This window comes from Shinella zoogloeoides (assembly GCF_003574625.1).
GTDB classification, from domain to species: Bacteria; Pseudomonadota; Alphaproteobacteria; order Rhizobiales; family Rhizobiaceae; genus Shinella; species Shinella zoogloeoides_A.
The window spans coordinates 1-113,314 of the sequence record NZ_QNUJ01000005.1 but is presented as its reverse complement, the minus strand read 5'-3'; the positions used below and the strand labels follow the sequence as shown (position 1 = coordinate 113,314).

General features: G+C 66.8%; 101 protein-coding genes and 2 pseudogenes (1 of these 103 cut by a window edge). 37 read left to right on the top strand and 66 right to left on the bottom strand.

The features are described 5' to 3' along the window. A protein-coding gene (locus DSD28_RS11300) for an FAD/NAD(P)-binding protein (RefSeq protein WP_162911360.1) crosses the window boundary here: on the bottom strand, positions 1 to 92 show its start. The gene continues 1,225 nt to the left of window position 1, outside the view; 92 of the gene's 1,317 nt are visible here — the first part of the coding sequence; its start codon is at positions 90 to 92; its stop codon lies off the left edge, out of view. A 360-nt stretch (positions 93 to 452) separates the two neighbouring features. On the opposite strand from DSD28_RS11300, the gene DSD28_RS11295 reads away from it, so the two are divergent. After that, positions 453 to 1,556 carry an acyl-CoA dehydrogenase family protein gene (locus DSD28_RS11295; protein ID WP_119256503.1) on the top strand — a complete coding sequence of 368 codons (1,104 nt, stop codon included), beginning with the start codon at positions 453 to 455 and terminating at the stop codon, positions 1,554 to 1,556. 286 nt (positions 1,557 to 1,842) lie between these two features. Here DSD28_RS11295 and DSD28_RS11285 read toward each other — a convergent pair whose 3' ends face one another. From DSD28_RS11285 to DSD28_RS26380, 11 genes and pseudogenes are all read right to left on the bottom strand, one after another. Then, a complete protein-coding gene (locus DSD28_RS11285) occupies positions 1,843 to 2,334 on the bottom strand; it encodes a GAF domain-containing protein (protein WP_119256501.1) in 492 nt (163 codons plus the stop codon). 189 nt (positions 2,335 to 2,523) lie between these two features. Then, the gene (locus tag DSD28_RS11280) at positions 2,524 to 4,323 is read right to left on the bottom strand and encodes an NAD(P)/FAD-dependent oxidoreductase (protein WP_119256500.1); all 1,800 of its coding nucleotides are present in this window, start codon (positions 4,321 to 4,323) and stop codon (positions 2,524 to 2,526) included. A 64-nt stretch (positions 4,324 to 4,387) separates the two neighbouring features. Then, positions 4,388 to 5,461: a 2,3-butanediol dehydrogenase gene (locus DSD28_RS11275; protein ID WP_119256499.1), complete on the bottom strand. Its 1,074-nt coding sequence runs from the start codon at positions 5,459 to 5,461 to the stop codon at positions 4,388 to 4,390. A 161-nt stretch (positions 5,462 to 5,622) separates the two neighbouring features. Beyond that, on the bottom strand, positions 5,623 to 7,494 hold the full coding sequence (locus DSD28_RS11270; RefSeq protein ID WP_119256498.1) for a sigma-54-dependent Fis family transcriptional regulator: 1,872 nt from the start codon (positions 7,492 to 7,494) through the stop codon (positions 5,623 to 5,625). Positions 7,495 to 7,561: 67 nt separating this feature from the next. Next, on the bottom strand, positions 7,562 to 9,040 hold the full coding sequence (locus DSD28_RS11265; protein WP_119256497.1) for an amidohydrolase family protein: 1,479 nt from the start codon (positions 9,038 to 9,040) through the stop codon (positions 7,562 to 7,564). Between the two features lie 32 nt (positions 9,041 to 9,072). Next, positions 9,073 to 10,515 (bottom strand): amidohydrolase family protein, encoded by a 1,443-nt coding sequence (locus DSD28_RS11260; protein ID WP_119256496.1) that lies wholly within the window; start codon positions 10,513 to 10,515, stop codon positions 9,073 to 9,075. 17 nt (positions 10,516 to 10,532) lie between these two features. Further along, positions 10,533 to 12,251 (bottom strand): dipeptide ABC transporter ATP-binding protein, encoded by a 1,719-nt coding sequence (locus DSD28_RS11255; RefSeq protein WP_119256495.1) that lies wholly within the window; start codon positions 12,249 to 12,251, stop codon positions 10,533 to 10,535. 1 nt (position 12,252) lies between these two features. Then, positions 12,253 to 13,149, bottom strand: a complete 897-nt coding sequence (locus tag DSD28_RS11250; protein ID WP_119256494.1) for an ABC transporter permease — start codon at positions 13,147 to 13,149, stop codon at positions 12,253 to 12,255. Beyond that, positions 13,149 to 14,114: an ABC transporter permease gene (locus DSD28_RS11245; protein ID WP_119256493.1), complete on the bottom strand. Its 966-nt coding sequence runs from the start codon at positions 14,112 to 14,114 to the stop codon at positions 13,149 to 13,151. The genes DSD28_RS11250 and DSD28_RS11245 overlap by 1 nt, the downstream gene beginning before the upstream one ends. 157 nt (positions 14,115 to 14,271) lie before the next feature. Then, positions 14,272 to 15,177 (bottom strand): ABC transporter substrate-binding protein, encoded by a 906-nt coding sequence (locus DSD28_RS26385; RefSeq protein ID WP_281048100.1) that lies wholly within the window; start codon positions 15,175 to 15,177, stop codon positions 14,272 to 14,274. A gap of 38 nt (positions 15,178 to 15,215) precedes the next feature. Continuing rightward, positions 15,216 to 15,686: pseudogene (locus DSD28_RS26380) on the bottom strand (ABC transporter substrate-binding protein); the annotation flags it as partial. Between the two features lie 319 nt (positions 15,687 to 16,005). On the opposite strand from DSD28_RS26380, the gene DSD28_RS11235 reads away from it, so the two are divergent. The 3 genes from DSD28_RS11235 to DSD28_RS11225 all read left to right on the top strand — a co-directional run bounded on the left by DSD28_RS11235 (position 16,006) and on the right by DSD28_RS11225 (position 20,247). Continuing rightward, on the top strand, positions 16,006 to 17,373 hold the full coding sequence (locus DSD28_RS11235) for an amidohydrolase family protein (RefSeq protein ID WP_119256492.1): 1,368 nt from the start codon (positions 16,006 to 16,008) through the stop codon (positions 17,371 to 17,373). A gap of 16 nt (positions 17,374 to 17,389) precedes the next feature. After that, on the top strand, positions 17,390 to 18,586 hold the full coding sequence (locus DSD28_RS11230; RefSeq protein ID WP_119256491.1) for an amidohydrolase: 1,197 nt from the start codon (positions 17,390 to 17,392) through the stop codon (positions 18,584 to 18,586). Positions 18,587 to 18,762: 176 nt separating this feature from the next. Further along, positions 18,763 to 20,247 (top strand): MDR family MFS transporter, encoded by a 1,485-nt coding sequence (locus DSD28_RS11225; RefSeq protein ID WP_119256490.1) that lies wholly within the window; start codon positions 18,763 to 18,765, stop codon positions 20,245 to 20,247. A gap of 54 nt (positions 20,248 to 20,301) precedes the next feature. Here DSD28_RS11225 and DSD28_RS11220 read toward each other — a convergent pair whose 3' ends face one another. After that, entirely contained in the window at positions 20,302 to 20,817 is a 516-nt protein-coding gene (locus DSD28_RS11220) for a cupin (protein WP_119256489.1), read from the bottom strand. A gap of 6 nt (positions 20,818 to 20,823) precedes the next feature. After that, entirely contained in the window at positions 20,824 to 21,123 is a 300-nt protein-coding gene (locus tag DSD28_RS11215; RefSeq protein WP_119256488.1) for a DUF3175 domain-containing protein, read from the bottom strand. A 114-nt stretch (positions 21,124 to 21,237) separates the two neighbouring features. Between DSD28_RS11215 and DSD28_RS11210 the strand changes: the two genes are divergently transcribed. Both DSD28_RS11210 and DSD28_RS11205 read left to right on the top strand, forming a co-directional pair. Next, complete coding sequence (locus DSD28_RS11210) at positions 21,238 to 21,459, top strand: hypothetical protein (RefSeq protein ID WP_119256487.1); 222 nt, start codon at positions 21,238 to 21,240, stop codon at positions 21,457 to 21,459. Further along, the gene (locus DSD28_RS11205) at positions 21,459 to 22,256 is read left to right on the top strand and encodes a Ku protein (protein ID WP_119256486.1); all 798 of its coding nucleotides are present in this window, start codon (positions 21,459 to 21,461) and stop codon (positions 22,254 to 22,256) included. Before DSD28_RS11210 ends, DSD28_RS11205 begins: the two co-directional genes overlap by 1 nt. Position 22,257: 1 nt before the next feature. Here DSD28_RS11205 and ligD read toward each other — a convergent pair whose 3' ends face one another. From ligD to DSD28_RS11170, 7 genes are all read right to left on the bottom strand, one after another. Then, the gene (gene ligD, locus DSD28_RS11200; protein WP_119256485.1) at positions 22,258 to 24,822 is read right to left on the bottom strand and encodes a DNA ligase D; all 2,565 of its coding nucleotides are present in this window, start codon (positions 24,820 to 24,822) and stop codon (positions 22,258 to 22,260) included. 3 nt (positions 24,823 to 24,825) lie between these two features. Next, entirely contained in the window at positions 24,826 to 25,686 is an 861-nt protein-coding gene (locus DSD28_RS11195; protein WP_119256484.1) for a Ku protein, read from the bottom strand. Positions 25,687 to 25,824: 138 nt separating this feature from the next. Continuing rightward, positions 25,825 to 26,601 carry a MetQ/NlpA family ABC transporter substrate-binding protein gene (locus DSD28_RS11190; protein ID WP_119256483.1) on the bottom strand — a complete coding sequence of 259 codons (777 nt, stop codon included), beginning with the start codon at positions 26,599 to 26,601 and terminating at the stop codon, positions 25,825 to 25,827. Positions 26,602 to 26,642: 41 nt separating this feature from the next. Beyond that, positions 26,643 to 27,311 (bottom strand): methionine ABC transporter permease, encoded by a 669-nt coding sequence (locus DSD28_RS11185; RefSeq protein ID WP_119256482.1) that lies wholly within the window; start codon positions 27,309 to 27,311, stop codon positions 26,643 to 26,645. After that, entirely contained in the window at positions 27,301 to 28,335 is a 1,035-nt protein-coding gene (locus DSD28_RS11180) for a methionine ABC transporter ATP-binding protein (RefSeq protein WP_119256776.1), read from the bottom strand. Before DSD28_RS11180 ends, DSD28_RS11185 begins: the two co-directional genes overlap by 11 nt. 317 nt (positions 28,336 to 28,652) lie before the next feature. Beyond that, positions 28,653 to 29,033 (bottom strand): DUF983 domain-containing protein, encoded by a 381-nt coding sequence (locus DSD28_RS11175; protein ID WP_119256775.1) that lies wholly within the window; start codon positions 29,031 to 29,033, stop codon positions 28,653 to 28,655. Between the two features lie 149 nt (positions 29,034 to 29,182). Then, positions 29,183 to 30,589: a PLP-dependent aminotransferase family protein gene (locus DSD28_RS11170; protein WP_119256481.1), complete on the bottom strand. Its 1,407-nt coding sequence runs from the start codon at positions 30,587 to 30,589 to the stop codon at positions 29,183 to 29,185. Between the two features lie 162 nt (positions 30,590 to 30,751). On the opposite strand from DSD28_RS11170, the gene DSD28_RS11165 reads away from it, so the two are divergent. From DSD28_RS11165 to trpA, 7 genes are all read left to right on the top strand, one after another. Then, the gene (locus tag DSD28_RS11165; protein WP_162911359.1) at positions 30,752 to 31,696 is read left to right on the top strand and encodes an AraC family transcriptional regulator; all 945 of its coding nucleotides are present in this window, start codon (positions 30,752 to 30,754) and stop codon (positions 31,694 to 31,696) included. A 146-nt stretch (positions 31,697 to 31,842) separates the two neighbouring features. Beyond that, a complete protein-coding gene (locus tag DSD28_RS11160; RefSeq protein WP_162911358.1) occupies positions 31,843 to 33,291 on the top strand; it encodes a xylulokinase in 1,449 nt (482 codons plus the stop codon). Between the two features lie 31 nt (positions 33,292 to 33,322). Continuing rightward, positions 33,323 to 34,237 (top strand): sugar ABC transporter substrate-binding protein, encoded by a 915-nt coding sequence (locus DSD28_RS11155; RefSeq protein WP_245424812.1) that lies wholly within the window; start codon positions 33,323 to 33,325, stop codon positions 34,235 to 34,237. A 16-nt stretch (positions 34,238 to 34,253) separates the two neighbouring features. Further along, positions 34,254 to 35,768 carry a sugar ABC transporter ATP-binding protein gene (locus DSD28_RS11150; protein ID WP_119256478.1) on the top strand — a complete coding sequence of 505 codons (1,515 nt, stop codon included), beginning with the start codon at positions 34,254 to 34,256 and terminating at the stop codon, positions 35,766 to 35,768. Beyond that, positions 35,765 to 36,697: an ABC transporter permease gene (locus DSD28_RS11145; RefSeq protein WP_119256477.1), complete on the top strand. Its 933-nt coding sequence runs from the start codon at positions 35,765 to 35,767 to the stop codon at positions 36,695 to 36,697. The genes DSD28_RS11150 and DSD28_RS11145 overlap by 4 nt, the downstream gene beginning before the upstream one ends. Then, positions 36,694 to 37,881 carry a tryptophan synthase subunit beta gene (gene trpB / locus DSD28_RS11140; RefSeq protein ID WP_119256476.1) on the top strand — a complete coding sequence of 396 codons (1,188 nt, stop codon included), beginning with the start codon at positions 36,694 to 36,696 and terminating at the stop codon, positions 37,879 to 37,881. The genes DSD28_RS11145 and trpB overlap by 4 nt, the downstream gene beginning before the upstream one ends. Positions 37,882 to 37,883: 2 nt before the next feature. Continuing rightward, on the top strand, positions 37,884 to 38,708 hold the full coding sequence (trpA, locus tag DSD28_RS11135; protein ID WP_119256475.1) for a tryptophan synthase subunit alpha: 825 nt from the start codon (positions 37,884 to 37,886) through the stop codon (positions 38,706 to 38,708). A gap of 35 nt (positions 38,709 to 38,743) precedes the next feature. Here the strand turns inward: trpA and DSD28_RS25900 are convergent, their stop codons facing one another. Genes DSD28_RS25900 through otsB form a run of 3 tightly spaced genes read right to left on the bottom strand, consistent with a single transcriptional unit; the run spans position 38,744 to position 40,361 of the window. Continuing rightward, a complete protein-coding gene (locus DSD28_RS25900; protein ID WP_162911357.1) occupies positions 38,744 to 39,046 on the bottom strand; it encodes a hypothetical protein in 303 nt (100 codons plus the stop codon). 6 nt (positions 39,047 to 39,052) lie between these two features. Next, entirely contained in the window at positions 39,053 to 39,493 is a 441-nt protein-coding gene (locus DSD28_RS11130; RefSeq protein WP_119256474.1) for a PPC domain-containing DNA-binding protein, read from the bottom strand. A 55-nt stretch (positions 39,494 to 39,548) separates the two neighbouring features. Beyond that, a complete protein-coding gene (gene otsB, locus DSD28_RS11125; RefSeq protein WP_119256473.1) occupies positions 39,549 to 40,361 on the bottom strand; it encodes a trehalose-phosphatase in 813 nt (270 codons plus the stop codon). A gap of 107 nt (positions 40,362 to 40,468) precedes the next feature. On the opposite strand from otsB, the gene DSD28_RS11120 reads away from it, so the two are divergent. Then, a complete protein-coding gene (locus tag DSD28_RS11120) occupies positions 40,469 to 41,539 on the top strand; it encodes an ROK family protein (RefSeq protein WP_119256472.1) in 1,071 nt (356 codons plus the stop codon). 3 nt (positions 41,540 to 41,542) lie between these two features. Here the strand turns inward: DSD28_RS11120 and DSD28_RS25895 are convergent, their stop codons facing one another. Together DSD28_RS25895 and DSD28_RS11115 are read right to left on the bottom strand one after the other, a co-directional pair. Beyond that, entirely contained in the window at positions 41,543 to 41,710 is a 168-nt protein-coding gene (locus DSD28_RS25895) for a hypothetical protein (RefSeq protein WP_162911356.1), read from the bottom strand. A gap of 11 nt (positions 41,711 to 41,721) precedes the next feature. Continuing rightward, complete coding sequence (locus DSD28_RS11115; RefSeq protein WP_162911355.1) at positions 41,722 to 42,216, bottom strand: BON domain-containing protein; 495 nt, start codon at positions 42,214 to 42,216, stop codon at positions 41,722 to 41,724. Positions 42,217 to 42,340: 124 nt separating this feature from the next. On the opposite strand from DSD28_RS11115, the gene DSD28_RS11110 reads away from it, so the two are divergent. Next, positions 42,341 to 42,613, top strand: a complete 273-nt coding sequence (locus tag DSD28_RS11110) for a DUF2188 domain-containing protein (RefSeq protein WP_119256773.1) — start codon at positions 42,341 to 42,343, stop codon at positions 42,611 to 42,613. A gap of 3 nt (positions 42,614 to 42,616) precedes the next feature. On the opposite strand, the gene DSD28_RS11105 is transcribed toward DSD28_RS11110, so the two are convergent. The 10 genes from DSD28_RS11105 to DSD28_RS11060 all read right to left on the bottom strand — a co-directional run bounded on the left by DSD28_RS11105 (position 42,617) and on the right by DSD28_RS11060 (position 53,826). After that, positions 42,617 to 43,255 (bottom strand): UdgX family uracil-DNA binding protein, encoded by a 639-nt coding sequence (locus DSD28_RS11105; RefSeq protein ID WP_119256470.1) that lies wholly within the window; start codon positions 43,253 to 43,255, stop codon positions 42,617 to 42,619. Positions 43,256 to 43,331: 76 nt separating this feature from the next. Then, positions 43,332 to 44,024 (bottom strand): Crp/Fnr family transcriptional regulator, encoded by a 693-nt coding sequence (locus DSD28_RS11100; protein WP_119256469.1) that lies wholly within the window; start codon positions 44,022 to 44,024, stop codon positions 43,332 to 43,334. Further along, the gene (gene glgA / locus DSD28_RS11095; protein ID WP_119256468.1) at positions 44,021 to 45,544 is read right to left on the bottom strand and encodes a glycogen synthase GlgA; all 1,524 of its coding nucleotides are present in this window, start codon (positions 45,542 to 45,544) and stop codon (positions 44,021 to 44,023) included. The genes DSD28_RS11100 and glgA overlap by 4 nt, the downstream gene beginning before the upstream one ends. 84 nt (positions 45,545 to 45,628) lie before the next feature. Continuing rightward, a complete protein-coding gene (locus tag DSD28_RS11090; protein WP_119256467.1) occupies positions 45,629 to 45,868 on the bottom strand; it encodes a DUF2934 domain-containing protein in 240 nt (79 codons plus the stop codon). Between the two features lie 213 nt (positions 45,869 to 46,081). Beyond that, positions 46,082 to 46,582, bottom strand: coding sequence for a ferritin-like domain-containing protein (locus DSD28_RS11085; RefSeq protein WP_119256466.1), 501 nt, complete (start codon positions 46,580 to 46,582; stop codon positions 46,082 to 46,084). Between the two features lie 78 nt (positions 46,583 to 46,660). Further along, entirely contained in the window at positions 46,661 to 47,209 is a 549-nt protein-coding gene (locus DSD28_RS11080; protein WP_119256465.1) for a DNA-3-methyladenine glycosylase, read from the bottom strand. A gap of 345 nt (positions 47,210 to 47,554) precedes the next feature. Beyond that, a complete protein-coding gene (locus tag DSD28_RS11075) occupies positions 47,555 to 49,096 on the bottom strand; it encodes a SpoVR family protein (RefSeq protein WP_119256464.1) in 1,542 nt (513 codons plus the stop codon). A 9-nt stretch (positions 49,097 to 49,105) separates the two neighbouring features. Further along, complete coding sequence (locus DSD28_RS11070) at positions 49,106 to 50,419, bottom strand: YeaH/YhbH family protein (protein ID WP_119256463.1); 1,314 nt, start codon at positions 50,417 to 50,419, stop codon at positions 49,106 to 49,108. Positions 50,420 to 50,443: 24 nt separating this feature from the next. Next, positions 50,444 to 52,393 (bottom strand): PrkA family serine protein kinase, encoded by a 1,950-nt coding sequence (locus DSD28_RS11065; protein WP_119256462.1) that lies wholly within the window; start codon positions 52,391 to 52,393, stop codon positions 50,444 to 50,446. 116 nt (positions 52,394 to 52,509) lie between these two features. After that, on the bottom strand, positions 52,510 to 53,826 hold the full coding sequence (locus DSD28_RS11060; protein ID WP_119256461.1) for an Nramp family divalent metal transporter: 1,317 nt from the start codon (positions 53,824 to 53,826) through the stop codon (positions 52,510 to 52,512). Positions 53,827 to 54,134: 308 nt separating this feature from the next. Between DSD28_RS11060 and otsA the strand changes: the two genes are divergently transcribed. Further along, a complete protein-coding gene (gene otsA, locus DSD28_RS11055; protein ID WP_119256460.1) occupies positions 54,135 to 55,601 on the top strand; it encodes an alpha,alpha-trehalose-phosphate synthase (UDP-forming) in 1,467 nt (488 codons plus the stop codon). Between the two features lie 37 nt (positions 55,602 to 55,638). On the opposite strand, the gene DSD28_RS11050 is transcribed toward otsA, so the two are convergent. Continuing rightward, positions 55,639 to 56,343 carry an SDR family oxidoreductase gene (locus DSD28_RS11050; RefSeq protein WP_119256459.1) on the bottom strand — a complete coding sequence of 235 codons (705 nt, stop codon included), beginning with the start codon at positions 56,341 to 56,343 and terminating at the stop codon, positions 55,639 to 55,641. A 95-nt stretch (positions 56,344 to 56,438) separates the two neighbouring features. Beyond that, on the bottom strand, positions 56,439 to 57,365 hold the full coding sequence (locus tag DSD28_RS11045; RefSeq protein WP_205536194.1) for a LysR substrate-binding domain-containing protein: 927 nt from the start codon (positions 57,363 to 57,365) through the stop codon (positions 56,439 to 56,441). Positions 57,366 to 57,571: 206 nt separating this feature from the next. Between DSD28_RS11045 and DSD28_RS11040 the strand changes: the two genes are divergently transcribed. From DSD28_RS11040 to DSD28_RS11025, 5 genes are all read left to right on the top strand, one after another. Beyond that, a complete protein-coding gene (locus tag DSD28_RS11040; protein ID WP_119256458.1) occupies positions 57,572 to 60,025 on the top strand; it encodes a GcvT family protein in 2,454 nt (817 codons plus the stop codon). 67 nt (positions 60,026 to 60,092) lie between these two features. Further along, the gene (locus DSD28_RS25890; RefSeq protein WP_162911354.1) at positions 60,093 to 60,254 is read left to right on the top strand and encodes a hypothetical protein; all 162 of its coding nucleotides are present in this window, start codon (positions 60,093 to 60,095) and stop codon (positions 60,252 to 60,254) included. Then, complete coding sequence (locus tag DSD28_RS11035) at positions 60,251 to 61,648, top strand: purine-cytosine permease family protein (protein WP_119256457.1); 1,398 nt, start codon at positions 60,251 to 60,253, stop codon at positions 61,646 to 61,648. Before DSD28_RS25890 ends, DSD28_RS11035 begins: the two co-directional genes overlap by 4 nt. 115 nt (positions 61,649 to 61,763) lie before the next feature. After that, the gene (locus tag DSD28_RS11030; RefSeq protein ID WP_119256456.1) at positions 61,764 to 62,384 is read left to right on the top strand and encodes a cupin domain-containing protein; all 621 of its coding nucleotides are present in this window, start codon (positions 61,764 to 61,766) and stop codon (positions 62,382 to 62,384) included. 119 nt (positions 62,385 to 62,503) lie between these two features. After that, the gene (locus DSD28_RS11025; RefSeq protein ID WP_245424811.1) at positions 62,504 to 64,006 is read left to right on the top strand and encodes an aldehyde dehydrogenase family protein; all 1,503 of its coding nucleotides are present in this window, start codon (positions 62,504 to 62,506) and stop codon (positions 64,004 to 64,006) included. A 79-nt stretch (positions 64,007 to 64,085) separates the two neighbouring features. Here the strand turns inward: DSD28_RS11025 and DSD28_RS11020 are convergent, their stop codons facing one another. The 15 genes and pseudogenes from DSD28_RS11020 to DSD28_RS10950 all read right to left on the bottom strand — a co-directional run bounded on the left by DSD28_RS11020 (position 64,086) and on the right by DSD28_RS10950 (position 81,213). Beyond that, complete coding sequence (locus tag DSD28_RS11020; RefSeq protein ID WP_119256455.1) at positions 64,086 to 64,982, bottom strand: sugar phosphate isomerase/epimerase family protein; 897 nt, start codon at positions 64,980 to 64,982, stop codon at positions 64,086 to 64,088. An 11-nt stretch (positions 64,983 to 64,993) separates the two neighbouring features. Then, positions 64,994 to 66,037, bottom strand: coding sequence for an ABC transporter permease (locus DSD28_RS11015; protein ID WP_119256454.1), 1,044 nt, complete (start codon positions 66,035 to 66,037; stop codon positions 64,994 to 64,996). Positions 66,038 to 66,108: 71 nt separating this feature from the next. Further along, positions 66,109 to 67,593: a sugar ABC transporter ATP-binding protein gene (locus DSD28_RS11010; protein ID WP_119256453.1), complete on the bottom strand. Its 1,485-nt coding sequence runs from the start codon at positions 67,591 to 67,593 to the stop codon at positions 66,109 to 66,111. A gap of 125 nt (positions 67,594 to 67,718) precedes the next feature. Further along, complete coding sequence (locus tag DSD28_RS11005) at positions 67,719 to 68,906, bottom strand: sugar ABC transporter substrate-binding protein (protein ID WP_119256452.1); 1,188 nt, start codon at positions 68,904 to 68,906, stop codon at positions 67,719 to 67,721. 500 nt (positions 68,907 to 69,406) lie between these two features. After that, on the bottom strand, positions 69,407 to 70,180 hold the full coding sequence (locus DSD28_RS11000; protein ID WP_119256451.1) for an SDR family oxidoreductase: 774 nt from the start codon (positions 70,178 to 70,180) through the stop codon (positions 69,407 to 69,409). Positions 70,181 to 70,293: 113 nt separating this feature from the next. After that, a pseudogene (aldA, locus tag DSD28_RS10995) lies at positions 70,294 to 71,664 on the bottom strand (aldehyde dehydrogenase); the annotation flags it as partial. Between the two features lie 27 nt (positions 71,665 to 71,691). Further along, on the bottom strand, positions 71,692 to 72,687 hold the full coding sequence (locus tag DSD28_RS10990; protein ID WP_119256449.1) for a zinc-binding dehydrogenase: 996 nt from the start codon (positions 72,685 to 72,687) through the stop codon (positions 71,692 to 71,694). Position 72,688: 1 nt separating this feature from the next. After that, positions 72,689 to 74,359: a GMC family oxidoreductase gene (locus DSD28_RS10985; protein ID WP_119256448.1), complete on the bottom strand. Its 1,671-nt coding sequence runs from the start codon at positions 74,357 to 74,359 to the stop codon at positions 72,689 to 72,691. Then, positions 74,356 to 75,450 carry an ABC transporter ATP-binding protein gene (locus tag DSD28_RS10980; RefSeq protein ID WP_119256447.1) on the bottom strand — a complete coding sequence of 365 codons (1,095 nt, stop codon included), beginning with the start codon at positions 75,448 to 75,450 and terminating at the stop codon, positions 74,356 to 74,358. The genes DSD28_RS10985 and DSD28_RS10980 overlap by 4 nt, the downstream gene beginning before the upstream one ends. 3 nt (positions 75,451 to 75,453) lie before the next feature. Next, positions 75,454 to 76,560 (bottom strand): ABC transporter ATP-binding protein, encoded by a 1,107-nt coding sequence (locus tag DSD28_RS10975; protein WP_119256446.1) that lies wholly within the window; start codon positions 76,558 to 76,560, stop codon positions 75,454 to 75,456. Further along, positions 76,560 to 76,802 (bottom strand): hypothetical protein, encoded by a 243-nt coding sequence (locus DSD28_RS10970; protein WP_119256445.1) that lies wholly within the window; start codon positions 76,800 to 76,802, stop codon positions 76,560 to 76,562. Before DSD28_RS10970 ends, DSD28_RS10975 begins: the two co-directional genes overlap by 1 nt. 4 nt (positions 76,803 to 76,806) lie before the next feature. Next, positions 76,807 to 77,667 carry a carbohydrate ABC transporter permease gene (locus DSD28_RS10965; protein WP_119256444.1) on the bottom strand — a complete coding sequence of 287 codons (861 nt, stop codon included), beginning with the start codon at positions 77,665 to 77,667 and terminating at the stop codon, positions 76,807 to 76,809. 10 nt (positions 77,668 to 77,677) lie between these two features. Continuing rightward, the gene (locus DSD28_RS10960) at positions 77,678 to 78,619 is read right to left on the bottom strand and encodes a carbohydrate ABC transporter permease (RefSeq protein ID WP_119256443.1); all 942 of its coding nucleotides are present in this window, start codon (positions 78,617 to 78,619) and stop codon (positions 77,678 to 77,680) included. A 105-nt stretch (positions 78,620 to 78,724) separates the two neighbouring features. Further along, positions 78,725 to 80,080: an ABC transporter substrate-binding protein gene (locus DSD28_RS10955; protein ID WP_119256442.1), complete on the bottom strand. Its 1,356-nt coding sequence runs from the start codon at positions 80,078 to 80,080 to the stop codon at positions 78,725 to 78,727. A 53-nt stretch (positions 80,081 to 80,133) separates the two neighbouring features. After that, positions 80,134 to 81,213 (bottom strand): Ldh family oxidoreductase, encoded by a 1,080-nt coding sequence (locus DSD28_RS10950; protein ID WP_119256441.1) that lies wholly within the window; start codon positions 81,211 to 81,213, stop codon positions 80,134 to 80,136. A 120-nt stretch (positions 81,214 to 81,333) separates the two neighbouring features. Here DSD28_RS10950 and DSD28_RS10945 point away from each other — a divergent pair, with 120 nt between their 5' ends. The 15 genes from DSD28_RS10945 (at position 81,334) to DSD28_RS10875 (ending at position 95,318) form a co-directional block, all read left to right on the top strand. Further along, entirely contained in the window at positions 81,334 to 82,044 is a 711-nt protein-coding gene (locus DSD28_RS10945; RefSeq protein ID WP_119256440.1) for a GntR family transcriptional regulator, read from the top strand. 237 nt (positions 82,045 to 82,281) lie between these two features. Then, positions 82,282 to 83,052: an SDR family NAD(P)-dependent oxidoreductase gene (locus tag DSD28_RS10940; RefSeq protein WP_119256439.1), complete on the top strand. Its 771-nt coding sequence runs from the start codon at positions 82,282 to 82,284 to the stop codon at positions 83,050 to 83,052. Positions 83,053 to 83,083: 31 nt separating this feature from the next. Continuing rightward, the gene (locus DSD28_RS10935) at positions 83,084 to 84,178 is read left to right on the top strand and encodes a glycerol dehydrogenase (protein WP_119256438.1); all 1,095 of its coding nucleotides are present in this window, start codon (positions 83,084 to 83,086) and stop codon (positions 84,176 to 84,178) included. Positions 84,179 to 84,191: 13 nt separating this feature from the next. Beyond that, on the top strand, positions 84,192 to 84,920 hold the full coding sequence (locus DSD28_RS10930) for an SDR family oxidoreductase (protein ID WP_119256437.1): 729 nt from the start codon (positions 84,192 to 84,194) through the stop codon (positions 84,918 to 84,920). A gap of 1 nt (position 84,921) precedes the next feature. Beyond that, the gene (locus DSD28_RS10925) at positions 84,922 to 85,686 is read left to right on the top strand and encodes an SDR family oxidoreductase (RefSeq protein WP_119256436.1); all 765 of its coding nucleotides are present in this window, start codon (positions 84,922 to 84,924) and stop codon (positions 85,684 to 85,686) included. A gap of 82 nt (positions 85,687 to 85,768) precedes the next feature. Further along, complete coding sequence (locus DSD28_RS10920; RefSeq protein ID WP_119256770.1) at positions 85,769 to 86,410, top strand: glucose-6-phosphate isomerase; 642 nt, start codon at positions 85,769 to 85,771, stop codon at positions 86,408 to 86,410. Beyond that, the gene (gene eda / locus DSD28_RS10915) at positions 86,407 to 87,060 is read left to right on the top strand and encodes a bifunctional 4-hydroxy-2-oxoglutarate aldolase/2-dehydro-3-deoxy-phosphogluconate aldolase (RefSeq protein WP_119256435.1); all 654 of its coding nucleotides are present in this window, start codon (positions 86,407 to 86,409) and stop codon (positions 87,058 to 87,060) included. Before DSD28_RS10920 ends, eda begins: the two co-directional genes overlap by 4 nt. After that, positions 87,057 to 88,010 carry a shikimate dehydrogenase family protein gene (locus DSD28_RS10910; protein ID WP_119256434.1) on the top strand — a complete coding sequence of 318 codons (954 nt, stop codon included), beginning with the start codon at positions 87,057 to 87,059 and terminating at the stop codon, positions 88,008 to 88,010. Before eda ends, DSD28_RS10910 begins: the two co-directional genes overlap by 4 nt. A gap of 4 nt (positions 88,011 to 88,014) precedes the next feature. After that, the gene (locus DSD28_RS10905; RefSeq protein WP_119256433.1) at positions 88,015 to 88,950 is read left to right on the top strand and encodes a phosphoglycerate dehydrogenase; all 936 of its coding nucleotides are present in this window, start codon (positions 88,015 to 88,017) and stop codon (positions 88,948 to 88,950) included. Further along, positions 88,947 to 89,807, top strand: coding sequence for an MBL fold metallo-hydrolase (locus DSD28_RS10900; RefSeq protein ID WP_119256432.1), 861 nt, complete (start codon positions 88,947 to 88,949; stop codon positions 89,805 to 89,807). Before DSD28_RS10905 ends, DSD28_RS10900 begins: the two co-directional genes overlap by 4 nt. 14 nt (positions 89,808 to 89,821) lie before the next feature. Further along, positions 89,822 to 90,712, top strand: coding sequence for an SIS domain-containing protein (locus tag DSD28_RS10895; RefSeq protein ID WP_119256431.1), 891 nt, complete (start codon positions 89,822 to 89,824; stop codon positions 90,710 to 90,712). A 2-nt stretch (positions 90,713 to 90,714) separates the two neighbouring features. After that, positions 90,715 to 91,458, top strand: coding sequence for a deoxyribose-phosphate aldolase (gene deoC, locus DSD28_RS10890; RefSeq protein ID WP_119256430.1), 744 nt, complete (start codon positions 90,715 to 90,717; stop codon positions 91,456 to 91,458). A gap of 4 nt (positions 91,459 to 91,462) precedes the next feature. Continuing rightward, positions 91,463 to 93,010, top strand: coding sequence for a xylulokinase (locus tag DSD28_RS10885; RefSeq protein WP_119256429.1), 1,548 nt, complete (start codon positions 91,463 to 91,465; stop codon positions 93,008 to 93,010). After that, the gene (locus DSD28_RS10880) at positions 93,007 to 94,536 is read left to right on the top strand and encodes a xylulokinase (protein WP_119256428.1); all 1,530 of its coding nucleotides are present in this window, start codon (positions 93,007 to 93,009) and stop codon (positions 94,534 to 94,536) included. Before DSD28_RS10885 ends, DSD28_RS10880 begins: the two co-directional genes overlap by 4 nt. A 23-nt stretch (positions 94,537 to 94,559) precedes the next feature. Next, positions 94,560 to 95,318 carry an SDR family NAD(P)-dependent oxidoreductase gene (locus tag DSD28_RS10875; protein WP_119256427.1) on the top strand — a complete coding sequence of 253 codons (759 nt, stop codon included), beginning with the start codon at positions 94,560 to 94,562 and terminating at the stop codon, positions 95,316 to 95,318. A 71-nt stretch (positions 95,319 to 95,389) separates the two neighbouring features. On the opposite strand, the gene DSD28_RS10870 is transcribed toward DSD28_RS10875, so the two are convergent. From DSD28_RS10870 to deoC (DSD28_RS10830), 8 genes are all read right to left on the bottom strand, one after another. Continuing rightward, the gene (locus DSD28_RS10870) at positions 95,390 to 96,472 is read right to left on the bottom strand and encodes a glycerol dehydrogenase (RefSeq protein WP_119256426.1); all 1,083 of its coding nucleotides are present in this window, start codon (positions 96,470 to 96,472) and stop codon (positions 95,390 to 95,392) included. Positions 96,473 to 96,489: 17 nt separating this feature from the next. Further along, positions 96,490 to 97,269: an SDR family NAD(P)-dependent oxidoreductase gene (locus tag DSD28_RS10865; protein ID WP_119256425.1), complete on the bottom strand. Its 780-nt coding sequence runs from the start codon at positions 97,267 to 97,269 to the stop codon at positions 96,490 to 96,492. 18 nt (positions 97,270 to 97,287) lie between these two features. Further along, positions 97,288 to 98,280 (bottom strand): ABC transporter permease, encoded by a 993-nt coding sequence (locus tag DSD28_RS10860; protein WP_119256424.1) that lies wholly within the window; start codon positions 98,278 to 98,280, stop codon positions 97,288 to 97,290. After that, positions 98,277 to 99,782: a sugar ABC transporter ATP-binding protein gene (locus DSD28_RS10855; RefSeq protein ID WP_119256423.1), complete on the bottom strand. Its 1,506-nt coding sequence runs from the start codon at positions 99,780 to 99,782 to the stop codon at positions 98,277 to 98,279. The genes DSD28_RS10860 and DSD28_RS10855 overlap by 4 nt, the downstream gene beginning before the upstream one ends. A 52-nt stretch (positions 99,783 to 99,834) precedes the next feature. Then, positions 99,835 to 100,800 (bottom strand): substrate-binding domain-containing protein, encoded by a 966-nt coding sequence (locus tag DSD28_RS10850; RefSeq protein ID WP_119256422.1) that lies wholly within the window; start codon positions 100,798 to 100,800, stop codon positions 99,835 to 99,837. Positions 100,801 to 100,864: 64 nt separating this feature from the next. After that, positions 100,865 to 101,635, bottom strand: a complete 771-nt coding sequence (locus tag DSD28_RS10845; RefSeq protein WP_119256421.1) for an SDR family NAD(P)-dependent oxidoreductase — start codon at positions 101,633 to 101,635, stop codon at positions 100,865 to 100,867. A 205-nt stretch (positions 101,636 to 101,840) separates the two neighbouring features. Beyond that, positions 101,841 to 104,216, bottom strand: coding sequence for an aldehyde dehydrogenase family protein (locus DSD28_RS10835; RefSeq protein ID WP_119256420.1), 2,376 nt, complete (start codon positions 104,214 to 104,216; stop codon positions 101,841 to 101,843). Between the two features lie 119 nt (positions 104,217 to 104,335). Continuing rightward, positions 104,336 to 105,253, bottom strand: coding sequence for a deoxyribose-phosphate aldolase (deoC, locus tag DSD28_RS10830; protein WP_245424821.1), 918 nt, complete (start codon positions 105,251 to 105,253; stop codon positions 104,336 to 104,338). Between the two features lie 311 nt (positions 105,254 to 105,564). On the opposite strand from deoC (DSD28_RS10830), the gene DSD28_RS10825 reads away from it, so the two are divergent. Further along, positions 105,565 to 106,299 carry a GntR family transcriptional regulator gene (locus DSD28_RS10825; protein WP_119256418.1) on the top strand — a complete coding sequence of 245 codons (735 nt, stop codon included), beginning with the start codon at positions 105,565 to 105,567 and terminating at the stop codon, positions 106,297 to 106,299. A 6-nt stretch (positions 106,300 to 106,305) separates the two neighbouring features. On the opposite strand, the gene DSD28_RS10820 is transcribed toward DSD28_RS10825, so the two are convergent. From DSD28_RS10820 to DSD28_RS10800, 5 genes are all read right to left on the bottom strand, one after another. After that, a complete protein-coding gene (locus DSD28_RS10820) occupies positions 106,306 to 107,739 on the bottom strand; it encodes a xylulokinase (RefSeq protein ID WP_119256417.1) in 1,434 nt (477 codons plus the stop codon). Between the two features lie 70 nt (positions 107,740 to 107,809). Next, complete coding sequence (gene tkt / locus DSD28_RS10815) at positions 107,810 to 109,804, bottom strand: transketolase (protein WP_119256416.1); 1,995 nt, start codon at positions 109,802 to 109,804, stop codon at positions 107,810 to 107,812. Between the two features lie 169 nt (positions 109,805 to 109,973). Beyond that, positions 109,974 to 110,756: an ATP-binding cassette domain-containing protein gene (locus tag DSD28_RS10810; protein WP_119256415.1), complete on the bottom strand. Its 783-nt coding sequence runs from the start codon at positions 110,754 to 110,756 to the stop codon at positions 109,974 to 109,976. Further along, on the bottom strand, positions 110,753 to 111,796 hold the full coding sequence (locus DSD28_RS10805) for an ABC transporter permease (protein WP_119256414.1): 1,044 nt from the start codon (positions 111,794 to 111,796) through the stop codon (positions 110,753 to 110,755). The genes DSD28_RS10810 and DSD28_RS10805 overlap by 4 nt, the downstream gene beginning before the upstream one ends. 61 nt (positions 111,797 to 111,857) lie before the next feature. Further along, positions 111,858 to 112,883 carry a substrate-binding domain-containing protein gene (locus DSD28_RS10800; protein WP_119256413.1) on the bottom strand — a complete coding sequence of 342 codons (1,026 nt, stop codon included), beginning with the start codon at positions 112,881 to 112,883 and terminating at the stop codon, positions 111,858 to 111,860. Between the last annotated feature and the right edge of the window lie 431 nt (positions 112,884 to 113,314).

Below are 113,314 nucleotides of genomic sequence, written 5' to 3'. Positions count from 1 at the left end.
CCCGACGGTCCCGCGCCGACGACCGCGATGCGCGCCATCGGCGATGCGCCCGGACAGCGGGCGTCTTCTGCTGCGACCCTTTCGAAGAACATGTCCTGTCCCTCCCCTGCACCGTGAAGCAAGAAGCGGAAGACACGATAGCGCAGCCTTCGATAATTTTCTACCTTTTTTGTAGATAATAAATTTCGCCGATTCCGAGCCCGAAAGCGAGGCCGGCGAACTTCCTTCTCAGGAACGCGTTCCTCCATTAAAATGGCGGAGTTGGGCGGGCGGCCACAGGGATCGCATGCCCGTCCCGTCGGCGGCGCGGCACATGGCAGGCGCCGCGAAACGATCCGGCGATGTCGCCCGAGCTGGCCAGAACCAATCTATACAATCTTTATAGAATGTGATCTTTCTATCCCGATAATGCCTATGCGCCCTGGAACCGCATTCCGTAAGGAGCAGACGACATGGGTACGTTTTCATCGGCACTCGACCGCCCGGCCCGAACGGCCGCGGTCATCGGAACCGAAGATGAGGCGATCACCGTTGCCGGCACGGTCGCCGAGGTTTTCAGCTTTCCCGCGGAGGCCGGCGCCACCGCCGGAACGGCCGAGGCCCGCCTCGATCTTCTCTCCCGCTCGGGCCTCTTCGGCATTTCCGTTCCGACGGAACACGGCGGAATAGACGTCTCGAACACCGTTCTGGCCGAGGTCTGCACTGTCGCCGCCAGCCGGTCCGCGGCGCTCGCGGATGTTCTCGCCGCCCATTTCGGCGCCGTCGAAGAAGTCCGCAGCCATGGCAGCGAAAGCCAGCAGGGCACGGTCTTTTCCGCCGCCCTCGCCGGCGGACGGCTGGCGCGGGCATCGGCCCGCCGCAACGGAGAGAGCGTCGACGCCCTTCCCCTCGTCGCGAGCGGCCTTGCCTGGCGGCTCGGCGGCGAGGCCCTCTGTACCCCCTGCGCGAGGCATGCCGACTGGCTGCTGGTGCCGGCCCATCTCGACGGCGGACGGTCGGCGGGCCTCCTGCTTGCGACCCGCATCGACGGCCTCCACTATGTCGCCAACAGTTGCGAGCCGGCGAAAGGTGGCGTCCAGCCCGCCGAGCACGTGCTCTTCAAGGACGTGGCGATCGATGGCGACACCCTGCTGCATTCCGCCGGGGAGACAGCATTGCACGGCGTCCCCCGTTCCCTCGACCTGCTGCTGGAAGCGGCGCGCCGGATCGGCGCCGCCCGCGAAGCGATGCGGCATCTGCTGGACGACGACGCCGGCGACCCCATCGAGACCGGCCGTCTTGCCGCCCGGCTCGCCGCCGCCGAAGCGATGGCCGGCGAGGCGGGACGCGCCATCGATGCCGCGCAGATCGGGCTAACCGGACAGCACCGGACGAATGCTTTTCTCGCGGCGGCAGCGGCCCTTGCCGCCGCCGAAGACGCCGCCGCCGCCCTTCGCCAGGCCGGCACTGCGCCGGTGGGGGAAGCATCGCCCTCCCCGCATCTTGCCGCCATCCTGCGGGAAAGCGGCCGATTGCGCCGCGACGAGCACCGCCGTCCGCCGGAAGAGGAAGGCTGAACGCAGCCCGCTGCTACCAGCGCGAAAGGGGCCGACTAGCCCTCGCCCCGCCAATACCGTACCTGTTCCGCTGAGCCCTGCCATAAGGGCAAAAAAAATGGGCCGGCGAAATTCGCGGCCCATGAGGTGTGAAGGTCAAAAACCTCCAGAGGGGAACAGCTGATACAGCGGCACTGGGAGGAAAACCGCCATGCGCATCAGCTGTGTGCAATATGGTCGTTTTTTGATCAGATGGAAAACATTTATTGTGCAGTGCAGCTATGCGCATGCTGCATCGCTCACCACCTCAAAAATCGCTGCCCGCCACATAGAGCGCGGCAAGCGCCTCGAAGCCCGCCTGGTCCTCCGCCGTGAAGCGGCCGGGCGAAGGGCTGTCGAGATCGAGCACGCCGAGCACAGCGCCCGCGCGGATCAGCGGCACCACCACCTCGGAGCGCGAGGCGGCATCGCAGGCGATATGGCCGGGAAAGGCATGCACGTCCGCCACGAGCTGGCTGCGCGCCTCGGCGACCGCCGTGCCGCAGACGCCTTTGCCGACCGGAATGCGCACGCAGGCGACCTTGCCCTGGAACGGCCCCAGCACGAGTTCGCCGGGCGTCTTCAGGAAATAGAAGCCGGCCCAGTTGAGGTCGGCGACGGCATCGTAGATCAGTGCGGAGAGGTTCGCCGCATTGGCGATCGCATCGCGCTCGCCGTGCAGCAGGCCTTCCGCCTGGGCGAGAAGCTCGCGGTAGAAGCCGGGCTTGTCGGCGGCTTCGATCTTGCGGATGTCGAACATGGCAGGGTTCCTGAAGGGCTGGGGTCGCCCGTCGATAGACCCGCTTGCCGCTTCTGGCAAGAATGAAGCGCGCCGCTCACAGCGGCAGCCACCAGACCAATAGCCGGCTCGCCCGCTTCGTCGAGACCTGGAGACCTGTTCGCAATAAAAGGCGGGCAGCGACCTGCGCTGCCCGCTCGAGGTGCCGGCCTATTTCCGGTGGTGAACCGGTTGGAGGCCATAGACCGGCGTGGGGAGGTTTTCCAGGCGCGCCTTGAGCTGAAGCGCCAGATACTGGGAATAGTGGCGCGACTGGTGCAGGTTGCCGCCGTGGAACCACAGCGCGGCCTGCTGCGTCGGCTTCCACATGTTGCGCTGCTCGCCCTCCCAGGGACCCGGATCCTTCGGCGTATCGGAGCCGAGGCCCCAGACCTTGCCGACCCGGTCGGCCGTCTCCTGGTCGATGAGGTCGGCGACCCAGCCGTTCATCGAGCCGTAGCCTGTCGCATAGACGATGACATCGGCCGGGATCTCCCTGCCGTCCGAAAGCTTCACGGCATTCTCCGTGATCTCCTCGACCTGCCCGGCGGCAAGCTTCACCTTGCCGTCGATGATGAGCTGCGAGGCGCCGATATCGATATAATAGCCGGAGCCGCGCCGCAGGTACTTCATGAAGAGGCCCGAGCCGTCCGCGCCCCAGTCGAGCTGGAAGCCGGCCTTTTCCAGCGCCGCGTAGAATTCGGCGTCGCGCTCGCGCATCCTGTCGTAGAGCGGGATCTGGAATTCGTGCATGATCCGGTAGGGAAGCGAGGCGAAGATGAGATCGGCCTTCTGCGTCGTCACGCCATTCGCCAGCGCCTCCTCGGAATAGAGCGCGCCGAGGCCGATATCCATCAGCGTGTCCGACTTGACGATATGGGTCGTCGAGCGCTGGATCATGGTGACGTCGACGCCGGCTTCGTGGAGCGCCGCGCAGATGTCATGGGCCGAATTGTTCGAGCCGATGACGACGACCTTTTTACCCTTGTAGCCGTCCGGCCCGGGATGCTGCGAGGAATGGTGCTGGTCGCCGGCAAAGCGCTCGCGTCCCTTGAAGTCGGGGATGTTCGCCTTGCCGGACATGCCGGTCGCGAAGACGAGCTGCTTTGGCCGCAGCACGACCTCCTCGCCGTCGCGGTCGACGATAATGGTCCACTCCTGCGCCGCCTCGTCCCATTTCGCGGACTTCGCGGTGGAGCGGGTCCAGTAGTTCAGCTCCATGACCTTGGTGTAGAATTCCAGCCAGTCGCCGATCTTGTCCTTCGGCGCGAAGATCGGCCAGTTCTTCGGAAAGTCGATATAGGGCAGATGGTCGTACCAGACGGGATCGTGCAGGCAGAGCGACTTGTAGCGCTTGCGCCAGCTGTCGCCCGGCCGGTCGTTCTTCTCGAGGATGATGGTGGGCACGCCGAGCTGGCGCAGCCGTGCGCCGAGCGCGATGCCGCCCTGCCCGCCGCCGATGATGACGACATAGGGCTGCTTCTCGTAGCCGAGCGTGCGCTCCTCCTCCTCGCGCTCCTCCTTCCAGGTCTTCGCGCCGAGATTCTGGCCATGCTTCGCACCGAGCGGGCGGGTGAAGCCGGATTTCTCCTCATGGCCCTTCAGCTCGGAAAGCGCCGTCAGCAACGTCCAGATGAGTCCGTCCTTGAAGCGCACGAGGCCGTAGCCGCGCCCGGTCGCCGTCTCGAAGGTGATCCAGCTTTCGAGGACACCGTCGCTCTCCGTCGCCTCCTCGCCCGAAGCGACCCGCCAGTTCGACGGCTTGGCGGTGGAAAGCTGCGATTGCAGCATGTCGCGCACCTGGTCGCGGCCCTCGACGGTCTTGATGTTCCAGGTGAAGGCGACGAGGTCGCGCCAGTAGCACTCCTCGGCGAAAAGGTTGACGGCATCGTCGATCCGGCCGGCAACAAGGGCCGCGCCGAGCGTATCGAGAAGTGCCTGGACGCGGGTGGTGGGGGTTTTCTCGAGCATCGTTTCTCCTCCTGCTCAGTGGGAAACGGGACGGCTCCTCAACCGTCCCGCAGAACAGACCGGCCTATCGCGTGAGGTCGATCAGGATCTTCAGGTGCCTGCCGGCAGGGTCGAGCAACTGGTCGAACCCTTCGGTGACGGCCTCGCCGAGCGAGACACGTTTCGTGACGATGCGGCTCGCCGGAATCTGGCCGCTGGCGATCAGCCGGGCGACGCGCGGCCAGTAGTGGGTCGGGTAGGCCCAGGAGCCGCGGATGTCGATGTCCTTGAACGTGACGTCGAACCAGTTCAGCGGGTTCTCGCCGGGGTGAAGCCCGGTCTGCACCACGACGCCCTGCTTGCGCACGGCATCCGCGCAATTCTTCAACGCATGTTCGTTGCCGACGCATTCGATGGCGACATCGCAGCCGACGCCGCCCTCCGTCTCGGCGCGGATGACGTCGCCGACCTTTTCCGTCCGGGGGTTTATGGTGCGCACCTCGCCCAGCGCCTCCCGCGCCAGAGCCAGCCGGGTATCGTTGAGATCGGACAGGAAGATCTGCGAGGCCCCGGCCGCCCGCGCTGCCATGGCGACGAGAATGCCGATCGGTCCCGCGCCGGTGACGAGCACGCTGTTGCCGGCCGTCACGCCACCACGATCGCAGGCGTAGACGGCGACCGCCGTCGGCTCGATCAGGGCGGCTTCCTCGTCGCTCAGCGCATCGGGAATGGGCTGGACGTTATAGTCGTTGACAAGCGCTGCCTGCGCCATGCCGCCGGAATGCCAGGACAGGCCGGCGAGCGCGAGGTTGCCGCTGAGGTGGAACAGGCCGCGGTCGGCATAGTAGTCGCCACGGCGGGGCATGATCAGCGGCTGGATCGAGACACGATCCCCCGGCTTTACATGGCCGACCCCTTCGCCAACGGCCTTGACGACCCCGCCGAATTCGTGGCCGAGGATCTGCGGGCCGTGCGCGCCGGTAAACGGATGCGGTTCCTTCGGCACGAAGATCGGACCATAGGCGTATTCATGCAGGTCCGTCCCGCAGATACCGCAGAAGCGGTTCTCGACCAGCACCTCGCCCGGGCCGGGCGACGGCGGCGCATCGACCTCCTCGATACGCAGGTCCCTGGCGGCGTGGAAGCGCAGAGCTTTCATTGAGTTCCTCCTGTCGTTCTTGCGCAGGAGGATCAGCAAGCACCGTGCCAGAACGGCCGATGGAAGAATTTCCAATTATTATCAACGGCTTCCATCAAGGGAAGCCGGACCGCGGGACGGGATGCAACAGGTGGCGTGCGACAGGTGTTGCAGCCGTTGCGTCAGTTGAGCCGCTTGAGGCGGCGGTGGATGGTGGAGCGGTTGATCCCGAGCTTGCGGGCGAGCGCGGAAACATTGTTGCCGCAGTCGGTAAGGGCCTGGCGCAGGGCGTCCTCGTCGCCGGGCCGGGCGGCGGCCGGTTCGGCGAAAAGGTGATCCGGCAGGCTATCGGTGCCGATGACGCCGCCCTCCGACAGCGCCGCCGCCACGCGCAGCGCATTGGAGAGTTCCCGCAGGTTGCCCGGCCAGTCATGGGCGAGCAGCACGGCCCGCGCCGCCCTGTCGAGCCGGTAGGACGCGCCGTTCTCCTTCTCGATGCGGGCGAGGAGCTGGTCGACGAGCCAGCCGAGATCCTGCCGCTCCCGAAGCGCCGGCAGGCTGAGCGTCGCCGCGTTGAGGCGATAATAGAGGTCCTGCCGGAAGCGGCCCTCCCGCACCAGTTCGGCAAGGTCGCGATGCGAGGCGGAGAGAACCCTGAGGCGCACCGCCCGCGCCTTGAGCGCCCCGACCGGCTGCACCTCGTTTTCCGAGAGCACGCGCAGGAGCCGGCTTTGCAGGACAAGCGGCATGTCGCCGATCTCGTCGAGGAAGAGCGTGCCGCCGCTCGCCTCCTCGATCAGGCCGCGCTTGCCCTTCTGGCTGGCGCCGGTGAAGGCGCCCGGCGCATAGCCGAAGAGCTCGGATTCGATGAGGTGTTCGGGGATCGCCGCGCAATTTACCGCGACGAAGGCCCCGCTGCCGCCGCAACCGTCATGGATCGCCCGCGCCAGGAACTCCTTGCCGCTACCCGTCTCGCCCTGGATGAGGATCGGAATATCGCGCGCCGCGAGCTTTGCCGCGCGCGCCTGCACCCGTTCCATCGCGGCGTCACCGTTGCTGAGGTCCCGGAGCGCCCGCGGCAGGCGCGGCTGCGCCGGCACGGCCGAACGAAGATTGACCGCCGGCGCGACGGCGCTCGCGAACAGCACCAGCCCGTTGCGCGCCTGAAGCAGCCGCTCGCCGTTCGACCGGCCGCGCATGAAGCGCGGCAGGTCGTCGACGTCGATGTCGAAGACCTGCGAAATCGGCTGGCCGAGGAAATCGCGGGTGGAAAGGCCGGCAAGGTTCATCGAACGGGCGAGCGCGCCGAAGCCACCATGGGTGAGACCGGTGATGCGGCCGCTGCCGTCGAGCGCGATGGCGGCATCGGGATCGACATCGAGGAATTCCGGCGAGCGGGCAAGGCGCAGCACCCAGTCGTTGCGGGTGCGGGTCATGAGATTGGCAAGCTCGATGCGCCGCGCGGTGGAGGCGACGAGATGCAGTGCGAGCTGCTGGCTGGTCTTCACCGTCGGCGATCGGAGCTGCGAGATGTCGAGCACGGCCGTCAGGCTGCCCAGCGTGTCGAAGACCGGCGCGGCGGTGCAGGTAAGCCCGATATGGCTGGTGTCGAAATGGTCGTCCTGATGGATGATCACCGGCTCGCCGGAGACCATGCAGGCCCCGACCGCGCAGGTGCCCGCCCGGTTCTCCGACCATTCCGAGCCGAGATAGAGCCCCGCCTTGCGCAACTGGTTGTCGAAGGTCGGATCGCCCATGAAATCGACGGTAACGCCGCGCGCATCGGAAAGCAGCAGCACGTAGTTCTGCCCGGCCACCTGATTGAACAGCGCTTCCAGGCCCGAACGGCCGATGCGGATCAGCTCCTCGGCCTGCTCGCGATGCTCGCGCAGCTTCAGTTCGGGAACGATATAGGCTTCCTGCGCGACGGCCGGATCGAGCTTGTAGTCGTTGAGGCAGCGCAGCCAGGACTGGATGACGGGCGCATCGCGCGGGCTGACCGCGCCCATGCCGACGCGTTCGATCTCCCGTATGTGCGACAGCGTCGACACCATCCAGACATCCTCCCGCGCGCATGGTCGCACAGGAGGGCCCGTCCGGCAATCGCCCCGCTATCCGTCCTTAGTCGGCCTTCCAGTGCGGATAGGTCGGCGGGAACATCGTCTCGACGGAAGGATGGCCCCAGCTCCGCTCGGGATATTTGGCGACCAGCCCGTCGAACTGCGCCTGCGCCTGTCTCCGCGCCGCCTTGATGTCGATGCCGGCCACCTCGCCGTCGCGCATGGAGAGCCGCCCGTCGACGAAGACGGCGCGCGTGACCCGGCCGGTCGCGCCGAAGATCAGCGATTGCACCGGGTCGACCGTCGGCGCGAAACGCGGGTCGGAGAGGTCGAAGATGGCGATGTCGGCCTTGGAGCCCGGCTGCAGGCGGCCGATATCCGTGCGGCCGAGCGCATCCGCGCCGCCGAGCGTCGCCGCATCGAAGACCTCCGCCGTCGAAAGCCCCGCCTCGCCCGCCGCGATGCGGCCGGTCATCAGCGCGACGGCCATGTTCAGCACCATGTCGGGCGGCGTCGTGTCGGTGCCCATGCCGATGCGGATGCCGAGATCGCGGCAGCGGCGGAAGGAGTTGAGATATTCGCCGCCGCGGGCATAGACCAGCGGGCAATGGGCGATGGTCACGCCATGCTTCGCATAGAGGTCGAGGTCCTCCGGCTCGGCCTGCACCGCATGCGGCGCGATCAGCCGCTCGTTGAGAAGGCCGTGACGCGCCATCCATTGCGGCGCGGTGGTGCCGTGCAGGCGGGCGACGGTCTGGCGCTCCATCTTGCCCTGCGCCATGTGCAGGCGCACCGGCAGGTTCATCTCGGCGGAGGCGGCCATGGTGCGCTGGAGAAGCGCCAGCGTCGAGGTCTCCACCCGGTCCGGCGCGAGCATGCCCTGCACCAGCCCCTCGTGGCGGCCGGCGATGCGGCCGGCAAAGGCGATGGCGTCCTCCAGTCCCTTGAGCCCGCGCGCCTCGTCGAAGACCGGCTCCAGCACGCCGGGCGCCTCGCAGACCATGCCGCCCGAGCGATAGGCCGGGCCGAGCCAGACGCGCAGGCCGAGATCGCCCGCCGCATCCGCCGCACCCTCGAACTCGGCGACCGTCTCCGCCCATTCGCGATAGAACAGCGAGGCGATGGGCAGCGCCGAGGTGACGCCGCTCAGGAGCAGCTGCGCAAAGGCGAAGCGCTTCTGGAAGACGAGCTGTTCCGGGGTGTACATCTCGTAGGGACCGCGCTCGACATAGCTGCGCGGCCAGACGCGGCCCGTCGCCCAGCCGGGACCGTAGTCGATGGTCAGGACCGTGGTGTCGAGATCCGACAGGGCGTCGAGATCGACGAAGCCGGGCGAGACCAGCGCATCGCCAAGCGCGATGCGCCGCGCCACCTCGCCGGGAAAGCGCGGGCCGACATAGACGACCTCCTGCCCCTCGATGACGATCTCGCCGTCGGTCAGAAGCCGGTGGCGGCCGTTTTCATGGGCGACGATCCAGCGGGCGGAAAGCGCGGTGCGGCCTTCCGGGCGGCGGCCGAGGACGAGGTCGGAAAGGGTCATGGATCTATCCAGTCTGGCAATCGGATTTCAAACTATTCGATAAGGTCGAGGTCGCGGCTGTGCCCCCAGAACATCCGGGGCGTCTCCAGTGCATAACGCAGGCCGAGGCGGTCGATCATCAGGTCGGCCTCGCGCTGGGCGGCGTCCAGCACCGCGTCCTGGTCGACATGGACCGGCTTGCGGTCGCGCAGCAGCACCTTGCCGCCGACGAGGACGGTGTGCACGTCGTTGCCATTGGCGAAATAGGTGACGCGGTATTCCGGCATATGGGCGGGATAGAGATGCGGCCGGCGCAGGTCGACGAGGATGACGTCGGCCTTCTTGCCCGGTTCCAGCGAGCCGATCTCGCTTTCGAGGCCGACCACGCGGGCGGCGTCGATGGTGCACATTTCCAGCGCTTTGCCCGGTGGCAGCCAGCTCGGGTCGTGGAAATGGGTGCGGTGGTAGTGCATGCATTGCTGCATGTGGCGGAACATGTCCGCCGAACGGTCCGGCGCGGTCGCATCCGAGCCGATGACGACGGTGACGCCGGCATCGAGAAGTTCCGTCACCGGGCAACGCGCGAGGATGGCGGCGACGGCGCTCGGATTGTGCACGATGGTCGTGCCGGTCTTGGCGCAGATCGCGATCTCCTCCGCGTCCAGTCCGGTCGCATGAGACAGCAGCGTGCGCGGGCCGAGAATGCCGATCTCGTTCGCGATGCGGACGCTGCCCGTGGTGTGGCCGTCCTGCGTGAAGACGAGGCCGCGCTCTTCCGCATATTGCTTGACCGCGCGCGACTGGGCGACGGCCTCTTCGGCACCGGCCGCCTCCCGATAGCCGCGATGCAGCGTCGGCGTCAGCAGGGCGACGTGCAGGCGGCCGTCATGGCTGCCGTGCCAGCGGTCGACGAGGGTCTTGCACGTGGCGAACTGGCGGTCGAAGGAAACCGGATAATCCGTCCGCGTCTCGCCATCCCAGCGCGCATAGGTCAGCGGATGCGGCGGGCGCGTCGTGCCGACGGCGACCACCGAGCGCGTGCCGATGCCGAGCACGCCTTCCATATGCGCATCGCCATAGACCGGCTCGTCCGTGCGCATGACGGAATCGCCGCCGCCGAGCAGCGAGACGCCCGTGGTGACGCCAAAGCGCAGGCGCTCCAGCGCGGCAAGCTGCGCCTCGGCGAACCAGAATTCCGGCGTCGAGCCGACCGTATAGGCCCCGCGGCACGCCTGGTACCACGGATCGCTTTTGCCGCCGCCCAGCGTCTTGATCAGGCCGTGGCCGGCATGGGCGTGGGCGTCCACGAAGCCCGGCATGATCGCCATGCCGCGCGCATCGATGACCTCGCGGGCAGGATGCGCCGCCTCGACCTCCGCCGTCGGGCCGACGGCGACGATACGGTCCCCGGTGATGGCCACCGCCCCGTCGGCGATGATCCGGCGCTCCGGGTCGATGGCGATGACGGTGCCGTTCTTGATGAGGATATCGGCCATGGAGAGTCTCCCTTCAGTCACTCCGCGGCCGTCTGGCGCGAAAGGATACGATCGAGCGAGGGCGCGAGCCGCAGCAGCTCCTTGGTGTAGTCGTGCTGCGGCGCGGTGAACAGCGTCTCCGTATCGGCCAGCTCGACGATCTCGCCCGCCTTCATCACCGCGATGCGGTCGCACATCTGGCGGATCACCGCGAGGTCGTGGCTGATGAACAGCATGGAGAGGCCGGCAAGGTCGCGCAGGTCCTTGAGGAGGTTCAGAAGCTGCGCCTGCACCGACACGTCAAGAGCCGAGGTCGGCTCGTCGCAGATCAGCAGCGACGGGCGCGGGCCGAGCGCGCGGGCAATCGCGATGCGCTGGCGCTGGCCGCCGGAGAAGGCATGCGAGAAGCGCCCGCCCGCATCGGCGGGCAGGCCTACCGCCTCCAGCAGGGTCTTCGCATCCTGCCGCGCCTCTTCCGCGTTGGAAGCGAGCTTGTAGAACAGGATCGGCTCGGCAATGGCGGAATTGATGCGCAGGCGCGGATTGAGCGCCGAATAGGGGTCCTGGAACACCATCTGCAGCGACTGCCGGACGGATTTCTCACGCTTCGCGCCGAGCGCCGTGCCCTGGAAGTCGATGCTGCCGGAACTCTGGGTGACGAGGCCGGCGATTGTGTTGGCGACGGTGGTCTTGCCGCAGCCGGATTCGCCGACGAGGCCGAAGATCTCCCCGCGACGGACATCGAAGGAAACGCCCTTCACCGCCTTGAAGACGGACGCCTTGCGGCCGGGGATCAGCGAACGCCCGCCATATTCGACGGCGAGATCACGAACGGAGAGGACGACGTCGTCCCTGCTGCCCGTTTCGCTCTTCGTGCTCTTGCCGCGCACGCTGGCGCGGGCATTGAGCGTCACCTGCGTTTCCTCACTCGGCACCGGCAGGCGCTCGAGGCGGTGCTCGATCGGCGGCACGGCGGCGATCAGCGTGCGGGCATAGGGCGCCTGCGGATTGGTCAGCACCTCGCGCGCCGTACCGCTCTCCACCACCGCGCCGTTCTGCATGATGGTGACGCGGTCGGCGATCTCGGCGACGACGCCCATATTGTGCGTGACGAGCAGCACGCCGACGCCGCGCTCGTCGGCAAGGTCGCGGATCAGCTTGAGGATCTGCGCCTGCACCGACACATCGAGCGCCGTGGTCGGCTCGTCGGCGACGATAAGCTGCGGGTTGCAGGCGAGCGCCGTCGCGATGACGACGCGCTGGCGCTGGCCGCCGGAAAGCTGGTGCGGATAGGAGCCGAGCCGGCGCTCCGGCTCGGGAATGCCGACGGCCTTCATCAATTCCAGAGCACGCGCCCTCGCCGCCGGGCGGGAAAGCTTCAGATGGGCGAGCATGCCCTCGCAGAGCTGGCTTTCGACGGTGAAGAGCGGATTGAGGCTCGTCATCGGGTCCTGGAAGATCGCACCGACGTCGCGGCCGGGCACGATGCCCTCGGTGCGGCCGGTGCGCAGATCGATCGGCTTGCCGGCGATCTCGATGGAGCCGGAAGCGATCTTGCCGGGGGCCTGCAACAGGCCCATCAGCGCATTGCCGACCGTGGTCTTGCCGGCGCCGGATTCGCCGACGAGGGCGTGGATCTCGCCCGGGCGGATGAGAAGGTCGATGTCCTTGACGGCGACGAGCGCGTCGCCGTTGGCCAGCGGATATTCGACGCGCAGCTTGCGGATGTCGAGAACGGGGGGCTTTGTTTCGGTCATCTCAGCGGGCCATCAGTTTCGGGTTGAAGCGGTCGCGCAGATAGTCGCCGATCACGTTGACGGCGAGCACGAGGATGACGAGCACCGCCGCCGGCATGACGGCGATCCACCAGAGGCCGGAGAACAGGAACTGGTTGCCGATGCGGATGAGCGTGCCGAGCGAAGGATAGGTCGGCGGCATGCCGGCGCCGAGGAAGGACAGCGTCGCCTCCGTCAGGATCGCGCCGGCAAGGTTGATCGTGGCGATGACCATGACCGAGCTCATGACGTTCGGCAGGATATGCCGGCCCATGATGCGCCCGGAGGGCAGGCCGATCACCTTGGCGGCGCGCACATAGTCGCGCGCCACTTCCACCATGGTCGAGGCGCGCACCGTGCGGGCATATTGCACCCATTCGTTGACGGCGATGGAGAAGATCAGCACCAGCGGCGCCCAGGTCAGCATCGTGTCGGCGCTGAACTGCGCCCGGGCGATGCCGCTGATGAGGAGCGCGACGAGGATGGTCGGGAAGCTGACGAGCACGTCGGCGATGCGCATGACGATGCTGTCGACGATACCGCCGAAGAAGCCGGCGACAAGACCGAGGATCACGCCGAGCGCGGCGGAAAACAGCACCGCACCGAGGCCGATGACCACGGAGATGCGCAGGCCGAACAGGATGACCGAGACGAGGTCGCGGCCCTGGTTGTCCGTACCGAGCAGGAAGCGCGGATCGCCGCCGTCCATGAAGGAGGGCGGGATCTCCATGTCGATGAGCGAGTAGGAGGAGACGTCGCGCGGGTCCATCGGCGCGATCATCGGCGCGAAGAGGACGAGCACGAGCATGACGGCGAGCACGAGGCCGGCGATCATCACGGAAACCGGCGGAAGCCGGCGCATCAGGGATTGCGTGGCCATTATCGTGTCCTCAGGCGCGGATCGATGAAGGTGTAGAGAATGTCGACGATCATGTTGATCATGACGAAGAGGAAGCCGACGAAGAGCAGGTAGGCGGCGAGCACCGGCATGTCGGGATAGCCGACGGCATTGGTGAAGAGCAGGCCCATGCCCGGCCACTGGAACACCGTCTCGGTGACGATGGCGAAGGCGATGAGCTGGCCGATCTGAAGGCCGGTAACGGTGACGACGGGCATCAGCGCGTTGCGCAGCGCAAGGCGGCCGTAGATATAGGCGCGCGGCAGGCCGCGGGCGAAGGCGAAGCGGATATAATCCGACGACAGCACGTCGATCATCTCCGAGCGCACCAGCCGCATGATCAGCGTGAGCTGGAAGAGCGCCAGCGTGATCGACGGCAGGATCAGCGACTTCAGGCCCGAAAGAGTGAGGAAGCCCGTCTGCCAGAAGCCGAGATCGACGAGATCGCCGCGGCCCGACGAAGGCAGCCAGCGCAGGTTGACCGCGAAGACGAGGATCAGCAGCAGGCCGGTGACGAAAGTGGGCATGGAGATGCCGACGAGCGTTGCCGACTGGGTGAAGCGCGAGAGGAAGGAATGCGGCTTCAGCGCGCAGAGCACGCCGAGCGGAATGCCGATGCAGAGCGCCAGCAGCGTGGCGACGATCACCAGTTCCAGCGTCGCCGGAAGGCGGCTCATCAGGAGGCCGACGACCGGCTGCTGGTAGCGGAAGCTCGTGCCGAGATTGCCGGTCAGCACCTGGCCGACGAAATCGAGGAACTGCGTGACGATGGGCTTATCGAGGCCGAGCGCCATGCGCAGGGCGTCCTTTTCCGCCTGGGTCGCGCCTTCGCGCACCATGGAGGCGACGGGATCGCCGACAAAGCGGAACATGACGAAGGCGACGGCCGTCACGGCGAGCATCACGAGGATGGCCTGCAGAAGCCTCACGGAAAGAAGTCTGAGCATCGGAATGGTCCTTCAGGGAGCGATCATGCCCTGGGGGCGGAAACCGGGCCGTTGCGCTCCCGCTTCCTCCCGGCTTCTCGCCTGCGGAAAATGGAGCCCGGATGCCGATCGGTCCCGGCCTGCTTTCGCCTGCCGGGACCAGCCGTGGGAGAACCCGCTACTTTTTGACCTGCGCGAACCACGGGCGAACGTATTCGTCCGGGAACTGCGGGATGTCGACCTTGTCGCTCATGGCCCAGGCGACCGGCTGCTGGTGCAGCGGAATGAACAGGGCCTCGTCATGGGTGATGCGGAAGGCTTCCTTCAGCATGTCGATGCGCTTGGTCTCGTCGAGCTCCACCGCGGCCGAGCGGGCGAGCGCGTCGATGCGCGGGTCCGAAAGGCCGTTCGGATTGGAGCCCCCATAGGTGCCGTCATTGGTGGCGAGCAGCGCCTGCAGGACGCTGTAGCCGTCCATTGCCGGCAGCGAGGCCCAGCCGAGCAGGTAGACGTCGAGTTCGCCATTGTCCATGCGCGGGAAATAGGTCGTCTTGCTTTCGACGTTGAGGTCGACCTTCACGCCGATCTTCGCCCACATGGAGGAGATCGCAAGGCAGATCTGCTCGTCGGCGATGTAGCGGTCGTTGGAGCAGGAAAGACCCGTCTTGAAGCCGTCCGGATAACCCGCCTCGGCCATCAGTGCCTTCGCCTTGTCGACATCGTATTCCAGCGGCACGTCGATGGCGTCGTCATGGCCGGTGACGGCCGGGGCGACGAGCATGCCGGCGACGCGCGACTTGCCGCGCATCAGCCGCTTCTGGATCGTGTTGAGGTCGATGGCGTGCCAGAGCGCCTGGCGCACCTTCTCGTTCAGCATGGGATTCGGCACGCCCGGATCGGCATGCAGTTCCTTCTTGAAGTTCAGCGCCAGCATGATGGTGCGCAGCGAGGGATTTTCACGACCTTCAGCCCGTCGGTGGAGGCGATGCGGTCGATGTCCTGCAGCGGAACCGGCGCGATCATGTCGACCTCGCCGGAAAGCAGCGCGGCGACGCGCGTCGCGTCGGAGGCGATCGGGCGGAATTCCACTTCCGTCAGGTTATGCTCGGGCTTGTCCCACCAGTCCTTGTTGACCTCGAAGACCGAGCGGGAATCCGGCTCGTAGCTCTTCAGCTTGAAGGGACCGGTGCCGTTGGCGTGGGCGCTGGCATAGGTGACGACGCCGGTCGCCGTGTTGCCCGGCTTCAGCGCATCGTGCTCGGCCATCCACGGCTTGCTCATGATGTAGATGGCGGCAAGGTCGTTGAGCAGCAGCGGATAGGGGCCGCGCAGGATGAGGTCGACCGTGTAGTCGTCCACCTTCTCGACGCCGGTGACGGCGGAGAGGTTCTCGCGGTTGCGCGCGCCGGGATCGATCTGGCGCTCGATGGTGGCCACCACATCGTCGGCATTGAAGGGCTGGCCTTCATGGAACTTCACGCCCTGGCGCAGCTTGAAGCGCCAGCGGGTCGGCTCGACGATCTCCCAGGATGTGGCGAGCGCCGGCTCGAGCTTCAGCTCCTTGTTGCGGCGGACCAGCGGGTCGAAGACCATGTGCTGGACGCTCTGCGTGAAGCTGTCGACCTGGGCGTTCGGATCGTAGGAGATGACGTCGCCCGAGGCCGACCAGCGCAGCGTTTCGGCAAGGGCGGACGTGGAAAGCGGCGCCAGTACGGCAAGCCCCGCCAAAACGGTCTTCAGATAGGTCTTCACCAGGATCTCCCAAGTTTGTATGCTTGTTCCCAAAAAATTTGCATACGATTATTTTCAATATGACTGTACATAACATGCGCGCAATATCAAGATACAAAGATTAGGCCTTGCGCACATGACATGGCGCAATTCGCATGCAATCACTGCGGGAGGAAATTCGATGACGAAGGCTCTGCTGATCGAGAACGGTGTGGTCATCACCATGGATGCCGATCGGCGCCTATTCGAGCGCGGCCACGTTCTGGTGGAGGATGGGCGCATAACCGCGGTCGGCGCGGGTGCAGCGGACGGCATGGCGGATGCGGAGCGCATCGACGCTGCCGGCATGGTCATCATGCCCGGCCTGATCGACACCCACGCCCATGCCGGCCACATGCTGACCAAGGGCCTCGGCGGCGATTCCGACGACTGGATGACGACCACCGGCCGCATCTATGCGGAGGCCACGGACCCGGAATTCTGGGCGGCGGAGGCGGCCCTGTCGGCAGCCGAGCGCATCAAGTGCGGCACCACCACCGCCGCGCTGCTCTTCGGCGGCGGCCCGGACATCATGCGCACGGAGGCCCCCGAGGCCGCCGAAGCCCATCTGGCCGCGATCCTTGCCATGGGCGTGCGCGAAGTGCTCGCCGTCGGCCCCAACCGGCCGTCCGCCGCAAGCGTATACCGCGCCTGGCGCGGCGAGGACCATGACGATGTCGTCGTCTCCCCGGATACCCAGCTCGACGTCAGCGCCGGGCTGATCGACGCCTGGGCCGGCCGCAGCGACCGCATACAACTGGCGGTGTCGCTCCCGGTCTTCAATGCGGCGGAACTGGAAGACGGCGCGGCAATCGACCTTTCGAAAAAAGCGAAGCGGCTCGCGCGGGAAAAAGGCGTCCTGCTCGTCCAGGACGGCCACCGCGACGGTTCGATTTCCGCTGCCGACGAGAAAATGGCCCTCTTCGACGGCCGGTCGCTGCTTGCCCATTGCGTCGACCTCACCGATGGGGACAGGGCCGTTCTGAAGCGCACCGGCGCCAAGGTCGCGCACAATCCGAGCGCGCTGATGTCGGTCTCCGGCCGCTGCCCTGCGCCGGAACTGCGGGCGGAAGGCGTCACCGTCTCGCTCGGTACCGATGCCGCCGCGCCCGACCGTTCCTTCGACATGTTCCGCAACATGTTCCAGGCGCACCGCTACCACGCACGCCATTTCCGCGACGATGCCGTGCTGCCGCCGTCCGAGCTTCTCGAAATGGCGACCATCGAGGGCGCCCGCGCCCTCTCCATGGAAAACGAGATCGGCTCGCTGGAAGTGGGCAAGCGCGCCGACATCCTGCTCGTCAACATGCGCCAGCCGCATCTCTGGCCGCCGGTCGATCCGGTGCAGCGCCTCGCGCGCTTCGCCAACGGCGCGGACGTGGACACGACCATCGTCGGCGGGCGCATCCTGATGCGCGGGCGCAAACTGGTCGGTCAGGACGAGGACGCCATCCTCGACCGGGCGGAAAAGGCCTTCCGGCTCGCCATGCGGCGCGCCGGCATCGCGTGAAGAAAGGAAACCGGACATGACCGAAGACATCATCATCCGCAACGCCCGCCCGATGGGCGCCGCGCCGGTGGACCTCCTCATCCGCGGCGGGCGTTTCAGCGCCGCGGGCGGCGACCGTCCCGCCCGGGAAATCGACGCCGCGGGCTTCATCGCCCTGCCCGGCCTCGTAGAAGCGCACACCCATCTCGACAAGACGCTGATCGGCATGGACTGGTTCGAAAACCGCGTCGGCCCGACCCGCGACCACCGCATCCTCGCCGACCGCAACGCCAAGCGCGAGCTTGGCATCGACGCCCGAAGGCAGTCCGCCCGGCAGATCTTCCAGACGCTGAAGCTCGGCGTCCTCCACATCCGCAGCCATGTCGACGTCGACACGGAAATCGGCATCGCCAATATCGAGGGCGTGCTGGAAACCCGCGAGGCGCTGCGCGATCTCGTGGATGTGCAGATCGTCGCCTTCCCGCAGAGCGGCATGCTGCCGCGCGAGGGCACGTTCGAGCTGATGGACGAAGCGATGAAGGCCGGCGCCGATATCGTCGGCGGCATCGACCCCGCCACCATCGAGCGCGATCCGGTGCGCCATCTCGATGCGATCTTCTCGCTCGCCGAGCGCCACGGGAAGCCCATCGACATCCACCTGCACGAACTCGGCGAGCTCGGCGCCTTCTGCCTGGAGCTCATCATCGAGCGCACGCGCGCCCTTTCCATGCAGGACAAGGTCATGGTCAGCCACGGCTACTGCCTCGGCATGCTGGACGCCGCGCGGCAGAAGGCCCTGATAGAGGCGCTGGCGGCCGAGCGCATCGCGTTGATGACGGTCGGCAGCCCCTCGGCCCCCGCCCTGCCGCTCCGGCTGATGCGGCAGAGTGGCCTCGTCGTCGCCTCCGGCTCGGATGGCATCCAGGGCACCTGGGAACCGTGGGGCAATGGCGACATGCTGGAGCGGGCGAAGTACCTCGCCCAGCGCAACGGCATGACCAACGACGCCGACCTTGCGGAGACCATGCGCATCTGCACCTTCGGCGGCGCCGAGGGCATCGGCCTTTCCGGCTACGGCTTTGCCGAAGGCGACCATGGCGACCTCGTTCTGGTGCCCGCCCGCACCCTTGCCGAGGCCGTGGCCCTGACACCGCAGAAGCGCACCGTCATCCGCCGCGGCCGCGTCGTCGTGCGCGACGGCGAGCCGGCCGCGGACCTGCCGGACATCGCCTGACGCGCCCTGCCGCCGCCGATCACGTTTCCGTGCATTCGCCCGCGCCACCGGCCGGGCGGGCGCAAATGGGTGGACATCCCGCTGCGGAAGATGTTTTACGGTGTTTTCCCCAGCGCGGCGGCGGCCCGATTCACGAAACCGGCGGCTGCATACGCCATCTCAGACCGGACAGCACCATGAACGAGGCACGTCACCCGCACGGAACGTCGGCAACGGCTCCCGCCCTTTCGGAGCAGGAAAAGAACGTCATCATCGGCGGCGTCCTTCTCTCCATGCTCCTCGCCGCGCTCGACCAGACGATCGTCGCGCCCGCCATGCCGACCATCGGCCACGCGCTCGGCCATGCGGACTACCTGCCCTGGGTGGTGACGGGCTATCTCCTGACCGCAACGGCCATGGCGCCGCTCTACGGAAAGATCTCGGACGTGCACGGCCGCCGCACGACGATCTTCGCCGCCATCGTCATTTTCCTCATCGGCTCGCTGGTGAGCGCACTGGCGCCCAACATGCTGACGCTGATCGTCGGTCGCGCCGTGCAGGGCCTCGGCGGCGGCGGCCTCTTCGCGCTGTCGCAGACGGTGATCGGCGACCTCGTGCCGCCGCGCGAGCGCGCCCGCTACGCCGCCTGGATCTCTGGCACCTGGGCGGTCGCCAGCATCGCCGGCCCGCTCCTCGGCGGCACCTTCGCCGAACATCTCCACTGGTCGCTGATCTTCTGGATCAACATTCCGCTCGGCATCGTGGCGCTGGCGATCATCAACAACCCGCTGAAGAAGCTGCCGCGGGTGGCGCGCACGCACAGCATCGACGCGGCGGGCGCGACGCTCCTCGTCGCGGCAACCTCGCTGCTCCTTCTGGCGCTCAACTGGGGCGGCAGCACCTATCCCTGGCTTTCGCCTGAAATCCTCGGGCTCCTCGCCTGCTCTGTCGTCCTCTGGGCCCTCTTCGCACTGCGCCTGCGCCATGCCGCCGAGCCGCTGATCTCGCTGGAAGTCCTCGCCGATCCCGTCGTGCGCTGGGGCACGATCGCCATCTTCCTCGTGCAGGCAGCCAATGTCGGCCTCTCGGTCTACCTTCCGGTCTATGTGCAGTCGGCCCACGGGCTGACGGCCGGCGGCTCGGGCATGGCGATGCTCGGCCTGCTGCTCGGCACCGTCTTCGGCGCCACGACGAGCGGCCGGGCGATCCCGCGCTTTACCCATTACAAGCGGATCGCCCTTGTCGGCGGCGTGCTCAGCCTGATCTGCCTTGCCGCCCTTGCGGCCGTCGCCGGCCGGTCATCGCTGGTCGTGCTGGAGCTGCTGACCATCGGCGTCGGCTTCGGCACCGGCATGACGTTCCCGGTCACCACGGTTTCCGTGCAGAACGCGGTCGACCAGGCGCATCTCGGCGTCGCCACCGGCCTCCTGACCTTCCTGCGCTCGCTCGGCGGCGCCCTCGGCGTCGCGGCGCTGGGCGCCATCGCGCTCGGCAACGGCCTGCCGCTCGGCGGCGAGGGCGTGCAGGCGGCAGCAGCCGGCGCGGCCTCCGCCATGCCCTTCGCCTATATCTTCATCGCCTGCGCCCTGGCCATGGCGCTGTCGCTGGTCGTCTACCACCTCATGCCGGAGCGCCCCCTGCGCGGCCGCGCCGAGAGCGAGATAGCGGCGGTCGTCGAATAGGCCGACGCTGGAGCAATCCCAGCGAAACCGCTGCGCACTTTTGCCGGCATTGCTTTAGCGCGTGGCACCCTCTCGCCAGAGCGAGAGAAGCGGGCCGGCGATGCCGTAGACCGGATCGCTTGCCGGGATCGGCAAGGCGGCGATGATCTTCAGTTCGCCGGGCGTCGCGGCCTCCGTTTCAATATCCGCGTGCTGGCCCGGCGGATAGCCGCCGACCACCAGGAAATCGTCGCTTGCGGACATCCGCCTGTGCCCGGTGCCGGCGGGCAGCACCAGGCAGTCGCCGGAGCGGACATCGAGGGTGGCGCCCTCCGGTCCGCCGATCAGGAGCTCCGCCTTGCCGCCTGCGATGCCGAGCACTTCATGCGCGCCGACATGGTAGTGCTGGTAGGAGAAGACGCCGTTGCGCCAGAGCCCCTGCCAGCCCGCGTCGTGGAACATCCCTTCGAAGGCGCGGGCCGGGTCGTCCTCCTTGCCGCCGAAGAGGTCGCGGTAGACCAGCACCGGCAGGAAGGGATGATTGGGCACCCATTCGCTCGGGGGGAAGAACAGCGTTTCCGGTTGCTTCATGTCGCCTCACTTGCCGCCTTTCGGGGCCTTGCCGAAATCCTTGCGCAATTCGTCCTTGGCCTTTTCCAGCGTATGGCGCCGCTGCGCCGAGAGCTGGTCGCCGGCCCGGTTGATATAGAATGTGAGCATGGACATGGCCGAACGGAAAGGGCTCGATTTGCGCCGGTCGCTCCGTTCGGCGGACTGCTTCAGGGATTCGGCGATCCTGCTGGCGCTGCGCTGCTTGAAGACGCCGTCTTTCAGGTCGAGCGCGTCGCTGTTTTCGGTCACGTCCTGCGACCATTTCTTCTTCCTGCTCTTTGTCATCTTCCTTCTCCTTCACCGTGCGAGTCGAACCGCGCCGCCGGCCGAATGTTCCGGGAACCCAGGGCGATATGGCGCATTAGAGGAGACGATGCGCGTTTGCGGAGGTTCGAACCCATGGACAACAAGGACCGGCTGATCCTGGCGCTGGCGGCGCTGCTGCGCGCAGAGCGCGAGACCCGCGGCGCCCTGATGGAGGCGCTGGAGGAGGATTCCATCTCGCGCGAGGCGCTTCTTGCCATCCTGTCCGATCCCATTCCCATCGTCACGCAGGAGGACATCGAATTCGCCGAGCGCTTCGCCATGTCCCGTCACCTGCCGATCGGGGGGAAGGGCTGATGGCGCCGCGCTCGTTCTGGAAGGGCTATCTCAAGCTTTCGCTCGTCACCTGTCCGGTGGCGATGTCGCCGGCGATTTCCGCGGAGGACAAGGTCCGCTTTCGCACGCTGAACGTGAAGACCGGCAATCCCGTCGTCAGCCGCTATGTCGATGCCGTCACCGGCAAGGCGGTGAACGAGGACGACGAGGTGAAGGGCTATCCCCGCGGGGAGGACGACTATGTGATGCTGGAGGACGAGGAGATCGAGGCGGTGGCGCTGGAAAGCACGCGCACCATCGATATCGAGAGCTTCGTGCCGCGCGAGAGCATCGAATGGATCTGGTACGATTCCCCGCATTATCTCGTGCCGAACGATACGGTGGGCGAGGAAGCGTTCTCCGTCATCCGCGAGGCCATGGCCGCGACCGGCACGGTCGGCATATCACGGCTCGTGCTCTATCGCCGCGAGCGGGCGGTGATGCTGGAGCCGCGCGGCAAGGGCATCGTGCTCTGGACGCTGCGCTACGGCGACGAGGTGCGCGACGAGAAGGATTATTTCGCGGGGCTGAAGGACGCCAAGCCCGAATCCAAAGCCCTCTCGCTGGTGAAGACGCTCATCAAGGAGCGGACCAAGGACTGGGACCCGAAGATGGCGGACGATCCGGTGCAGGAGCGGCTGCTCGACATCATCGCGGCCAAGAAGAAGGGCCGCAAGCGTCCCGCGAAGGCCAAGGTGCCGGCGCCGACGTCGGGCAATGTCGTCAATATCATGGATGCGCTGCGCAAGAGCATCAAGGCGGAAGGCAAGGGCAGGTAGCTCAGCCCCCCGCCTTCGCCTTCAGCGGCTTGGCCGTCTTCCTGAAATCCTCCCACGGGTCGGAGCGAAGCGCCGCAAGGCGCGTCGGCGTGTTGTCGACGGTGAAATAGGCCGGGCCGATATCGGGGCTGAGCTCGCTCCATGCCAGCGGCATGGAGACCGCCGCACCGGGGCGGGCGCGCGTGGAATAGGGCGCCACGGCGGTCATGCCGCGCTGGTTGCGCAGGTAGTCTATGAGGATCTTGCCGTGCCGTTTCGACTTGGTGATGGTGGAGACGTATCTGTCGGGGCTGTCCTTCGCCATGGCGTCGGCGATGCCCTTGCAGAAGGCCTTGACGGAAGGCCAGCGAGCGGAGGGCTTGAGCGGGGCGCAGACATGCAGGCCCTTGCCGCCGGAGGTCTTGACGAAAGCAGCAAGGCCCGCCGCTTCGAGGCGCTTGCGGGTCTCCTCCGCCGCGTCGATGACGGCCTGCCATGCCACGCCCTCGCCGGGGTCGAGGTCCATGATGATGCGGTCCGGCCGTTCCCAGTCGGCCAGCGTCGAGCCCCAGGGGTGGATTTCCAGCGTACCCGCCTGCACCAGCCCGATCAGGCCGTCGAGATCCTCGATGGCGACATAGGGCTCGTCGTCCTTCTCCGCCGGGTCCTGTACCTCGATGACATGGGCGTTGATGCCCTTCCAGGCGTGCTTCTGGAAGAAGGTCTGCCCGTCGATGCCGCCCGGCGCGCGCAAGAGGGCGAGCGGCCGGCCGACGATATGCGGCGCGATATAGCGCCAGACGTCCGTGTAATAGTCCGCAAGCCCCTCCTTGGTGACACCCTCTGCGGGCCAGTAGACCCGGTCGGGATGGGTGAGGCGCACGGTGCGGCGTGGCGGCTTTTCGGCCTTGGGGGCAGCCCTGGCTTTTTCAGTGGCTTTCGACTTCGGCACTTCGGCAACGACCTCCGTGGCTGGCTTGTCTTCCCTCAGACCCCGGAAGGCAGCATGGCGCAGATGCCCGTCGGCCGTCCAGGCCCGGAATTCCACTTCCGCCACCAGTTCCGGCCGCACATAGCGCGCCTGCCGCGCTTCCTCCGCCGTCAGCTTGCGGGAAAAGGGGCTCTCGTCCGTCCGCATGCGGTTCAGCCGCCGGAAGAGATCGGCGGCGACGCTCGCGCTGAAGCCGGTGCCGACGCGGCCGACGGGGTCCAGCTTGCCGTTGCGGTAGACGCCGAGCACCAGCGAGCCGATCGCCTGGCGCGAGACGGTGGATGGGACATAGCCGCCGATGACGAATTCCTGCCGTGCCGAGCATTTCGACTTGATCCAGCTCTTGCTGCGGCCCTCCCGGTACGGCGCGTCGCGCAGTTTCGAGACGACGCCTTCGAGGCTGAGGCGGCAGGCATGGTTCAGCACCAGCGCGCCGTTCTCGTCGAAATGCTGGCTGTAGCGCAGGATGCCCCCGGTTCCCGGCACGAGCTTTTCGAGGAGGGATTTCCGCCCCTCCAGCGGCATGCGCGTCAGGTCGTAGCCGTCGAGATGGAGAAGGTCGAAGAGGTAGAAGACGAACCGGTTGTCGCGCCCCTCGCTGAGATCGGCCTGAAGCGCGGAGAAGTCCGATGCTCCTGCGCCGTTCTCCACGACGAGCTCGCCGTCGATCAGCGCCGTGCCGACGGGCAGGTCCTTGAGCGCCGCGACGACGGCCTTGCCGAATTTCTTCGTCCAGTCGAGCCCGCTGCGGGTGAGGAGCCTGACGCGGCCGGCCTCGATGCGGGCCTGAAGCCGGTAGCCGTCGAACTTGATCTCGTGCAGCCAGCGCTCGCCGACCGGCGGGGCGGCGGCGAGTGTCGCCAGCGTCGGGGGCAGGAAGTCGGGCAGCTTCGCCTTGCGGGCACCCTTGAGGCCGGCGGGGTCGGGGGCCGTTGCCTCCTCGGCCACCGGTTCCGTCTTCTTCGCCCTCGCCGTCTTTCCGGCGGCCGATTTGCGGATGCGTCCGGTCTTTGAGGACCAGCCGGGTTCCTCGCCGGCGACATCGGCGATGTCTCGCCCGGTCTTCACCGATTCCGGCCGCTCTTCGAGAAGGTCGTCCTCGCCCTCGGGCACCGCGAATTCGTCGTCGCCCTTGATCAGCAGCCAGTTCTCGCGCTTTTCGCCCGGCCTGCCGTGCATGCGCATGAGATGCCAGCGACCGTGCAGCTTCTCGCCGTCGAGCTCGAATTCCATATGGCCCTTGGCATAGGCCTTGCGGGCGTCGCCGAGTGGCGTCCAGGTGCCGCGATCCCAGACGATCACCGTGCCGCCGCCATATTCGCCCTTGGGGATCGTGCCCTCGAAATCGCCATAGTCCAGCGGGTGGTCCTCCACATGCACGGCGAGGCGCTTCTCGCTCGGCACGAGGCTCGGCCCGCGCGTCACCGCCCAGCTTTTCAGCACCCCGTCCATTTCGAGGCGGAAGTCGTAATGCAGCCGCGTGGCGTCGTGCTTCTGGATGACGAAGCTGTGGCCGCTCCTGCGGCCCTTCCTGCCCTTCGGTTCGGCGGTGGACGTGAAGTCGCGTTTCTGCCGGTAGACGTCCAGCGTCGCCATGGATCACCCTGCCTTTCGCCGGGTCGCTGCCGGCTTGCGTGTCGATGCTGCCTTTTTCGCGCCGCCGCGTTTTGCCTTGCCGGGCTTGCCCGTCTCGCCGGCGCTCTGGCGCAGCGCTTCCATGAGGTCGATGACCTTGCCCTCGGCCTTCGGCCTGACGGGCCTGATCTTGCGGCCTTCGATCTTTGCCTTCACCACCTCGGCCAGCGCGGTATCGTAGCGATCGTCGAATGTCTTCGGGTCGAAGCGGCTGCTCTTGGTGCGGATGATGTGCTCGGCGAGATCCAGCATCTCGCCCTTGAGCCTGATGTCGGGAATGTCCGCGAAGGCCTCCTCGGCCGGGCGCACTTCGTAGTCGAAGTTGAGCGTGGTGGCGACGAGCCCCTCGCCATGCGGGCGGATGAGGAGGGTGCGCATGCGGCGGAAGAGCACCGTGGCGGCGAGTGCCGCCACGTTCTTCGCCTTCATGCCGTCGCGGATCAGCGCGAAGGCCTCTGCGCCGTGGCGGTCGGACGGCGCGAGATAATACGGTTTGTCGAAATAGAGATCATCGATATCGGCGCAGGCGATGAAGGCCTCGATATCCATCGTCTTGTCGCTCTGCGGCACCGCCGAGGCGACTTCCTCGGCGTCGAGCACGATATAATCGTTCTCGCCGGCCTCGTAGCCTTTCGCCTGGTCTTCGCGCTCCACCACCTTGCCGGTCTGGCTGTCGACGAATTCCCGGTGCAGCCGGTTGCCGGTGCGGCGGTTGAGCATGTGGAAGGAGATGCGCTCGCTTGTCGAGGCGGCGGTGTAGAGCGCGACCGGGCAGACCAGCTCGCCCGCCTTCAGGAAACCTTTCCAGTTCGCTCTCGGCGCCACATCCGCACTCCCGCTTCAAAGCGGGTGCAATGCGGACGGGCCGCGATTGTTCCCGCGTGGCGGGTGGGCCTGAAACGGATACGGCGCCCTTCCGTCGGGAAGAGCGCCGCATCGCATGCTCGGGCTGGTGCCCTGGGCTTACCAGGCGGGGATCAGGGCGCCCTTGAACTCGTCGTTGATGAAGGCCTTGATGCTGTCATCGTGATAGGCTTCGACAAGGGTCTTGACCCAGGGGGCGTCCTTGTCGGCGCGGCGCACGACGATCACGTTGGCATAGGGCGACTCGCTGCCTTCCATGGCGATGGCGTCGGTCTTCGGGTGAAGGCCCGCTTCCATCGCATAGTTCGTGTTGATGACGGCGGCGTCGACGTCATCCAGCGAGCGGGGAAGCTGCGCGGCGTCGAGTTCGGAGAACTGGATGTTCTTCGGGTTCTCGATGACGTCGGCGGGGCCGGCCTTCAGGCCCGCTTCCGGCTTGACCTTGATGAGGCCTTCCTTGGCGAGGATGAGCAGCGCGCGGCCGCCGTTCGTCGGGTCGTTCGGGATGGCGACGGTCGCGCCTTCGGCAAGCTCGCCGAGGTTCTTCACCTTCTTGGAATAGACGCCCATCGGCGTGGTGATGGTCTTGCCGACGCTGACGAGATCGAAGCCGCGATCGGCGATCTGGTTGTCGAGATAGGGCTGATGCTGGAAGGAATTGGCGTTGAGGTCGCCATCGGCCAGCGCCTGGTTCGGCACGACATAGTCGGAGAATTCCAGGATCTCGATGTTGAGGCCCTTCTTGGCGGCGACGTCCTTGACCTTTTCCATGATCTGCGCGTGCTCGCCGGGCGTGACGCCGATCTTGATGTCTTCGGCGAGCGCCGGAACGCTGATGAGGGCGGCGAGGGCCGCCGAGACGAGGAACTTCATCATGTGTATCTCCTTGAGGTTACATGGATTTGAAAGGAAAGGCGTCAGCTCTTGCGGTTACGCTTGTCGAAGCGCCGGGCGAGCGCGTCGCCCGCGCTCTGGACGAGTTGCACGAGGACGATGAGCACGACCACCACGGCCAGCATCACCTCGGGCATGAAGCGCTGGTAGCCGTAGCGGATGCCGAGGTCGCCCAGACCGCCGCCGCCGACCGCGCCGACCATGGCCGAATAGCCAATCAGGCTGACGATGGTCATGGTGAAGGCCAGCAGGATCGCCGGGCGGGCCTCGGCGAGAAGCACCTTGAAGACGATCTGCATGGGCGTCGCGCCCATGGCGCGGGCCGCCTCGATCAGTCCCTTGTCGATTTCCCGGATCGCCGCCTCGACGAGGCGCGCGAAGAAGGGAACGGTCGCGATGGTCAGCGGCACGATGGCCGCCGTGGTGCCGATCGACGTGCCGGTCAGGAGGCGGGTGAAGGGAATGATCGCGACGACGAGGATGATGAAGGGTGTCGAGCGCGCCGCGTTGACGATCAGCCCGATGGCATAGTTCAGCGCCGGCGCGGGGAAGAGCTCGTTCCGGCCGGAGGTGGCGAGGAACACGCCGATCGGCAGGCCGATCAGCGAGCCGACGAGGCCGGAGACGGCGACCATGTGCAGCGTCTGCAGCAGGGATTTCCAGAGCAGGTCGAAAAGCATGTCAGGCGACATAGCCGAGCACCTCCGTGGAAAGGCCGGTTGCGGCATAGAAGCGGTCGGCGCGCTCGATGACCTCGGGCGTCGCCGGATAGGCGACGACGAGCGTGCCGAAGGGCTCGCCCGCGATCTCCTCGATGGAGCCGGCGAGGATGTTGACGTTGCCGCCGATCTCGGTGACGAGCCGCGCCGTCAGCGGCTGGAAGGCCGTCGCGCCGAAGAAGGTGAGGCGCACGAGGACGCGGTCGCCCGCCGAGGGCGCGGCCTTCACGCCGGAGCGCAGCCATTCCGGCAGGCTGGTGCCGAGCGTGGAGGAAAGAAGGATCTTCGTCGTCTCGTGCCTGGGCGCCGTGAAGATGTCGAAGGTCGGCCCCTGCTCGACGATGCGGCCCCTGTCGATGACCGCGACATGCGAGGCGATGGTCTTCACCACCTCCATCTCATGCGTGATCAGCAGCACGGTCAGGCCGAGATCGGCGTTGATCTGCTTGAGAAGGGCGAGGATCGACTGGGTGGTTTCCGGGTCGAGCGCCGAAGTCGCCTCGTCGGAGAGCAGCAGCTTCGGCGCGGTGGCGAGCGCGCGGGCGATGCCGACGCGCTGCTTCTGTCCGCCGGAAAGTTCGGAAGGATAACGCTCCGCCTTGTCGCCGAGGCCGACGAGATCGAGAAGCGGGCCGACCTTGGCGCGGATCGCGGCGCGGTCCAGCCCGGCGATCTCGAGCGGTAGGGCGACATTGTCGAAGGCGGTGCGCGAGGACAGGAGATTGAAATGCTGGAAGATCATGCCGACTTCGCGGCGCAGGCCCCTGAGGCCCGCGTCGTTCAGCCCGCCGACTTCCGTGCCGTCGACGACGACCCTGCCGGAGGACGCCTTTTCCAGCCCGTTGACGAGGCGGATGAGCGTCGATTTTCCCGCGCCCGAGCGGCCGATGATGCCGGTGATCGCGCCGCGCCCGACCGTCATGTCGACGCCGTCGAGGGCGAGGAAGGCATCCGCGGCCGTGCCGTAGCGCTTGGTCAGGCCTTCGAAGGTAACCATGGGCGCAAGATCCGCTCGCTCATGCGAGGCGGTGCTGCCCGCGGCGGTTGGAAGTGTCATGTTCGGTTCACGCTTTCAGTCAGATCCTGGAGGAGATAGCATCGCTGCGGTGCCCTTGCGAGATGCAAGGCCATCCGGTTGGGGGCGACCCGCTGTCACATCCTGTCGCTCTCGGTCTCACGAAAAGCTTTAACGTGTCTTGCGGCCCGGTGAAAGTGTCCCGGAAGACGGGGCACGGGGCCTCTTTAGCCGGCCTGAGGCCGCTGTTCAATTGTCCTTTGGCAGGAGGCGTTCCGGGTGGGGACCGCGGGCTGTCTCTATTCCTGCCGGCGCACCAGCTTGCCCTCTTCCGCCTTGTAGAAGAACTGGCTTGCGACGAGCCATCCCTTGAGCGGGCGCAGCGGCGGAATGCAGGTGAGCAGCATGAAGGGGCCGGTCACCAGAAGCTGCGTCAGGAGCGAGGCGCCAAAGGCGACCTCCAGCCAGACGGCGAGCGCGACGCTCGGCACGCAGGCGAAGCAGATGACGAAGAAGGCCGGGCCATCGGCCGGGTCGGCGAAGGAATAGTCGAGGCCGCAGGCCTCGCATTTCGGCGCGAGGGTCAGGAACCCCTTGAAGAGATGACCCTGGCCGCAACGCGGGCAGCGGCCGCGGATCCCCGTCTGCATCGGTGGCAGCGAGGGATAAGTGTCATTCATGGCATGCATCCTTTCTATGGCATTCAATCCAATCATTAATGCTGTCATATGCATGCTTGAATGCAGTCAATCTGTCGAGCAGACATACTGACGCAGGCGCGCGGACGGAGTTCGCGCGCGACTGCCCCGAGGGCGGGAAGAGGATTGATTCAGAAGAACGAGCCGGCCATTTCGGGCGGGCCTTCGAGGGCATGCGCCATGAATTCGAGGGCGGAGCGGAGCTGCGGGCGGGCGATGGGGCCGCCGAGGCAGACGCGCACGGCCTCCGGCGGCGTGCTGTCGACCGTGAAGGCGTCGCTCGCGACGACGCCGAGGCCGCTGTCGCGCATATAGGCGCTGAAGGTGGAGCGGGTCCAGCCATGCGGCAGGGGCAGCCAGATGTTGAAGCTCAGCGGGTCGGCGACATGGCTGCCTGTCGGCAGCAGGCTTGCGGCGAGCGCCTGGCGCTCCGCCGTTTCGATGCGGAGGGCCGCGAGGATCGCCTCGGCCGTGCCGTCCTCGGTCCAGCGCGTCGCGAGCGCGGCGGAGAGCGGCGAGGCCATGACGCTGCCGGCCCGCATCGCGCCGGCGAAGGACCAGAGCGCGCGGCTGTCGTCCGGCGCGGCGACATAGGCAAGGCGCAGGCCCGCGCCGATGCATTTCGAAAGCCCGCCGATATGCCAGGTAAGGTCCGGCGCATGGGCGGCGAGGGGCGCCGGCCCGTCGGCGGGAATAAAGCCGTAGGCGTCGTCCTCGACGATGGGCACGCGGTATCTTTGCGCCACGGCGGCGATTTCCGCGCGGCGCGCGGCGGGCATGGTGAAAGTCAGGGGATTGTGCAGTGTCGGGTTGAGATAGAGCGCCTTCGGCCTTTCGCGCTCGCAGGCCGCCGCGAAGGCGTCCGGCAGGATGCCGTCGCCGTCCATCGGCAGGCCGACAAGGCGCAGGCGGAGCTGGGCGGCGATGGAGCGGATGCCGGGATAGGTAATGTTTTCCGAGAGCACCGTGTCTCCCGCGGCGGCGAGCGTACCGAGGATCGCAAGCAGCGTCGGGTGCGCGCCCGGCGTGACGAAGATGCGCTCCTGCCGCGGTGTCAGGCCGCGGCGCGCGAGCCACAGCGCGGCGGCCTCCTTGTCCACGGCCGCGCCGCCGAAGCCCTGATAGCGCAGGAGCGGGACGAGATCGGCCGAAAGCGCAGCGAGCCCGCCGCGCATGCGGGCGAGAAGGGCTGGATCGTCGGGCTCGGGCGGCATGTTCATCGACGGGTCGACGATGGCGGCACGACGCGGATCGGCGGGCGTGTCGGCAGGCGGGACACTGGCCGGGGCCGCAGCATTGCCGGTCACGAAGGTGCCGCGGCCGACATGCGATTGCACGAGTCCGCGCTTCTGCGCCTCCAGATAGCCGCGCGCCACCGTGGTAACGTCGATGGCAAGGCGCTTGGCCAGCGCCCGGTGCGTCGGCAGCTTGTCACCGGCCGCCAGCACGCCGCTGCGCAGGTCCGCCGCGATCAGGTCGGCAATCGCCATGTAGAGGGGGCTGTCACTTTGGCCCAGATCGGGATGCCAGTTCTTCATGCCGGGGATTCCATGCGCTGCGGATATTGACTGTATATTGCCTGCATGCCCGCCTGTCATCCACCGCTTCCGGACAAAGCGTCGCAAGGAAGCCTTGCCGTTGCCGGCCGCCATTGCGATAGTGGCACCGTCGAACAGGGGGCAGAGGGCGGACGCTTGCCGTTGGAGGTCAGGGAAACAAGGGCGACGGCGCTCGGGGAGGCGGAAGCCTACCTCTCGGCCTCCTATTGCGACCACCGGCTGGCGCCGCAGGATCGGACGGGCGCCGTCGATTTCCGTCATCGCTGCGTGCAGTTCTCCGGCTCCGGCTTCAATTTCCTGCAATATGGCCACGAGGTCACGATCAGCTCCCGCTTCGAGGATTTCTACATGCTCGAAATGCCGGTTTCCGGCGGCGTGGACATCGCCTTCGGAACCGAGACCATCCGCTCGGAAGCGGGCAAGGCGCTGATCCTGTCGCCGGGGCCGAAGTTCCAGTCGCGCTGGCGGCGGGGCACGCGGCAGCGGATGTTGCAGATCGACCGCAGGCTGGTCGAGGAGCGCCTCGCGGCGATATCGCGCCGGCGTGGCGGCAGTCCGGTGTTCAATCCCGTCATCGACCTTTCCAGCCGGCATGGGCGGCAGCTCGCCTCGGTCCTCAGCGCCTTTTCCGAAATGCTTGCGGACGACGCCTTTTCGGATGCGCCGCAGGCCGTCGACGCGGCGCTCGGTTCCGTCGTCGACCAGCTCCTCGGCAATGTCGCCTTCACCAGCGCCGCATCGGTGGTCCCCGAGCGGCTGCATGTTTCGCCCCGCCATGTGAAGCAGGCGATGGATGCGCTGCGATCCCGCTATCCCGAACGCCTGCTGATGCCGGCGATCGCGGGCGAGATCGGCGTTTCCGAGCGGGCGCTCTACGAGGGGTTCCGGACCTATTACCAGCGCACGCCGCATGAGATCCTGACGCGCATCCGCATGGAGGCGGCGCGTAGGCTGATCCGCGAGGAGGGCCTTTGCGCGGCCGAGGCGGCACGGCGCGTTGGCATCCATCACCTCGGCCGTTTTTCCGCCACCTACCGGGAGGCCTTCGGCGTGCTTCCCTCGGCGGATATCCGCCGTGATCACTGACGGCGCCGGCCCCGGCCGGCACTATCCACATCCTGCAGAATTCGCGCCGGATCGCCCCGCCGCGGCATCATTCCCCATGACAGCTTCATGACGGGACCCTAATGTCCGCCCGGACGCCGCGTGAGGGCGGCGGGCGGGAGAATGAAATGCTGATCGGCTTCGATGTCGGTTCGACCTCGATCAAGGCGGCGCTGTTCGACATGAACGGCACGGTGCTCGACCATTGGAGCCGCGGCTATCCGACCGAGCGTCCCGCATCCGGCATGGTCGAGCAGGACCCGCAGCACTGGCTCGACGGCATCCGCGATGCGATCGATGCCCTGCTCGTCGGCCGCAACCCGGCCGAGATCCGCGCGGTCGGTCTTTGCAGCCAGGTCAATACGGATGTCTTCGTCGACCGGGACGGCACGCCGCTGGCGCCCGCGATCTGCTGGCAGGATATCCGGGCCGGCGCGGAAGCGGCGGCGCTCGATGCCACGATCACGCCCGCGGAAAAGCGCAGCTGGTGGGGCGCCGAAATGCCGATCGGCGCGAGCCATGTGCTGGCGAAGATGCTGTGGTTTTCCAAGCACCGCCCCGATCTCTGGGAGCGCACGCATCAGGTTCTCTCGACGCGCGATTTCTGCCTCCTGCACCTGACGGGCGGGGCCTCGTCCGATCCCATCTCCGCTTTCGGCCATGTCGGGCAGGACCTCCGCTATATCGACGCGCTGATCGCCCGGGTGCCCGGCGCGGCGAGCAAGCTGCCGCCGCTCCGGCATTTCACCGAGATCGCCGGCGAGATGGCGCTCGGTTCCTCCGGCCGCAAGGTGCCGGTGGTGACGGGCACGATGGATGCCTGGGGCAATCTCTTCGGCTGCGGCGTCTGCCGGCCGGGGCAGGGCATGTATGTCAGCGGCACCTCCGAGATCCTCGCGCTGGCCGGATCGCAGCGCATCGGGGCGCCCGGCATCGTCACCTTCGCCACCATCGACGGGCTGGTGGTCAATGCCGGGCCGACGCAGAGCGGGGCGGATTCGCTGCGCTGGTGGGCGGCGACGGCGGGCGTGGAGCCGGGCGAGGTGCCGCGGCTCGCTGGCCTTGCCAGCCGCGATGACCGGCCGATCCTCTTCCTGCCGCATCTCGAGGGCGAGCGTGCGCCGCTCTGGGATTCCGAGATTCGCGGCGCCTTCATCGGCCTCGACAGCCGGGCCGGCGGGCCGGATTTCGCGCTCGCCGTGCTGGAAGGCGTGGCGCTGGCGGCGCGCCATGCCATGGGCTCGCTCATCGATGCGGCGGGCTTCCGGCCGGACCACATGCTCTATGGCGGCGGCGGCGGGCGCTCGGACCTCTGGAGCCAGATCCGTGCCGACTGCCTCGGCATTCCGCTGCATCGCTTCGCCTTCGTCGATGTGGGCTGCCTCGGCGCGGCCATCCTCGCGGCCGTCGGCATCGGCGCCTTCGGCTCGATAGCCGAGGCCGTGCCGGCGATGACCAGCGTCGAGCGGGTCTTCGAGCCAGATCCGCGGCGCGCTTCGCGCTACGACGCCATGTTCCATGCCTATCGCAACGCCATAGACGCGCTTCGCCCCATCGGGCTGATCCGCACCCAATGAAGAAACGACCTTTCCGGAGAGGAGAACCCCAATGAAGAAATTCGTATTTGCAGCGGCCATCGCGGCGCTCATGGCGTCGACTTCTGCCGCCTTCGCCACCGACGTCACCATCCTGACGCCCTATATCGGCTCGGTGCCGACCAACGAGATGGCGCAGAGCTTCAAGGCGGAGGGTGAGAAGCGCGGCTGGAACGTCACCATCATCGATACCCGCAGCGATTTCGGCCAGCTCGCCTCGCGCATGGAGGACACGATCAACGCCAAGGCCTCGGCCATCGTGCTGGTCTCGACGGATCCGGCGCAGGTCGAGGACCAGGTGGCGCTTGCGGCGAATGCCGGCATCCCTGTCATCTCGCTCGACGGTTCGAAGAACGCGCATGTCGCGGTCAACGTCACCTCCAACAATTTCGATCTCGGCACCCAGCTTTCCGACGCGCTCTTCAAGGCGCTCGGCGGCAAGGGCAATATCGTAAAATTCTTCCATTCGGCGCATCCGGGCGTGCACCAGCGCGAGCTGGCGCTCGACGAGGCCCTGAAGAAGAACCCCGACATCAAGGTCATCGCCGATCATTTCGTGAAGGTGCCGGGGCCGGTGGATGACGGTCGCATCGCGATGGAGAACATCCTTCGCCAGCATGGCGACGAGATCAACGGCGTGTGGGCGGCCTGGGACGATCCGGGCGTCGGCGCGGAGCTGGCGACGGAATCGGAAAAGCCGGATGCAAAGTTCATCATCATGGGCATCGACGGCAGCGAGCAGGCGATCGAGATGATCAAGTCCTGCACGCGCTACAAGGCGACCTTCCGCCAGGACTTCCCGAAGATGGCGGCCGTCGGCGCCGAGCAGCTCGAGAAGATCCTTGGCGGCGGCAAGGCGGACAAGGACGAGCTCTTCGTTCCGGCCGTCATGATCACGCCCGAGACGCTCGGCGTGACCTGCCCGTAACGAAGGATCGCCGGACATGCTGCTTGAGATCAAGGGCCTCGAAAAACGCTTCGGCGGCGCGCGGGCGCTGGCCGGGGCGAACCTTTCCGTGGCCGCCGGCTCGGTGCATGGCCTGCTCGGCGAGAACGGCGCGGGCAAGTCGACGCTGATCAAGACGCTCTCCGGCCTCGTGCGGCCGGACGCCGGCGAAATCCGGGTCGACGGCGAGGCGATCGCGATCAGCAGCGTGCGGGAGGCGGAGGCGCTCGGCTTCCGCTTCATCCACCAGGAACTCAGCCTCGTGCCGCAGTTCGACGCCGTCGAGAACGCCTTCGTCGGCCGGTCCTATCCGAAGCGCGGCCCCTTCATCGACCGCGCCGCCATGCGGCGCGCGGTGGCGGCGACGGCGGCGGCGATCGCGCCGGACCTGCCGCTCGACGTGCCGGCCGGGCGGCTGACCACTGGGCAGAAGCAACTCGTCGAGATCATCCGCGCGCTGATGAACGAGCCGGCGCGGCTGGTCGTGATGGACGAGCCGACGGCCTCGCTTTCCGAAGGCGAGGCGCGGCGGCTGCACGAGGCGGTGCGGGCGCTGGCGGCGCGCGGCGTCGCCGTCATCTACATTTCCCACCGGCTCGACGAGGTGGCCGAGATCTGTGACGCCTTCACGGTGCTGCGCAACGGCGCGACGGCCGGGACCGGTGTCATGCAAGGCGCGACACGGGCCGATCTGGTGCGCATGATGTCCGGCCACGAGGAAATAACCTCCGGTCGTCCCGCCGTGCCCGCCGCCGGCAGGCCGGTGCTGGAGGTTCGCGACCTGCCGTTCGGGCAACGCGGCAACACGCTGTCGCTGATGGTCGGCGAAGGCGAAATCCTCGGCCTCTACGGGCTGGTCGGCGCGGGCCGGTCGTCCTTCATGAAGATGATCTGGGGCGCGCGCCGGACGGAGGGCGGAACGGTCCTCCTCGACGGCCATGTCCTGAAGCCGGGCGACATCCACGCGCGCATCCGCCACGGCGGGGCCTATGTGCCGGAGGATCGCCGGCACGAGGGGCTGGTGACGGCCCGCTCCATCGCGGAGAACCTGGCGATCAGCGACCTTTCGCGGGTGCGGTCCCATCCGGCGCTGCCGGTCACCAGCCGCAGCCGGCTGGCGGCGCGGGCGGAGGATATCCGCACGCAGCTTTCGGTGAAGATGGGCTCGCCCTTCGCCCTGCCGCTGACGCTTTCCGGCGGGAACCAGCAGAAGCTGCTGTTCGGCCGCTGGTTCGGCGGGCGCATCCGCCTGCTCATCCTCGACGAGCCGACACGCGGGGTCGATGTCGGCGCCAAGGCGGAAATCCATGCCATCGTCCGGCGCATCGCCGCTGAGGGCGCGGCCGTGCTGATGACGACCAGCGACATGGATGAACTGCTGGCGCTCTCGCACCGCGTTGCCGTCTTCGCCGATGGCGAGATCACGGCGCGGCTGGAGGGCGAGGCCATCGCGCCGCCGCGCATCATCGACGCCGCATTCCATCACGAGACCAGAAGAGAACCCGCCGCATGACCGGCCTTGTCAGACAATACGGAACGCTCATCGCGCTCATCGCCATCGTCATCGTCTTCTCCATCGCCTCGCCGGGGGCGTTCGGCTCCATGTCGAACCTCGTCAACATCACCCAGCAGATGACGCTGCTCGCCATTGTCGCCATCGGCGCGACTGTCGTGATGGCCGTCGGCGAGTTCGACCTATCGACCGCCTCCATCGTCTCCTTCGGCGGCATCTTCGTCGTCTATCTCTTCAAGCTCGGCGTGCCCGCGCCGCTCGCCTGCCTCCTCGTGCTGGCGGTTGCGGCGCTCTTCGGCGCGGTCTCGGGTTATGTGGTCTCGCGCTTCCAGGTGCTTTCCTTCATCGCGACGCTCGCGACCGGCACCATCATCGGCGGCATCACCTTCTGGGTCTCCGACGGTGCGACGCTGCTCGGCGATATCCCGGCCGGCTTCCGCGACATGGCGCGCGGGCACGTGCTGGGCCTGCCGACGCTGACCTGGTGGCTGATCGCCATCGCGCTCGTCGTCTGGGTCCTGCTCGACAAGCTGGAATTCGGCCGCCGACTCTATGCCATCGGCGGAAACCGCGAGGCGGCGCGGCTGGCGGGCGTCCGGATCGTCTCCAACACGACGGCGGCCTTCGTCGTCTCGGCGGTTCTCTCGGCGCTGGTCGGCATCCTGCTCACAGCCCGCATCGGCAGCGCGAGCCCGACGGGCGGGGGCGGCTATCTGCTGACGGCCTATGCCGCCGTCTTCCTCGGCATGACGGCCTTCCGCGAGGGCGAGGCGAACCTGCCGGGCACGGTGGTCGGCGCGGCGATCATCGCCGTCATCGGCAACGGCCTCACCATTCTCGGCGTCTCGACCTTCCTGCAGGACATCATCACCGGCACGATCATCCTCTCCGCCGTGCTGGTGCGCCGCATCGGCAGGGGGGCGGCATGACGGCGGCGGGCGCGGCAAGAGGGCGGCCGGGGCGCTATGGCCGGTTCGGCGGGCAGTTCGTGGCGCCGGTGCTGCTGCCGGTGCTCGACCGCCTCGAAGCCGCCTTCGATCAGGCCTGGGCGGACCCCATCTTCCGCCGCACCTTCGAGGACCTGCTGGAGCGCTTCGTCGGCCGGCCGACGCCGGTCTTCGAAACGGTGACGCTCGCCTCGGCCAACGGCGGGGCGCGCATCATCCTCAAGCGCGACGACCTGACGTTCAATGGCGGCAACTACGCCAATTCCGCTCTCGGCCAGTGCCTCCTCGCCGTGCGCATGGGGCTCGGCTCGGTGGTCACGGATACCGGCTCCGGCCAGAACGGCGTCGCGGCGGCGGCGGTCGCCGCCCGGCTCGGGCTTTCCTGCACCATCTACATGGGCAGCAGCGATGCGGCGCGGCACGCCGCGACGATCAGGAAGATGCGCGCCTTCGGGGCCGATCTCAGGATCGTGGAGGATGCCGACCGGACCTTGAGCGCGGCGACCTCCGCCGCCATCCGCCACTGGATGGGCAACAGCGCGACGACGGCCTATCTCGCCGGCGCGCCCATCGGCGCCCATCCCTATCCGGCTATGGTCGGCGCCTTCCAGGCGGTGATCGGCCGCGAGACGCGGCTTCAGCTTATCGAGGCCGGCGTGCTGCCGCGCGCCATCGTCTCGGCGGTCGGCGGCGGCTCCTCGACCATCGGCATCTTCTCCGCCTTCGTCGGCGATCCGCAGATCCGGCTCGTCGCGGTCGAGGCCGGCGGCCAGTCCGGCGGGGATGCGCCGCATTCCGCCCGGCTCGGCAAGGGGCGGCGCGGCATCTTCCACGGCGCCGAGACGCTGGTGCTGGCGGATGAACACGGCCAGATCCTGCCGACCGCCTCGATCGCGCCGGGGCTCGCCTATCCCGGCTCGGCGCCGGAGATCGCCGATCTCGTCGAGCGCGGCCGCGTGGAGACCGTCGCCGTCACCGACGAGGAGGCTCGCCAGGCCGTGCTGCGGCTGGCGAAAAGCGAAGGGATCCTCGTCTCGCTGGAGGCGGGCCATGCGGTGGCGGCCGCCGAGCGCATCGCCCGGCTCTACGACCGCAACGACGCCGTCGTCGTCATGGTGGCTTCCGCCGGCGACAAGGACCTCGACGTCATCTGGCCGGAAAGCTGACCATGGCGCGTTCCCCCAACCGCATCGACCGTATGTTCGCGCGCCTCAAGGCGGAGGGCCGCAGCGCCTTCGTCACCTTCACCGTCGCCTGCGATCCGGATTTCACTGGGAGCCTCGAGCGGCTGCGGCTGCTTGTCGGAAACGGCATCGATCTCCTGGAGATCGGCCATCCCTATTCGGACCCCATTCTCGACGGCGCGACGATCCAGACCGCCAACCGGCGGGCGCTCGCGGCGGGCGGCAATCTCTCCCGCACGCTGGACCTCTGCGCCGCCTTCCGGGAAGAGGACGATACGACGCCCATCGTGCTGATGGGCTATGCCAATCCGCTTCTCGCCATGGGCTACGAGGCCTTTGCCGCGCGCGCCGCGGCGGCGGGCGTCGACGGCCTCATTGCCGCCGACCTGCCGCTTCGCGAGGCCGAGCCGCTGCTGAAGGCGCTCGGCAGGCATGGGCTGGTGATGATCCCGCTTGCCGCCCCGTCGCTGCCGGCCGAGGATTTCGTTTCCGCCAGCAAGGGCGTCGGCGGCTTTCTCTATTGCATTCCCGTCGTCGGGCCGACGGGCGGGCCTTCCGCCTCCATCGAGGCGATCTCGGATGCGGTGGCGCGCTGCCGGACGGCCAGCCGCCTGCCCGTCCTCGTCGGCTTCGGCGTCAAGACGCCCGACATGGCGGCGGAAGTCGCGGAAGTCGCGGATGGCGTCATCGTCGCAACGGCCCTCATCGACCGGTTCGAGGCGATGCGCGGGCAAGGGGATGCCGAGGCCTTCCGCCGCACGGCCGCCGGGCTGGTCGGCGGCTACCGGCAGGCCATCGATGGCCGGTAACCGGCTTAGAATGTAGTGACGATTTAGTGTTCCAATTAGGTCAGATTCCATTCCGGTTTTTGAAGGTCACCCATGGATGCAGGTAAGCTGAGCGGTGCTACTTCCACGACACCATTCTCGATGGCGGAGCTGTTGCCGCTACTCCGCCATGGCCGAACGAAGGCATCCTCATGCTTGCGACTGGCGCATCTACAGAAACGAAGCTCATTGAGCGCTTCTTTGCCAAATTCAAACGGTTCCGCCGCATCGCAACGTGATACGACAAGCCGCCCGCCAACTTCCGAGTCTTCGTCCTCATCGCCGCCCATAACCATCTGGATTAGATAGCTAATCGTCAATACAGCCTAACCCACGTCGATCAGGGCGATACCGAGATCGCTGCGGTGCCGGCGGCGCAGCCTGGCCGGCGTTTCGCGCAGCACCACCTCCAGCGTCGGACGCACATGGCCTTCGAGGAAATGCCCGCCCCTCGTGCTGCCGTCGGAAAGGCCGAGCACGACATGCAGGTGAAGGCTCGCCTGGCCGTCGTCATCGAGCGCGACGTCGCCGATGAGGCTCAGCACCTCCGACTGCACCTCCACGGGTATCTTCTTGTAATTCTTCGTCTCGTATTCGAAGAAGGCGATGGTGGCGGCCCGGAAGGCGCCGATGGCGGTGATCGAGGCCGCCGTCACGCCCTCGCGCTTCGCGAACCCGGTCAGGCAGGAAAAGGCCTCGTCCCCTTCATCAAGAACGAGGATGAAGGTGCGCTCGCCCGCATCGCTTGCCAGAAGTTTGTGCTGCATCGTTCGTCTCCCTTCGTGGAAGGGAAAGGCGCGAGAGCCGATCCGGTTCCCGGGCTCAGGACGCCGCGGCCTCCTTCCGGGCGCCCGCCGCCGCGATGGTGGCGAGCGCCGAGCGGATGGCCGAGGGCGACGAGGACTTGGCAAGGGCGCAGGTCGCCGTCGAGAGCGAGCCCACCCGGATCGACTGGCCACCCCGCGCATTGGCAAGCGCGAACATCGATTCGTCCGTCAGGTCGTCGCCGACGGCAACCGGCAGCCGGCCGAGAAAGGGCGGCTGCTCCAGGTAGGAGGCGACCGCCTCGCCCTTGTCGGCCCGCGACGGGCGGATCTCGAAGACCATCTTGCCGGGCTGCAGCACCCAGGCCGGCCCCGCCGCCTCCGCGAAATCGCACATGATCTTTTCCAGCGCGGTGTCGTAGGCCGGCGCCAGCCGGTAATGCGCCGCGACCGCCGCGCCCTTGTCCTCGATCAGCACGCCCTCCATCCAGGCGGTTTCCTCGACCAGCCGGCGCTTGAGCGCGTCGAAGCCGGAGGTCTGCGCGACCGCCGAGGTCGCCCCGTCAGCCGCCCGGAACTCCGCGCCGTGCAGGCCGGCGATCGGAAAGCGATGCGGCGCGAAGAGCCCGTCGGCATAGGAGAGGCTCCGGCCCGTCACCAGCGCCAGCGCGCCGCCGAGGCGGCCCGAGACGGCGGCAAGGTCGACCGGCAGGGACAGGGGAACCTGAATGGCGTCCGGCGTCGTCGCAAGGTCCAGCAACGTTCCGTCGATGTCGAGGAAGAGCGCCCAGCGGTCCGGCTCGTCGATCAGGCGGCGGACGAGGTGGCGGGTCGCCGCATCGGTCGGCTGCAATTTTTCCTGTTCGCTCATGGGTCCTGCAAGTAGATCGCATTTGCCGGGCGGCAAGGGGGTGGCCGGGAACAAGTTTTACCCCGCCGCATTCTCACTTCGCAGTTTGGAACCGAGTGGGAGGCGATATGGGAAAGCAGAGCGCGAAAGCCGAGGAGTACCATCCCGCCATCGCCCACGGGGCGACCGACCTGCCCGCCGTGCGCGTCAGGAGCTGCAATCTGGAGCTGCGCGACCGCAACGGCTTCATCGGCGATCAGGCCAACAAATCCGCCTTCCGCGACGCCATCGACGGCTGGCGCCGGCGCGTGCGCGAAGGCGGCCAAGACCCCCTCGGCGACGTTGCCACGGAGGACCTGTCGAAGAAGGACATCGACGCCCTCCTCAAGGACGAGGCCTCGGATGCCGCCGCCTTGGTGCTCGCCGCGATAGACGATTTCGCCAAGGGCCTTGCCGCCATCCTCGCCCGCTACATGAAGGAGAAGGACTGGCAGGGGACGACGAAGATCGCCGTCGGCGGCGGTTTCAGCGACAGCAGGTCCGGCCTGATGGCGATCGCCCGCACGCAGCTTCTCCTCAATGCCGAGGGCCTGAAGCTGGAACTGGTGCCGATCTCCCATCACCCGGACGAAGCCGGCCTCATCGGCGCGGTGCATCTCATCCCCTCCTGGATGCTGAAGGGCCATGACGCGATCCTCGCCGTCGATATCGGCGGCACGAACATCCGCGCCGGCGTGGTCAAGCTCAACCTCGACGACAAGCCGGATTTCTCCAAGGCGAAGGTCTGGAAATCGGAGCTGTGGCGCCATGCCGACGACGAGCCCCGCCGCACCGCCACCATCGAATATCTCGTCGACATGATCGGGGCACTGATCGGCAAGGCCGAGAAGGCCAAGCTCGCGCTCGCCCCGGTGATCGGCATCGGCTGCCCCGGCATCATCGCGCCGGACGGCGCCATCGCCCGCGGCGGGCAGAACCTTCCGGGCGGCAACTGGGAAAGCACGCATTTCAACCTGCCGGACGCGTTACGCAAGGCGATCCCGGAGATCGCCGGCGAGCCCACCTTCATCATCATGCACAACGATGCGGTCGTGCAGGGGCTTTCGGAGCTGCCGCGCATGGCGGATGTCGACAACTGGGCCGCGGTGACGATCGGCACGGGCCTCGGCAATGCGAGCTTTTCCCGCACCGACGCCTGACACCTATATGTGCTTTGGAGGATCGTCGTTCTCGTCCGGATTGGGGTTGGGTTCCTCGTCGGGCAGGCGGTCGGGCTCCGGCTCCTTGATCGGCGGCGTCGGCTTGTCGATGGGCGGAAGGTCCGGCACCGGCGTCGGACCGGGATTGGGCTCGTTGGGGATGATGGCCATGACGGTCTCCTCTATTCGTCGACATCGCGCGGGACATGGCTGTCGACGCCACGCGCCAGCAAGCCCTCCGCCCGCACGTCCCGCAGCCCCTTCACCCGCCGTAGAAGCCCGATGAGATGGCGCCGGTCGTCCTCGCTGTCGACCGCCCCGTCCAGTTCGGCGACACCGTCCCGGATGGTGATTTCCAGCATGTCGAGATCGACCCGCTCGTCGTCCTCGAGCGTCTGCATGATGCGCGCCTCGAGGTCGTCGGCGGCGATCGCCTCCTCGTTCCCGTCGGAAAACGGCATGGGCGCGCCGTCGACGTCCCGCAGGTCGGGATCGGCCTCGACCTCCACGCCCTTGTTGCCGCGCGCGTCGAAATTGGTCCCCGGCGCGCCGTAGGGCGCGTTCTTCCCGTCGTTCAGGTCGCCGTCATTGTCCGGATAGGGCCAGCCGTCGCGGATGTCGCGCTGTTCGTAATCGCGAAAGTCGTCTTCGCGGGGGGCTTGCTTGCGGCCGTTCATCGTCATCTCCGTCGCTTGTTATACCTGAGGAGGTTCGAACCGATCCGCCCGCCCATTGTTCCGCCGTGCCGGAACCATTTGCCGCACGGCCGGTTTCTTCCGCATCGAGACAACCAGGGAGCGCATCATGCCGATCACCTATCATGTCGTGCCGCACGAAGACGGCTGGGCCTACCGGCTGGACGACGTCTTTTCCGAGACATTCCCCAACCATGCCGAAGCGCTCGCGGCCGCCCGCCTTGCGGCCGAACGGCACGAAAGAAGCGACGAGGACCGCTTCATCTCCTATGAGGACGAGGACGGCCGATGGCACAACGAGGTGGCGGCGGGGCGGGACCGGCCGGAGACCGAGGTGGAGGATAGCGCCGAAACGGCGACGGACGACCCGCCGGCCTGACGCTCAGCTTTCGAGAAACGGCCTGATCTTGCGCAGTTCCGCCACGAAGCGGCCGCGCTCCTGCTCGGCATCGGGCCGGCCGCGGCTGCGCAGCAGCGCGGAAGGGTGGACGGTGATCAGCGTCGGCACGCCGCTTTCCGTCTCGACGATGCGGCCGCGATCCGCCGTGACGGCGTGGCGCTTGCCGAGAAGGGCGAAGGTCGCGGTCGCGCCCAGCGCGACGAGGAGCGCCGGCTTCAACCGCTCGATCTCGCCGCCCAGCCACCAGGCGCATTGCCGGACCTCGCCGGTATTCGGCCTTTCATGGATACGCCGCTTGCCGAAGCGCTTGAACTTGAAATGCTTGACCGCATTGGTGAGGTAGCAGGCGGAGCGGTCGATGCCGGCCTCCTCGAGACAGCCGTCGAGGAAGCGCCCGGCCGGGCCGACGAAGGGATGGCCGAGCTGGTCCTCCCGGTCGCCCGGCTGCTCGCCGACGAGAAGCACCCGCGCCCGCTTCGCGCCCTCGCCGAAAACGACCTGAGTCGCCTCGCGATAAAGGTCGCAGCGCCGGCATTCCGCCGCCGCGGCGTGCATCGCCTCGATATCGCCTTGCGCGTGTTCCTGAAAAGCCGGCGCCGGCGTGCTCGCCTTCTTCAGCATGACCGTATTCCCAGCGGATGACTGCCTCCCTTCAATCCGCAAGCCTGCCGGTTGTTCCCCTGAGATTTCGTGGGACTCACGAGGGAAAGAGGCGGGCATATTCCCGCTCGCTTTCGCCATAGGAATTCGCCGCGAAGGCCTGCAGGGCCGCGCGGTTGCGGATGACGATGATGCCGCGCTGGGAATAGATGAAGCCGTTGCCTTCCAGCACATGCAGGGCATTCGTGACGCTCGCCCGCCGGACGGCGAGCATCACCGCCAGGAATTCGTGCGTCAGGGCCAGCCGGTCGCCGTCCACCCGGTCGTGGCACATCAGGATCCAGCGGGCGAGGCGCTCGTCGACATGGTCGATGGCCTGCGAAAGCGCCGTGAAGGCGACCTGGCAGGAAAAGGCCTGCGCCCAGCGCAGCATGACGGACCGGAAGGCAGGCCGCTCCTCGACCTGACTTTGAAAATCCTCCCACCGGATGCGCCAACCGCGCCCGTCCACCTGCATGACCGTGCGGAACGGATTGCGGTCCATCCCGAGGATGGCCGAGGACGGCGACATGCCTTCCCGGCCGATGATGCCGATTTCGGCCTGCTTGCCGGTCGGCGACACCACCACCGTCGAGATGATCCCCGAGCCCGGGAAGTAACAATGGTCGATCGGCGACTGGGGACGGGAGAGTTCCAGCCCCTGCGGCAAGGCCACGTCGGTCATCAGGGGCAGGAGTGCATCGTGCTCCTCCGGGCCGAGCGCCGCCAGAAGCCTGTTCTGCCGCGTCATCGGCCGGCTCCTTTCCGCACCGTCCTTCCGTATCGGGCCCGCTCCGGCCCGGCCGGCAGCGCGCCGACCTCCGCCGTCGCCTGCCATGCCGCCTGCAGCGCCTCGAAAAGCTGGGCATACTGGAAGGCGCTGCGGTCCCAGGAGAAGTCCGCCTTCATCGCCTGCCGCTGCAGGCTCGCCCAGGCCTCCCGGTCTTCGAACGCCTCGCAGGCGCGGCGCACCGCCTCGCGGAAACTGTGCGGCTCGATCGGGTGGAACTGGAACCCCGTGGCGACGGCCCGCGCCATCGCCGCCTCGTTGGCGTCGATGATCGTCTCGGAGAGCCCGCCCGTCCGCCCGACCAGCGGAATGGCGCCGTAGCGCATGGCGTAGAGCTGGGTGAGGCCGCAGGGCTCGAAGCGGGACGGCTGCACCAGCACGTCGCAGCCCGAGACGATGAGATGGGCGAGCTCCTCGCTGTAGCCGATATGCACGGCAACGCGTTCCGGGTGGCGCCGGGCGCAATCCCTGAGCGCGTCCTCTATCGCCGCATCGCCCTGGCCGCAGACGACGAACTGGCCGCCATGCTGCACGACTTCCTCAGCCGCGTCCGGGATCATGTCCGCGCCCTTCTGCCAGGCAAGGCGCGTCAAGGCGGCAAAGAGCGGCCCGCCGGCATCCCCGAGGCCGAAATGCGACAGCATCGCCGCGCGGTTTGCCTGCCGGCGCGGCAGCGAGCGCGCATCGTAGCGGCGGGGAACGAGCGGATCGGAGGACGGATTCCAGATATCGGAATCGATGCCGTTGACGATGCCGTAAAGCGCCGAGCGCCGCGTCTGCAACACGCCGTCGAGCCCCATGCCGAGCTCCGGCGACAGGATTTCCCGCGCATAGGTGGGGCTGACGGTGGTCACCACGTCGGACGAGAGCAGCCCGCCCTTCAGGAAGCCGACGCCGCCGTAATATTCGAGGCATTCGATGCCGAAGGCTGCGTCGGGAAGGCCGAGCCGGCCGGCGATATCGAAGGAGAACTGCCCCTGGAAGGCGAGGTTGTGAACGGTGCAGACCACCGGAAGCGAGCTGCGGAACGCATAGCGCAGATAGACCGGCACGAGCGCCGTCTGCCAGTCGTGGACATGCACGATATCCGCCCGCACCGCCAGCACCTCCCCGAGCGCGAGCCTTGCCCCGGCGAGCGAAAAGGCCGCAAAGCGCAGCCAGTTGTCCGGGTGGTCTCGCCCTTCGCCATCGAGATAGGGGCCACCCGGCCTGTCATAGAGCTCGGGGATTTCGAGCACGAGCAAGTCGAGCCCGTCGGCCTCGGCCCGCGACAGCACCGCATCGTGGCCGAGCAGGCCGTCGAGCCGGGCCACCGGCGACCGCCGGGGCAGATGCTCCAGCACCGCGCGATAGCCCGGCACGAGCGTCGAGACCAGAATGCCGTGGGACCGCAGCGCCTTGGGGAGAGCCCCCGCGACATCCGCCAATCCCCCGGTCTTGATGAGAGGAAAAACCTCGGAAACAGTCGACAGAACGTTCATGGCCCGTCAGGTGACACTCCGCGCGAAGGACGAGAAACGCATCAGCGCCCGGCATCGCTGCCGGGCGCAGGTCCACGGGGAGGATCAAGCGGAAGCGCGAAGCTCGACCGCCACCGACGGCCGCGGCTTGCCACGACGCGCCGACAGCGCCACGCGCTTCAGCGGAAGGGGGACGACGGGAGCCTCGGCCCGCGTGGGCGAGTGTGCCTCCCTCACCCGCTCGGCCGCCATCTGCCAGTGGCGATCATGCTGGCCGTCGGGGCAGCCTTCCGTTTCCCAGATGCGATAGGCTTCGCTGCGAACGAGATCTTCAAAATCGACCATGAGAGCGTCCCTTTTCTGAGCTGATGGCGTCAACGCCCGCCGACTTTTTCTTCTGGACGGCTTGGGGCCGTCATCGTGTGGCGGGAATTTCCTGCAACCCATCAACCGGCCTGTCCGTCGATTGTTCCCGGAAAAAATCGGGTTTGACGAAAATCTTCCCGCCCCGCCTGGGCGACCGGAGGCGGCCCGCCGGGGCCGCCTCCAAGCAGACGGTCAGGCCGCCTTTTTGGCCTTCGCATTGGCCGAAGATTCGGCAAGCTTCGTCAGCTTCTTGTCGGTCGCGGCCTCTTCCTCCAGATTGGCCTGCAGGAGCGGAACCGCCTTGTCGAGGCCGATCTGCTTTGCCCAGGCGATCAGCGTGCCGTAGCGCGCGATCTCGTAATGCTCGACCGCCTGCGCGGAGGAGATGAGGCCCGCATCGAGCGCCGGGGTGGCCTTGAAGCTCTCCATGATCTCCTCGGCCTCGGCGATGATGCCCTGGATCGCCTCGCAGGTCTTGCCGCGGGGCGCCTTGCCGAGGAGTTCGAAGACCTCCTCCAGCCGCTCGATCTGCCCCTGCGTCTCGTCGCGATGATGCAGGAAGCCCTGCTTGCCCTCCTCCGACTGCGCGGCCCGCGCCATCTTGGGCAGCGCCTTCAGGATCTGCTTTTCCGCATAATAGATGTCCTTGAGAGTATCGAGGAACAGATCGTCCAGTGTCTTCTCGGTAGCCATTGATGTCTCCATGGGTATGAGGGAACGGATGCTCGAACTCGGGGGCACGCCCGAATGTTCCACGCGGGATCGGAGACTTCAGATCGGCTTGCTGAGATAGGGAGAACCCCGCACCGCAAAGCGCCACGGCCGGTCCGCCGCCTTGCTGATGCCGATCCGCACGCCGGAGGTGGAGACGGGCGGCTCGACCGGCAGGTCCAGGCGGAAGGGCGGCTCGAAGAGGGAAAGGCCGTTCATCCCGCCGCCGACGGCAAGCGCCTTGCAGAGATTGCCCGGCCCGGCGCAAAGCCGCCGCGTCACGGCGAGCGAGCGCCGCGCCATCATGGTCTCGACGCCTTCCGTCGGCTCCAGGGCGCGCAGCAGCACGGCGCTACCCGGCTCGCAGACAAAATTCAGGCACCAGTGCAGCCCGTAGGAGCGGTAGACATAGGCCCGCCCGGCATCGCCGAACATCGCGGCATTGGAGGGCGTCGGCCCGCGGTGGCTGTGCGAGGCCTCGTCGTCGCGGCGATAGGCCTCGGTTTCCACGATGATGCCGCCGACGCCGTCGACGAGCAACAGCACACCGAGAAGATCGGCCGCGACATCGACGGCATCGCGCGCGAAGAAGGATCGGTTCAGGGTCATGCCATGATCCTAGGACGGCGCCGGCGCAGCGGGCAACGCCCGCAGCCTGGCGGTCCATGGAGAAAAACGGGCGGCCGGGACTCGGGGGAGCCCCGGCGACGGACACGCTTGAGAATCCGCCCGGCCGCAAGGCGGCCGCACCCTCCCGTTTCGGGAAGCCGGAACCTGCCACCGGAGGGGCGGGAGGGAAAGCCGTGCGCGAACCTTTCCCCGCTGCGTACGGGATCGTACAAAGCCGCCATGGTTAGAGAATTTCCAGCAAAAGTGCGAAGCGGTTTTGCGTCCGGAAATGCGACAAAACAAGAGTTAGAGCGTTTTCGCGATTCGGAGAAAAGCGGAAACGCTCTAGAGATCGCGCGACGAGCATTCGTAGAGAACCGCCCCGCTCGACGCTGCGACGCCGGCAAGGTTGACATCGTAGCCCCAGAGGCGGCGGATATGGGAAAGGGTCGCATCCCGGTCCGCCTCCTCCAGCAGAACGCCGTTCTTGACGGTATGCCTCAGCCTCAATTGCCGGTCGCCGAGGAGATCGACGTCGACCACCTCGATATCCGGCCGGTTGGCACCGAGATCGTAGCTGCGGGCGAGCGCCGTGCGCACGGCGGAATAGCCGCGCTCGTCATGGATGGAGGCGACCTCGCAGAACCGGTCGGTGGACCGGTCCGTCAGATGGAACAGGCGGAATTTACGGATCAGCGCCGGGCTCAGATATTGCAGGATGAAGGACTCGTCCCGGTGGTTCTCCCAGGCGTCGAGCAGCGTTCCCCGCCAGTCGCCGTTGCCGGCCATGTCCGGGAACCAGTCCCTGTCCTCCGCCGTCGGCTCTGTGCAGATGCGCTCGATGTCCTGCATCATCGCGAAACCCAGCGCATAGGGATTGATGCCGCCGAAGCGCGGATCGTGGAAGCTCGGCTGGAAGACCACATTGGCGTGGCTCGCCAGCAGCTCCAGCATGGCGCCCTCGCTCATCTTCTTCTGGTCGAAGAGCCGGTTGATGATGAAATAGTGGACGAAGGTCGCGCATCCCTCGTTCATCACCTTGGTCTGGGCCTGCGGATAGAAATACTGCGCGATGACGCGGACGATGCGCAACAGCTCCCGCTGCCACGGCTCCAGGATCAGGCTGTGCTTTTCCAGGAAATAGAGCAGGTTCTCCTCCGGCAGGTTCAGCGCCTTCTTGCGCTCCAGCGCCTCCTCCTCCGCCTCTTCCATATCGGCATTGCCGCCGGCCGTGGGCAGCGTGCGCCAGAGGTCGCTATAGGTCTGCTCCTCGTATTCCAACCGCTCGCGCGCCCGCTCGGTGATCCTTTCGGAGGAAAGCCGCGGCGGGCGGCGGTAGTGGAAGACGCCCTGGTCCATCAGCGCATGGGCCGAATCGAGAATATCCTCCACGGCGGCGGTCCCGTGCCGCTCCTCGCAGCGCGCGACATATTTCTTGGCGAAATCCATGTAGCCGAGGATGGAGCTGGCATCCGTCCACTGGCGGAAGAGATAGTTGTTCTTGAAGAAATGGTTGTGGCCGAAGGCGGCATGCGCGGTGACCAGCGCCTGCATCGGCATCGTGTTCTCCTCCATCAGATAGGTGATGCAGGGATTGGAATTGATGACCAGCTCATAGGCGAGGCCCCGGCGCCCCTTGCGGTAGAGATGGTCCTCGAAGACGAAGCGCTTGCCGAAGGACCAGTGCTGGTACATCAGCGGCATGCCGACGGAGGAATAGGCGTCGAGCATCTGCTCGGAGGAGATGACCTCGATCTGGTTGGGATAGACGTCGAGCCCCATCTCGCCGAGCGCGATGGTCTCGATGGCGTCATAAGCGCGCGAGAGCGTCGCAAAGCTCCATTCGGATCCGTCGAACAGCAGGGAAGAGGCGCCGCGTCTTGCCATATGATCCCCCTAGCGACGAAGCTGGACCGGCTGGCGGGCGAAGAGCTTGCGGAAAACCGGATAGATATCCGCCGGCCGGGCGATGCGCGTCATCTGGAAATGCGGCGCCGCGCCGTCGACGGTGCGATAGGCCCGCCACAGCGAGGTGCCGTTGTCGGTCGAGCCGAAAATCTCGCTCTCCCGCTCGTCGATGATCTCGACATAGGCATAATACTGGCAGAGCTTCATCAGCTCGTCGCGCAGGAGCTGCGCGCAGCGTTCGGAATCGCCCGCCGCATTGTCGCCGTCCGAGGCCTGCGCGGCATAGATGTTCCAGAGGTTCGAGGGATAGCGGTCGAGGATGATGCGCTGCATCTCCTCCAGCGCGGTCGAGACGATCGTGCCGCCGCTCTGGCGGCTGAAGAAGAAAGTCTCCTCGTCCACTTCCCGCGCCTCGTCGGTGTGGCGGATGAAGACGATGTCGATGCGCTCGTAGCGGCGCTTGAGGAAGAGGTGGAGCAGCACGAAGAACCGCTTGGCGAGGTCCTTCTCGCGCTCACCCATCGAGGCGGAGACGTCCATCAGGCAGAACATCACGGCACTGGCATTCGGCATCGGCTGGCGCTCGAAGCGGTTGAAGCGCACGTCGACGGGATCGACATAGGCGATGCGCTTGCGCCGCCGCTCCAGCCTTTCCATCTCCTCGCGCGCCAGCGCCAGCCGGCGGCGCTGCTGCTGCGTCGGATTGGCCTCGCCCTCCAGCGCGGCCATCTCGGCGGCGAGCGTCAGGAACTCCTTCTCGCTCGGCCGGCGAAGTGCGATGCGCCGGCCGAAGCTGTTGCGCATGGTGCGGCCGACATTGATGTTGCTCGGCGTGCCGCTGGTCGTGAAGCCGACCCGGTGGGGCTTGTAGGTCACCGTTTCCTTGAGGTTGAGCTTGACCATGTCGGGCAGCTCCAGATCTTCGAAGAAGAGGTCGAGCACCTCCTCGCGGGAAAGGACGAACAGGAATTCGTCGTCACTCTCGCCACGCCCCGGGCCGCGGCCACCCGCGCCGCCACCGCCTTCCGGCTTTCCCAGCCGGTCGCCGGGCGAGAAGGTTTCGTTTCCGGGCAGCACATAGTCGCGCTGGCCGCTGGCGGGGGAATTCCGGAAGGTCGGTTCGTCGGCGCCGCGCCGCGGCACCGGCACGCCATGGGCGGCATCCACGTCGGCGATCCGGTCGGTCTTCACCTGATCGCGGATCGACCGCTTCAGCTCGTCATGCACCCTTTTCAGGAAACGCTGGCGATTGCCGAGGCTGCGGTCCTTGGGATTGAGCCGGCGATCGATGAAATGCGGCATGGCTCACCCCCCGGGGGGCCGGCATCAGCCGGCCTTGTTGACGCGCATGTACCAGTCGACGAGCCGGCGGACCTGGCGCACGGTATAGCCGCGCTCGGTCATCCGCTGCACGAATTCGGCGTGCTGCTTCTCGGTGGCGCTGTCTTTCTTCGAGCCGAAGCTGATGACCGGCAGGAGGTCCTCCACCTGGCCGAACATGCGCTTTTCGATGACCTCGCGCAGCTTCTCGTAGCTCGTCCAGGAGGGATTGCGCCCGCCGTTGCGGGCGCGGGCGCGCAGGGTGAACTTGACGACCTCGTTGCGGAAATCCTTCGGATTGGCGATGCCCGCGGGTTTCTCGATCTGCGACAGTTCGCTGTCGAGGATCTCGCGGTTGAGGATCTGCCCGGTATCGGGATCCTTGAAGTCCTGATCCTCCAGCCAGGCATCCGCATAGGCGATATAGCGGTCGAAGAGGTTCTGGCCGTATTCGCTGTAGGATTCGAGATAGGCCTTCTGGATCTCGTGGCCGATGAACTCGGCATAGCGGGCCGCCAGTTCCGAGCGGATGAAATCGAGATAATGCGCCTCGACCTCCTTGGGGAACTGCTCGCGCCGGATCGCCTGTTCCAGGATATACATGAGATGGACGGAATCGGCCGCCACCTCCTTGGTGTCGTAGTTGAAGGTCTCCGACAGCACCTTGAAGGCGAAGCGCGTGCTGATGCCCGTCATGCCCTCGTCGACGCCGGCGGCATCGCGGTATTCCTGCAGCGACTTCGCCTTGGGGTCGGTATCCTTGAGGTTCTCGCCGTCATAGACGCGCATCTTGGTGTAGATCGGCGAATTCTCGTGCGGCGCGAGGCGCGTGGCGACGGTGAAGCGGCTGAGATTGGAGAGAACCTCGGGCGCGCAGGGGCTGTCCGCCAGCTCGCTTTCCCGGAGCAGCTTCTCGTAGATCTGCCGCTCTTCCGTCACCCGCAGGCAATAGGGCACCTTCACGACGAGGATGCGGTCGAGGAAAGCCTCGTTGTTCTTGTTATGCTTGAATTGCAGCCATTCGGATTCGTTCGAATGCGCCAGCACGATGCCCTGATAGGGGAAGCCGCCGAAATTCTCCGTGCCGTTGTAGCTGCCTTCCTGCGTGGCCGTCAGCAGCGGGTGCAGCACCTTGATCGGCGCCTTGAACATCTCGACGAATTCGAGGAGGCCCTGCGTCGTGCGGTTGAGGCCGCCGCTGTAGGAATAGGCGTCGGGATCGGCCTGGCTGAAGTTTTCCAGCTGCCGGATATCGACCTTGCCGACCAGCGCCGAGACGTCCTGGTTGTTCTCGTCGCCGGGCTCCGTCTTGGCGATGGCGATCTGGCGCAGGCGCGAGGGCATCAGCTTGACGACGCTGAAGCGCGATATGTCGCCGTCGATCTCGTCCAGCCGCTTCGTCGCCCAGGGCGAGATGAGGCCGGTGAGCCGGCGCTTGGCGATGCCGTATTTTTCTTCGAGGAGATCACCCATGCGCTCGCGGCTGAAGAGACCGAGCGGCGATTCGAAGACGGGGCTGACCTTGCCGTCGATGGCGAGCGTATAGATGGGCTGCTCTTCCATCAGCTTCTTCAGGCGCTCGGCGAGCGACGACTTGCCGCCGCCGACCGGGCCGAGCAGGTAGAGTATCTGCTTGCGCTCCTCGAGCCCTTGCGCGGCATAGCGGAAGTAGCCGACGATCCGCTCGACCGTGTCTTCCATGCCGTAGAAATCGGAGAAGGAGGGGTAGATCTTGATGGTGCGGTTGGCGAAGATCCGCCCGAGCCGCTCGTCCGCGCTGGTATCGATGAGCTGCGGCTCGCCGATGGCGGCCACCATGCGCTCCGGGGCGGTGGCGTATAGGCTCCGGTCCTCGCGGCACGCCAGGAGATATTCCTGGAGGCTCATCTCTTCCCGCGCATTGCTTGCGTAGGTTTCGGAAAAGAGATCGAAAACATCGCTGCCTGTGGTTCTCATGGAACCCTCCTGCACTCGCCGGACGCAATCCCTGCGATTATGAATAGCAACGAATCCGCACCGAATTTTGTTCCCGCGATGACGGACAAAACACAATTTGTTCAACGCGATGCGGATCAGTGAAAGATCAGCATCGCGCCGGCGGCCAGCGCCATCACCCCGGTGGCCGCCCAGCCAACCACAAGAAGCAGCGGAGAAGCGGTGAATTGCTTCATCTGCGCGCTGCGGCTGACGACCATCATCATCGACACCATGATGGGAACGGCGACGAAGCCGTTGATGACGGCGCTCCAGAAAAGCGCCTTGATCGGGTCGATCGGCAGGAACTCCATGACCAGCCCGAAGAGCGTCGCCGCGGCGATGACGGCATAGAAGCCGGCGGCCTGGCCCGGCTTGTTGTCGAGGCCGCATTCCCAGCCGCAGCATTCCGAGGCGCCATAGGCGGCCGAACCGGCGAGCACCGGAATGGAAAGCATGCCCGTGCCGATGATGCCGAGGCTGAACAGCACGAAGGCGAAGTCGCCGGCAATGGGCCGCAAAGCCTCGGCAACATCCGCCGCCGTGCCGATATCCGTCTTGCCGCTCGCATGCAGGGTGGCGGCAGTGCTCATGATGATCGCCACGGCTACGAGCGTGGAGACCGCCATGCCGACGAAGGTATCGAGGCGGATGCGCTTCAATTCGCGCTTCGCCTGGCGCGGCGCGCGCTTCAGCGGCCGGGCATCCTCGTGCTCTTCGATCTCCTCCACCTCCTGGCTGGTCTGCCAGAAGAAGAGATAGGGGCTGATCGTCGTGCCGAGGATCGCAACGATCACGGTGAAGCTGTCGCCGCCCTTGCCGATGGTCGGCACGAACAGGCCATAGGCCGCCGCGCCCCAGTCGACCTTCACGACGAAGAGGACCGCGACATAGGAGAGCAGCACCATGGTCAGCCATTTCAGGTAGCTCGCATAGCGATGGTAGGACACGAAGACCTGCAGCAGCAGGGAAAGGATGGCAAAGCCGATCGCCAGCGGTCGTCCCGGCACACCCGTCGCAAGTTCCGCCGAGGCCCCCATCGCGGCGAGATTGGCGCCGATATTGATCGTATTGGCGGCAAACAGCAGCACGATCAGCAGGAAGACGACCGGCCGGGGCCAGATGCCCCGCAGATTGGCGGCGAGGCCGCAACCCGTGACGCGCCCGATCCGCGCGCTGACGATCTGGATGGCGCACATCAGGGGATAGGAAAGGAGCATCGTCCAGAGCAGGCTGAAGCCGAACTGCGCCCCGGCCTGCGAATAGGTGGCGATCCCGCTCGGATCGTCGTCCGCCGCGCCGGTGATAAGGCCGGGGCCGAGCTGCTTGAGAAGCGGCGGCTTCTCTTTCTCTTCCGGACGTTCCGCTGGATTTTCCGTTGAATCCGCCGAGGACTTCAGGACCGTCTCGCTCATGGGAAAATGCCTTTACCGCACTGCGGCTCCAGACCGCGTGACGGCGGTAACTCCGGCCCCTGAGGGAAGTTCCGACCCTGTAATTTTCGCGGCCCTCGGCGGGAACAATGTGGGACAACGGCAGTTTGTCATGCACTTCCCGCTTGTCGTGAAGTGGTCCCTGGAGCGGCAGACGCCCATCGCGGCGCCTGCCGTTTCACCGTGGAACCTTCCCCGCCGTGAGGTGTTTCACCTCCGTCACAATGAAAATGGCAAGGCCCGTCCTTCGAGACCGGCCGCCTTCACCCAAAAGAATTGGTGCCCCGAGAATGAGCCGTCTGATCGTCGTTTCGAACCGCGTTCCCGTTCCTGACAAGCGGGGCACGGCCCCGGCCGGCGGTTTGGCGGTCGCACTCAAGACGGCGCTGGAAGCACGAGGCGGCCTGTGGCTCGGCTGGTCCGGCCGTTCCTGCGGCGAGGACGAGATCGGACCGCTGACCAGCGTGAAGGAGGGCAATATCGAATATGCCCTGACCGACCTCACCCAGCAGGATGTCGAGGAATACTACCAGGGCTTCGCCAACCGCGTGCTCTGGCCGATCTGCCATTACCGGCTGGACCTCGCCGAATACGGGCGCCGCGAGATGGCGGGCTATTTCCGCGTCAACCGGTTCTTCGCCAGCCGCCTCCTGCCGATGCTGCGGGAGGACGACCTCATCTGGGTTCACGATTACCATCTGATCCCCCTTGCCGCGGAACTGCGCCGGCAGGGCGTGCGCAACCGCATCGGCTTCTTCCTGCATATTCCCTGGCCCGCGCCGGACGTCTTCCTGACCATGCCCGTGCACGAGGAACTGCTGAAGGGCCTGACGGAATATGACGTGATCGGCTTCCAGACCGTTCACGATCGGGAGAACTTCGCCGATTGCCTGGCACGGCAGGGTCTAGGCAAGCGGCTGGGCACGACCCGGTTCATGGTCGGCGAACAGGCCTTCACGGCAAAGCCCTATCCGATCGGCATCGAGACCGACGAATTCGCCGGCATTGCGCGGCGCGCGTCGGAAACCACGCTGCACAGGCGCATGCTGCAGAGCCTCGACGGCAAGGCGCTGATCATCGGCGTCGACCGGCTCGATTATTCCAAGGGCATCACCCAGCGCATCGACGCCTTCGAGACGTTCCTGACGCGCCATCCCGACAGTCAGCGCCACGTGACGCTGCTGCAGATCACGCCGAAATCGCGCTCCGAGGTTCCGGAATACGAGGCGATGCAGCGCACCGTCGCCGAGCAGGCCGGCCGCGTCAACGGTGCCCTCGGCACCGTGGACTGGGTGCCGATCCGTTATGTCAACCGCTCGCTTCGCCGCCCGGCCCTCGCCGGCCTCTACCGCATGGCGAAGCTCGCAATGGTGACTCCCTTGCGCGACGGCATGAACCTGGTGGCGAAGGAATATGTCGCCGCCCAGAATGAGGAAGACCCCGGCGTCCTCCTGCTCTCGCGCTTCGCCGGCGCCGCGCAGGAACTGAAGGAGGCCGTTCTGGTCAATCCCTACGACGTGGAAGGCACGGCCGAAGCCCTCGCGCGGGGCCTTGCCATGCCGCTTGAGGAGCGGCGCCAGCGCTGGCAGGGCATGATGGCGACCCTGCGCGAAAACGACGTCTTCGCCTGGTGCCGCGCCTTCCTCGACGATCTCTCCGGCAACGCCCGCACGACCGCACCGTCGGCCGCGCCCCCGAAGACGGCGGGCTATCGCATGACCCTCGACCCGGAGGGCACCCGCCGGCATCGCCTCTAGGGAGATCAGGCAAATCGCCTGATCTCACGCGATCCGGTCAGATGGCGCGCGTGATGCCGCCATCGACGCGAATGTTCTGTCCGGTGATGTAGGCCGCTCCCTCGGAGGCGAGGAAGGCGATCGTCGCAGCGACTTCCTTGCTGGTGCCGTAGCGCTTCATCGGCACGCTGTCGCGGCGCTCATCCGTTGACGGCAGGCTGTCGATCCAGCCGGGCAGCACGTTGTTCATGCGGATATTGTCGCCCGCATAGGTGTCGGCGAAAATCTTCGTGAAGGAGGCGAGGCCCGCACGGGCGACGGCCGAGGTCGGGAACATCGAGCTCGGCTCGAAGGCCCAGGCGGTCGAGATGTTGATGATGACGCCGGACTTCTGCTTCTGCATGATCGGCACCACGAGGCGCGTCGGGCGCACGGCATTGAGGAAGTAGACGTCGATCCCTGCATGCCAGTCCTCGTCCGTCAGCTCGAGGATCGGCTTGCGCGGCCCGTGGCCGGCGCTGTTGACGAGCACGTCGATACGGCCCCAGCGCTCCAGTGCGCCGTCGACAAGGCGCTTCAGGTCGTCGTTCGACTGGTTGGAGCCGGTGACGCCGAAACCGCCGAACTCACCCGCCAGTGCCTCGCCCTTGCCGGAGGAGGAAAGCACTCCGATCCTGAATCCGTCCGCCGCCAGCCGCCGGGCGGCCTCCGCCCCCATGCCGCTGCCGCCGGCTGTGATCAATGCGACCTTCTCGCCTGCCATGGAACTGTCCTTTCGTGAGCCGTTGAGTGCCGCCATCCTGCCACGCCGCCCGTGACGGAACCAACCAGAAATACGCGCCGCTTCCTGTAGAAAATCTACTGCCCGTCGCCTGGGACGGCACCGGTCCTATGCTTCGCGCTTTCCTTCAGGAGCCAGCCGCGGACCGCTTCGACGGAAGCTGCATGCCGCGGCTTGCGCGGCGCGACGACGTAGAAATCGGCGCCGACGCGCATCCGCGTTTCGAAGAGCCGCACCAGATGGCCGCCGGCGACGTCGTCCCCGATGAGGAATTCGCTGGCGAGCGCCAGCCCCTGCCCGCCGCGCGCCGCCTCCAGCGCCAGCGCCGTCTGGTTGAAGCGGATGTTCTTCGATGCCGAAACCGGCGCCGCCTTGCCCATCGCCTGCTCCAGGAAGCGCGGCCAGAAATTGTGCGCATCGTGCAGCAGCGCATAGCCGGCAAGGTTTTCCGACACTTCGGGCCTGCCGAGCTTTTCGATCAGGAGCGGGCTGCCGAGCGCCACGATGACCTGCTCGAACAGGAGATCCGCCTGGAGGCCCGGCCCGAAGGGCGGCCGGCCATAGCGCACGGCAAGATCCACCGCATCCGTCTGGAAATTGGAAATGCGGTCGCTGGCGAGAATGCGCAGGTCGATATGCGGATGCGCGGCGGTGAAGTCGGGCAGGCGCGGGATCAGCCATTTCGAGGCGAAGGTCGGCGTCACGCTGATGGTGAGATGCTGCGGTTCCGGGCGCAACGTCTCCGTCGCCTCGCTGATCAGCTCCAGGGCACGGCGGACGCTGCCGACATAGCTGCGCCCCGCCTCGGTAATCGCAAGCGTCCTCGGATGCCGCTCGAACAGCTTGAGGCCGAGCTCGGCCTCCAGCCCCCGGATCTGCTGGGCGACGGCGCCCTGCGTGACGCCGAGCTCCTCCGCCGCGAGCCGGAAATTCAGATGCCGCGCGACGACTTCGAAGACGCGGACGCCGTTGAGGGATGGGAGTTTTCCGATACGGTCGGCCATGCGATCTGCTGCATCCGGTTGGCGGCGGGATACGTCGTTCTATCAGGCTTTGCTGCACCGACCTACGAGGATGCAGGAAAATTACAGGTTGCCGATACCATCCCCCTGCAGCATTCCGAACCCTATTGACTGTTTGATTTTCTATGACACAGTGTTAAGAAATCCAAACATGCAGCGGAGTGGAGCCGCTGTCCGGGGGAAACACAATGACGGATGTTCCGGAGCGGGCAGACGTCGTCGTCATCGGCGGCGGCGTTGCGGGGTGCTCTGTTGCCTATCACCTGACGAAGATCGGTATCACGGATGTGGTGGTCTGCGAAAGAAAGCAGCTCACCAGCGGCACGACATGGCATGCGGCCGGGCTGGTGACGCAGCTTCGCGCCACGCGCCGCATGACGGAACTGGCGAAATACACCGGCGAGCTCTTCGGCTCGCTGGAGGCCGAGACGGGACAGGCGACCGGCTTCAAGCGCAACGGCTCGCTGCGCGTCGCCAACACGCCGGCCCGCTACGAGGAGCTGGCGCGCGGCGCATCGATGGGCCGCAATTTCGGCCTGCCGGTCGAGCCGGTCACGCCGGGCGAGATCAAGGAGCGCTGGGGGCCGATCAGCACCGACGGCATCGTCGGCGGCTTCTGGTTCCCGCATGACGGACAGGTCAACCCGATCGACGTGACGCAGGCCTATGCCAGGGGCGCGCGCATGCGCGGGGCGAAGGTCTTCGAGAACCTTTCCGTGACGAAGATCCTCGTCGAGAACGGCAAGGCCGCCGGCGTGATGACCGACCGGGGGCCGATCCGCGCCGGAACCGTCGTCATCTGCGGCGGCATGTGGTCGCGCGACCTCGCCGCCGAAGCGGGCGTGACGATCCCGCTGCACGCCGCCGAGCATTTCTACATCGTGACGGAACAGGTGGAGGGCCTGCCGCGCGACCTGCCGGTGCTCTTCCTCGGCGACGAATGGACCTATTACAAGGAGGATGCCGGCAAGCTGCTCGTCGGCTTCTTCGAGCCGAACGCCAAGCCCTGGGGCCAGGCCGGCATTCCCGAGGACTTCACCTTCGGCACCCTGCCGGAGGACGTCGACCATATCGCGCCCTATCTGGAACAGGCGACCCGCCGCGTGCCGGTGCTGGAGCGCACGGGCATCCAGCTCTTCTTCAACGGCCCGGAGAGTTTCACCCCCGACGACCGCTACCTTCTCGGCGAGACGCCGGAAGTGCCCGGCCTCTTCTGCGCGACGGGCTTCAACTCCGTCGGCATCCTCTCCTCCGGCGGCGTCGGCAAGGCGCTCGCCGACTGGATCCGCGACCGCCGTCCGCCGGTCGAGCTGATGGATGTCGACATCCGCCGCATGCAGACCTTCATGGGCAACCGCAAATATCTGGAGGACCGCACGACCGAGACGCTCGGCCTGCTCTTCGACATGCACTGGCCGTCCCGACAGTTCGAGACGGCGCGCGGCATCCGCCGCAGCCCGTTCCATGACAGGCTTTCGGCCGCGGGGGCATGGATGACGGAAGCGGCCGGCTGGGAGCGGCCGGGCTTCTTCGGCGCGCCGGGCACGACGCCCGAAGTGCAATATTCCTACGGCCGCCCCTCGTGGTTCGACGCGGTCGGCGAGGAATGCCGCAACACGGCGAGCAACGTCACGCTGTTCGACCATTCCTGCTTCATCAAGTACCTCGTCAGCGGACCAGATGCCTGCGCGGCGCTCAACCATGTCTCCGCCGGCCAGATCGACGTTCCCGTCGGCAAGGTCGTCTATACGCAATGGCTGAACAAAGAGGGCGGCATCGAGGCGGACGTGACCGTCACCCGGCTTTCCGAGACCGAGTTCATGGTCGTGACCATCGCCGTCTCGCAGCGCCGCGATCTCGCCTGGCTGCGCCGGCACCTGCCGGAAGGCGCGCGCGTCCATGTGCAGGACATAACCTCGGGCCTGCCGATGCTGGCGCTGATGGGGCCGAAGTCCCGCGCGCTGCTTCAGCGCCTGTCGCCGGCCGACTTCTCCAACGAGGCCTTCCCCTTCGGCACCAGCCGGGAGATCGACCTCGGCTATGCCCGCGTGCGGGCGAGCCGCCTCACCTATGTCGGCGAACTCGGCTGGGAGCTCTACATGCCGGCGGAATTCGCCGGCCATGTGCTGGAAAGGCTGATCGAGGCCGGCGAAGGGCTCGGCCTCAGGATGGGCGGCTATTTCGCCATCAATTCGCTGCGCATGGAAAAGGGCTACCGCCACTGGGGCCACGATATCGGCGAGGAGGACAGCCCCTTGCAGGCCGGCCTCGGCTTCGCCGTCGCCCTCGACAAGGCCGGCGGCTTCATCGGCCGCGACGCGATCCTGCGCCAGAAGGAAGCCGGAACGCCCGACCGCCGCCTCGTGCAGATCCGCATCGAGGCCGAGGGCGAGCCGCCGCATCTCTATCACAACGAACCGCTGCTGAGGGACGGCGAGATCGCCGGCTCCGTCACCACGGGCGCCTACGGCCACCGCCTCGGGGCCTCGCTCGGCATGGGCTACGTCACCTGCCCCGGCGGCGTGACGCCGGACTGGCTCACCGCCGGCACCTGGGAAGCAGAGATCGCCTGGCGGCGCTATCCGATCCGCCTGCAGCTTCGCCCCTGGTATGACCCGAAGGGGGAGCGGCTGGCCGGATAACAATCAAAGGCCCGGAAGGGGAACTTTGGGCCGCATGCAACGAACGCCATATCAGGGAGGACACGGCATGGCTGAGGAGAGGCTGCAACCGGAGCTGGAGCGTCGGCTCCGGCTACTGGAGGACCCGCGCAACCAGGGAGAGGATTTCGATGGCGTGGCCTGGGCCGCGCTGATCGGGCTCGGCGTTCTGCTGCCGATCCTCGCCCTTCTGATCGGGAGGATGGCATGAGCGTACAGGACGAAATCCTCATCGAGGCCGACAAGAGCGCCTGGCCTCTCCTGCCGCAGGAGCGGATCTGGGGCCCCTGGCAGCTCGGCATCTCGCTCGCCACAGCCGCCGCCGCGACCTGGTGCTACATCATCGGCGAATATGTCGGCTATTATCTCAGCTTCAAGGAAGGCTTCTTCGCCCTCCTTGCCGGCAGCATGATCGGCATGCTCATCGTGGCGCTGGCGGCCGTGCCGGTCGCCATCCGCTTCGGCGTCGATTCCATCGCCTCGTCCAAGCCGCAATTCGGCTCGCACGGCTGGATCATCCCCGCCGCCATGCAGTTCGTCTCCATCGTCGGCTGGAACTCGCTGCTCCTCATCTTCTTCGCCAAGTCGACGCGACAATTGCTGCTGGCGCTCGGCTGGATCGGCGATGACAGCCATAACTTCCTCGTGCAGGCGACGGTGCTGCTGGCCGCCGGGCTGGTGTTCCTCTTCCTGCTCAAGGGCTCCTCCGGCGTCGACAGGATCGCGAAGATCCTCGTCGCCCATGTCTTCGTCGGCTTCTGGATGCTCTACATCCTCGTCACGCAGCGCTGGGAGGACCTGTCGGCGGCCGTGCCCGCCTATGCCGCGACCGACGCGCACTGGAACTACACGACCGGCGTCGAGATCGGCATCATCTCGCTGCTCTCCTGGTGGCCCTATATCGGCGCCATGGTGCGCATGGCCCCGAACGGACGAAGGGCGGCCGCCCCCATCATGGTGGGCATGGGCCTTCCCGTACCGCTGCTCTCGGCCATCGGCATCGCCGGCATCCTCGTGCTCCAGGTCTCCGACCCGGCCGAATGGATGCGCACGGTGGGCGGGCCGACCTATGGCGTGATCGCGCTGCTCTTCGTCGCCGCGGCCAATCTCGGCACGGCCGTCGCGGGGGTCTATTCCTCTTCGATCGGGCTCCGGCATTTCCCGGCGCTCCAGAAGCTGAGCTGGCCGATGCTGCTGCTGATCTCCATTGCCCCGGTGGGCGTGGTGGGGCTGCTGATCCCGGACCTGTTCTTCGCCAATTTCGGCACCTTCATCGCCTTCATCGGCCTCGGCTTCGCCCCGCTCTGCGGCATCCAGATCGTCGACTACTATCTCCTGCGCAAGCGGCGGATCGACGTGCGCGGCCTCTTCGAGGACAGGCCGGACAGCGCCTATCGCTTCTGGAGCGGCTTCAACCCGGCCTCGCTGATCGCCATGGCCGCGGGCTTCTGCACCTATCTCTACCTCTTGAACCCGATCACCTATGAAAGCCGCTGGCCCTACGACTACCTGACGGCCGCCCTGCCGACGGCGGTGGTCGGCGGCGTGGTCTATGCGCTGATCACGCTTCTCGTGGTGAAGCCGGCCGGCAAGGGCCGCTACTGAGACCCGGACCGGCGCTCGCGCGAGGCGGGCGCCGGCCGCATCCACAACGCCTTGATTTCCGGCGGAAAACCTATAACTCGGAGGAAAACACCCTGCCGACCGGGAGATTCCGTTCGTGAGCCGCAAACCCAAGACCTCGACCCCGAAAGCGCCGGCCATCGCCGCCGCCCCCCTGCAGGACATGCAGGGCGACCTGAAGATCGGCCAGCGGCTGAAGATGGTGCGCGAAGCCTTCGGCGTCTCGCAGCGGGAGCTTGCCAAGCGCGCGGGCGTGACGAATGCCAGCATCTCGTTGATCGAGCAGGATGCGCATGCGCCCTCGGTCGTCTCGCTGCACAAGATCCTGCGGGCCCTGCCGATGAGCCTTGCCGATTTCTTCGCCATTCCACCGGCGGAGGAGGACGTGCTGATCGCCGCGCCGGAAGACCTCACCGTCATCACGCGCGGCGAGGCCGACATGCGCTGCCTTGCCTCGCAGCGCCGCGACAAGCGCCTTCAGATGTTCCTGGAGCACTACGCCCCCAACGCGGGAACGGGCGAGGACCTCATCGTGCACGACGGCGAAACCGCCGCGCTGGTGGTGGAAGGCACCATCGAACTGGAGATCGGTGGCAAGGCGCACACGATCGGCGCCGGCGGCGGCTACCAGCTCTTTTCCGGCGTGCCCTACCGCATCCGCAATGCCGGCGACACGCCTGTCGTCGTCGTCTGCGCCGTGACGCCGCCGATGCTCTAGGCGTCAAATAAATAAAACATTTCGTCAAAAATAGTTGACGTTCATCCCGCCCCGGGCCTACCTTCGATCACAGGGAGGCGGGCGTTCCTGCCTGCACGATGGCCATGGGGAGGAACCAGATGACCGTCCATAGCAATGAATTCGGCATGCAGTTCGACAGAAGGCTCCTGAACGGCGCGCTGATCGGCGGCCGGTGGGAGCCGGGCTCCGGCGGCACCTTCGCCGCGAACGATCCCCATACCGGCAAGCGCCTGCACGAGATCGGCCGCTGCGCGCCCTCCGATGTCGACCGCGCCGTCGCGGCGGCGAAGGACGCCTTCGCCGACTGGTCGAAGACATCGGTACAGGTGCGCGCGAAAATCCTGCGCAACATGCAGCGCCTCTTCCGCGACCGCGCCGAGGCCATGGCCCAGATGGTCACCAAGGAGGTCGGCAAGCCGATCCTCGCCGCGCGCGAGGAGACCTTCGAATATTCCGGCCCCGCCTGGGGCAAGGCGGCCGAGGAGATCCTGCGCTACCGCGGCATGATCCTGCCTTCCACGCAGGAGAAGACGACGAACAAGCGCCTCGTGCTCGGCCACCGCCCGCTCGGCGTCATCGGCGTCATCACGCCCTTCAATTTCCCGACCGACATCTCCTCCATCGCCCTTGCCCACGCCGTTGCCGCCGGCAACACCGTGGTCTGGAAACCGACGGAATATGGCCCGGTCTCATGCGCCATGGTCGCCGAGCTCTTCGAGGAAGCGGGCTTCCCGCCGGGCGTCCTCAACATGGTGCAGGGTTTTGGCGATGTCGGCGCGCATCTGGTACGCCATGCCGACGTCAAGGGCATCTTCTTCACCGGCTCCAACAGGGTCGGCGAGGAGATCGCGCGGGTCAATCCGCTACGCCCCATGCTGCTGGAGCTCGGCGGCGACGGGCCGCAGATCGTGCTGGAGGACGCCGATATCGACCGCGCCGTGGAAGGGGCGATCACTGGCGCCTTCTACTATTCCGGCCAGGTATGCACCTCGTCGGAACGGCTCTTCGTGCACGAAAAGGTCTATGACGAATTCCTGGCGAAGTTCCGCGCCGCGACGGCCGCCCTGAAGATCGGCGACCCCGCCGACGCCGGCAACGACATGGGCCCGCTCTGCAATCCCGCCGTCCTCGAACGCGCCCGCCAGCATGTGGCGGACCTGCGCGACGCCGGCGCGACCATCGAGCAGTTCGGCCCGGAACAGGGGCTCTACTACCCCGCCACCATCGTCACCGGCCTTACCCGGGCGATGATCCGCGGCAAGGGCGAATCCTTCTCGCCGCTGGCGCTGGTGCTGAAGGTCGCTTCCGACGAGGAGGCCATCGAGATCGCCAACGAATCCGAGCTCGGCCTCGTCGCCTCGCTGTGGACGCAGGACATGTCCAAGGCCTGGCGCGTCGCCGAGGCCCTGCCGCACGGCGCGGTCAACGTGAACGAGACCTCGAACTACTGGGACCAGCTCGCCCCCTTCGGCGGCGCAGGCAAGTCCGGCGTCGGCCGCGAGCTGTCGCAATGGTTCCTCGACAGCTTCACCGAGAACAAGCTCATCGTCTTCGACCTCGGCGGTCCCGCCGACGACCGCCGCATCGAGGGCGGCTGGTAGCCGCCCATCCCACCCTTACCGCTCCGGCGGAAGGGGGCCTTAAGCGACAGGTGCGCCCGGAGGGACGCACCGACCGCCCTCAAGGCAGGGCGGAGCGGCTGGCTTCGCGCCCGACTTCGCCGGCGGACTTGAGCTTGGCTTCGATGAAGGTCTTTGCGTGGCGCGCGAGGTCCTCTCCGTCTTCCCAGAGGTTGCGCCAGATGCCGAGGATGCCGCAAAGCGGCTGTCCGACCACCGCGGACGAGAAGGATTCGAAAACGATCGGCCCGTCGTAGCCGATCCGCCCGAGGCCGTTGAAGATGAGGCCGAAATCGACGGAACCGGCGCCGAGATAGCCGCGGTTCGATTCCCCGATGTGGAAATAGCCGAGATGGGCGCCCGTATCGACGAGCGCCATCTCCATATCCGCCTCCTCGATGTTCATGTGGTAGGAGTCGAGATGGACCTTCACATTTGGAAGGCCGACCCGCTTGCAGAACTCGACGCCCTGCCCTGCCGTGTTGAGCACGTTGGTCTCGTAGCGGTTGACGACTTCGAGGCCGAGCGTGATGCCGTGGCGGCCCGCCTCTTCGCCGATCCGGCCCAGGACCTCGACTGCCCCGGCGATGCCGGCCGCGGTCGGCGGCTCGGGATATTTCTGGAAGGCCGAATAGAGGATGCCGCAGACATGGCTGGAGCCGAGCTCGGCGGCGGCGGCGATGACCTCGCGCAGCCGGACTTCGCCCGCCTTCACGCGGGCCGGATCGCCGCTCGATATGTCGCTTGCGGCATCAAGGCCGAGCGACAGGTTGGCGGAAATGCCGGCCTTGCGCAGCTCGGCCGCGGTGAAGGCGATGTCCAGCGCCTTCGGATCGGGCGCGGATATCTCGATGATGTCGAAGCCGAGTTCGGCGGTCTTGTTGACCGCGAGCACGCATTCCTCGCGGCCCCAGTCGCGCACCCAGACATTGGCGTGCAGGCCAAGCTTGTTCTTCATCCCGTTTCTCCTCAAACCTTCGTCATGCTGCGGCGGCGCCACTGGTCGAAGATTACCACGACCACGATGACGACACCCTGCGCGATGCGCTGCCAGAACGGGCTGACATCGAGCAGGTTGAGGCCGTTGCCGAGCACGCCGATGATGGCCGCGCCGATGATCGAGCCCCAGACGCCGCCCTCGCCGCCGAAGAGATTGGTGCCGCCGATGACGACGGAGGCGATGGAGCGCAGCTCCTCGCCTTCCGCCATCAGGGCGTTGGCGGAGTTGAGGCGGCCGACCAGGATGATGCCGGCGATGGCGGCCAGCAGGCCGGAGATCGCATAGGTCATGATCTTGGTGCGGGAAATGCTGATGCCCGAGGAATGGGCCGCGGCGCGGTTGCCGCCGACGGCATAGATCGCACGGCCCAGCGCCGTGTAGCGCAGCACATACCAGCCGGCGACCGCGCAGAGCAGCGCGATGATCGCGCTGACCGGCAGACCGAGAAGCTGCCCGCCGCCGACCCAGAGCAGGCTGTCGGGAAGCTGTCGGCCGGCATTGAAGGAGGGAACCGGCAGGCCATCGGTAACCAGCAGCGCCGCGCCGCGGAAGGCCGTCATCGTGCCGAGCGTGGCGATGAAATCCGGGATCTTGAACTTGGAGATGAGCCAGCCGTTGAGCGCGCCGGCGACGATGCCGATGGCAAGGCCGATCAGGATCGCGATCGGCGGCGGCACGAAGCCGAAATCGACGCCGAACAGCACCAGCGGCTGGGTGAGCAGCACGGCCGTGATCGAGGCGGCAAGCGCCGCGATGGCCGCCACCGAAAGGTCGATGCCGCCCGTGAGGATGACGAAGGTCTGCCCCACCGCCAGGATGGCGACGAAGGCGGACTGACGCGCCACGTTGGAGAGGTTGTCGAGGGTCAGGAAGTTCGACGTGGCGAAGGCGAGATAGGTCATCAGCAGGACGAGGGCGATCAGCGGCCCCGCCTGGAAGACGACGCCCTTGATCTTCGCCTTGCGCGCATCGGACGCGCTGACGGCTGCGTCCGGGTTCTTTTCCGTGCTCATATGCTTCCCACTCCCTTGGGCCCTGCCGCCTCCTGCTCAGGACGGCGGAACTGCCCTGTCACTTGTCTTGACTAGCTCGCGTATCGCAGCAGGTTCTGCTGCGATATCTCCTCGCGCGGCAGCTCCGCGGAGAGGCGGCCGCCGCGCATGACGAGCACGCGGTCCGCCATGCCGATGAGTTCGTTGAGTTCCGAGGAGATCATCAGGATCGACGCCCCCTCGGAGACCAGCCGGCTCATGACGGCGAAGACCTCCGCCTTGGCGCCGACATCGATGCCGCGGGTCGGCTCGTCGAAGATCAGTATCTTCGCGCCGCTCGACATCCAGCGCGCCAGGATGACCTTCTGCTGGTTGCCACCGCTGAAGAAGAAGAGCTTGTGCGTGGTGGAGGCCGGGCGGATGCGCAGGTCCGAAATGTAGCGCTTGCCCTCTTCCCGCTCGCGGGCAAGGTCGAGCCGCGATAGCAGCGACTTGCCGGAAAGCCAGGACAGGCTGAGGTTAGGCCCGACCGGCTGCATCGGCACGAGGCTCTGGCGGCGGTCGCGCGAGATGAGGCCGAGCCCGGCCGCGATGGCGTCGGACGAATGCCGGAAATCGGCGCGCTTGCCCTCGACCGCGATCGAACCGGCCTTGACCGGCTGAAGACCGAAAAGCGCGCTGGCGATTTCCGCCTGTCCCGCGCCCATCAGGCCGTAGATGCCGAGGATCTCGCCGCGGCGCAGGGTGAAGGAAAGGTCCTTGAGCGTGCGGCCGGAGGCGAGGTTCTCCACCGCCAGCATCGGCGCGCCCAGTTCCACCGTCTCCTTGGGGAACTGCTCTTCAAGCCTGCGGCCGACCATCAGGCCGATGACCGTCTCCTCGTCCGCCTTCTCGGCCGGCAGCGTCTCGACGACCACGCCGTCGCGCAGCACCGTGACGCGGTCGGCGATCATCGGGATTTCCGAGAGATGATGCGAGATGTAGATGATGCCGTGCCCGCGCTGCTTGAGGCGGCGGATGACGTCGAAGAGGCGGCTGCGCTCGCTGTCCGAGAGCGCCGAGGTGGGCTCGTCGAGGAGGAGGATGCGCGGGCCGCGCTCCAGGACGCGGGTGATTTCGATGAGTTGCTGCTCGGCGACCTCGAGCGTGCGCACCTCGGCCGTCGGGTCGATGGAGACGCCGAGCGCCTCCAGCGCATGGCGCGCGGCCTCATGGGCCCTGGCCCAGTCGATCTTGCCGAAGGCGCCACGCGGCATGCGGCCGAGGAAGATGTTCTCCGTCACGCTCAGCGCCGGCACGAGGCTCAGCTCCTGATGGACGAGGCCGATGCCGAGCTCCGTGGCGAGTGTCGGCGTCAGCGCGGAAACCTGGCGGCCGCCCACCACGATCTCGCCGCCGGTCGGCGCATGCTCGCCGGCAAGGATCTTCATCAGCGTGGACTTGCCCGCGCCGTTCTCGCCGAGAAGCACCTGCACCTCGCCGGCGCGCACGTCGAGCGAGATGGATTTCAGGGCGATGACGCCGGGAAAGCGTTTCTCGATATTCTCGAGCTTCAGGAGGATTTCGTGCTGGTCCATGCCCTACAACTACCGTTCCGCACGAGCGCGCAGGCGCCCCTTCATTCTTCGCCCGTCCGCGCGCGGACAAGCAAGACGCGGGGCGCGCCTTCGAAAAGACGACACCCCGCGGTCCTGGGAGAAACTCAGTTGGCCTTCTTGCAGTTCGCCCGGATGGTCTTCCAGTCGATCGCTTCCAGCTTCGGCTCCGGATAGAAGTTGCGGGCATTCGTCTCGTAGACGGTACGCGGGCGGATATCGAAGGTCTTCGGGACTTCGAGGCCGCAGGCGAGCTCCACCGCGAACTTGGTGCCGAACCAGCCCCAGTCGGCAAAGCCGTGGGTGGTTTCGGCGATCATCTTGCCCTCGGCGATACGGTCGACCGATTCCGGCGTCACGTCGTTGGTGAAGATCGCGACCTTCTTGTCGCCGATATTGGCGCCGTCCTTGGTGGTTTCGAGACGGCCCTGCGAACCGGCGACGAGCATCGCGCCGAGGCCCATTTCGTTGGACGCGGCCCAGATGAAGTCGAGGTTGTCGGGATTGGCCTGCAGGATGTCCTCGGCGCAGCGCGTGCCCTTCTCGCGGTTCCAGTCACCGGCGCAGGTGCCGCCGACGATCTCGATGCCCGGGAACTGCTTGAGCACTTCGCGGAAGCCGTTGAGACGGGCCGTCGAGAAGAAGCCGCCGGCAACGCCCTCGATGATCGCGCCGCGCGCCTTGATCTTGGCCTTGTCCTCGTCGGAGAGCTTGGCGGCGAGATCCTGCCAGAACTTCAGATCGAGATAGGTGTCGGGCTGGACATCGACCTTGTCGCCGGAGCCGAGCACGCCCGGACCGCCGAAATAGTCGGCGACCGCATAGGCGGAGACTTCCGCGCCCTGCGTGTTGTCGAAGCCGATATAGGACGAGACGTTCACGCCGTCGATCGGCTCGAGCAGGTTGACGATGACGACCGGAATGCCGGCCTCCGTGGCGCGGATGAGTGCCGGCTTGACGGTGGCGACCTCGGCCGGCGAGACGGCGATCAGGTCGACCTTGCGCTGGATCATGTCCTCGATGATGCTGACCTGCTCGGCGAAGGCCGTCGGGCTGGTCGGCGACTTGGTCAGGACCTTGACGTTGAAGCCGTTCTTGTTGGCGTCGGCGGCGGCCAGCTCGAAGAAGTTCGTGGCCGTCTTGAAGACGCCCGTGATGTCCGGCGGCACCCAGCCGATTGTGATGTCGATATTATCGCCGTCCTGCGCGGCAGCCGGCGCGGCAACCATGGCCGGCCAGAGCGCGACCGTGGCGGCAGCGGCAAACAACGATGCTTTCACGAGCTTTTTGAACATAGCTCCCCTCCCTATCGAAAAACGCCTCCAATGCGCGCAGCGGCTGGCCGGTCGGCGCTCCCACACCTCACGCAGCAGGGATGCTAGACAAAGCATTTCAGTAATTCAACTACATTTTTACGATTGGCGGCAGATTATTTTTTGAAACGATTCAGCCATATTTCAGAAAAAACAGAATGAATCGACTAAGCACTCGCGCCAATCTCGCAAAGCGAAGCACGCCATAATGTAGTTAAGCTACAAAATGCCCGTTGCACGGGAAGGCTCCGCGGTGATCAATCCAGCCTTGAGAAGATGGTCGCAAAACAGCACCAGATCGCGCGGCGCGGCAACCTTGCCGGCACGCGCAATCCAAACTTATCACGTTGTACGTATAACATGTCAGGCGTATAATTCAAGCACCTACATGACATCCGGACGGCGGCGGCGGAAGAAAGTTTACTTTCCGCCCTGCCGCGAATACCGCCCGCCCGGAAAGCCGAGGCGGGCGGCGTGGCTTTCTACCAGCAGGTATAGCCGGCATCGGCCGAGACGATGGAGCCGGTCATCAGGCTGGAGGCATCCGAGGCGAGGAAGAGCACGATGGAGGCGATTTCGGCGGGCTGGCCGAGCCGGTGCATCGGCGTCATGTCCAGCCACTCCTCGTACATCGGCTTATCCTCCTTCGCGAAGGTGAGCAGCGGCGTGTCGATATAGGTCGGCGCGACGGAATTGACCCTGACGCCGCGCGTCGCCCATTCGGCGGCGAGCGAGCGGGTCAGGTGGTGCACGCCGGCCTTGGCCGCATTGTAGTGCACCTGCTGCTGCGGCCGGTTGACGATGCTGCCCGACATGGAGCCGATGGTGACGATCGAGCCGCCGCCCTTGGCGAGCATGTGCTTGCCGAAGGCGCGGCAGGAGCGGAAGGCGCCGCTGAGATTGATGCCGATCATGCGCTCCCAGTCGGCGTCCGACAGGTCTTCCGCCGGAACGCCCGCATGGGCGATGCCGGCATTGGCGACGAGGATATCCGCCGTCCTGCCGTCCGCCGCCAACCGGTCGGCTACCGCGTTGATCGAGGCGCTGTCGCCGATGTCGACCACGTCGGCCTCCGCCGCATAGCCCTTCGCGGCGAGCGCCGCGCGCCCGGCCTCCGCCCGCTCCATGCTGATATCGGTCAGGACGACCGCCGCGCCTGCCTCGCACAGCGCCTCGGCTGAGGCGAGCCCGATGCCCTGCCCGGCCCCGGTGACCACGGCCACGCGGCCGGCGAGGCCGAATTTCTCAAGATACATGCTGGTCCTCTTTCTGGCCGGACGTTTCCGCCGGTCCGTCACTCGCCTCAGCCGTGCTGGATATAGACGGCCTGGGTCTCCATATATTCGTAGAAGCCGTGCTTGCCGTCCGCCCCACCGATGCCGGATTTCTTGCGGCCGGCATGGAAGCCCTGATAGGCCTCGCCGTTCTCCCGGTTGATATAGGTCTCGCCGAATTGCAGCCGCCGTGTGACGCGCATCGCCTTGTTGAGATCCTGCGTGTAGAGCGAGGACGTCAGGCCGTATTCGGTGTCGTTGGCATGGTGCACCGCCTCGTCCGCGTCCTCGACCACCGCGATGGGCGCGACGGGGCCGAAGATTTCCTTGCGCATGATCTCCATGTCCGGCGTGCAGCCGGTCAGCACGGTCGGCTCGTAGTGGTGGCCGCGATTGCGCTCCGCCCGCTGGCCGCCGAGCGCGACCGACGCCCCCGCCGCCTTCGCCCGCTCGACCATGGCCTCGACCTTGCCGAGCTGCACCGCGTTGACGAGCGGCCCCATGTCGACATTTCGCTCGGCGATGGGATCGCCGTAGGTCACGGCCGCCATGCGCTTGACGAAGCGTTCCGTGAATTCGTCCGCCACCTGCCGCTCCACGAAGATGCGCTCCGCGCAATTGCAGACCTGCCCGGTATTGACGATGCGCGAGGCGGTGATCGCCTCCACCGCGAGATCGAGGTCGGCATCCTTCAGCACGATGGCCGGCGCCTTGCCGCCGAGCTCCAGGTTGACGCGCGTCAGGTTCTTCGCCGCCGCCTCCATGATGGCGACGCCCGTCGGCACGCTGCCGGTGAAGCTGACGAGATCGATGCCAGTGTGCCCGGAAAGCGCGGCGCCCGTGGTGCGGCCGCGGCCCGAGACCATGTTGAACACGCCCTTCGGCAGGCCGACCTCGTCCGCGATCTCGGCGAAGAGGAAGGCGTTGAGCGGCGTTTCCTCGCTCGGCTTGACGACGATGGTGTTGCCTGCGACGAGCGCCGGGGCGAGCTTGCGGCCGATCAGGTAGAAGGGGAAGTTCCACGGCAGGATGCCGGCGACGACGCCGATCGGCACGCGGTTGAGATAAATGGTCTCGCCCTTGCGGTCGCTGGCGATGATCTCGCCCTCGATGCGCCGTGCCCATTCGGCCATGTAGTCCATCAGCCCGGCCATGCCGAGCACCTCGCCCTTGGCGAGCGACAGGATCTTGCCCTGCTCACGCGAAATGGTCTCGGCAAGAAGATCGGCCTTGCCGCGGATCCTCTCGGCAATCGCCCTGACATAGCCGGCCCGCTCGATGGGCGGCAGCTCGGCCCAGGCGGGCTGCGCCTTGCGCGCGGCATCGACCGCGGCATCGATGACCGCGCCCGAGGCATCGGGGATCTCGGCGATCTGCTCTTCGGTCGCCGGATTGTAGACGGCGATGCGGTCGGAGGACGTGTCCTCGACAAAGCGGCCATCGATATAATGCGTGTTGCTGGACATGGTGTTCCTCCCGTCTTGTCTTCTCGTTCAGGGGTCCGGCGCGATCCGGGCGACAATCTTGCCCGTCACCTCGCGGCGCTTCAGCCGCCGCAGCGCATCCGGAATGTCGCCGAGCGTCACGATCTCCTCGACCATCGGATCGAGCCTGCCGGCCGCAAGCCGGGCCATCAGATCGTCGCCCATTCGGGCGAAATCCCGTTGGGTCGGCACGTGCCCGGCGAAATACGCCCCGCCGAGGCCGACTTCATGGACCGAGGCGGCATAGGTATAGGACGGCACGTCGGTCATGACCGGCAGCGGATCGACCGAGACGAGATGGCCGTTGTAATGCACGAAGGCGAGCGACTTGCGGGCATCGCCGGGATTGACCACCTCCAGCATGACATCGACGCCATAGCCGCCCTCCGTCTCGCCCCGCACCTTCTGCAAGAGATTCGGGTCGCGATAGTCGAGGACCACATCTGCACCGAAGGTGCGCACGGCATCGAAATGCTCCGGCCGCGTCAACGCGATGACCTTCGCCCCGGCCTGATGGGCAAGCTGGGTGGCAAAGCCGCCGACGCCGCCATTCGCACCCTGCACGAGAACGGTCTGGCCGGCCCCCAGCCGGGCCTTGCGGAACAGGGCCTGATAGGCGGTGTAGCCCGCGCAGGGAACGGCGGCGGCATCGGTGAAGCGCACGCCGGCCGGCAGGCGCGAGGTGGCGTGGGCCGGCGCGAGGCAATATTCGGCAAAGACGCCGGGCTTCCAGAGATTGTTGTGCACCACCACCGGCTCGCCGACGGCCCAGCCCTCCACATCCGGCCCGACCGCATCGATAATGCCCGCGGCATCGAGCCCGAGCACATGCGGATAGGTCCATTCTGGCTTGTGATCGATCGCCAGCTTCCAGTCGACCGGATTGACGGAAACCGCGATGACCCTGAGGCGCAGCTGGCCGGGGCCGGGCTCGGGCACCGGCAGGTCGGCCGGCACCACGTCGTCGAGCCGCGCACCGGGTCCCGGAAGAACGATAGCCTTCATGTCATGCCTCCTGAAATGCGTTGGCCGCCGGTCGGCCCGCGGCCGGAGCGATACCAGCGGGCGGACGGCGCGTGCCGCCGGTGATGAATTCCACCGCCTTGTCGGCGACGACCAGCACCGCGGCATTGGTGTTGCCGGAAATGATGGTGGGGATGGCGGAGGCGTCGATGACACGCAGGCCCGCAATGCCGCGCACCCGCATGTCCGCCCCGAGCACGCCCCCGGCATCGCCCTCCCGGGCCATGCGGCAGGTGCCGACGGGGTGGTAGACGGTCTTGACGAAGCGCTTCGCATGCTCGGCGAGGTCCGCATCCGACACCTTGTCCGGGCCGGGGAAGATCTCGCGGGCGATCATCGAGCGCAGCGGCTCCTCCTGAAGGATTTCGCGGGCGCGGCGCACGCCGCCGATGGAAAGGCGCAGGTCCTCGGGATCGGCGAGATAATTCGGATCGACCAGCGGCTGGTCCCTCGGGTCGGCGGAGGCAAGTTGCACGGAGCCGCGCGAACGGGGCCTGGCGACGCAGGAATTCAGCGTCAGGCCGTGGCTCGCCTGCTGGTCGGTGTGGTCCTTGTCGAGATAGACCGTCGGCACGCAGAATTGCTGGACCTTCGGAATGCCGGAAAGATCGTCCGGATCGAAGAAGGCGCCGGCCTCAACGCCGTTGGACGTCACCGGGCCGGTGCGGTTGAGCAGATATTCGAGGCCGTTGCGCATCTGCTTCCAGCCGCGATCATGGCTGTAATAACCGTAGGGACCGTTGCAGAGGGCGACGACCGGCGTTTCCGTGTGGTCCTGGAGATTGGCCCCGACGCCGGCAAGATCGACGCGGACCGGAATGCCATGCGCCTTCAGGTGATCCGCCGGGCCGATGCCGGAGAGCATCAGAAGCTTCGGCGTGGCGATGGCACCGGCGGCAAGCAGCACCTCGCCGTCACAGCGGGCTTCCGTCACGGCGCGGCCATCGCCCTCGGAATACCGGACGCCGACCGCACGGCCGTTCTCGATGATGATCGAATGGACGAGGCAGGAGGTCCTGACGTCGAGCCGGCCGGTCTTCATGGCGGGGCGCAGGAAGGCGTCCACCGCCGAGCAGCGCCGGCCGTTGCGGGTCGTCACCTGATAGGCCCCGACGCCGCGCTGGCTCCGGCCGTTGAAATCGCCGTTATGCGGCAGGCCGATGCCCTGCGCGGCCAGCACGAAGGCGCGCGACAGTTCGCACATGTGCTCGAGGTCGGACACCTGCCAGGGCCCGCCGACGCCATGATAGTCGTCGTTCAGCCGCGCGTTGTCCTCCATGGCGGTGAAATAGGGCAGCAGCGCATCGTAGGACCATTGATCGTCGCCGATCTCCCCGGCCCAGCCGTCGTAATCGCCCGGCTGGCCACGCATATAGACCATGGCGTTGACGGAGGAGCCGCCGCCGAGCACGCGGCCCTGCGGCACGATGGGCGTGCGCCCGCCGAGCCGCGCCTGCGCGACGGACTTGTAGAACCACATATATTTCTCGACGCCGAGCAGCTTGACGAAGCCGGCCGGCATGCGGATCAGGGGATTTCGGTCGTCCGGCCCCGCCTCCAGCACCAGCACGCGCGCGCCGTGCTCGCCGGCGAGCTTGCCGGCGGCAAGGCAGCCGGCCGTGCCGCCGCCGACGACGATGTGGTCGTAGCTCATGCGACGATGCTCTCCACCTTGCCGGCCTGCGAGCGCGGGAAGAGGAGAAGGTGCTCCGGGTCGATGGAGACCGGCACCGCCTCGCCGCGCTTCGGCGTGACCGAGGGATGGGCGACGAGCGTGAAGCGCGTGTCGCCGACATCGACGAAGATCAGGTTCTGGTCCTGCAATTCCTCCGTGATGAACACCTTGCCGTCGACGCGCAGCGGGCTGTCGCCGCCGATGGAGAGGAAATGCGGGCGGATGGCGGCAAGGCCGCCGTCACCGATGCCCTGCGCGGCGGCGTGCAGGCGCTCCGGCAAGGCGAGCTTGCGCCCCTCGAATTCGATCTGCCAGCCGCCGTCACCGGCCACGACCCTGCAATCGAAGAAATTGATCGGCGGTTCGCCGACGAAGCCGGCGACGAAGGCGTTCCTCGGACGGGCATAGACCTCGTCCGGCACCGCCATCTGCTGGATCTCGCCGTCGCTCATCACCATGACCCGGTCGGCCAGCGCCAGGGCCTCCTCCTGGTCGTGGGTGACGTAGATCATCGTGTAGTTGAACTTCTGGTGCAGGCTCTTGATGAAGCGGCGCATGCGGTAGCGCTGGCGCGTGTCGAGATGCGAGATCGGCTCGTCGAGCAGGAACACCGCCGGATTGCGCACCAGCGCCCGCGCAAGGCCGACGCGCTGCGCCTGGCCGGAGGAAAGACCCTTCGGCTTGAGGTTCAGCAGCGCCGTCAACTCCATCTTCTCCGCGATGTCGCGAACCTGCCGATCGATCTCCTTCGCATCGACATTGGCCGAGCGCAGCGGGAAGGCGATGTTCTCGTAGATCGAGATCGTCGGGTAGAGCGCGTAGGATTCGAAGGACATGGCAACGTTGCGGTCGCGGGCGCGCACGTCGTTGACGCGCTTGCCGTCGAAATAGATCGAGCCTTCGGTGACGGATTCAAGGCCCGCGATCATGCGCATCGTCGAAGATTTCCCGCAGCCCGAGGGACCGAGGATGGCGACGAACTCGCCGTCGGCGATCTCGAAGTCGATGCCGTGCACCGCCTGGAAGGCGCCGTAGCGCTTGACGAGTCGTTCAGCTTTGATGGAGGCCATGGGTCAAACTCCTGCCGAGGGCGTCGCATGCGTGACCGCCCGGGCATTCTGGAACAGGTGGACGGCGTCGCGCGGGAAAGCGATGGCGACCGTCTCGCCGACGCCGAGCGCGGTGCCGGCGGGAACGGAGACGGAGACCTGGTCACCGCCGATGCCGACGAGGGCGATCTTCATGTAGCCGAGGTTCTCGATGACATCGACGCGGCCACGAAGCGCGTTGGAATCCCCCTCGCCCGCGATCCGCACCTCGTTGGAGCGGAAGCCGACCTGGATCCTGCCGGCCTCGTTGGTGAGGCCCTGCACGGCGTCGGCGGCGAGCGAGGCGACCGGCATGCCGTCCGCCGTCACGAAATCCACCCTGCCGTCATGCGGACGCGGCTCGACGGAGATGAAGCTCATCGGCGGATCGCCGACGAAGGAGGCGACGAAGGCGTTCGCCGGGCGATGATAGAGATCGGCCGGCTTGCCGACCTGCTCCAGCCTGCCGGCATTGAGCACGGCGACCCGGTCGCCGAGCGCCAGCGCCTCGCGCGACGAGGTGGTGGTGAAGACGACGGTGGCCGACAGGTCCTCGGCGAGCGCCTTCAGCTCGGCACGGATCTTGTGGCGCAGCTTGGCGTCGAGATGGCCGACCGGCTCGTCGAGCAGGTAGATATCGGCCGGGCGGATGATGGCGCGGCCGAGCGCCACGCGCTGGCGCTGGCCGCCGGAAAGGAAGCCGGGGCGCCGCTCCAAGAGGTGGCCGATGCCGAGGATGCCGGAGATGCGCTTGACGCGCTCCTCGACCTCGGCGCGGCCGAGGCCGCGCGCCTTGAGGGGAAACGCAAGGTTCTCGCCGACGGAAAGGTGCGAATAGAGCGCGTAGTTCTCAAAGGCCATGGCGGCGTCACGCTTTTCCGGCGGCACCTTGAGGATCGACACGCCATTGCGCAGCACGTCGCCGCTGGTCGGCTTGGCAATGCCGGCGAGGATGTTGAGCAGCGTGCTCTTGCCGGCGCCGGCCGGGCCGTAGATGACGAGGAATTCCCGGTCGCGCACGGCAAGGTCGATCTTGCGCAGGGCGACCTTGGCGAGGCCGTAGCGCTTGTGGACGGATTTCAGTTCGTACATCAGACATCCTCCTGCATGAGGGCGGCGACCTCGGCTTCGGCCGCAAGGCGCTCAGCGATGAAGCGGTCGCGCGCGCGGACCACGAAGGCCGCCGACACCGCGAGCGCGACGATGTTCATGAGGATCACCGACATCGACTGGCTGGCGAAGGAGGGCTCGATCAGCCCGAGCCAGACGAAGACGACGCCGACATAGATGAGGATGACGCGGAAGCCGGTATCCCAGCCTTGACTGAAGCTCATGATCCTATCCTCTCACGGCGCCGAAGGTGAGGCCGCGCACCATGTAGCGCTGCATGGCCAGAACGAAGATCAGCATGGGCAGGACGCTGATGGTGGCGGCAGCCGCCACCGGGCCCCAGAGAATGCCCTGCAGGGTGAAGAAGGACTCCACGCCCACCGTGACGGTGCTCGCCGCCTTGCGGGTGAGGATGTAGGCGAAGAGGAACTCGTTCCAGCTGAAGATCAGCGTGAAGACGCCGGTGACCGCGATGCCGGGCGCGGCCAGCGGGCAGACGACCTTGGCGAGCACCTTGAGGCGCGTGAGGCCGTCGAGGCGGGCGGAATGCTCCAGCTCGCGCGGGATGTCCTGGAAGAAGGAGACCAGCAGCCAGATGGCGAAGGGCAGGTTGAACACCGTATAGGAGATGATCAGTGCGCCCGGCTGGTCGAGGCCGATGCCGAGGAAGCTGCCGACGCCCGTCTTGCCGACCTCGCGGAAGATCAGGAAGTAGGGAAGGATCACCGCGATCGCCGGGAACATCTTGGTCGACAGGATGAAGAACAGCAGATGCCCGTCGCCGACATTGTAGCGGGCGAAGCTGTAGGCCGCGAGCGAGCCGGTGATGACGACGATGATCGTCGAGGCGACGGAGATGAACAGCGTGTTCTTGATGTAGAACAGGAAGTTCTTGTCGTAGATCGCGTGGACGTAGTTATCCAGCGTCGGGGTGAACAGGAAGCGCGGCGGCGAGACCATGACGGCATCGGCCGGCTTGAACGACGTCAGGATCATCCAGGCGATGGGGAAGACGATGAAGCCGAGCACCAGCACGATCAGGCCGTAGCGCAGGACTTCCTTGGGGAAACTCGATTCACGTTGCAGCATGGTTGCCTCCTCAGCCTTCCGATGCGCGGGATGAGAATTGGGTGAGCAGCGGGCGCAGCGCGAAGAGGCTCGCGACCAGCATGGCGTAGAGGAAGAAGATCGCCATGGTGGAGGCGTAGTCCATCCGGAACAGCTTGAGGCCCGTGCGGTAGAGGTAGAAGGTCATGGTCTCCGTCACCGTGCCCGGCCCGCCGCGCGTCAGCACCGCGACCGCGTCGTAGAGGCGCACGCTGTCGATGGTGCGCAGCACGAGGACGAGGAAGAGAACCGGCTTCAGCATGGGGAAGGTCAGGGTGCGCAGCACGCGGAAGGTGCTGGCGCCGTCGAGCTCGGCCGCCTCGAAGGGCTCCTTCGGCAGGGCCTGCAGGCCGGCGAGCGCGATCAGCGCGACGAAGGGCGTCCATTGCCAGACGTCGAACAGGATGACCGACCACAGCGCGATGGTGTAGTCGCCGAGCCAGTTGGGCTCCGGCAGGCCGATGAGGCCGAGGAAATAGTTGATGAGGCCGAACTGGGGATCGTAGAGATAGCGCCAGAACAGGCCCGTCACCGCCGCCGAGGTGGCAAGCGGCAGGATCATCAGGCTGCGGATGATGCCCTTGCCGACCGTCGCGCCATGAATCAGGAAGGCGATGGCGATGCCGAGCACCATTTCGAGGGTGACGGCGGTCACCGTGAACTTGAGCGTGACCCAGACGGAGCTCCAGAACGCGCTGTCGTGCAGCACCGTGCGGTAGTTGTCGAGGCCGACGAAATCCCCGATCCGGCCGCGCGTCAGGTCGGCGAAGCGGAAGGACACGTCCAGCGCATAGGCGAGCGGCAGAAGCGCGAAGACAAGGATGACCAGCATCGCAGGCACGACGAGCAGGATCGAGAACCAGCGGTCGGACATGGCCGCCGGACCGGCGGTTCCCCTTTCCTGCGACGCCGGCACGGATAGCGACTGCGACATCAAATTCCTCCAGAAGATCGTTTCGCGCGGGGGTGCCGCGCCTTTCGGGTCAATCCGCATGGCGGGCGCGGGCCCGCCATGCGAAGGTCCAGGCGATGGGTCCGATCACTTGCCGATCGGGCAAGGACCGCCGCAAATCTTCTCGACTTCGGCGGCAAGCTGCTCGGCGGCCTGGCGCGCCGAGATCTGGCCGGCCGCGGCCGACTGCAGCGGGATCTGCATCGTGTTGTAGATCTTCGCGCCGAAGGGCGTGTCGAAGAGGTTCGAGCGGAAGCCCTTCATGGAATCGAAGATCTTCAGCAGCGTCGCGAAATGGCCGGTCTTCGTCCGGCTTTCCGGCGCGGCGAAGGACGGGTCGGACAGGACGCTCATCAGCGTCGAGGTGCCGCCGGCCTTGGCGAATTCCATCTGCGCGTCATGGCCGCCGACATAGGCGACGAAGTCCATCGCCTCCTTCGGATGGGCGGAGGAAGCCGAGACTGCCAGCAGGAAGCCGCCGATATAGGCCTTCTTCTCCGGCGCCTCGGCAACGCCCATCTTGGCGCCCGGCACGGAGGTCTCGGTCGTCACGGCATTCGGCCACTGGTCGAGGAAGAAGGAATAGGTCTGGGCGATCTGCCCGTCCTTCATCTGGTTCATCACGCCGTCATAGGTGACGGTGAGGGCCGCCGGCGGGGCGTATTTCATGAGGGCGAGATAGTCGTTCATCGCCTTCTCGACGGCATCGACCGGCACCTTGCCCTCGTCCGTCAGCCAGTCCGCGCCCTGCGACCAGAGCACGCCGGACATCTCGTCCTGGATTTCCGGGAAGGGACCGGCCATCAGGCCGACGCCGTAGAAGTCCTTGGCGAGCTTTTCGCCCTTGAGGTTCTCACCGGCCTTGCGGGTGAAGAACTCAGCGATGTCGCGGTGCTGTGCCCAGGTCTCCGGCACGGCGAGGTCATAGTTGAAGCGCTTCTTGAAGGCTTCCTTCTCCGTCGGGTCGTCGAAGAGGTCCTGGCGATAGATGTAGCCGGCCGTGTAGGTATAGTAGGGCAGGCCCCAGACGTCGCCCTTGTACTGGGTGGTGAGAGCGGCGAGCGTGGGCGCCACGTCGTCGAGCTGCGCCTTCTTGTCGGCGAAGTATTCGGTCATCGGCAGGATGAAGCCGTTTTCCGCGAATTCCGCCTTTTCCGAGGTTTCGAGCGTCACGACGTCATAGGCGCCGGTCTGGCCGACCATCTCGATGACCTGCTTGTTGTAGAGCTGCGAATTGTCGATGTTGACGACATTGACCTTCACGCAATGACCCTTCTCGAAGCCGGCGACGAGGTCGGCCATCGCGTCGGTGTAGAAGCCGGCGATGGTCGACCAGGTGATCGGCACGCGGTCGGCATCGGCGCATTCCTGCGCCATGGCGGCCGGGGCCACCGAAGCCATCAGCGCCGCGGTCACAAGACCCGTTTTCAGCATGGATTTCATGTCATTCCCTCCCAGTTGACGGCCGGCGGCTCCCTGCCCCGGCGCGTGTTGCGCTATGCGACTAAATTCTCCTCGGAGTTTCCGGCCGGTGCGGCCGGGTCCCGCGGCAGACCAAGGAAGGCCGCGGTATCGGGATCGATCGGGATGCCCGCCTTTTCGCGCTCGGCCTCGACGCGCCATTCGCGGTCGCCCGGCGCCAGCACCTCGGCGCCCTCCTGCGCCGGTGCGGCCCTGAGGGCGGCGAGATAGGCGGCCATGCCGGCGGCGAAGACGTCGCGGCCGCCGAAGCGGTCCGGATCGATGGCAAGAAGGAAGTGTCCCATCTGGCGCGGCGTCGAATAATCCTCGCCGCCGACCATGGGGATGAAGGCGTGGTCGAGCGTCGTGCCCTGCAGGATCGCCGAAAACAGCGTCGCCACCCCGGCAAGCGCCGCGCCCTTGAAGGAGAAGTCCACCCCGCCGAGCGGCAGGAGCGTGCGCCCCTCCGACGGCTCCGTCGTCGGCCGACCCGCCGCGTCCACCGCCACCCCTTGCGGCAGCGACACGCCGAGCGACTTGAAGAGCAGCAGACGGTTCAGCGGAATGGAGGAGGTCGCCATGTCGAGCAGCCAAGGCCGGGCCTCGCCGCTCGGCGCGGCGAAGGCCAGCGGATTGGTGCCGTGAAAGGCCTCCCGCCCCTGGAACGGCGCGACGACCTTGTCGGAATTGGTGGTGGCGAAGCCGATCATGCCCGCCTCGGCGGCGACACGCGCATAGGCCCCGGCCGCGCCGAAATGCGAGGAGCGGACGACGCCAACGGCGCCGATGCCGCTTTCCCGGGCAAGCTCGATCGCCGTGTCCATCGCCACATAGGCCGCGTGGTGGCCGAGCGCATCGTCGCCGTCCACCACCGCCGTCGCCGCCGCCGTGCGGCGCACCGCGATGTCCGGCGTGCCCTTGACCCGGCCGCCGCGCAGCACCTTGTCATAGTGAACCACCAGCCGCGCCCCGTGGCTGTCCACCCCGATGCGCGAGGCATGCATCATCGCCCGCACCGCCGCGCCGGCGGACGCCGCACAGGCACCGGCAGCGCACAACGCGTTTTCGAGTAGCGCTTCGAGCAAATCGGGGGCAACAAGAGTGGGAACAGACATACCGGGCCAACCTTAGGAGATTGCAGGCAACGAGAATTGGCGTATCATATCTGATATCTCAGTGTAAAGAACAGAAGGCTTCGGCTTGCCTGCGCCGAACCCGCATGGGAGAGAGATTTCATGAGCACACTCGACCGCGGCCCCTCGCTGACCGACCAGGCCGCGCAGGAAATCCGCAACCGCATCGTCCGCGGGCAGTTCCAGCTCGGCGAGCCGCTGTCCGAGATCGCGCTCGCCAACGAGCTCGGCGTCTCCAAGACGCCCGTGCGCGAAGCCCTCATGGTGCTCAAGCGCCAGGGGCTGATCGAGGTCCATCCGCAGCGCGGTTCCTTCGTCTTCGACATGGACGCGAGCCAGGTCCGCAAGCTTTCCGAGTTGCGCGAGGTGCTGGAGCTGGCCGCCATCCGCATGGCGCTCGCCACCGACCGCAAGGCCCTTGCCCGGCAATGGGCGGATATCGTCAGGAAGATGCGCAAGGCCCTCGATGCCGACGATACGGAGCTTTACCGCACCCTCGACGGCGGCTTCCATCGGGCGCTCTTCGAGCTTGCCGACAATGCCTACCTGCTCGAGGCCTACGAGATGATCGCCTTCCGCGTCCAGGCGCTGCGCAACCGGCTCTCCCTTGCCCCCTCGCTCAACGTCACCTCGTTCGAGGAGCATGTGCGCCTTGCCGAGCTGGTCGCCGGCGGCGAGGACGACGCCGCGACCGAACTGATGGGCCGGCATATCGCCGCCACGCGGGAACATTACCTTGCGGCCATCAAGGCGCGGGGAGAGGAAGTGCCGGCCACGGCGCTCAAGGGACGGCGCCGCGCGATCCGTCGCTGACCCTCCGTCCATCGCGCAGTCCGGCCGAAACCGGCAGTGACGCAAAGCGCCCATGCGGCATTCCTCCCGTAGTTAAACTACATTTTATCCGGCTATTGCGCATATTCCAGCCTCAACTCCGCTGAATATGCGCCAAATTCCATCCCTAGACGTAGATTTTCCGATTGACACTCGATTGTCAAGGTAGCTAAACTACATTTTTAGAAGCGCTGGGGAAGGGCGCTGCCGGGAGGATCCATGTACGCCGAGCTTTTCAGACTGGATGGCCGCGCCGCTCTTGTGACCGGCGGCAGCCGTGGCATCGGGCTTGCCTGTGCCGAGGCGCTTGGAGAAGCCGGCGCGCGCGTGGCGATCTCCGCACGCTCCCGCGAAGAGGGTGCGAAAGCCGTCGACTATCTCAAGCAGAAGGGCATCGAGGCGGTCTACCTGCCCGCCGACATTTCCAGCGAAAGCGCGGCGCAGGATGCCGTGCGGCAGGCGGCCGAGGCGCTCGGCGGGCTCGACATCCTCGTCAATAATGCCGGCATCGCGCGCCATTGCGACAGCCTGAAGCTGACGCCGGAAACCTGGAACGAGGTGATCGACACCAACCTGACCGGCCTCTTCTGGTGCTGCCGCGCGGCCATCGAGTTGATGGCGAAGAAGAAAAGCGGCGCGATCGTCAATATCGGCTCGATCTCCGGCTATATCAGCAACCTGCCGCAGAACCAGGTGGCCTACAACGCCAGCAAGGCCGGCGTGCATATGCTCACCAAGTCGCTCGCCGGCGAGTTCGCGACGAGCAACATCCGCATCAATGCCGTCGCCCCCGGCTATATCGAGACGGCGATGACGCAGGGCGGGCTGGACGATCCCGAATGGTCGAAGATCTGGCTCGGCATGACGCCGATGGCCCGCGCCGGCAAGGCGAGCGAGGTCGCCGCCGCCGTGCTCTTCCTCGCCTCGGACGCCGCCAGTTACGTCACCGGCTCGGTGCTGACCATCGACGGCGGCTACACCATTCACTGACCTGAACATTCGACAGATACGGGAGCATCGCATGGCAAGGGCATTCGGCGGACCGAACAAATACATCCAGCGCGCGGGCGAGATCGACAGGCTGGCGGCTTACCTCGCGCCGCTCGGCAAGCGCGCCCTCGTACTGATCGACCGCGTGCTGTTCGATGCGCTGAGCGAACGCATCGCAAAAAGCTGCGCCGACACCCTCGACATCCGTTTCGAGCGGTTCGGCGGCGAGTGCTGCACGGCGGAGATCGAGCGCGTGCGCAATATCGCCGTCGAGCACCGCGCCGACATCCTCGTCGGCGTCGGGGGCGGCAAGACGGCCGATACCGCCAAGATCGTCGCCATCGACACAGGTGCGCGCATCGTTATCGCCCCCACGATCGCCTCGACCGACGCGCCCTGCAGCGCCATCGCCGTGCGCTACACGGAGCACGGCGTCTACGAGGAATCGCTCCGTCTGCCGCGCAACCCCGACGCCGTGATCGTCGATTCCGCGCTGGTGGCGGCCGCCCCCGCGCGCTTCCTCGTCGCCGGCATCGGCGATGCGCTCTCGACCTGGTTCGAGGCGCGCTCCAACATCGAATCGCGCACCGACAACTATGTCGCCGGCGGCTTCCCCGCCACCGAGGCCGGCATGGCGATCGCCATGCATTGCCAGGACGTCCTGATGCGCGATGCCGTCAAGGCCAAGGTCGCCGTCGAGGCGGGCCTGCTCACCCAGGCGGTGGAGAACATCATCGAGGCGAACACGCTGCTGTCCGGCCTCGGTTTCGAGAATTGCGGCTGCTCGGCCGCCCACGGCATCCATGACGGCCTGACGGTGCTGGAGGAGGTACATGGCCTCTTCCACGGCGAGAAGGTCGCCTTCGGCGTGCTCTGCCTCCTCATGCTGGAAAACCGCGAAAGCGAAGAGATCGAGGAGATGATCCGCTTCTGCCGCAGCGTCGGCCTGCCGACGACGCTTGCCGACCTCGGCATCGTCGAGGACGTGCCGGCCAAGATCGGCCGCGTGGCGGAGGCCGCATGCCGGCCCGGCAACATCATCTATGCGACACCGGTCCCGATCACCGTTGCGGCCGTGCGCGATGCGATCCTGGCGCTCGACGCCTTCTCGCGCAGCATCGATTGAGCGAGGGCAAACGATGATCGAGAAGAAGCCGCTCGTCATGATCACCGGCGCCAGCGCCGGCATCGGGCAGGAAACCGCCCGCGTCTTTTCCGCCGCGGGCTATCCGCTGCTGCTGATCGCCCGCCGCCCCGATCTCATCGAGGCGATGGGCCTGCCGGACACGCTGGCCGTTGCGGCCGACGTGCGCGACTACAATGCACTCGCCGACGCCATACGGCAGGGCGAGGAGAGGTTCGGCCCCGTCGATTGCCTTATCAACAATGCCGGCATCTCGCGCCTCGCGCGGCTCGACGAGCAGGACCCGGCGCAGTGGCGTGATCTCGTCGACATCAACTGCCTCGGCGTTCTCAACGGCATGCATGCCGTCGCGCCCGGCATGAAGGAGCGCCGGCACGGCACTATCATCAATGTCTCCTCCATCGCCGGCCGCAAGGTCTATCCGCACCATGACGTCTATGGCGGCACCAAGCATTTCGTGCATGCCGTCAGCGAGGGCATGCGGCAGACCATGTCGGCCTACCGGGTGCGCGTCATGGTCATCTCGCCCGGCGTCGCCAAGTCCGAGATCGACAAGACGATCACCCACCAGAACGCCTACGAATTCTGGGACGGCGGCCGCAAGGCGCTGGACGGCGGCCTCGACGCCAACGACATCGCGCGCACCATGCTCTTCGCCTACCAGCTGCCGCAGACCGTCAACCTCCAGGAAATGACGATCACCCATACAGGCCAGGAATTCTGACATGACGGATATCCCCTCCTTCGACGACCTGCTCGACTTTTCCGGCAAGACCGTGGTCGTCACGGGCGCGGCCACCGGCATCGGCCGCGCCGTTGCCGAGGCCTTCGCGGCGAAGAAGGCGCGCGTGGCGCTGCTCGACCGGGATCCGGCCGTCTCCGGCGTCGCCGCCGCGCTCGGCGCGGGCCATATCGGCCATGTGGTCGATGTCACCGACGAGGTGGGCGTCGAGCGCGCCGTCAAAGCCGTGACCGAGGCCTTCGGGCGGATCGACATCCTCGTCAACAATGCCGGCATCGGGCCGCTCGCCCCGGCCGAGAGCTACCCGACCGCCGAATGGGACCGCACGCTCGCGATCAACCTCAAGGGCGCGTTCCTGATGGCCCGCGCCGTCGCGCCCGCCATGCTGGAGCGCAAGGCCGGCCGCATCGTCAACATGGCCTCGCAGGCCGCCATCATCGGCATCGAGGGCCATGTCGCCTATTGCGCCAGCAAGGCGGGTATCGTCGGCATGACCAATTGCATGGCGCTGGAATGGGGCCCGCGCGGCGTCACCGTCAACGCGCTTTCGCCGACCGTCGTGGAGACCGAGCTCGGCCTCACCGGCTGGGCCGGCGAGAAGGGCGAGCGCGCCCGCGCCGCCATCCCGACGCGGCGCTTCGCCAAGCCGTGGGAGATCGCCGCCTCGGTGCTCTACCTCGCCAGCGGCGCGGCCGCGATGGTCAACGGCGCCAACCTGATGATCGACGGCGGTTACACCATCGCCTGATGCCCAGGCAATTCCAGCAAAAGTGTGCAGTGGTTTTGCGTTCGGAATTGCAATGAACGAAGAGAAAGACGAGGAATTTCCTTTGACACAGCTATTCGAGCCCGTCGGTTGCGCGGTCGACCTTGAAACGGGCGCCATCAGCAACGCAACGGGCGCCTACCAGAAACGCTTCCGCGACCTTGCCGGCCTCTACGCGGACGAGGCCGCCTTTGCCGCCATGCAGGGCCAATGGGACGACACGGTCGTCTACGAGGTCTCCGAATTCCGCCCCAACGAGCGGTCCGGCGACCTCATCTTCGGCGTCACGCGCATGCTGCCGGGCAAGGTGGGCACGGAATATTTCGTCACCCGCGGCCATATCCACAGGCAATCCGACCGGCCGGAAATCTATTACGGCCAGAAGGGCCGCGGCCTGATGCTGATGGAATCGCCGGACGGCGAGGTCCGCATCGTCGAGATCGACGCGCAGACGGTCTGCTACGTGCCGCCCTACTGGATCCACCGCTCGGTCAATGTCGGCGACGACGAGCTGGTGATGCTCTTCTGCTACCCGGCCGATTCCGGCCAGGACTACGACTGCATCGCAAAGGCCGGCGGCATGCGCGCGCGCATCGTCGACGACGGCAAGGGCGGCTGGAAACAGATCGACAATCCGGACTGGCGGATGCGCGACCCGGCGACCATCGCCGCCCTCTACGGAGAAAAGAAGGAAGAAACCGCATGACCGCCCCGTTCGAACAGGCAGCAACCCTCGGCGTCGTTCCCGTCATCGCCATCGAGCGCGCCTCCGATGCCGTGGCGCTGGCCGATGCGCTCCTCGAAGGCGGCCTGCCGCTCGCCGAGATCACCTTCCGCACCGAGGCCGCCGCCGAGGTCATCGCCATCATGGCCGACAAGCGGCCGGAGCTGCTGGTCGGCGCCGGCACGATCCTGACGCCGGAAGCGCTGGACGCGGCCATCGCCGCCGGCGCGCGCTTCGGCCTAGCACCCGGCTTCGACGGCGAGATCGTCGCCGCCGCCAAGGCAAAGGGCTTCCCCTTCGCGCCCGGCATCATGACCCCCTCCGACCTGACGGCCGTCGCCCGCAACGGGCTGGCGCTCGCAAAATTCTTCCCCGCCAAGGCGGCGGGCGGGCCGGCCATGCTGGAAGCGATCAGCGCGCCCTTCGCCCATCTCGGCACGCGCTTCGTGCCGACCGGCGGCGTCAGCCTCGACAACATGCACGAATGGCTGAAGCTTGGCGCGGTCGCCGCCGTCGGCGGCACCTGGATCGCCACCAAGGCCGACATCAGCGAAGGCCGCTGGTCCGACATCGCGGCAAAGGCCCGCGCGGCGGTCGCCAAGGCAAGGGAAATCCGCGAGGCGGGCAAATGAGCCGCTACCAGCCCGCCACCCAGCCGACCTTCTACTTCATCGGCGTCACCACGGCGAAAAGCTCGATCATGCGGGTCTTCCCCGCTTGGGCGCGCCATCTCGGCCTGAAGGACGCGATGCTGAAGGGCATCGACTTCCCGCTGCATGCCGAGCCGGGCGCCTACCGCGAGGCCGTCGCCTTCATCAAGAACGACCCGCTCTCGCTCGGCGCGCTGGTGACGACCCACAAGATCGATCTCTTCAACGCCGCGCGCGACATGTTCGACGTGATCGACCCGCACGCGCTGCTGATGCACGAGACGAGCTGCCTTTCCAAGCGCGACGGCAAGCTGATCTGCCATGCCAAGGACCCGATCTCCTCGGGCCTCGCCATCGACGGCTTCGTGCCGGACGGACATTTCGCCAGGACCGGCGCGGAGGTCCTCTCCATGGGCGCGGGCGGCTCGACCATCGCCATCACCTGGCACCTCATGCAGGAAAAGCGCGGCGCGGACGTGCCTTCGCGCATCGTCGTCACCAACCGCTCGCAGCCGCGCCTCGATGAGTTGAAACGCATCCACGCGGCCATGGCCCCGCGCGTAAAAATCGACTACGTCCTCGCCGACCGGCCGGAACTCAACGACGCGGCCATGGCGGCGTTGAGTTCCGGTTCGCTGGTGATCAATGCAACGGGCCTCGGCAAGGACGCGCCCGGCTCGCCGATCACCGATGCCGGCATCTTCCCCGAACAGGCCATAGCCTGGGACCTCAACTATCGTGGCGACCTCGTCTTCCTCGATCAGGCGCGACGGCAGGAAGCGGCACGCGGGCTGCAGGTGGAAGACGGCTGGACCTACTTCCTGCACGGCTGGACGCAGGTGATCGCCGAAGTGTTCGACATCGACATCCCGACCTCGGGACCGTCCTTCGACGAGATCTCGCGCATCGCCATCGAAGCGGCGAAGGGGTGATGCCGTGAGCCGTATCCTCGTCACGCCCCGTTCGCTCTCGCTCGATCCGCCGCCGGAGCTCGAACCGCTGCGGCAGGCCGGCTTCGACCTCGTCTTCCCGTCGCCCGGCCGCATGCCGGACGAGGCGGAACTACTCGACCTCGTGCCGGGCTGCGTCGGCTGGCTGGCCGGCGTCGAGCCCGTCTCCGACAAGGTGATCGACGCCGCCGAGAGCCTGCGCGCCATCAGCCGCAACGGCACCGGCATCGACAACCTGCCGCTGCCGCTGCTCAGGGGCAAGGGCATCCGCGTGCTCAAGGCCGAGGGTGCCAATGCCGTCGGCGTGGCGGAACTGGCGATGGGCCTCATCCTCGCCTCGCTGCGCCATATTCCGACGGAAACGGCCGGCATCCGCGCCGGCGGCTGGCCGCGCTCGCGCGGCAAGGAGATCGCCGAGCGTACCGTCGGTGTCGTCGGCTGCGGCGCGATCGGCAAACGGGTCGCCCGCGCCGTCTCGGCGATGCGGGCGAATGTCGTGGCGCACGATCCCTTTCGCCCGAATGTCGAGGTCTATGGCCCGTTCAAATGGGCGAGCCTCGACGAACTTTTCGCGGAAGCGGATATCGTGACGCTCCACTGCCCCGCACCCGCCGACGGCAGGCCCATCGTCGATGCGGCGCGGCTCGCCAAGATGGCGCCGCACGCCATCCTCATCAACACCGCCCGCGCCACGCTGGTGGACGAGGATGCCGTGCGCGCCGCGCTCGATGAAGGCCGTTTGCAGACTTACGCCACCGACGTCTTCGTCGACGAGCCGCCGGCGCCAGGCTCGCTGGCGAGCCACCCGCGCGTCATCGCCACCAGCCATATCGGCGGTCTCACAGACGAGAGCGTCAGCAAGGCGACGACCATCGCCGTGGAAAACCTCCTCTCTGCTCTGACGGAGGAGAAGCGCCCATGACGTCCTTTTCGCCCGTGCCTTTTTCGGGATCGCTCGCCGCAAGGCTCGCCGCACCGGCGGGCGACGGCGTGCGGCTCTACTGGCTCGGGCAGGCCGGCTTCGTCATCGAGGCCGGCGGACGGCGCATCGTCATCGACCCCTATCTCTCCGACAGCCTGGCGGAGAAATATCGCGGCAAGCGCTTCGAGCACGAACGCATGATGCCGGCCCCGGCGACACCGGCCGAACTCGGCCCCGTCGATCTCGTTCTGGTGACACACCAGCATACGGACCACATGGACCCGCAAACGCTGATACCGCTGGCCGCCGCCAACCCGAACTGCCGCTTCGTCGTACCCCGCGCGGCGCTGGCGGGGGCCGAGGAGCGCATCGGCGTTACGCCGGACCGGCTGGTCGCGGTCGACGCCGGCGAGACGGTGACGCCGCTTGCCGGAATTTCGATCACCGCCATCCGCGCCGCTCACGAGGCGCTGGAGCGTTCACCCGAGGGCTGGCACCGCTTCCTCGGCTATGTGGTGGCCGTGGATGGCGTCTCGCTCTACCATTCCGGCGACACGATCCCCTTCGAGGGGCTGGCGGAAGAGGTCGCGCCCCATGGGGTGGACCTCGCGCTCCTGCCCGTCAACGGCCGCCGCGCCGAGCTGACGGAGGCCGGCATCGCCGGCAACCTGACACTGGACGAAGCGTGCCTTCTGGCCGAACGGATCGGCGCGGCCGATCTCATCGCACACCACTACGGCCTCTTCGCCTTCAACACGGAAGACCCCGACGTCATCGACGCCAAATCGGCGGCCGCTGATTGCAGGGCAAGGCTCCATCGGGCAAAGCTGTCGGTCGAATACCGACTGTCCAAGTAACCCGGGAGGTTTCCATGTCGACCAGCGCAGCCCAGTCCAAACCGATCGGCGGCAACAACAACATCCTTGAAGTCATCCGCCTGAAGCGCGGGGACCTGCGCAAATCGGACCGCAAGGTCGCCGAGCTCGTCCTCGCCGATCCCAAGCGCGTGGTCAACGCGACCATCGCCGAGGCGGCGGAATGGGCCGAGGTGAGCCAGCCGACGGTGATCCGCTTCTGCGCCTCCATCGGCTGCCAGGGCTACCAGGATTTCAAGCTGCGCCTCGCCCAAAGCCTCGCGCTCGGCATGTCGGCCACCCACTCGGTCATCGACGGCAACGACAGCCCGGCCGGGGTCTCGGAAAAGATCTTCGACTACACGATCACCAGCCTCGACTGGGTGCGCAACCATCTCGATCCGGTGGCGGTCGGCCGGGCGGTGGATGCGCTGGCCAAGGCGAACCGCATCGAATTCTTCGGCTTCGGCGCATCGGGCATCGTGGCGCGCGACGCGCAGCAGAAGTTCCCGCTCTTCGGCGTGCCCTGCGGGGCCGAGACCGACGCCCACCAGCAGATCATGGTCGTCTCCAGCCTGAAGCCCGGCGACGTCGTCGTCGTCATCTCCAACACGGGCGCGACGCTGGCGATCATCGAGACCGCGCGGCGGGCCCGCGAAAGCGGCTGTCAGGTCATCGGCATCGTCGGCTCGGACGGGCCGCTCGTCGAGTTCTGCGACATCGTGCTGATGGTCGAGACGCTGGAGAACACCAATATCTACACGCCCACCATCTCCCGCATCGCCGCGCTCACCGTCGTCGACATCCTGTCGACCAGCGTGGCGCTGCGCCGGGGCGACGAGCATGTGGAAATCTTCACGCGCATGAAGCGCAACCTCCGCTACCTACGAATGAGCAACGAGACCTAGAGATGAACGACACCCGCCACCGCTCCCCGCCGGCCTTTCTCGCCCCCCGCGATCTCGCCGCCCTGATCGATATCAGCGCCGTCCAGGCCTTCCATACGGAAGCGGACGTGCGGGAGCTGGCGGGAATTGCGGTCGCGGAAGGCTTCATCGCCGCCCATGCCCTGCCGAACTTCGTGCCGCTGCTGCGCGGCCTCGTGCCGATGGGCGGCGTGACGCTGGTCGGCGGCCCGGTCGGCTTTCCCTCCGGCGGACACACGACGCGCACCAAGGTGGCGGAGGCCGCGGAGCTTGCCGGGAACGGCGCGCAGGAACTCGACATGATGATGAATGTCGGCCGCCTCAAATCCGGCGACCTCGACTATGTGCGCCGGGAGATCCGCGCCGTCGTGGAGGCCATTGCCCCCGTCCCCCTTAAGGTCATCCTCGAATTGGCCCATCTGACGGACGCAGAAATCCGCACCGCCTCCGCCCTCGTCGCCGAAAGCGGCGCGGCCTTCGTGAAGACCGGCACCGGCTGGACGCCGAGCGCCACCACCCTCGAGAAGCTGAAGATCATCGTCGAGACGGTGGACGGCGCGGTGGAGGTGAAGGCCTCGGGCGGCATCCGCTCGCTGGACGCCATCGCCGGCATGGTGCGGCTCGGCGTCACCCGCTTCGGCATCAACACCAAGGTCGCCGTCGACCTCGTGCGCCAGTGCGCCGCCCTGCCCGGCGGCCGTCTCGACATCACCGGCAAGGCGGACTGACATCATGACCGATACCGTTGCGGCTTTCGACCTCGGCACCGGGGGCGTCAAGGCGGCGATCTTCCGCCCCGACGGCGCCTGCCTTGCGGAAGAGGTCGTCTCCTACAGGACCTTCTACCCGTCCTCCTCCTTCCACGAGCAGCGCCCCGCGGACTGGTGGGACGCGGTCTGCGCCAGCCTGAAGACGCTGGCGGCGAACCCGGCCGTCGATGCCGGCGCGATCCGCGCCATCGCCATTTCCGGCCACAGCCTCGGCTGCCTGCCGCTCGACGCGGACGGGAACCTCCTGCAGGAATTCGTGCCGATCTGGTCCGACGGGCGGGCCGTGGCGGAGGCGGAGGACTTCTTCACCCGGGTCGATCCCGCCCTCTGGTACAGGACGACCGGCAACGGCTTCCCCGCCCCACTCTACACCGTCTTCAAGGCGATGTGGCTGCGCCGCAACGCACCCGACGTCTTCGCCCGCACGAAGACGATCATCGGCACGAAGGACTATATCAACCTCAGGCTCACCGGCCGCATCGCCACCGATCCCTCCTATGCCTCCGGCACAGGCGTCTACGACCTCAAGGCCGGCCGCTACGCGCCCGACCTCATCGCTGCGGCGGGTCTCGACCCAAGCCTCTTCGCCCCCATCGTCGCCTCCACCGACATCATCGGCGAGGTGCTGCCGGAGATCGCCGAGGCGCTCGGGCTGCCGCAAGGCGTGAAGGTCGTCGCCGGCGGCGTCGACAACAGTTGCATGGCGCTCGGCGGGCGCACCTTCCTCGACGGCGACGCCTATGCCTCCATGGGCTCGTCGAGCTGGATCACCGTCTCGTCCGCCGAGCCCCTGCTCGACGATCGGGTGCGCCCCTTCGTCTTCGCCCATGTCGCCCCCGGCATGTTCATCTCCGCGACGTCGATCTTCTCCTCGGGCACCAGCGTCAACTGGGTGGCCGATACGCTTCTGCCGGACGTGAGGCGCGAGGCGGAAGCCGCCGGCCGCAACGTGCATGACGACCTCTTCCAGCTCGCCGGGCAATCGCCCGCCGGCGCGCGCGGCCTTCTCTTCGTGCCCACGCTCGGCGGCGGCACCAGCTTCGAGGGCGGGCCGGCGGTGCGCGGCGGCTTCCTCGGCCTCGACCTCCAGCACGGCCGCGCCGACATTTTTCGCGCGGCGCTGGAAGGCGTGGCGCTCGGCCTTCGCGTCGCGCTCGACGAATTGCGCCGCATGACGGCGCTCGGCCCGGAGATGGTCATCGTGGGCGGCGGGGCGCGAAACGCGCTGTGGCGGCAGATCTTCGCCGATATCTTCGACTGCGCCGTCGTCAAGACGCAGATCGACCAGCAGGCCGCCGCTCTCGGCGCGGCCGCGCTCGCCTTCGTCGGCATGGGCCTGTGGCGGGATTTCTCCCCTATCCGCGACCTCCACGCCACCGAGAGCCGCAGCGAGCCGTCGCCTGAGACCCGCAAGGTCTATGGCGCGGCGCTCGCCGCCTATCGCCGGGCGGCGGTGCAGCAGCAGGAATTGTCGGGCGCGCTCGCCGCCCTGCGGGAGGCCGCGCCATGACCGAACTCTTCCTCGCCATCGATGTCGGCACCGGCAGCGTCCGCGCCGCGCTGATCGACACCAAGGGCCGGATCGTCGAGATCGCCGCGCGCGAGCACGACCAGATCGTGCCGCAGTTCGGCTGGGCGGAACAGCGCCCGCTCGACTGGTGGGATGGTGCCTGCGCCGCCGTGCGCACGGTGCTCGACAAGGCGGAAGGCGCGCGCGAGCGCATCTCCATGGTCGCCATCTGCGGCCAGATGCACGGCCTCGTGTTGCTGGACGATGCCGGGAACCTCACCCGCGATACCGCCCCCCTCTGGAACGACAAGCGCACGCTGAACCTCGTGCGCAGGTTCGAGGCGGAGAACGCGCCGGAAAGCTACCTCGCCGAGAGCGGCAACACGCCGACGCCCGCCTGGCCGGGCTTCAAGCTGCAATGGGTGCGCGATGCGGACCCTGAGGCCTACCGCCGCAGCGCCGTCGCCATCATGCCGAAGGACTACATCAACTTCCGGCTGACCGGCGAGATCGCCATGGACACGGGCGACGCCTCGTGCAGCTTCCTGATGAACCCGGCAACGCACGCCTGGTCGCCGGTCATGATCGAGCGCATGGGACTCGACGCGCGGCTGCTGCCGCCGATCCGCAACCCGCTCGACATCATCGGCCATGTCACGGAGGATGCCGCCCGCGCCACCGGGCTTCGCGCCGGCACGCCCGTCATGGTCGGCGGGGCGGACTATCCGATGGCGCTGCTCGGCTCCGGCGCCTGCCGGCCGGGCCTCGGCTCGGACAGCACCGGCACCGGCGCGATCGTCACCATGATCGCTGAAAAACCGCTGCTCGACCCGGAAATCTCCAATGTCGCGACGATCGAGGGCAACTGGGCGCCCTTCGTGCTGCTGGAAACGGGCGGCGACGGCATGCGTTGGGCGCGCCGCGCGTTCCACGAGGGCAAGCTGAGCTATGGCGACATCGTCGAGCGCGCGGAAAAGGCCCCGCCCGGCTCCGACGCCCTCCTCTTCCTGCCGTTCCTCACCGGCGAGCGCCTCGGCCAGCACCGCAATTCGCGGGCGCAGTTCTTCGGCCTCGGCGCCGGCCATGGCGTGGAGCACCTGCACCGCGCCATCCTCGAAGGCATCGCCTTCGCCATGGCCCGGCATATCCGCATCATGGAGGCGAGCTCCGGCAAGCGTCTGGAACGCATGATCGCCGCCGGCGGCGGGGCGCGGACCAAACTGTGGCTGAAGATCAAGGCGAGCGTCTTCGATACGCCCGTGCTGGTGCCGCAGGAGCCGGAATGCGGCCTCGTCGGCTGCGCTGCCATGGCGGCGACAGCCACCGGCCGCTTCTCGCGCACCGAGGACGCGGCGGAAGCCTATGTCCGCTACGACGAGGAGATCGCGCCCGACCCGGCATGGGCCGAGATCTACAGCCATGTCCAGCCGGTCTTCGACCGGCTCTATCATCACAGCAAGGCGCTCTACGACGACATGGACGCGCTTGCCAGCCTGATCCGCGACCGGCAATCGGCCGCGCGCTAACCGTCAAAAACGAGGAGGATTTCATGAAAGAGATTATCGACACGTTCCGGTCCGACCTGTTCGCCGGCAAGGACATCCTGGTCACCGGCGGCTCGTCCGGCATCGGCCTTGCCATCGCGCAGGGCTTCGCCCGGCTCGGCGGCTCCGTCGTCGCGCTCGGCAGCTCTGAGGCCAAGCTGAAGGCCGCCGCCGCGGACCCGGAGAACAAGGGCATCCGCTTCGAGCGCGTCGATGTGCGCGACCCGGAGGCTATCAAGGCCTTTGCCGGGACGCTGAAGAAGCTCGACGTGCTGATCAACGGCGCAGGCATCGCCCGGCCGCAGGCCGAATTCGAGGACGCCACCTATATGGAGGTGATGGACGTCAACCTGAACAGCCAGATGCGCTTTTCCATGGCCGTCCTGCCGCTGCTGAAGGCCTCGCGCGGCGTCATCATCAACACCGCCTCGATGCTGAGCTATGTCACCGACCCGGTCGTGCCGGCCTATGGCGCCAGCAAGACCGGCGTGCTCGGCCTCACCCGCCACCTCGCCCATGCCTTCGGCCCGGACGGCATCCGCGTCAACGCCATCTCGCCCGGCTACCACAAGACGGACATGACCAAGGGCCTGTGGACCGATCCGGTTCCGGCAGAAAAGATCGCCCAACGCTCGGCGCTGAAGCGCTGGGGCACGGTGGACGACCTCGTCGGCACCGCCCTCTTCCTCGCCTCCCCGGCCGCCGTCTTCATCACCGGCGCGGACCTGCCGGTCGACGGCGGCTTCGTGAACGGCAGCTTCTGAACCCTTCGGCACTTCAAAGAAAAAACCCCCGGCCTTTCGGCCGGGGGTTTTGTCTTGCAGGGACGGAAGGATCAGGCCGCGCGCCCGAGGGCGTCGGCGGCGAGGATCGCGGCCTCGATGTCCTCCACGGTCACCGGGGCGCGGGTGGCGTGGGTGATGTTGCCCCTGACCGCAGCTTCGGCGACCTTGCGCACCTTGGCGGCGACGTCGTCCTTGATGTTGAGGTCCGCCAGCGTCGTCGGCAGGCCGAGGGCGCGGCAGAAGCGCAGCGTCTCGTCGATCTCGCTCTGCGGGCGGTTTTCCAGCACGAGCAGGCAGAGCACGCCGAAGGCGACCTTCTCGCCATGCAGCAGGCCGTGGATTTCCGGCAGCACGGTCAGCGCATCGTGGATGCCGTGGGCGGCGGAGACGCCGCAATTCTCGAAGCCGAGGCCGGAGAGCAGCGTATTAGCCTCGATGATATCTTCGAGCGCCTGCGTGACGACGCCGGCCTCCGCCGCGAGCTTGGCCTTTACCGCCTGCTCCATGATCACCGCATGGCATTCGCGGGCGATGGCGACGGCGGCGCGGGTCGCGGGGAAGCCGCCGGAAATGTAGTTCATCGTGCCCGCCTCGATATTGGCGCGCGCCTCGTACCAGGTGGAAAGCGCATCGCCCATGCCGGCGACGAGGAAGCGCACCGGCGCGGCGACGATGACCTCTGGATCGACGAGGACGAGATCGGGATTGCGCGGCAGGTTGTGCGCCTCCTGCAGCACGCCGGCATCGCTGTAGACGACCACGACAGCGCTGGTCGGCGCATCGGTGGAGGCGATGGTGGGCACGGCCAGCATGCGCGCATTGGTGCGGTGCGCCGCCATCTTGGCCGTATCCAGCGTCTTGCCGCCACCGATACCGACGACGACATCCGCGCCGAATTCCGCTGCCGCTGCCGTCACCCGGTCGATCTCGCGGTCGGAGCATTCGCCGCCGAATTTCTCGAAGCGGCTTTCGGCCTTCACGCTCTCGCCGAGGCTGGCCGCATAGCGGTCATGGAGGAAGGCGTCGATGAGGAAGAGCGGCCTTTTGCCGAGTGAGGCCAGATGCTCGCCGAGGCGGGCGATCTCGCCGCGCCGCTGGATATAGCGGCCGGGGCTGCCGAAGGAACGGGACATGGTTTTCTTCTCCAGTATCAGCGAATGGTGTTGCCGCAGACATAACCGCCATCGACCGGCAGGTCGGCACCGGTGACGAAGGAAGCGGCGGGGCTTGCGAGGAAGACGGCGGCGCCGACGAGGTCGTCGACCGAGCCCCAGCGCTTCAGCGCCGAATGGTCGGCGATGAGGTCGTGGCTCTTCGGCTGGGTCCACAGGCCCTTCGTCATGTCGGTCTTGTGGTAGCCCGGCGAGATGGCGTTGACGCGCACGCCGTCCGGCCCGTAGGCATGGGCGAGCGCGCGGGTGAGGCCGAGGATGCCGGTCTTGCTGGCGGTGTAGGCGGGCACTTCCGGCTCCACCAGATAGCTCAGCATCGAGGCGATATTGACGATGGCGCCGCGGGTTTTCGCCAGCAGCGGGCGGAAGGCCGTGCTGAGGCGCATCACGCTGTTGAGGTTCACCTCGATGACGTCGAGGAACACCGCCTCCTGATGCTCCGCCTCGCCCCGGCCGATGCCCTGCGCGTTGACCAGCACGTCGAGCCGGTCGAAGCCCTTGACAAAGGCGCTGACGGCGGCGCTGTCGCGCACGTCGAGCACGGCAAAGCGAAGCCGCTCCCCGGCTTCGGCCTGTCCGGCCTCGACCTTCGCCGCATTGCTGCCCGTCGCCACCACGTCGGCACCGAGCGCGGCGAAGCCTTTGGCGATGGCAAGGCCGATGCCGCTGGTGCCGCCCGAGACCAGCACGCGCTTGCCGGCAAAGAGGTCCGGCAGGTAGGTGGCGGCGATCCCGGATTTTTCCGTCCTGTCGTTCATGTCGGTTTCCCTTAGGCTTCAGCGGCGCGAGCGGGCGGTGACGAACTGGATGAGCATCGCCAGGATGATGATCAGCCCGAGATAGACGTTCTGGTGGTAGCCCGGCACGCCGGCAAGGTTCATGATATTGGTGATGATGCCGAGGATCAGCGCGCCGAGCAGCGTGTTGAACATGCCGCCGCGCCCACCCATCAGGCTTGCCCCGCCGATGACCACGGCCGCGATGACGTCGAGCTCCGCCCCGACGCCGACCTGCGGCGTGCCGATGCCGGTGCGCCCGGCCGCGACGATGCCCGCGACGGCGGCGAGCGCCCCGCTGATGATATAGACCGACAGCACGTAGCGCTCGACCGGCACGCCCGAGAGCCGCACGGCCTCCTCGTTGGAGCCGATGGCGGTGACGAGGCGGCCGAAGCTCGTATAGGCCAGTACCACGCCGCCGATGGCATAGATGATCAGCATGAGGATGGCGGGCTGCGGGATGCCGAAGAGGAAGCCGCTGCCGAAATCGACCAGCGAGGCGCCGGGCGGACCCATGGTGATCGGCCGGCCGGCGCTGATGATCAGCGAGAGGCCGCGGGCGATCGCCATCATGGCGAGCGAGATGACGAAGGACGGCAGGCGCATATAGGCGACGAAGAAGCCTGTGACAACGCCGCAGGCCGCTCCGGTGAGAATGACGAGCAGGATCGCCATCGGCACGCCGTATCCCTGCGCCGCGATGAGATGGGCGCAGAGCACGGAGCCAACGGCCGCGATGGAACCGACCGACAGGTCGATGCCGCGCGTCAGCACGACGAAGAGCATGCCGACGGCCATGATGCCCGCGCCGGACGCGACCTGGCGCACCACGTTCATCAGGTTGCGCTCCGTCAGGAACGCATCGGACCAGAGCGCGGCGACGACCACCAGGACGATGAAGATACCGAGGGTGCCGTATTGGCGCACGGCCTCCAGCAGACGCGGGGTGAACGACGACGGCGCGGCGGCGCTTGCGGATTGCGTATTCATTGGCTTGCCTCATCCCTCTCTCTGGCCGTCTGGGTCATCGCCAGCGTCAGCAATTGCTGCTCGGTGAACGCCGCCTCGGTGAGTTCCCCGACGATGGCGCCCTCCGCCATGACGAGAATGCGGTCGCAGATGCCGAACAGTTCCTGATGCTCGGACGAAATGACGAGAACCGCCTTCCCGGCCTTGGCCAGATCGTTGATCAAATTGTAGATTTCGCTCTTGGCCCCAACATCGACGCCGCGCGTCGGCTCATCGAGGATCAGGAGGTCGCAGTCCGCGTGGAACCACTTGGCGAGCGCCACCTTCTGCTGGTTGCCGCCCGAAAGGCTGGAGACCGGCGCATCGACGCTGGAGGCCTTGAGGCGCATGTCCTTGCCGAGGGCTGTCGCGACCTTGCGCTCCTTGCCGACATCGAGAAAGCCGAAGCGGGTGACGCTGCGGATCTTGGCGAGCGTGGTGTTGATGCGGATCGGCGCGTCGAGGATGACCCCCTGCTCCTTGCGGTCCTCCGGAACGAGGCCGATATGGGCATGCACGGCCTGACGCGGCGAGGAAAGATGGAGCGGCTTGCCCTTCAGTTCCACGGTGCCGGAATCCATCCGATCCGCGCCGAAGACGAGGCGCGCGACCTCCGTTCGGCCCGAGCCGACCAGGCCGCCGAGGCCGACGACCTCACCGGCGCGCACGGTGAAGCTGACATCGCGCACCTTGCGGCCGCGGGTGAGGTTGCGCGCGTCGACCACCACCTCGCCCGGCGCGCGGCCGTCCTTCGGCGGGAAGAGCGCGGCCATCTGCCGGCCGACCATGCGGGCGATCACGGCGTCCACGTCGGTCGCGGCCGTCGCCAGCGTCTCGACATGGGAGCCGTCCTTCATGACGGTGATACGGTCGGAAAGGTCGAAGACCTCGTTCAGGCGATGCGAGATATAGACGATGCCCGTGCCGTTCACGCGCAGTTCGCGGATGATGGCGAGCAGCCGCTCGGCGTCGCTGTTGGCGAGCACGGCGGTCGGCTCGTCGAAGACGATGATGCGTGCCTTGTTGGAAAGCGCCTTGGCGATCTCGACGACCTGCTGGTGGGCGACCGTCAGCCGCCCGGCCTGCACGGCGGGATCGATGGAGAAGCCGAGCCGGTCGAGGATTTCGCGCGCGGCCTTGCGCAGCGCGGCGTGGTTGACGAAGCCCGGCAGGCGGCCGAGGAAGATGTTCTCGGCGACCGTCAGGTCCGGCGCGAGCGCCAGTTCCTGGTGGATCACCGAGATGCCGCGGCCGGTCGCGTCGCGCGGGCCGGAAAGCTGCACGGCCTCGCCGTTGAGGCTGACGGTGCCCGATGTCGGCGCGATCTCGCCGGCGAGCACCCGCATCAGCGTGGATTTGCCGGCGCCGTTCTCGCCGACCAGCGCATGCACCTCGCCGGCCTTGAGGTCGAAATCGACGCCCTTGAGGGCCTGCACCCCCGCGAAATTCTTCCGGATGCCGGATAGGCGGACAAGTTCGGTCATGGGATCCTCAAAGGATGCACCGGAGACCCGGTGCATCCCTCTCTTCTGTCGCTCAGAAAACGGACTCGGGATTGTAGTACTTGTCCACGTTGTCCTTGGAGATCACGTCGGCGGGCGTGAAATATTCCTTCGGGAAGTCCGCCGGCAGCTCGCCCTTGAACGCCTTGTAGGCGACGTCGAAGGCGGTGCGGCCGACGAGGTCCGGGTCGTTGAGGCCCGTTGCGCCGTAGCTGCCGTCCTTGATCATCGCCAGCGCCTCGCGCTGCCCGTCGGCGGCGGCGGCGAAGAGGATGTTGTCGAGGCCCGCGGCCTTGGCCGCCTGCACCGCGCCGAGCACCATGGAATCGTTCTCGCCGACGACGAGGTTGGCATCCGGATGGGCCTGCAACAGGTCTTCCGCCGCCTTCAGGCCGCCGTCCGTCGCCCAGTCGCCCCAGCCCTGGCCGAGGATCTGGAGATTGACCGCGCCCTCGTTGACGAGCTGCGCCTCGACGATGCCCTTGACGACGCCCATGCGGCGCTCGAGCCCGCCCGGATTGCCCTGGTTGCCGGAGATGAGGAGCATCTTGATCGGCGTGCCCTTCATCTTCTTGGCGATCCAGTCGCCGACGAGGCGGCCATTCTCATCGCTGGAAGAGCGGACCAGCGAGATGAAATTGGCCTTTGCGTTGAGCGTCGAGTCCATCGCCACGACCTTGACGCCGGCGGCCGTCGCCGCGTTGACGGCCGGAATGAGCGCTTCCTGGTCGCGCGGGTTGATGATGAGGATGTTGATGCCCTTGGCCACCATATCCTCGACGTCGTTGATCTGCTTGGAGAAATCGCTCTGGCTGTCGGCCGTCGTGATTTCGCAGCCCGCGTCCTTGGCGGCCTTCTCGACGGCGGCGACCTGCGCGGCGAAATAGGGCGCGTTGAGCGAGGGCATGGTGAGGCCCACCTTGCAATCCTCGGCCATGGCGGCAGAGGTCAGGCAGAACAGGGCCACCGACCCTGCCAGAAGCGTCTTGATGCTGGTCATGTTAACTCCTCCTAGTGATTGTTGCATGCTGACACGGGCGGCGTGGCATCCGGCACGGATGGCCTCACCAGAGCGTGTATCCTCCATCCACAAGCACGATCGATCCGGTCATCAGGCTCGCAGCCTGAGAGGACAGGAAGAGGATCACGCTTGCGACCTCGTGGTCCTTGCCCATGCGCGCCATCGGCGTGGAATCGATCCAGCGGTCGAGCATGGGCCGGTTGTTCTCGACGAGCGCGTTGAGCGGCGTTTCGATATAGGTGGGCGCCACCGCATTGACCCTGACGCCGCGCGTCGCCCATTCGGCGGCGAGCGACTTGGTCAGGTGATGCACGGCGGCCTTCGAGGCGTTGTAATGCGCCTGCGGCTGCGGCCGGTTGACGATGAAGCCGGACATGGAGCCGACATTGACGATAGAGCCCCGGCCGGCCTTCAGCATGTGGCGGCCGAAGGCGCGGGCGCACCAGTAGGTGCCGTTGAGATTGACGTCGATGACCTTCAGCCAGCGCTCGTCTTCCATATCCTCGGCGGGGATATCGCTAAGCGCGATGCCGGCATTGTTGACGAGGACGGATGCACCGCCCGTCGCCGCCAGCTCGTCGGCGATAGCCTGCATGCGGGCGGCATCGGTGACGTCGCCTTCATGCACCGAGACATCGTAGCCCTTGGCCTGCAATGCCGCGCGTGCCTCTTCCAGCAGCGCCGGATCGCGCTCGATGAGGGCAAGCCGGGCGCCTGCCTCGCCGAGCGCATCGGCGGTTGCAAGACCGATGCCGCGCCCTCCGCCGGTAATGACCGCACGTTCCCCTTCGAGCCTGAAGCGTTCGAGATACACCTGTTTCCTCCGTCCCTATTGATGCTGTTGCGCAGGCGTCCCTCATCCGGCCTGCCGGCCACCTTCTCCCCGTAAACGGGGCGAAGGGGATATGCCGCGCCGGTTTCCCCAACCAATGCCCGTTCGTGCGGCAAGTCCCCTCTCCCCGCTTGCGGGGAGAGGGTTAGGGTGAGGGGCCAACATGCACTGTGCTTTTTGCCGTGCCCTACTCCCCGTAGGGCACCCAGATATTCTTGACCTGCGTGGCGCGGCCGAGGAATTCCCGTCCCTCGCCCTGCCGCGCATCGAACCAGTCGCGTTGCGCCGTCTCGGCCCAGACCTGCTTGAGATTGCCGGCGGAGGCCTTCTCGATGGCGCCGGCCGTTGCGGCGTTGCCGAAGTACCAGATCCCGTCCACCTCCTCGTGGCGGGCGAGTTCCAGCGCCAGCGCATGGCGGTCGCCCGTCACGATGTTGACGACGCCGCCCGGCACATCCGAAGTCTCCAGCACCTGGTAGAAGTCGGTCGCGGCGAGCGCCTGGCTGGCCGAGGGGATGACGACGACCCGGTTGCCGAGCGCGATGGCCGGCGCGAAGGTGGAGACGAAGCCGAGGAGGCCCGGCTCCTCAGGGCAGACGATGCCCAGCGTGCCGACTGGCTCGTTCATGGCGAGCGCCACGCCGCGCATCGGCGGCTTGTGCACCGCGCCCTCGTATTTGTCGGCCCATGCTCCATAGGCGAAGAGGCGCGAGACGCTGGCGGAGACCTCGCGGGCCGTATCCTGCCGGCGGCGGCCGGTCATGGCGGCGAGGCGTTCGGCGAATTCGCCGGCGCGGGCATCGAGGTTTTCCGCGATGTAGTAGAGGATCTGCGCGCGGTTGTGCTCGCTCGCGGTGCCCCAGGACGCTGCCTTGCGCGCCGCTTCCACGGCATTGCGGATGTCCTTGCGGTTGCCCTCGCCAACCTCCCCGACGAGCGCACCCGAGGGCGAAACGACCGGGCGCGAATAGCCCCCGTCCGGCCGCGCCTGCTTGCCGCCGACATAGAATTTCGCCGTGCGGTCGACGAAAGCGGTGGAGAGCACGTCGCCGGTCGGCTGGGCGGACGGCTTCTCGGCGATGGGCTTGGCTTTCGCCAACCATTTCGGCCGGCTGTAGGCGGAAAGCCCCTCGCGGCCGCCCTCGCGGCCGAAGCCGGATTCCTTGTAGCCGCCGAAGCCGACGCCGGCATCGAACATGTTGGTGCCGTTGACCCAGACGACGCCGCATTTCAGCTTGGGCGCGATGTCGAGGGCAAGCGACAAGGTCTCGCTCCAGACGGACGCGGCAAGGCCGTATTCGGTGTTGTTGGCTAGCTCCACCGCCTCGGCGGGCGTGCGGAACGTGGTGGCGACCACGACCGGGCCGAAGATCTCGACGCGCGAGACGGTGGCGGCCGGATGCACGCCCGTCAGCAGCGTCGGCGGGTAGAAGCAGCCCTTGCCCGGCACGCCGGCCTTCGGCTGGTGCAAGCTCGCGCCTTCCTTGACGCCCGTTTCCACGAGCGAACGGATGCGCTCGAGCTGCACCGGATGGACGATGGCGCCGATATCGACGACCTTGTCGAGCGGATCGCCGACGCGCAGCGTCTCCATGCGGGCCTTCAGCTTCACGATGAAGCGGTCATGGACGCTTTCCTGCACGAGGAGGCGGGAACCGGCGCAGCAGACTTCGCCCTGGTTGAACCAGATGGCATCGACGACGCCTTCCACGGCCGCGTCGAGATCGGCGTCGTCGAAGACGATGAAGGGCGACTTGCCGCCAAGTTCCAACGTCAGGCTCTTGCCGGTGCCGGCGGTCGCCTCGCGAATGCGGCGGCCGACTTCCGTCGAGCCGGTGAAGGCGATCTTGGCAATGCCCGGATGCTTGACGATCTCCTCGCCCGTCGCCCCGTCGCCGGTGACGATGTTGACGACACCTTCCGGCAGACCGGCCTTCTGGCACATCTCAGCGAAGAGCAGCGCCGTCAGCGAGGTATATTCGGCGGGCTTCAGCACGACCGTATTGCCGAGCGCGATGGCCGGCGCGATCTTCCAGGCGAGCATCAGCAGCGGGAAGTTCCACGGGATGATCTGGCCGCAGACGCCGAGCGCCTCGCGGTCGGCAAGCTCACCATCCATGAGCTGCGCCCAGCCGGCATGATGATAGAAGTGGCGGGCGACGAGCGGGATGTCGATGTCACGCGTCTCGCGGATCGGCTTGCCGTTGTCGAGCGTCTCCACCACCGAGAAGAGGCGGCTGTGGCGCTGGATGAGGCGGGCGAGCGCATAGAGGTAGCGGGCGCGCTGGTGGCCGGCGAGCGCCGCCCATGCGGGCTGCGCCTTGGCGGCGGCCTTGACGGCGGCGTCGACATCGGCCGCGCCCGCCTGCGCGATGCGCGTCAGCACCTCGCCGGAACCGGGCGCGATGGTCTCGAAGCTCTCGCCGGCCTTCGCCTTCTTCCAGGCGCCGCCGATGAAGAGTTTCGTCTCCCCGCCCAGGCCCTTGATCCAGGCGCGGGCTTCCTTGTCGCTTTCGGGGGCCGGGCCGTAGCTCATCGTCTCAAGAATCTCTGCAATGGACATCGTGTTCTCCCCAGAGCATTTGCGCGTTCTCCGAACCGCGAAAACGCTCTGTTCCTTTGTTTTGCGCGCTTCCGAACGGAAAACCGGTATCCACTTTTCCTGGAAACGCCCCAGCCCGACTAGGCAATGGCGTGGTGGCTGAAGGCCGCATAGCGGCCGGTGACATAGTGCTCGAGCTGCCGCTCGATATCGGAAAGCAGCGAGGAGGCGCCGAAGCGGAAGAGGTTCGGCTGGAGCCAGTCGTTGCCCAGTTCCTCCTTCATCAGCGCGAGATAGGCCATCGCGTCCTTTGCGGTGGAGATACCGCCGGCCGGCTTGTAGCCGACGACATGGCCGGTCATCTCGCGGTAGTCGCGGATGGCGCGCAGCATGATCAGCGTCACCGGCAGCGTGGCGTTGACGCCTTCCTTGCCCGTCGAGGTCTTGATGAAGTCGGAGCCCGCCATCATCGCGACCCAGGAGGCGCGCGAGACATTGCGCAGCGTCTGGAGGTCGCCGGTGGCGAGGATGGTCTTCATATGCGCCGGGCCGCAGGCTTCCCTGCAGGCCTTCACCTCGTCGTAGAGCGCCTGCCAGTTGCCGCGCAGCACATGCTCGCGCGTGATGACGATGTCGATCTCCTCCGCCCCGTCGGCGACCGAGGCCTCGATCTCCTTGAGCCGCGTTTCCATCGGCGACAGGCCGGCCGGAAAGCCGGTGGAGACGGCCGCGACCGGAATATCGCTGCCCTTCAGCGCATCGACGGCAGTGGCGACGAAACGGTGGTAGACGCAGACCGCGCCCGTGGTGACGCGGCGGTCCGCAAGGCCGAGGGCGGCCTGCAGGTCCTCGCGCAGCGGCTGGCGCGCCTTGGCGCAGAGACGGCGCACGCGGCCCTCCGTGTCGTCGCCGTTCAGCGTCGTGAGGTCGATGCATTCGATGGCGCGCACCAGCCAGGCCGCCTGCCATTCCTTCTTGACCGTGCGGCGCCCGCCCAGCGAGGCCGTGCGGCGCTCGGCGGCCGACAGGTTGACTCGCACCGCCTCGATGGGATCCATGGAGAAGGCGATGCCGGGATTGGACGGATGCGGCCCGGAATTGCGGACCTTGGCGACGGCGCGCACGGCCGGCGCCCCCCCGATGACAGCTTCACTCACATCCACCACGCAGCTCCCGGATTTGATATGAATGGCAGGATGCGCCATATCATTATGACATTTTGTAATGTTGTACGGACAACATAATCAAACTACATTCCGAGTGTCAATAGCCGGTGAATACAGCCTTTTCAGTTTGTGATGTCCGCTTGTCATGTCACGCTAACAACAGCAAAGTGCCTGCAACCGCCCCGCGAGGAAGAGAGATTCGCATGAGCATCGAACGCAATTCCCCCATCCCTCTCTATTTCCAGCTCGCTGAAACGCTGAGGGGCGCGATCGAATCCGGCGCCTATCCGCCCGGCAGCAAGCTGCCGACCGAAGGCGAGCTTTGCGAGACCTACGACGTCTCGCGCAGCGTCGTGCGGCAGGCGCTGCAATCGCTCGCGCATGACAACCTGATCGAGACCGAGCGCGGCCGCGGCGCCTTCGTCTTGGAACGCAAGGTGCCCATCGCCCTCGTCCAGCAGCTCGATCCGCTGCTCGAAAGCATGGCCAAGGCCGGCTTCAAGCTGACGACCCGGGTGCTGAAACAGGAGCGCATCAGGCCCCCCGCCCATGTGGCGGAACAGATCGGCGAGAGCGACGCCATCTTTCTGGAGCGCATGCGCTATGCCGACGGCGTGGTCTTCCTGGTCGTGCGCAACTACCTGCCCTATTCGCGCTTTCCCGAGCTGCTGCACTCGAACGAGCTGGAGAACGTCTCGCTCTACCAGTACCTCGCCAAGCGCTACAATGCCGTGGCGACCACCGGCAAGCGACAGGTGGAGCTCGCCCGCATCGATGAGGAAGCCATCGCCAGCCAGTTGCAGGTGGAGATGAACAGCTACGTCCTGTTCAACCGCGAAGTGACCTACGACCAGAACAAGCAGGTACTCGAATATTACGAATCCTGGCACCATCCCGACCGTACGCGCCTGACCATCGACCTGCACCGGACCTATTGAGGACCGTCAGGCCCGCTTGAGGCCGCGATAGGTGGCTCGGAAGAGGGCCAGAAGCTCGTCCAGCCCCGCGAAGGCGCGCGGTTCGACCGTCTCGCCGAGCTGGTCGGGGAAGGGAATGTCCTCGACGCCGCGCCAATGGCCGGCGGCGATGCCGCCGAGATAGGCGGCCCCGATGGTCGCATTGCCGAGTTCGTGCGCCGGCACCAGCGGCATCTGCAGGATGTCCGCCAGCAATTGCCGCCAGCGCGGATCCGTGCTGCCGCCGCCGGTGAGCAGGATCCGGTCGGCGGAAACGCCGATGCCGCGCATGGCATCCCAGCTATCGCGCACCGCAAGGGCAACACCCTCGAAGACCGAACGGATGAGCTGGCCGCGCGTGCAGCCGAGGCGCATATAGGCCCAGGCCGCCGCCGCGTTCGGATCGAGCAGCGGCGCGCGCTCGCCCGCCGCATAGGGCAGGAAGACGATGCCGCCATTGCCCTCGTTCTCGTCGAAGCCGGCGCGATACATTTCCGCCCAGGAAGCGCCGAGCACGGTGCGCGCCCATTCGAAGACCGTGCCGCCGTTCTGCAGCGCAGCCATGGAATAGAGGCTGCGGCCAATGCCGCGATAGCTGTTGTAGAAGGGCTGGACGCGCGGCTCGATACTCTCGACCACCGACATGATCTGGATGCCCGAACCAACCTGCAGGATGGTGGAGCCGGGCGTGGTCTGCCCCATGCCGAAGAGGCAGGAGGCGGTATCGGAAAGACCGGCGGCGACCGGCGTTCCGGCGGGTAGCCCCAGTTCTTCAGCCGCTGCGGCCGTCAGCCGGCCGGCGACCGACTGCGATTCCACGACGGGGGCGAGGACGGCTGGATCGAGCGACAGGGCGTTCAGGAAATCCGTCGCCCAGCGGTCGCCGTCGATCTCGTAGAGCAGCGTCATCGACGCGTCGGAGGGTTCCGTCGCAACCTCGCCGGTCAGCACCAGCCGCAGCCAGTCCTTCGGCGAGAGGATGCGGCGGATGGCGGCATAGGTGGCGGGCTCGTTGTGCCGAAGCCACAGCAGCGAAAGGCCGGCCATGCCGCTGACGACGGGATTGGCGAGCGGGCGGCGCACCGCCTCCGGCAAGGCGAGCACCGCGTCCATTTCCGCCGTGGCGCGCTGGTCGGCCCAGAGGATGGCGGGGCGCAGCGGCTTTTCCGCATCGTCGAGCACGACGAGCCCGTGCGCCTGGCCCGACAGGCCGATGCCGCGCACCGCCGCGCCGCGCCCGGCGCAGCAGGCGCGCACCGCCGCGACCGTTCCGGCCCACCAGTCGGCCGGCGCGGTTTCGGCATGACCCGGCACGGGCGAGGAGACGGCATAGGCCTGCGAGGCCTCCGCGACGGTCCTGCCGTCGTCATCGATCAGAAGTGCCTTGACCGAGCCGGTGCCGAGATCGATGCCGAGATACATGCCTGCCTGTCCCCATATGCGTCATGAAAAAGCAGCAGAGATGCTTTCCATCCCTGCTGCAACCGTTTTCTCAGGCCAGAAGCTGGGCGGCCTCGGAGACGACGCGCTCGGCCGTCAGGTTCATGGCGCGGTAGATCTCCGGCCCCGGGGCCGATTCCCCGAAACGGTCGACCCCGACCACCGTGCCCGGTCCCTTGAGGAACTGGTACCAGTAGAGGGGCGAAGCCGCCTCGACGAAGACCGCCGGCGTGCCGAAGGAAAGCACGCTGTCCTGATAGGCGCGATCCTGCCGGGCGAAGAGGTTGCCGTTGGGGATGGAGACGATGCGGACCGCGCGGCCCTCGCCTTCCAGGACCTTCGCGGCCTCCAGCACGAGGCCGAGTTCCGAACCGGTCGCGGCCAGCACGACATCCGGCTTGCCGGCGGCATCCTTGAGGATATAGCCGCCCTTGCGGATGCCTTCGAGATCGCCCGCCTTGTGCGCGAATACCGCGCCGTCCTGCCGCGCGGCGACGATGACGCTCGGCCCCTCGCGCTTCATGGCGCTCTCCCAGGCGACGAGCGCTTCCAGCTCGCTGCCCGGCCGCCACAGCGACATGGTGGGGATGGCGCGCAGCGCCACCAGCTGCTCGCAGGGCTGGTGCGTCGGCCCGTCCTCGCCGACCCCGATGGAATCGTGCGTGTAGAGGAAGACCGCCTTGAGCCCCATCAGGGCGGAAAGGCGCACCGCGTTGCGGCTGTAATCGCTGAAGACGAGGTAGCAGGCGCCATAGGGAATGAGCCCGCCATGGGCCGCCATGCCGTTCATCATTGCCGACATGCCGAATTCGCGCACGCCGTAATGCACGAAGTTACCGGAGAAATCCTCGGGCGTGATCGAGCGGGCCTCACCGGTCCAGGCGAGCGTCGAGAGGGAAACATCGGCCGAACCGCCGATCACCTCCGGCAGGCCCTTCAGGAGATTGCCGAGCACACGGTTGGACGCCTTGCGCACCGGCTGCTTGACCGGACCGCCACCGAGGATGCGCTCGACTTCCGCCGATACGGCCGCGTCGAACCCTTCCGGCAGGCGGCCGGCGGTGCGGCGTTCCAGCTCGGCGGCCAGCACCGGATGCTGCGCCCGGTAGGCCGCGAACAGCGCGTTCCACTCGGCTTCCGCCTTTTCCCCGCGCGGGCGAGCGTCCCAGGCCTGCATGATGGCATCGGGCACGACGAAGGCCTCGTGCGGCCAGCCGAGATGCTCGCGCGTACGGGTAACCTCGTCCACACCGAGCGGCGCGCCATGCACCTCTTCCTTGCCCTGCTTGTTCGGCGAGCCGTAGCCGATGATCGTCTTGCAGCAGATCATGGTCGGCTTGTCCGGCGAGCGGCGTGCGGCGGTGAAGGCGGCGGCGATGGCGTCGAAGTCGTGGCCGTCGACATCGGCGATGACGTTCCAGCCGAGCGCGCGGAAGCGGGCCGGCGTATCGTCGGCGAACCAGCCGGGCGTTTCGCCGTCGATGGAAATCTTGTTGTCATCATAGACGGCAATGAGCTTGTTCAGCTTCAGCGTGCCGGCGAGCGAAGCCGCCTCCTGCGCCACGCCTTCCATCAGGCATCCGTCGCCGACGAAGACATAGGTGAAGTGATCGACGACGGGGAAGCCCTCTCGGTTGAACTCCTGTGCAAGCTTCCTTTCGGCAAGCGCCATGCCGACGGCGGTCGCAAAGCCCTGCCCGAGCGGCCCGGTCGTCGTCTCGACGCCGGCGGTGATGCCGTATTCCGGGTGCCCCGGGGTCTTGGAATGCAGCTTGCGGTGATCCTTGAGGTCCTGCACCGTCAGCCCGTAGCCGGACAGATGCAGCAGCGAATAGGTCAGCATGGAGCCGTGGCCGTTCGACTGCACGAAGCGGTCGCGGTTGAGCCATTTCGGGTTCGCGGGGTTGTGCCGAAGGAAATCGTTCCACAGAACCTCGGCAATATCGGCCATGCCCATGGCCGTGCCGGGATGGCCGGAATTGGCTTTTTGCACGACATCGACGGTCAGGAAACGAATGGCGTTCGCCAGATCGCGGCGGTCAGACATAGGGGTGCCTCCAGATATGCTTTTCGCATCCTATAATGTTATACGTACAACATGACAAGATGCTTTGATTGAGGAAATGACCTCCGCCGCCCGAAAGCGCAAAGTCCGCAAGGGACCCGGCGCCCCGCCGAAGCCCGCACTTGAAAAAGGGGAGCCGGCGCAGCCGGCCTCAGGCCTGAACGGGCTCGGGCTCCAGCCGCTTCGCCCCCGTCATGATGGCGACGGCGTCGGACATCGAGATCGACTTCGGATCGACGACGCAGGCCCGCGAGCCGAGGCGATGGATATGAATCCGGTCCGCGATCTCGAAGACATGCGGCATGTTGTGGCTGATCAGCACGATCGAGATGCCCTTGCGCCGCACGTCGGCGATGAGGTCGAGCACCTTGCGCGATTCCTTCACGCCAAGGGCTGCAGTCGGCTCGTCCATGAAGATCACCCGGCTGCTGAAGGCCGCGGCCCGCGCGATGGCGATGCCCTGGCGCTGGCCGCCCGAAAGCGTTTCCACCCGCTGGTTGATGTCCTGGATCGTCGCCAGCCCCAGCTCCGACAGGGCCGCCCGCGCCTCGCGGCGCATGGTGCGCATGTCGAGGTTCTGGAAGATCCGGCCGAACATGCCCTTCGTGCGGCGCTCGCGCCCGAGGAACATGTTGTCGGCGATCGTCATGGAGGGCGCCAGCGCCAGCGACTGGAACACCGTCTCGATGCCGGCCCGCCGCGCATCGAGCGGCGAGCGGAAGGAGACCGGCTCGCCGGCAAGGGAAATCTCGCCGGCCTCCGGGGTGATCGCGCCGCACAGCGCCTTGATCAGCGTCGACTTGCCGGCCCCGTTGTCACCGATGACGGCGAGCACTTCCCCCGGCATCAGATCGAAATCGGCATGATCGAGGGCGACGATGCGCCCGTAGCGCTTGACCAGCCCGCGCGCCTTGAGAATGGGTTCCACGCTCATGCCGACACCTTTCTCAGCCAGTTGTCGAGCGCCACGGCCGAGAGGATGAGCAGGCCGATGGACGCCTCCTGCCAGACCGCATCCGCACCGGCGAGCGCGATGCCGTTGCGGAAGGTGCAGACGATGAGCGCGCCGAACAGGGTGCCGATGATCGAGCCGCGTCCGCCGAAGAGGCTGGTGCCGCCGATCACAACCGCGGTGATGGAATCGAGGTTGACGGTCGCACCGGACAGCGAGCTGACCGAGCCCGTGCGGCCGATCAGCACCCAGCCCGCAAGCGCGCAGATGATGCCGGCCAGCACATAGACCGCCGTCAGCGTACGGCGGATGTTGATGCCGGCAAGCTGCGCGGCCTCCGCGTCGTCGCCGATGGCATAGACGTGCTTGCCGAAGGGCGTGCGGTTCAGCACGTACCAGGTCACCGCCACGAGCAGCAGCAGCAGGATCGAGCCATAGGTGAGCGTCGCCCCGAAGAAGGAGAAGGACTGCCCCGCCCATTGGAGGAACGGCGCTGTATCGGCGATCTCCTGCGAGCGGATGGTCTCGCTGCGCGAATAGCCGATATTGATCGCCCCGAAGACGCTCCAGGTGCCGAGCGTGGTGATGAAGGGCGGCAGCTTGAAGCGGCAGATCAGGACGCCGTTGGCAAAGCCGCAGGCCGCGCCCGCCGCAAGGCCGGCGAGGAAGGCAAGCTCGACGGGCACGCCCGACAGGACCGCGAGCCGCCCCATGATGAGCGAGGCCATGATCATGATCGCGCCGACGGAAAGGTCGATGCCGGCCGTCAGGATGATCAGCGTCTGCGCCGTGCCGACGATACCGATGATCGTCGCCTGCTGCAGGATCAGGGAGAAGTTGAACGGGTGCAGGAAGCGCGATCCGACGATGAGGCTGAAGAGAAGGCAGCTCAGGATGAGGATCGCGGCCGGGACGACCGTGAAGTTGTTGTGAAGAAAGCGGTGCAGCGTGCGGCCCACCGACGACCGCTGGTCCTCGAATGCGGCCTCGGCCGTCGAGAGTGCCTGATTGTCCGACGACATGGAGCAAGCCCTTTTTCGTTATGGAAGGGCGGCGCGGCCAAGGCCGCGCCGGTCCGGATCATCAGCCCCAGCAGAGCTTGAGGGCTTCTTCCGACGTAATGGAATCGATGCCGGGAACGGGCTTGTCCGTCACGAGCTTGACGCCCGTGTTGTAGAAGTCGAGGCCTTCGCTGTTGGTGGGCTTGGCGCCGGTCTTGACGTAGTTGACGATCGCCTCGACGCCCATCGTGGCCATCAGCAGCGGATATTGCTGCGAGGTGGCGCCGATGACGCCAGCCGCAACGTTCTTCACGCCCGGGCAGCCGCCATCGACGGAGACGATCAACACGTCCTTCTCGCGCTTGACCGCCTTCAGCGCTTCATAGGCGCCGGCCGCCGTCGGCTCATTGATCGTGTAGACGAGGTTGATTTCCGGCTCGCGCTGGAGAAGCTGCTCCATGCCGGTGCGCCCGCCGTCTTCGGCGCCCGCGCCCCACTGGTGGCCGACGATGCGCGGATCGTCTTCCTCGCCGTAGCGGTTCGGTTCCTTGATGTCGATGCCGAAGCCCTTCATGAAGCCCTGGTCACGCTGCCAGTCGACGGTCGGCTGGTTCTCGACCGCGTCGATGAAGGCGATCTTGGCGTCCTTCGCCTTGTCGCCCATCGTGGCGGCGGCCCATTTGCCGATCAGCTCGCCGGCCAGCTTGTTGTCCGTCTCGAAGGTCGCGTCGGCCGCCGTGATCGGATCGGTCTCGGTATCGAGCGCGACGACGAAGATGCCGGCCTTGCGTGCCTTCTCGAGCGTCGAGACGATGCCCTTCGGATCGCTCGGCGTGATCATGATGCCCTTGGCGCCCGCCGAAATCAGCGTCTCGATGGCGGCGACCTGGGAATCGCTGTCGCCGTCGATCTTGCCGGCGAAGCTTTGCAGCTCGACGCCGAGCTCCTTCGCCTTCATCTCGGCGCCTTCCTTCATCTTGGCATAGAAGGGATTGCCGTTCGTCTTGGTGACGAGACCGATGAGAATCTTGTCTTCAGCGCCGGCCGACGCCGAGAGAGCGAATGTCAGGGCAGCCGCCCCGAACAGGACCTTCTTGAAATTCAGCACGATTTTCCTCCGTTTACGTGACACGCCAATGCCGAAGGCGGGCAAGCTCCCAACCCGACGCCACCGCTATCCTCCACAGAAACGCGCAGCGTCACTCAACATTGTAATGTTGTACGTACAACACTTCATTATAATACGTCAATGATCTTCTGAGGGGCGCATCGTATCTACGGCCCGTTTGACTCGCCGGTCGCTCAGACACCACGCCGTTCATCATTCTGAAGAGGCGGGGAAGCGGCCAGAGGACGGCCAATGTCTGCCGCAATCAAGGATCAACTAAGTCGGCGACTTCATCGGCTCGCCTCTTCTGCTGAACAGAAACACCAAAAAGCCCCGAGACATTTCTGTCATCGGGGCTTTTGATTTGGTTGCGGGGGCAGGATTTGAACCTGCGGCCTTCAGGTTATGAGCCTGACGAGCTACCGGGCTGC

Excerpts from the sequence above, each read along its gene's own strand:
- DSD28_RS11295 (WP_119256503.1), top strand. The coding sequence starts at position 453 with ATGGGTACGTTTTCATCGGCACTCGACCGCCCGGCCCGAACGGCCGCG.
- DSD28_RS11285 (WP_119256501.1), bottom strand. The coding sequence starts at position 2,334 with ATGTTCGACATCCGCAAGATCGAAGCCGCCGACAAGCCCGGCTTCTAC.
- DSD28_RS11280 (WP_119256500.1), bottom strand. The coding sequence starts at position 4,323 with ATGCTCGAGAAAACCCCCACCACCCGCGTCCAGGCACTTCTCGATACG.
- DSD28_RS11275 (WP_119256499.1), bottom strand. The coding sequence starts at position 5,461 with ATGAAAGCTCTGCGCTTCCACGCCGCCAGGGACCTGCGTATCGAGGAG.
- DSD28_RS11270 (WP_119256498.1), bottom strand. The coding sequence starts at position 7,494 with ATGGTGTCGACGCTGTCGCACATACGGGAGATCGAACGCGTCGGCATG.
- DSD28_RS11265 (WP_119256497.1), bottom strand. The coding sequence starts at position 9,040 with ATGACCCTTTCCGACCTCGTCCTCGGCCGCCGCCCGGAAGGCCGCACC.
- DSD28_RS11260 (WP_119256496.1), bottom strand. The coding sequence starts at position 10,515 with ATGGCCGATATCCTCATCAAGAACGGCACCGTCATCGCCATCGACCCG.
- DSD28_RS11255 (WP_119256495.1), bottom strand. The coding sequence starts at position 12,251 with ATGACCGAAACAAAGCCCCCCGTTCTCGACATCCGCAAGCTGCGCGTC.
- DSD28_RS11250 (WP_119256494.1), bottom strand. The coding sequence starts at position 13,149 with ATGGCCACGCAATCCCTGATGCGCCGGCTTCCGCCGGTTTCCGTGATG.
- DSD28_RS11245 (WP_119256493.1), bottom strand. The coding sequence starts at position 14,114 with ATGCTCAGACTTCTTTCCGTGAGGCTTCTGCAGGCCATCCTCGTGATG.
- DSD28_RS11235 (WP_119256492.1), top strand. The coding sequence starts at position 16,006 with ATGACGAAGGCTCTGCTGATCGAGAACGGTGTGGTCATCACCATGGAT.
- DSD28_RS11230 (WP_119256491.1), top strand. The coding sequence starts at position 17,390 with ATGACCGAAGACATCATCATCCGCAACGCCCGCCCGATGGGCGCCGCG.
- DSD28_RS11225 (WP_119256490.1), top strand. The coding sequence starts at position 18,763 with ATGAACGAGGCACGTCACCCGCACGGAACGTCGGCAACGGCTCCCGCC.
- DSD28_RS11220 (WP_119256489.1), bottom strand. The coding sequence starts at position 20,817 with ATGAAGCAACCGGAAACGCTGTTCTTCCCCCCGAGCGAATGGGTGCCC.
- DSD28_RS11215 (WP_119256488.1), bottom strand. The coding sequence starts at position 21,123 with ATGACAAAGAGCAGGAAGAAGAAATGGTCGCAGGACGTGACCGAAAAC.
- DSD28_RS11210 (WP_119256487.1), top strand. The coding sequence starts at position 21,238 with ATGGACAACAAGGACCGGCTGATCCTGGCGCTGGCGGCGCTGCTGCGC.
- DSD28_RS11205 (WP_119256486.1), top strand. The coding sequence starts at position 21,459 with ATGGCGCCGCGCTCGTTCTGGAAGGGCTATCTCAAGCTTTCGCTCGTC.
- ligD (WP_119256485.1), bottom strand. The coding sequence starts at position 24,822 with ATGGCGACGCTGGACGTCTACCGGCAGAAACGCGACTTCACGTCCACC.
- DSD28_RS11190 (WP_119256483.1), bottom strand. The coding sequence starts at position 26,601 with ATGATGAAGTTCCTCGTCTCGGCGGCCCTCGCCGCCCTCATCAGCGTT.
- DSD28_RS11185 (WP_119256482.1), bottom strand. The coding sequence starts at position 27,311 with ATGTCGCCTGACATGCTTTTCGACCTGCTCTGGAAATCCCTGCTGCAG.
- DSD28_RS11180 (WP_119256776.1), bottom strand. The coding sequence starts at position 28,335 with ATGGTTACCTTCGAAGGCCTGACCAAGCGCTACGGCACGGCCGCGGAT.
- DSD28_RS11175 (WP_119256775.1), bottom strand. The coding sequence starts at position 29,033 with ATGAATGACACTTATCCCTCGCTGCCACCGATGCAGACGGGGATCCGC.
- DSD28_RS11170 (WP_119256481.1), bottom strand. The coding sequence starts at position 30,589 with ATGAAGAACTGGCATCCCGATCTGGGCCAAAGTGACAGCCCCCTCTAC.
- DSD28_RS11160 (WP_162911358.1), top strand. The coding sequence starts at position 31,843 with ATGCTGATCGGCTTCGATGTCGGTTCGACCTCGATCAAGGCGGCGCTG.
- DSD28_RS11155 (WP_245424812.1), top strand. The coding sequence starts at position 33,323 with ATGAAGAAATTCGTATTTGCAGCGGCCATCGCGGCGCTCATGGCGTCG.
- DSD28_RS11150 (WP_119256478.1), top strand. The coding sequence starts at position 34,254 with ATGCTGCTTGAGATCAAGGGCCTCGAAAAACGCTTCGGCGGCGCGCGG.
- DSD28_RS11145 (WP_119256477.1), top strand. The coding sequence starts at position 35,765 with ATGACCGGCCTTGTCAGACAATACGGAACGCTCATCGCGCTCATCGCC.
- trpB (WP_119256476.1), top strand. The coding sequence starts at position 36,694 with ATGACGGCGGCGGGCGCGGCAAGAGGGCGGCCGGGGCGCTATGGCCGG.
- trpA (WP_119256475.1), top strand. The coding sequence starts at position 37,884 with ATGGCGCGTTCCCCCAACCGCATCGACCGTATGTTCGCGCGCCTCAAG.
- DSD28_RS11130 (WP_119256474.1), bottom strand. The coding sequence starts at position 39,493 with ATGCAGCACAAACTTCTGGCAAGCGATGCGGGCGAGCGCACCTTCATC.
- otsB (WP_119256473.1), bottom strand. The coding sequence starts at position 40,361 with ATGAGCGAACAGGAAAAATTGCAGCCGACCGATGCGGCGACCCGCCAC.
- DSD28_RS11120 (WP_119256472.1), top strand. The coding sequence starts at position 40,469 with ATGGGAAAGCAGAGCGCGAAAGCCGAGGAGTACCATCCCGCCATCGCC.
- DSD28_RS25895 (WP_162911356.1), bottom strand. The coding sequence starts at position 41,710 with ATGGCCATCATCCCCAACGAGCCCAATCCCGGTCCGACGCCGGTGCCG.
- DSD28_RS11115 (WP_162911355.1), bottom strand. The coding sequence starts at position 42,216 with ATGAACGGCCGCAAGCAAGCCCCCCGCGAAGACGACTTTCGCGATTAC.
- DSD28_RS11105 (WP_119256470.1), bottom strand. The coding sequence starts at position 43,255 with ATGCTGAAGAAGGCGAGCACGCCGGCGCCGGCTTTTCAGGAACACGCG.
- DSD28_RS11100 (WP_119256469.1), bottom strand. The coding sequence starts at position 44,024 with ATGACGCGGCAGAACAGGCTTCTGGCGGCGCTCGGCCCGGAGGAGCAC.
- glgA (WP_119256468.1), bottom strand. The coding sequence starts at position 45,544 with ATGAACGTTCTGTCGACTGTTTCCGAGGTTTTTCCTCTCATCAAGACC.
- DSD28_RS11090 (WP_119256467.1), bottom strand. The coding sequence starts at position 45,868 with ATGGTCGATTTTGAAGATCTCGTTCGCAGCGAAGCCTATCGCATCTGG.
- DSD28_RS11085 (WP_119256466.1), bottom strand. The coding sequence starts at position 46,582 with ATGGCTACCGAGAAGACACTGGACGATCTGTTCCTCGATACTCTCAAG.
- DSD28_RS11080 (WP_119256465.1), bottom strand. The coding sequence starts at position 47,209 with ATGACCCTGAACCGATCCTTCTTCGCGCGCGATGCCGTCGATGTCGCG.
- DSD28_RS11075 (WP_119256464.1), bottom strand. The coding sequence starts at position 49,096 with ATGGCAAGACGCGGCGCCTCTTCCCTGCTGTTCGACGGATCCGAATGG.
- DSD28_RS11070 (WP_119256463.1), bottom strand. The coding sequence starts at position 50,419 with ATGCCGCATTTCATCGATCGCCGGCTCAATCCCAAGGACCGCAGCCTC.
- DSD28_RS11065 (WP_119256462.1), bottom strand. The coding sequence starts at position 52,393 with ATGAGAACCACAGGCAGCGATGTTTTCGATCTCTTTTCCGAAACCTAC.
- DSD28_RS11060 (WP_119256461.1), bottom strand. The coding sequence starts at position 53,826 with ATGAGCGAGACGGTCCTGAAGTCCTCGGCGGATTCAACGGAAAATCCA.
- otsA (WP_119256460.1), top strand. The coding sequence starts at position 54,135 with ATGAGCCGTCTGATCGTCGTTTCGAACCGCGTTCCCGTTCCTGACAAG.
- DSD28_RS11050 (WP_119256459.1), bottom strand. The coding sequence starts at position 56,343 with ATGGCAGGCGAGAAGGTCGCATTGATCACAGCCGGCGGCAGCGGCATG.
- DSD28_RS11045 (WP_205536194.1), bottom strand. The coding sequence starts at position 57,365 with ATGGCCGACCGTATCGGAAAACTCCCATCCCTCAACGGCGTCCGCGTC.
- DSD28_RS11040 (WP_119256458.1), top strand. The coding sequence starts at position 57,572 with ATGACGGATGTTCCGGAGCGGGCAGACGTCGTCGTCATCGGCGGCGGC.
- DSD28_RS25890 (WP_162911354.1), top strand. The coding sequence starts at position 60,093 with ATGGCTGAGGAGAGGCTGCAACCGGAGCTGGAGCGTCGGCTCCGGCTA.
- DSD28_RS11035 (WP_119256457.1), top strand. The coding sequence starts at position 60,251 with ATGAGCGTACAGGACGAAATCCTCATCGAGGCCGACAAGAGCGCCTGG.
- DSD28_RS11025 (WP_245424811.1), top strand. The coding sequence starts at position 62,504 with ATGACCGTCCATAGCAATGAATTCGGCATGCAGTTCGACAGAAGGCTC.
- DSD28_RS11020 (WP_119256455.1), bottom strand. The coding sequence starts at position 64,982 with ATGAAGAACAAGCTTGGCCTGCACGCCAATGTCTGGGTGCGCGACTGG.
- DSD28_RS11015 (WP_119256454.1), bottom strand. The coding sequence starts at position 66,037 with ATGAGCACGGAAAAGAACCCGGACGCAGCCGTCAGCGCGTCCGATGCG.
- DSD28_RS11010 (WP_119256453.1), bottom strand. The coding sequence starts at position 67,593 with ATGGACCAGCACGAAATCCTCCTGAAGCTCGAGAATATCGAGAAACGC.
- DSD28_RS11005 (WP_119256452.1), bottom strand. The coding sequence starts at position 68,906 with ATGTTCAAAAAGCTCGTGAAAGCATCGTTGTTTGCCGCTGCCGCCACG.
- DSD28_RS11000 (WP_119256451.1), bottom strand. The coding sequence starts at position 70,180 with ATGTATCTTGAGAAATTCGGCCTCGCCGGCCGCGTGGCCGTGGTCACC.
- DSD28_RS10990 (WP_119256449.1), bottom strand. The coding sequence starts at position 72,687 with ATGAAGGCTATCGTTCTTCCGGGACCCGGTGCGCGGCTCGACGACGTG.
- DSD28_RS10985 (WP_119256448.1), bottom strand. The coding sequence starts at position 74,359 with ATGAGCTACGACCACATCGTCGTCGGCGGCGGCACGGCCGGCTGCCTT.
- DSD28_RS10980 (WP_119256447.1), bottom strand. The coding sequence starts at position 75,450 with ATGGCCTCCATCAAAGCTGAACGACTCGTCAAGCGCTACGGCGCCTTC.
- DSD28_RS10975 (WP_119256446.1), bottom strand. The coding sequence starts at position 76,560 with ATGTACGAACTGAAATCCGTCCACAAGCGCTACGGCCTCGCCAAGGTC.
- DSD28_RS10970 (WP_119256445.1), bottom strand. The coding sequence starts at position 76,802 with ATGAGCTTCAGTCAAGGCTGGGATACCGGCTTCCGCGTCATCCTCATC.
- DSD28_RS10965 (WP_119256444.1), bottom strand. The coding sequence starts at position 77,667 with ATGCTGCAACGTGAATCGAGTTTCCCCAAGGAAGTCCTGCGCTACGGC.
- DSD28_RS10960 (WP_119256443.1), bottom strand. The coding sequence starts at position 78,619 with ATGTCGCAGTCGCTATCCGTGCCGGCGTCGCAGGAAAGGGGAACCGCC.
- DSD28_RS10955 (WP_119256442.1), bottom strand. The coding sequence starts at position 80,080 with ATGAAATCCATGCTGAAAACGGGTCTTGTGACCGCGGCGCTGATGGCT.
- DSD28_RS10950 (WP_119256441.1), bottom strand. The coding sequence starts at position 81,213 with ATGTCTGTTCCCACTCTTGTTGCCCCCGATTTGCTCGAAGCGCTACTC.
- DSD28_RS10945 (WP_119256440.1), top strand. The coding sequence starts at position 81,334 with ATGAGCACACTCGACCGCGGCCCCTCGCTGACCGACCAGGCCGCGCAG.
- DSD28_RS10940 (WP_119256439.1), top strand. The coding sequence starts at position 82,282 with ATGTACGCCGAGCTTTTCAGACTGGATGGCCGCGCCGCTCTTGTGACC.
- DSD28_RS10935 (WP_119256438.1), top strand. The coding sequence starts at position 83,084 with ATGGCAAGGGCATTCGGCGGACCGAACAAATACATCCAGCGCGCGGGC.
- DSD28_RS10930 (WP_119256437.1), top strand. The coding sequence starts at position 84,192 with ATGATCGAGAAGAAGCCGCTCGTCATGATCACCGGCGCCAGCGCCGGC.
- DSD28_RS10925 (WP_119256436.1), top strand. The coding sequence starts at position 84,922 with ATGACGGATATCCCCTCCTTCGACGACCTGCTCGACTTTTCCGGCAAG.
- eda (WP_119256435.1), top strand. The coding sequence starts at position 86,407 with ATGACCGCCCCGTTCGAACAGGCAGCAACCCTCGGCGTCGTTCCCGTC.
- DSD28_RS10910 (WP_119256434.1), top strand. The coding sequence starts at position 87,057 with ATGAGCCGCTACCAGCCCGCCACCCAGCCGACCTTCTACTTCATCGGC.
- DSD28_RS10900 (WP_119256432.1), top strand. The coding sequence starts at position 88,947 with ATGACGTCCTTTTCGCCCGTGCCTTTTTCGGGATCGCTCGCCGCAAGG.
- DSD28_RS10895 (WP_119256431.1), top strand. The coding sequence starts at position 89,822 with ATGTCGACCAGCGCAGCCCAGTCCAAACCGATCGGCGGCAACAACAAC.
- deoC (WP_119256430.1), top strand. The coding sequence starts at position 90,715 with ATGAACGACACCCGCCACCGCTCCCCGCCGGCCTTTCTCGCCCCCCGC.
- DSD28_RS10885 (WP_119256429.1), top strand. The coding sequence starts at position 91,463 with ATGACCGATACCGTTGCGGCTTTCGACCTCGGCACCGGGGGCGTCAAG.
- DSD28_RS10880 (WP_119256428.1), top strand. The coding sequence starts at position 93,007 with ATGACCGAACTCTTCCTCGCCATCGATGTCGGCACCGGCAGCGTCCGC.
- DSD28_RS10875 (WP_119256427.1), top strand. The coding sequence starts at position 94,560 with ATGAAAGAGATTATCGACACGTTCCGGTCCGACCTGTTCGCCGGCAAG.
- DSD28_RS10870 (WP_119256426.1), bottom strand. The coding sequence starts at position 96,472 with ATGTCCCGTTCCTTCGGCAGCCCCGGCCGCTATATCCAGCGGCGCGGC.
- DSD28_RS10865 (WP_119256425.1), bottom strand. The coding sequence starts at position 97,269 with ATGAACGACAGGACGGAAAAATCCGGGATCGCCGCCACCTACCTGCCG.
- DSD28_RS10860 (WP_119256424.1), bottom strand. The coding sequence starts at position 98,280 with ATGAATACGCAATCCGCAAGCGCCGCCGCGCCGTCGTCGTTCACCCCG.
- DSD28_RS10855 (WP_119256423.1), bottom strand. The coding sequence starts at position 99,782 with ATGACCGAACTTGTCCGCCTATCCGGCATCCGGAAGAATTTCGCGGGG.
- DSD28_RS10850 (WP_119256422.1), bottom strand. The coding sequence starts at position 100,800 with ATGACCAGCATCAAGACGCTTCTGGCAGGGTCGGTGGCCCTGTTCTGC.
- DSD28_RS10835 (WP_119256420.1), bottom strand. The coding sequence starts at position 104,216 with ATGTCCATTGCAGAGATTCTTGAGACGATGAGCTACGGCCCGGCCCCC.
- deoC (WP_245424821.1), bottom strand. The coding sequence starts at position 105,253 with ATGGATCCCATCGAGGCGGTGCGAGTCAACCTGTCGGCCGCCGAGCGC.
- DSD28_RS10825 (WP_119256418.1), top strand. The coding sequence starts at position 105,565 with ATGAGCATCGAACGCAATTCCCCCATCCCTCTCTATTTCCAGCTCGCT.
- DSD28_RS10820 (WP_119256417.1), bottom strand. The coding sequence starts at position 107,739 with ATGTATCTCGGCATCGATCTCGGCACCGGCTCGGTCAAGGCACTTCTG.
- tkt (WP_119256416.1), bottom strand. The coding sequence starts at position 109,804 with ATGTCTGACCGCCGCGATCTGGCGAACGCCATTCGTTTCCTGACCGTC.
- DSD28_RS10810 (WP_119256415.1), bottom strand. The coding sequence starts at position 110,756 with ATGAGCGTGGAACCCATTCTCAAGGCGCGCGGGCTGGTCAAGCGCTAC.
- DSD28_RS10805 (WP_119256414.1), bottom strand. The coding sequence starts at position 111,796 with ATGTCGTCGGACAATCAGGCACTCTCGACGGCCGAGGCCGCATTCGAG.